This is a genomic window from Luteirhabdus pelagi, from assembly GCF_016827595.1.
Lineage (GTDB): Bacteria > Bacteroidota > Bacteroidia > Flavobacteriales > Flavobacteriaceae > Luteirhabdus > Luteirhabdus pelagi.
This window is the reverse complement of the sequence record NZ_JAECMS010000004.1, coordinates 115,343-230,685: the sequence shown is the minus strand read 5'-3', so window position 1 is coordinate 230,685 and position 115,343 is coordinate 115,343. Positions and strand designations below refer to the sequence as shown.

Below are 115,343 nucleotides of genomic sequence, written 5' to 3'. Positions count from 1 at the left end.
GATAACGGCGTGTTCGGAAGATGAGGAAAACACACAAATCGAGGAAAATCCTGTTGCTGACCTTATATTGGTAGAACAAATAGAAGCCAACAATCATACGATAGAACTGTATTCGGAACAAGACAATTTTTACGTTGGGTACAATGAAATCTCGCTGCGCGTGAAAGACAATACTGCAGATGATTATTTTTCGAATGTATCCATAACTTGGATGCCTATAATGCACATGACATCTATGTCGCATTCCTGTCCAAAATCGGATATTGAAACGACTCAGAATGAAACGGTGTCCAAAGGATTTATGATCTTTCAGATGCCGGGAAACAGTGAAGAATACTGGGAGTTAACGCTGAATTATGAAATTGAGGGAGTTGCCTACGAAGCTTCGAAAATTGTTGAAGTAGTGCAAAAACCCGATGGTATGAAAAACTGTATTTCGTTTGTGGCAGCTGATGACAGCCGGTACGTATTGGCATGGGTCGCCCCAAAAGTGCCCGAAGTGAAGGTTAACGACTTTATAGTAGCGTTATATAAAATGGAAAACATGATAACTTTTTCCAAGGTGGAGGACTACACTATCATGATCGACCCACGAATGCCGGGAATGGGGAACCACAGCTCTCCTAATAACGAACATTTAACCTTCGATTCAGCTTCCGAAATGTATGCAGGAAAGTTATCCTTAACTATGTCTGGATATTGGAAAATCAATATGAAACTTCTTGATGCTGAAAATTCGGTGTTGAAAGGGGAGGATGTAACGGATACAAATCCTGAAAGCAGCTTGTATTTGGAAATAGAGTTTTAAAAACAAATCGGTCTAAGAAAGTGAAAGGGCTGTTCCATACGAACAGCCTTTTTTACCTTAAGTATAAAATTATGGTGGAAGGATAACTGCCTGAAACTTAATAAAGGACAAAATTGTCTTAAATATGACAATTGTCATTTTATACCCTTCCCTTCACCCCTACATTTGTGGTATAAATAATCACAATCACTATGAAACTTATACAGAAAAGCCTCATGCTACTTAGTGTATTCGCTATGATAAGTTGTGGGGGGAAGGAAGAAAAGAAAGAAGAAACCATCAAAATTGGCGGTGGTGAAAAAAAGGTAGTCGTTAAAAAAGATGCGACCCCTCCGAAAGCCGATTTAATCGATATGAGTAATAAAGGGATTGGACCCGTAAAAGATGTTACGCTTGCCGAAGCGATCGACCAAACCATGGCCAAAGAAGGGGAAGAACTCTTTAAAAGCAAGTGTATGGCGTGTCATAAACCCGATAAGCGTTTTATCGGTCCAGCTCCTAAAGACGTCTTAAAGCGTCGTTCTCCAGAATGGGTAATGAACATGATTCTAAATCCCGAGGAAATGGTAGCCAAAGACCCTATCGCAAAGCAATTGTTGATCGAGTATAACGGCTCTCCAATGGCCAACCAAAGCTTGGAACAAGAGGAAGCGCGTAAGATCTTGGAATACTTCAGAACCTTATAAACCAACAGCAACTCCTAAAAACCAATAAAATGAAAACCATACTCAAATGCATGTTCGCTGCTTTCTGTATGCTCTCCCTTGCTGCCTGCAAGGAGGAGGCCTCCTCAAAACAGGAAGCGGCAACTTCCCCACAGAAAAACACAACGACTGAAAATCAAGGCCAAGCGTTTATTGAAGATGACGAATCGCAACCGAATGTACTCGACATCGCAATAGGCTCTAAAGACCATTCCACTTTGGTTGCGGCCGTCCAAGCAGCGGGACTTGAAAACTCGCTTGTGAATGCGGGTCCTTTGATGGTCTTTGCTCCGACAAATGAAGCGTTCAACAAATTACCCGAGGGTACAGTGGAAGGGCTTTTAAAGCCTGAAAACAAACCGAAACTAGCATATATCCTCAAACACCATGTTACCCCGGGTAATTATGATAAAGAGTTTTTGAAGAAGTTCAAAAAACTCGGTCAGGCCAGCAATCAAAATGTCGAGGTCACTACCGAAGGCGATGACGTATTTGTTGGAGGAGCCAAGATATTAGCCAGTATCCCCGCTGGCAATGGCATTGTGCACGTAGTCGATAAGGTTATTGTGCCAACAGAATAAAATAAAAAATCAACATCTAAACCATAATTCAAATGAAACGAATACTTAGCAATATTGCAATGCTAGCACTGCTTGCCGGTTTTATAAGCAGTTGCAACAATAGCGAATCGAACAAAAACGGCAACCGCGGCGCGCTGGCTTCCAGTGCAGCCGAAAAAGTGTATGTGGCTCCAGGCGAGCATGATGAATACTATGCCTTTATTTCTGGAGGTTTCAGCGGACAATTATCCGTGTACGGCTTGCCTTCTGGACGTTTATTCAAGGTTATCCCAGTGTTCTCACAAGATCCTGAAAAGGCTTGGGGGTATAACGAGGAAACAAAACCTATGCTGAATACCTCTCACGGATTTGTGCCATGGGACGATGCTCACCACCCGGATATTTCCCAAACTTCAGGCGAATTGGACGGTCGTTGGGTTTTTATCAACGGAAATAACACCCCGCGTATCGCAAAGATAGATTTGACCACTTTTGAAACAACTGAAATTATCGAGGTTCCAAACAGTGCAGGTAACCACAGTTCATCCTTTGTGACAGAAAACACAGAATACGTTGTTGCAGGTACACGATTTTCAGTTCCTGTACCGCAGCGCGATATGCCGATTAGTGAATACAAGGGGAACTTTGAAGGAGCGCTTTCCTTTATCAGTGTAGACCCCGAAGACGGTGGGATGGATATCAAGTTCCAATTACTGATGCCTGGATTCGATTATGACCTTTCACACCCTGGACGCGGAAAATCGCACGGTTGGTTTTTCTTCACTACCTATAATACGGAAGAGGCCAACTCGCTCTTAGAGGTGAATGCTTCCCAAAATGATAAGGATTTTATCGCTGCTGTAAACTGGAAAGCTATTGAAGAATATGTGAATAATGGTGGCGGTAAGAAAATGCCAGCACGCTATGCACACAATGTATATAACGATGAAACCCACACGGCTACTTCAACTATGAAGGAGGAAGTATTGGTGGTACGCCCAGAGGAAGTGCCTGGAGCGGTTTATTTCCTTCCTACTCCAAAATCACCTCACGGTTGTGATGTAGATCCTTCTGGAGAGTATATCGTGGGTAATGGAAAGCTTTCCGCCGACCTTACTGTACACTCTTTCACCAAAATGTTGGATGCAATCGAAAATGAAAAATTTGATGGTGAAGCCTACGGTATCCCAATCCTAAATTTTGAAGATGTGTTAGCCGGAACTGTTAGTCAGCCTGGATTAGGCCCACTTCATACCGAATTCGATGGTGAAGGGAATGCGTATACTACATTCTTCATCTCTTCTGAAGTAGTGAAATGGAAGTTAGGATCTTGGGAAGTGGTCGATCGCCAACCTTGTTACTATTCAGTAGGTCATTTGATGATTCCTGGCGGAAACTCTCGTAAACCTTTTGGAGATTATGTGGTGGCCATGAACAAGATTACAAAGGACCGTTATTTACCAACGGGTCCAGAGGTAACGCAATCGGCTCAGTTATATGATATTTCTGGCGACAAAATGGAACTGTTATTAGATTTCCCAACGATTGGGGAACCCCACTACGCTGCTGGTATTGCTGCCGATATTGTAAAGAAAAACTCTCGAAAAATCTTCAAACTGGATGAAAACAAGCATGAGTATGCTACGTTGAGTCCAGCAGACGCTCGAGTAGAACGCGATGGAAACGAGGTGCACATATATATGAGTATGATCCGAAGCCACTTTACCCCAGATAATATTGAAGGCATCAAAGTTGGCGATAAGGTATACTTCCACGTAACCAACCATGAGCAGGATTACGATGTGCCGCACGGTATTAGTATGATTGGTGCCAATACATCAGAATTGCTCATTATGCCTGGACAGACAGAAACCTTCGTTTGGGAACCTAAACAAGTGGGAGTTTGGCCATTCTACTGTACCGATTTCTGTTCTGCATTGCACCAGGAAATGCAAGGATACGTTCGCGTATCGCCAGCCGATTCGGATATCGAATTAAGCTGGTCCCTTGGAGAATAGATAGTTCTATGGTTCTGGAAGCATTCGGTTAGTGATTAATAATGTTTCCAATGAAGAGGCGGGGGTTGGTTGATTTCCCCCGCCTTATTCAAAAAGAAGGAAAAATCAACACAATTATATCGATTTACTTAATAGAAGAATTATGAAAAAGGCTGGAATTATAATGATCATTGGCTCTTTGCTGTTATTAGGGCTTTTCAAATTTCCCCTTTGGAGCATTATGTTAGGCGCGCCACAGTATCCAGATCCGTTAGGAATGAACATTTTTATCGATGGCATTGAAGGCGCAAGTGAATTCGATATTCAGAATATCGATGGACTGAATCACTATATTGGAATGAAAACAATTCCAAAACCTGAAGAAATGTGGGAGTTTAGCACCTTTCCAATGGTAATTGGAAGCATGGTCTTTCTTGGAGTAATAATAGGATTTCTTGGCTTTCTCGGAAAGATTAACCATTGGTGGTTTATCGGATGGTTTCTTAGCATGAGTGTGCTCGGAATTTTGGGAATGTACGATTTCAACCTATGGCTGATTGAATACGGAACCGATCTAGACCCAAATGCTATTATGAAAATGACTCATCCCGATGGAACGCCTATGACCTATAAGCCACCGCTCTTTGGTCATCAAAAAATGCTGAATTTCGACGTGGACTCGTGGCCACACACGGGTGCCTATTTTATGTTTATCGGAATGATGCTCACCTTAGCTGCCTTTTTCATCGGGAAACGAGAATGGAACTCGAAAGCTATCGTGAAAAAAAGTACGCAATAGTTCAAAAGGAGGCCTAACCCCTCCAGAAGCGATAATCGCTTCACCTTTAAAAATCAACATCATGAAATCAACATTTTTATTGCTCAGCCTAGTACTGCTGTTTAGTGCATGTGCTATCGAGCCCAAACCCATTCAATACGGAGAGGATAACTGTCATTACTGCAATATGACTATCGTCGACCGGCAGCACGCAGCGCAGATCGTTACCGAAAAAGGGCGTGCTTATTCCTTCGACGCCATAGAATGTATGGTGAACTTTAAGCAAGACTACAAGGGTCCCAACATTGCTTTATTCCTAGTAGCCGATTACGATTCGCCCGGAGAACTTCTTCCTGCCGAAGAGGCGAGTTTTATTATCAGTAAGGAAATTAGTAGCCCGATGGGCGCTAATCTTTCAGCCTTCAATAATGAAGAGAAAGCCGCTGAAACCATTTCAACCCATGGAGGTAACCTGTTCGATTGGAAGCAACTACAAAAACAGCTTCAAAATCCGCTTAACAACTAAATCCTACAGGCAATAAGCAAGGAACTGTAACCAGTATACCTGTCATTTGTCATAGGAATCGACATGTTCCTACTATAATTTCGCCGCTATGTGCAGATTACTATTTTATATCGTCCTTTTCATTTTACCGCCACTAGTAAGTTGGGCCAATACCATAACCGTTTGCGAAGGTTGTAAAGTGTCAAGCATTAAGGAGGCCGTGAAGGTAGCTTCCGCATACGATACCATCGTAGTGCAAAAAGGCGTCTATCGCGAATATAATATCGGAATCGATAAACCATTAACATTGTTAGGCGAGAATCAACCTACGATCGATGGCATGGACAAGGGAGAAATCATTACCATTGAAAGCGATCATGTTACCGTAGATGGTTTCACCATAATAAATGTCGGGACAAGCTATACCACCGATTATGCAGCCATTCGGGTTGTAAAAAGTACCGATTTTCTAATCCAGCAGAATACTTTGGAGCGCCTTTTCTTCGGAATTTATCTTGAAAAGTCCAATGGTGGGAAAGTGCTTCATAATACGATAAAAGGCGATGCGGTTAACGAATACAACTCGGGGAACGGCATTCAACTTTGGTATTGCAAAGATGTTGAGGTGGCCAATAATTCCGTTCGGAACGTACGCGATGGAATTTACTTGGAGTTTTCCGATAACATTCATATTCATAATAATAAAAGCATAGATAATCTGCGGTATGGCCTTCACTTTATGTTTTCGAACAACGATAGCTATACCAAAAATTTATTTGAAAACAACGGGGCAGGGGTAGCGGTAATGTTTAGCAAGCATATTGAAATGAAAAACAATGTGTTCCGAAAAAACTGGGGAACTGCTGCCTTTGGTCTGTTGTTGAAGGAGATAAACGATGCCGAAATCATCGGAAATGTATTCGAGGAGAACACCGTAGGCATCAATATTGAAGGCTCCAATCGCATCGATTATCGCCACAACGATTTTATCAATAACGGTTGGGCTATGAAAGTCCGTGGTGCATGTTATACCAACACCTTTCAATTCAATAACTTCTTATATAATTCTTTCGACGTGTCGTATAACAGCAAATTGAACGATAACCTATTCGACCAGAATTTCTGGAGTAATTATACCGGTTACGACCTGAATAGAAACGGAATTGGCGATGTGCCATATCGTCCGGTGAAGTTGTTTAGCTATATCGTGAACCGAACGCCAGAAACCATCATTTTGCTGAGAAGTCTTTTTATAGACATTATCGATTTTTCAGAAAAGGTTTCCCCTGTTTTTACACCTGATAATTTAATGGACGAACATCCAAGAATGAAACGAATAGACCATGATAGCTATAGATAATCTTCATAAAAAATTCGGTAAGAACCAAGTGCTTCAGGGCATCGATCTTACTATCGATGAGGGCGGAATTTTTGCTGTTCTCGGACCAAATGGTTCAGGAAAAACCACCCTAATCAAAAGTATTTTGGGTATGGTGCTTCCCGATGCGGGCAGTATTCGACTAAATGGCTCCTCCATAAAAAAGGACTGGAAATACCGGAACCAAATTGATTACCTACCACAAATTGCCAATTTTCCCGGGAACTTAACAGTTCAAGAGTTGATTAAAATGATAAAGGATCTTCGTAGCGATAAAACGACCGAAGATGAACGCTTGATAGATGTTTTCAAACTACAGCCCTTTTTAAATAAGAAGCTGAGCAATCTTTCGGGGGGAACAAAGCAAAAGGTAAACTTGGTCCTAACCTTTATGTTCGATAGTCCGCTGATTATTTTGGATGAACCAACTACCGGCTTGGATCCCATTTCGCACCTGCGATTGAAAACCCTTATTTCCGAAGCGAAGGAAAAGGGAAAAACAATTTTGATCACTTCCCATATTATGAGTTTCGTTGAAGAAATTGCCGATGAGATTGTTTTTCTATTGGAAGGAAAAATTTACTTCCGTGGAAGCATTTTCCAATTAAAGGAAAGGACCGAACAACCCGATTTTGAACACGCCATCGCGGCCATGTTATCCTCAAGTTATGCGTAAGATTTTAAAATATAGTTTCTACGATTTAATGCGAAGCCGTTGGAGCTACGTGTACTTTTTGTTCTATCTATTATTAGGAATTGTATTATTGTTTCTAAACAACGATTTGAATAAAGCGGTCATTACGTTAATGAATGTTATCATCGTGCTTGTTCCCTTGATCGGAACTATTTTCGGGGTCATGTACTATTACAATTCAAAAGAATTTACCGAGTTGTTATTGGCACAGCCTGTGAAGCGAAGTTCCATCTTTTTAGGCCAATATTTCGGGGTAGCGCTTTCCCTTTCCTTAAGTTTGATACTTGGTTTGGGCGGTCCTTTTGTTTTTTACGGAATCTTCAACAGCAGCGCTATTTGGGATTTTTCCTTGTTATTGGTAACGGGAACACTACTAACCTTGATCTTTACCGCCTTGGCCTTTGTAATCGCGCTATTCAATGAAAACAAAATCAAGGGATTTGGCTATGCCATTTTGCTATGGCTGTTTATGGCGGTCATTTACGATGGTTTATTCTTGATGTCTTTGATGTATTTTGAAGACTATCCATTAGATAAATTTTCCTTGGTAGCTACGATGTTGAATCCCGTCGATCTTTCACGGGTACTCATCTTGTTGAAACTGGATATTTCAGCATTGCTCGGATATACGGGAGCGGTTTTTCAGAATTTCTTTGGAACAAGTTTCGGATTGATACTCTCGTTAGGAATGTTGGGATTGTGGGTGTTAGTGCCTGTATTAATTATCAATCGTAAAGCCAAGCGAAAGGATTTTTGATTGCAGGCTGGAGGTGGTAGGCTGTAAGCAATAAGCGCTATACTTTCTAATTATGTAAGCGGTGCTCCGAATATTCTCATCACTCTACATAAACTTACCTAATTAGGGTTGACCGTTTTTAACTCTGAACTTTGAAATTGTGACCCGTGATCAGAGAACGATGATTCGTAAGCTATAATTATTAGTCTATGAGTCTATTCTCTAAAGTCTCTTTTCTCTTTTTCTGAACTCTGAATTCTACATTCTGAATTCTGAATTCTGAATTAGTTTATAAGTCTTTCCTTCTTTGCAACTAATCGGTGGTGGACAACCAATGGCAATTCTAAAATCAGAAATCGTCAATCGATAATTCTAAATTCTGCATTAGTGAGTTTATGAGTTTATGAGTCTATGAGTCTATGAGTCTATGAGTCTATGAGTCTTTGATGCTTTGCCACTTTGCCACTTTGCTCCTTTGCCACTTTGCTTCATTGCTGCCAAGATTGAAAGCTGACACTGGTCATAGGCAATGGGTAAGGGAATCGATACCTTTGCGACCATTACAATATGACAACTACGATGAAAGAGTTATTGAAGCATTCGGTAGAGGCGGGTATAAACTACGAGGCCTATAAACTGCTTTTTGAACAATTGGCGAAAGAAGGTAGAACTACCGGTGAACCTACCGAGGATAAGATCAATTTTACGAAACTAAATTTTAGTCGAAGCAAACGTTTAGACAAAACCGGTGTGATAAGCGATGAACAGGCGAAGGTTTTTTCTGAAATTTCGGAAAAGCAGATATGGTTAGTTATAACCGAACCTTGGTGTGGCGATGCAGCGCAAACGCTTCCATATCTGAAAAAAATGGCCGACTGTTCAGAAAAAATCGAACTGAAATTAGTGTTACGCGACGATCATCCCGAATTGATGGATGCCTTTCTAACTAATGGTTCTAGAAGTATTCCAAAAGTAATCTTCCTAAATGAAGCATCAGAGGTCTTAGCCACTTGGGGACCACGTTCTATTCCTGCCACAAAAATGGTGGAAGAATACAAAACAAAGCATGGCGGATTGGATGCAGAGTTCAAAAAACAACTTCAAATTTGGTACAATACCGATAAGGGTCAATCGGTTATTTCTGATGTTTCGAATATTGCGGCAACCATTTCCTCAGCTAAAACTACCGCTTAACAGAATACTTCCAATTTGCAACGGCAATCCAAACGATCGCTATACATAAAATACCACTTGCCAAGCTAAGCAATACGTTTTGAAGTGGAAGCGAAGGTAACGTAAATAGCGAAACGCTTCCCCTGTAAAAAATCAATATTTCGGTAAGTAAAAACCCGATTATATATAGCGTTAATGCACGGCTTGGCAATACCATGAGTGTGGTATGTCGTAGCAAAGCAAAAAGAGCCAGACTCACCAAGCCTAAAAATACCCAATGAAGATAACTGATAACATAGTCGATATTAGTAGCGATAATTTGGGCTGTAAAGGGCAAACTCCCGCTCAGTTGCGCAATTAGTTTTATACCTAGGCATAAGCCGGCAATTATGAGAAGCCGCCTTACCTGTGTCGACCATCTTTTCTGTAAAAGCGTACGATGCCAAAGCGTTTTGCCCAATAGTATAGTAAATGCCCCCACTTGTAAAGCACCCCCTATAAATGCAAGTACGTAAAATAGGAATGGCGGTTGCATCCATAATATGGAGAGAAAGAAGGTAAGAAGCACACCTGCAATCAACAGCCAATAGAAGCGTATAAACGTTCTGGTAGATAAGAGAATGTTTTCGTCTTCCCATAACTTCAAGAAGAGGCCACAAAGAGCTACGATAAACCAACCGTTATACTGAAAGTGAAGGTAGAAATAGATGGCATTTCGATACCAAGGAGAACTGCTTCCCACAGTAGCCATGATCCCGCCGAGCGCCCATGGTCCTATACTGGAAATTATCATAAACCAAAGCGCTGCCCTGATCAATTTATACGAATGTGTTTCTTTTAAGGCAGCAGGAGTATATCGGAAAAATAAATAGGCGAAATAGTAGGAGGCAAATAAGAATAGGGTTGAAAACAGTATAGACAATAGTGCATAACCGGTAAAAGGAAAGGTGAAAAGCATCCCGACAAGGGTGCCCTGCGTACACCAAAATAATATGTGATAGCGACTTGCAATATCGCTTTTCTTCAAATAGAAATGATAGAGCAAAGAGGTGAGCGCAATATAGACCCAACCGAGTAATGCAATATGGGAATGGGCATGAACAACATGCCGGTAGTTAAACTCGAAGTCAGAGACAGCAAATAACCGCAGACCAACACCTAAAATAGCTACTATACAAAAATATACTAGGCCATATCGAATGTGTTTTTTAGCAAGCTCCATACATCAACGGTTTCTAATATGATAACCTAAGGAATACTACAATATTGCCTAAATTTAATAGGAATCATTATGATAAAAATCATTTAAAAATAGTGGAGTGTAAAGGACCTTTGCAGCCTTAAATCGAACACGACATGAATACACATTCATTAAAAATAGTATCTCCCGAACAAGCCGTTTCGGCAGTGAAATCTGGCGACCGCATATACTTTCAAGGGGCGGCAATGACCCCCAACACCCTAATCGATAGCCTTTGCGAACGCTATCAAGAGCTAAGCGATGTTGAAATTTTACAGATTCATACCCATGGCGATGCCAAATATTTGGAAGCACCATATAACAAGGCCTTTCATTTATCCGCTTTTTTTGTGGGTGGAAATACCCGAAAAGGGGTGCATACCGATCATGGCGACTATGTTCCCGTATTTTTGGGTGAAATACATTGGCTATTTCGAAGAAATATCCTGCCATTGGATGTAGCCTTTATCCAGGTGTCACCACCCGACCGGCATGGCTATTGTTCACTTGGAGCTTCGGTCGATATTACCTTGCCAGCCATCCTGACGGCAAAGAAAGTTGTAGCTCAGGTGAATCCGAAAGTGCCGAGAACACATGGCGACGGAATTATTCATATCAACAAAATTCATTGCGCTATTGAAGTCGATACGCCCATCCATGCTTCCGAGGTTGGAACACCCACCGACATCGAAACCACCATCGGAAAGCATGTTGCTGGTTTGGTTGAAGACGGCGCAACGCTTCAAATGGGAATTGGAAACATACCCAATGTCGTTTTGGCAAATCTTACCAACCACCAACGCTTGGGAATCCATACCGAAATGTTTAGCGACGGTATTCTTCCCTTGGTTGAAAAGGGAATTATTACAGGCGAGGAAAAGGAAATAAAAACCAATAAGATTGTTACGTGCTTTGCGATGGGAACCCAAAAATTATACGATTTTATCGACGATAATCCTTTGGTACACTTCAAGGAAGCGGGCTATACGAACGATACCGCCATCATTCGTCAAAACCCAAAAGTTACAGCCATCAACAGCGCCATTGAAATCGATTTGACAGGTCAGGTTTGTGCCGATTCTATCGGGACCTATCAATATTCAGGAGTGGGCGGCCAGATGGACTTCATCCGGGGTGCTTCGCTTTCGGAAGGAGGAAAGCCAATTATCGCGATGCCTTCGATTACCGCCAAGGGTATTTCGAAGATTACACCATTTCTGAAGGAAGGTGCTAGTGTTACGACTACCCGAGCGCACGTTCACTATGTGGCGACGGAGTATGGAGTGGTGAATCTCTTCGGAAAAGGACTGAAACAGCGTGCGAAGGAATTGATTTCTATTGCGCACCCAGATCATCGTGAAGCGTTGGAACGTCAAGCATATTTGCGATTCCATAAGTAGATTTTCGTTTTAATCACAAACAAAAATAAAAGTAAAAGAGTTTTTTATCCGAATTTAGCTATATTTGATAGTAAATAAGGATGATATGTTTTCTAAAGCATGTGAATATGGGATTCGGGCGACGCTCTTTATTTCAAAGGAATCGCGACATGATCGGAGGTCTAATCTGAAAGAAATCGCTAAAGCGATCGATTCTCCTGAAGCGTTTACGGCTAAGATTTTACAGGAACTGGCCAGAAGTGGCGTGGTAAAGTCGAAAAAAGGTCCTAACGGAGGTTTTTTTGTTGAAGAAGACCATCGAATTTTATTAGGTGATATCGTAGAGGCAATCGACGGGGATAGTATTTTTAGGGGTTGTGGACTCGGACTTTCCGAATGTAGCGATGAAAAACCGTGTCCGTTGCATGAAGATTTCTTGGAAATCCGGGAAGGTTTGAGGGAAATGCTCGAAACCGTAACCATTGCAACCCTCACGGAATCTTTGGATAATGGGGAAACGTTTTTAAAGCGGTTTTAGATTTATGAAGAAAGCGAAAATCACAAGCTTAGACGATGTAAAAATAGTAGTGGATGCCTTTTATGGAAGGGTTCGAAAGGATGATTTACTAGGCCCTATTTTCAACCATGTAATTCAAGATCGCTGGCCAGAACATCTTCAGAGAATGTATACCTTCTGGCAAACGGTTTTGCTAGGGGAACATACCTATTATGGCAGCCCCTTTCCGCCGCATGCAAAGCTTCCTGTAACTGAAGAACATTTTCAACGTTGGTTAAAACTGTTCACCAAAACTATCGACGAGCATTTTGAAGGTGAAAAAGCAGATGAAGCAAAATGGAGAGCCTCCAAAATGGCCGAGATGTTTCAATATAAAATTGAAGCGATACGAAATAATGCTACTATAATTAAATAAAAAAGGGCCACGCTGGACCCTTCACTTAAAACTTATAGCATACCATTACAAAGCATTGTCCATAATATCCTGCACCACTTCTGGATTTAATAATGTCGAAGTGTCGCCAAGATTGCTGGTATCCTTGCTTGCGATTTTCCGAAGGATGCGTCGCATAATCTTTCCACTGCGTGTTTTTGGTAATCCCTGCGTAAACTGAATCTTATCCAACTTGGCAATCGGCCCGACATGCTCGGTGATGATTTGATTGATTTCCTTCCGAAGATTATCATGGTTTCGCGATTCGCCTGTTTCTTTCAGAATAACATAGCCATACAACGCATTACCTTTCACTTCATGCGGGAATCCAACAATAGCACTTTCGGCAACAGCTGGGTGCTCGTTTATGGCATCTTCAATAGGTGCTGTACCCAGATTATGACCAGAAACGATGATGACATCATCTACGCGACCGGTAATTCTGTAGTAGCCAGTACTGTCCCGCAAGGCGCCATCGCCCGTAAAATACTTTCCTTCAAAGGCAGAAAAATAAGTGTCTTTATACCGCTGATGATTTCCCCAAATGGTACGTGCCATGGAAGGCCATGGGAACTTCACGCATAATCTTCCGCTAACCAAATTCCCTTTTAGTTCGTTACCATTTTCATCCATTAAGGCAGGCTGAATGCCCGGAAGCGGCAGGGTCGCATACGTTGGAATGGTCGGAGTGGAATATGGAATTGGCGAAATCATAATCCCACCCGTTTCGGTTTGCCACCATGTATCGACAATCGGACAGTTTTTATTTCCAATATTGTCATTGTACCAGTGCCAAGCCTCTTCATTAATCGGTTCACCGACTGTTCCTAATACTTTCAATGAAGAAAGATCGTATTGCTCCACAAAATCCAAGTTTTCCTTTGCCAATGCGCGAATGGCAGTCGGAGCAGTATAAAATTGATTGATGTTATGCTTTTCAACGATCTGCCAAAAACGTCCCCAATCGGGATAGGTGGGAACCCCTTCATACATCACGGTGGTGGCGCCATTTGCCAACGGACCGTATACGATATAACTATGGCCGGTAATCCATCCAATATCGGCAGTACACCAATACACATCATCCTCTCGATATTGAAATACATTTTTGAAGGTGTAAGCTGTATACACCATATAACCTGCGGTGGAATGAACCATTCCCTTGGGTTTTCCGGTGGAACCAGACGTGTAAAGAATGAAGAGTGGATCTTCGGCATCCATAATTTCAGGAACACAGTCATGATACGCCTCATCCAATAACGGTTGCAACCACTTATCGCGACCCTCCTTCATCTGAATGTCAGAATTGATACGTTTTGCTACTAAAACCGATTCCACACCTTCGCACGATTCTAAGGCTTCATCTACGATTCCTTTTAAGTCGATGGTTTTCGTTCCGCGATACGATCCATCGCTGGTCAAAACCATTTTACATTCACAGTCGTTGATACGTGTGGCCAATGCTTTTGATGAAAAGCCGGCGAATACAACAGAATGAATCGCGCCGATCCGGGCACAAGCCAAGACCGCCACCGCTAATTCGGGAATCATCGGTAGATAAATACAGACACGGTCGCCTTTTTCAACACCTTGATCTTTCAGTACATTCGCAAAGCGGCATACCCGTTCGTGTAACTGCTTGTAGGTGATATGTTCTGCTTCTTCGTTTGGATCGTTAGGCTCAAAAATAATAGCGGTTTTGTCGCCGCGACTATAAATATGTCGATCGATACAATTTTCCGTGATATTCAACTTTGCTCCTTGAAACCAAGATATCTCGGGCTTGCTAAGGTCGTATTCTAACACCTTATCCCAACGCTTGCGCCAGACAAAGTTTTCTTCGGCGATTTCTTCCCAAAAGGTTTCAGGATCTCGTACCGATTTGCGATATACTTGAAAATATTCCTCTAAGTTTTTAACGTGATAATTACTCATGATATTTATGCTTTTCCGATAATTCGATTGGTTTTATATACTAATTCTATTTCTTGGATGATAGCAGGATCATCTATGGTTGACGGAACTCCATATTCCGTTTGATCGGCAATATTTCGTAGTAATTTACGAAGAATTTTTCCCGAACGTGTCTTCGGAAGACGTTCCACCACCAATACTTCCTTAAAGGAAGCCACGGCACCGATTTGCTTGCGCACTTCAGCAATGATTTCCTCCTTAAAATTCTGGGAAACGGAGGTGTCGCCAGATTTTAAAACGATAAGTCCGAGCGGTCGCTGTCCTTTCAAATCGCAATGGATTCCAAATACGGCGCATTCCGCTACAGCTACATGTGAGGCAACGACTTCTTCCATCTCAGCAGTAGAAAGCCGATGGCCTGCAACGTTTATAACATCATCTACGCGACCTGTAATAAATACATACCCATCTTCATCAACATAACCTCCATCACCTGAAAAATAATAGCCAGGGAATTTCTTGAGATAACCTGCCTTAAATCGCTCTGGGTTTCCCCAAAGACTTAATAAGGTTCCTGGTGGCAAGGGAAGGGCTACGCTTACATAGCCTTCCGTGTTAGGACCGACTTGATTGCCTTCTTCATCCAAAATCTGAATATCATAGCCACAAACGGGCTTTCCGGCGGAACCTGGTTTCACAGGTAATAATTCTATACCCGCCATATTGGCCAACATCGGCCAACCCGATTCGGTTTGCCACCAATGGTCGATGACTGGGATTCCTAATTTTTCGTCTAACCAATTTAGGGTCGCTACATCGCAGCGCTCGCCCGCCAAAAATTGATATTTCAAACAGGAGAGATCGTATTTTTTTAGGAACTCCCCGTCGTAATCTTCTTTTTTAATGGCACGAATGGCTGTGGGAGCGGTAAACATCACTTTCACCCTATGTTCTGAAATTACCCGCCAAAAAGTGGAGGCATCTGGAGTTTTAATCGGTTTCCCTTCGAAAAGGACTGTGGTATTTCGATTCAACAAGGGTCCGTATACAATGTAGGAGTGACCGACTACCCATCCTACATCACTGGCGGCCCAATACACATCGCCTTCTTCTACACCATACACATGCTTCATCGTAAATTTTAGCGCTGTGGCATATCCCCCCGAATCGCGAATGATACCTTTCGGTGTGCCCGTAGTTCCAGAGGTATACAATATGTAGAGCGGATGATTTGATGCTACTGAAACGGGTTCTACAGGAGCAGATTTTTCCACTAACGTTGAGTAGTCAATATCATATTCCTTTGTTTCCATTTCGACCCCTTGCTCCCGATCGAATACGATAACATGATTTGGTTTATGCGATGCTTCTTCAATCGCTTTGTCTACAAAAGGTTTATATGGAATTACTTTTGAAATTTCTATCCCATGTGAAGCGGTAATAATGGCTTTCGGATTACAATCTTCGATACGGATGGCAAGTTCATGAGGCGCAAATCCGCCGAAGACCACAGAATGAATCACGCCTATTCTCGCACAGGCCAACATCGCAAAAATAGCCTGTGGAATCATCGGCATATAGATGATGGCGGTATCACCTTTTTGCAATCCTAGTTTTTGTAGGCCTCCTGCTAATTTCGCTACTTCTTCACGTGCTTCGATAAAGGAAATGGTCTGCTTGGTATTGGTAACGGGCGAATCGTAGATAATCGCGGCTTGGTCGCCATGACCGACTTCAATATGCTTATCGAGACAAAGGTAGCTTACGTTCAATTCGCCATCTGAAAACCATCTCGGATAGCCCGTTTCATCGGTATCCAAAATAGTTTTTGGGGTTTTATACCAAGCAATTTGTTTCGCTTGTTCTTGCCAAAATTCCGCTGGGGAATCGATACTTTTTTGATAGAATTCCTGATACTTCATGACGTCGACTTTTTAGCGGAAAAAAGTCCAAACCAATTCGGGTTCAAAACCTTCAACCTGATAAAAACATATAGAATAACGACGAAGCAAAGCCCCATGACTATTGAGTGCAACGGGCTAACCGGCGTTTCGCTTTCTAACTTAAATCTGAAGTATAAAGAAACTATGGCGTAAATACAGATAATGATATCTGACGCTAAGGGTGGAATTCGAAATTTCATGATAACTAACTTAAATTAAACTTGGTTGTTTGCACACAAAACCAATGTTTAACCGATTAGTTCTTGAATTTCTGCTACTATTTTCTTTACTGAAAACGGCTTTGTAATATACTTATCTGCTCCAAGTTTTAAGCCTTTTTCAATATCTGAAGCTTTATTTTTGGCCGTTACGAAGACCACTTTGGTATCTTGTAAACGATCGTTTTTTTTAATAATGTCAAGCGTTTGGTACCCATCTACATTTGGCATCATGATGTCCAATAAAACAACATCCGGCACCATGGTTTCCAGCAGCTGAATGGCTTCACTACCATCGCGAGCGATAAACACCTCAAAATCCTGTTTTTTGAAGGTATATTCCAACGTCATTACGATGTTGGGCTCGTCATCCACAATCAAAATTTTCTTCTTCATGAAGCAGCTTACAAGTTACTGAATAGGGAGCGTAAAAGCAAGCACCGCCCCATTTTTTTCATTGTTTTGGGCCCAAATTCTACCTCCATGCTTTTCCACTATCTGTTTGCTGATGGCAAGTCCCAATCCGCTCCCCTCGGGCTTAACCGTATTTTGATTCTTCGACTGGTAGAATTTATCGAAAATATAGGGGAAATCCTCTTCGGGAATGCCCTTCCCATTATCTTCTACCCGTATTTCGATCATCCCTTTAAAGGCCTTGCTTCGTACGGTAATTAGTCCCGATTCTTTCGGGGTGAATTTTAAGGCATTTGATAATAGATTCGTCAGTACCTGAAGAATTCGATCTTCATCATACAACATTTCCTTTTCATCGGTACTTTTATTCTGAATACGAACCTGTTTCTGTTGTGCCAAATGTGAAATACTGCTAATCGCCTTGTTGATGGTAACCTGAATACTGTTGCGTTGTTTCTCCAATTTTTGACGACCCGTTGCCAATTTCTCGAAATCCAGGATATTGTTGATAAGACGTGACAGTCGATCGGCATCCTGAAGCATATTCTGAAGAAATTGGTCGCGAACCTCTGGTGGCATTTCGTCGGCATCGTCCTGCATGATTTCGGTAGCAGCGCGAATTCCGGTAAGGGGTGTTTTCAATTCATGGGCCACTGTATCCAGAAATTCATCCTTTTGGCGGTCCTTTACAATCAGTTCTTCGTTAGCATTCTGAAGTTGGGCGGTGAGTTTTGTCAGCGCTTCCGACTTCTCCTTCAACATCTTATTTTTGGTGAAGGCTTCCTTAGATTCTTCCAAAATCTTCAACACCTCGACCAAGCTGATTTCCTCTTCCTTCACCACACCCGCAATCAAAATTTTTGCCGAGGCACTTCCGATACTACCGGTCAATAATTTTTCAGAAAAATTGATCAGTCGTGCATCGGCCATTTGCATATCAGGAGGCAGATCATATTTCATAAAGAATAAACTGAGGGCACGTTCGGTGCGTTTTTCACCTAAAAACTTCACCAAAATATTTTTGATATCCGATACATAGGCTTCGCCTTTCCATACCAATGCGCTATCCTGAAGAGAACTGTAATTTCGGGGGTCGACGAACATTTCGGCATAGTTTCGTTCGCGATAGTTTCCTTTGGAAGTCAAAGAGAATGTCAAATAACAACTTATATTGAAGAACAAACTCCAAAAGAAGGCGTGCGCGGGCGGACTTAAAAAGTCGATACCGAATAATGCATACGGTTTTAATGCTTCAATATGAAACAATCCATTCTCTACAAAGTTTTGGGCGCTTGAATAGGCTTCTAAGGTGAAGGGGAGGATGAGTGTATAGGCAGTGATAGCAAACCCAACGATTATTCCGATGATTGCCGCTTTTGATGAACCACGGTTCCAGAACAAACCGATAAAGAAGGCAGGTGCCAATTGGGCGATAATGGTGAAGGCAATTAGTCCGATGGAATACAATGAAAGTTCTATCGAAAAGTTCACATAAAACAAATACGCAGCAATAATGATGGTGAAGATTGAAATCCGCCGAATATTCTTGATGTAACGCGTATTCTTTCCCGACTGCTCCTTGCTGAACTTCCCTAGGAAACCATAGGGGATGATGAGGTTGTTACTAACCATGGTCGATAGCGCGAGGGTTGAAACCACCACCATAGAAATTACTGCGGAAAAACCACCCAAAAATACGATTAAAGCTAATCCAATGTTATCATGATGAAGCGGCAGGAGTAAGGTGAAGTATTCTGCATTTAACTCTGTCCCGAAGGTAAGTGTTCCGCCCCAGGCGATAAAGATTACGAAGACATTGAACAACAAAAGGTATAAGGGGAAAAGCCAAATCGCTTTTTTGATATGTCGCTCGCGAATATTCTCCACCACCGAAACCTGAAATTGTCGCGGTAACAAAAAGATGGCACTAAACGATAGCATGATGGTAAAGAACCAAGTGAACCCATCTTCCGGTGCCCCGAACTTTGTTAGTGCTGAAAATCCATCGGTTTGGGAAATCCGATTATAAATATCCTGCGTGCCGTCGAATAGGACAAATGTGGTGTAAATACCAATAGCCAAGAAGAAGGCCAGTTTTAAAATAGATTCGAAAGCGACGGAAACAACGATTCCTTTGTGTTTTTCGGAGGCATCGGTTTTTTGGGTTCCGAAGAAGGTAGCAAAGATTGCCAACAACACGGCTACGTAAAATGTAGAGTCATCGATAATTCCAGTGGCCACATAGCTGTCATGATGTGCCATAATATCGAAGGTTTCGGAAACGGCCTTCAACTGAAGCGATATATAGGGAACCGTTCCAATGACGCATACAATGGTGATTAAGGCGCCAAGAAAACGATTGTTTCCATAGCGAAGCGAAATAAAATCGGCTACCGAGGAAATTTTATGTTGTTTGGAAATGCGAAGGACCTTTCGCATTAAAATGATCCAAAGAGGTAGTGCGATTACGGGGCCGAGGTAAATCGGTAAAAATCCAATGCCCTCGTTGGCCGCAACTCCGATACTTCCATAATAGGTCCAAGCCGAACAGTACACCGCGAGTGAAAGGGTATAGATGTATGGACTGTTCACCCATTTGCTTTTGGCATTTTTTTCTGCGATAAAAGCGATGTAAAACAATACGCCCAAATAACAGAGAATTATGGCGAAAAGGACATAATTACTCATAATGGCGTTTTAGAATTATGTACGAAATAACGCAGGCAAGTCCCCAAACCAAAAACACAAAAAAGTATAGAATCGGAATACCGAAGATGGCTCCATCGCTGTTGAAGATCCAGATCAGGGGAATATTAAAAAGAAAAAAGAGCACCAGTGAAATCACCACCAATTTTTGTTCATGCCTTTTCTTCATGCGAAATCGATTTCCGTTAAAAGTAGTAAAACAGTGCCACTTGTGCGGCACTGTTATACAAATTGAGGAGCTAAATAACTAATTTTTAAATCAATCTTAGTGCGATTGGGCTTCGCCCGCACCGCTTGGGATGCGGATATTCTCTACGATATCCTGAACATTTTCTGGCGGAGCAGCCGTTACGCGCGATACCACCACCGAAACAATCACATTCGCAATCATTGCAATGGTTCCGAAGCCTTCCGGAGAGGTGCCAAACCACCATTCGCTGGCTGGGCGTGGATCCATAATTCCGATCAGTCCGGTTTTATAGCGAATCATATAGAACAACATTAGTGTTATACCGACGATCATACCGGAAACAGCGCCTTGTTTGTTCATTCGTTTATCGAAGATTCCCAAAATAATGGCGGGGAAGAACGAGGCAGCTGCTAAGCCAAAGGCGAGGGCCACTACCGCCGCCACGAATCCAGGTGGGTAAATTCCGAATAATCCAGCAATGATAATCGCAACCAAAATACTGATGCGTGCTGCCATCAATTCACCTTTATCCGAAATATCCGGCTTGATTTGTTTCTTGATCAAATCGTGTGAAATTGAAGTTGAAATTACCAATAATAACCCAGCGGCAGTTGAAAGTGCAGCCGCCAAACCACCGGCAGCAACCAATGCGATTACCCAGTTGGGAAGCTTGGCGATTTCAGGGTTTGCCAATACCATAATGTCGCGATCTACATATAATTCGTTTTCAGCAGTACTTGGATTTGAAATTAGTCGCTGTCCGTATTCACCTGATTCACCTGTGTAGGCAGGCTTTTTACCATCAAGAGCATCGCCAGCGACATATTGGATTTTTCCATCATCGTTTTTGTCGGACCAAGCAATTAGGCCTGTAGCTTCCCAGTTTTTAAACCATTCAGGGACGTTGGAGTAGGATTCGTTTCGAACGGTTTCAATTAAGTTAGTTCGAGCAAATACCGCTACTGCAGGAGCTGTGGTATAAAGAATGGCGATAAAAAGAAGTGCCAAACCGGCTGATTTACGAGCATCTTTCACCTTTGGTACAGTAAAGAAGCGTACAATTACGTGGGGAAGACCTGCAGTACCCACCATAAGCGCAAGGGTTATGGCAAATACGTCCCATGTCGACTTGCTACCGCTGGTATATTCCTTAAAACCTAATTCGGTGTGAAGGGTATCGAGCTTGTCTAATAAAAAGGTTCCGTCTTCAAGCGTACCGCCCATTCCGACCTGCGGAATCACATTGCCCGTCATTTGAATCGAGATAAAAATAGCTGGCACCATAAAGGCAAAGATTAATACACAATATTGTGCTACCTGTGTATAGGTAATCCCTTTCATTCCGCCCAAAAAGGCGAAGACCAACACGACTGCCATTCCGATGATGACCCCCATGGTAATATCCACTTGAAGGAATTGTGAAAATACGATTCCTACGCCACGCATCTGTCCTGCTACGTAGGTGAAGGATACGATCAGGGCGCAAATAACAGCAACGGTTCGGGCTGCATTCGAATAATAACGATCGCCGATAAAGTCGGGTACCGTGAATTTTCCGAATTTCCGAAGATACGGTGCCAGCAATAGTGCTAACAAAACATAACCGCCAGTCCATCCCATCAGATAAACGGAACCATCATATCCCATGAAAGAAATCAATCCTGCCATCGAGATAAAGGAAGCGGCACTCATCCAGTCGGCAGCCGTTGCCATCCCATTTGCGAGAGGGGAAACGCCACCGCCAGCTACATAAAATTCCTTTGTTGAACCCGCGCGGGCCCAAATTGCTATTCCGAAGTAAAGGGCAAAGGTAACCCCTACTAAAATCCATGTCCAAAGTTGAACGCTCATAATATTGAAAGTTTAATGGTTAGTAAAGGGTTACTCGTTGTAACCGTATTTTTTATCTAGTTTGTTCATCAATCGCACATATACGAAAATGAGGATTACGAATACGTAGATCGAGCCTTGTTGGGCGAACCAGAAGCCGAGTTTAAAACCTCCGAGTCTGAATTGGTTCAGCTCATCCTTGAATAGAATTCCGCATCCATAGGAAACAATAAACCAGATGGTGAGTAGGATGAGGAGATATTTCAAGTTCTCTTTCCAATAGGCTACTGCTTTTTCTTTTTTTGTCATGATAAATGAGTTTATAGGTAAATCATGGCTTGAAGGGTAAGCGTTCCTCCATCCGATTCACCAAATTTTTGATGTTTGTATTCTAAGGTCAATTTTGAATTGTTACCGCTGAGATACGCATTGGCGCCTACGCCAAAGACATTCCGATTGTCGTCAACGGCGTCGTAGCTGTTGGAAGCGAAAGAAACGTAAGGTTGTACTCGCGCCTTGGCCAGATCGCCTGCAAAGGTGTAGCCTACATGTCCGTATAGCATACTTCCAGTTCCATAGGCACTAAAGAAATAATTGTCGCCATAATCATTCGATTGAAATGTAGCATAGGCCGTAAGTGCACTGCCGTCTTCACCCAAAGGGGCATCGTAGAAGGCATCGACTGCGAAGATGGCAACGTCCTGCCCTTCGAGTTCACCTCCCTTATCCATTGGCGCCAATACGGCACCGTTTGGATGAAGGAAGAAACCTGCTCCTACATTAAATATTTTCTTGGCACCGAGATAGGTTCCAACCTTATAGGGCAGAAAGTTCGATTCCTGATCGAAAATATTGAAGTCGAAATATCCAGCATAGGTTTTTCCGGCATCTGCAGAACCTAACAATCGTCTTCCGCCATATACGGCAGGTCCGTCCGCTTCAGGATCGCGGCTATCAAGTCCGTTGGTAATGGCGTCGTTAACCGACACTCGATATTGTAGTTTTCCAAAACTACCTTTAAAGTAAATCCCCAAATGCCGCGCAAACTGATCGGAAAGTCCGATAGTAGCCCATGACTGACGGTTGTTGTCCAAGGTCAGCATGTTTAGGGTACTTTGGTTATTCAATCTTGAAATACCGTTAAAGTAATGAAGTCCGCCTCCAACGGCATGCTTATCGGCAATCTTGTATTGTGCCCACACATCGTGGAAAAACAGTTGTGAGCCTTCCCCTTTTCCGACTGGGCTTAGGGTGTTGCTATTTAAGCTATTTAATCCAAAATGGGTAAGGAGTAGGAATTTGTCGTTAATTTGGGAGAACATCAGTACCCTAGCGCGACGAAGATTGAAATTGGTATTGCTTGCATCTTCGGGAACGTCATCGGTATACGATGCTTGTACTTGCGCCCAGGAAATAATACGAAGGTATTTTTTACCTTCTTCGTCAAATTTCACCTTTAGTCCGCCCGTATAATCAGGCGAACTTTGAGCAGTTACAAACTGGAGGCTCGCAAAGCAAAGTCCGACCAGCAACAACAGTGATTTTCTCATAGTTTTAAAGGAGTTAGTAGTTAATGCATTGGTTTTGTGTGCGGAACTAAACTCCAAAAAACTATTTGTTAATGGAAAATTAATATAGGTATGCGTAAATTAAATATAGTTATTCTCTAAATCGCTCCCATTTAATCAGCATAAACTTATCGCCAAGCTCAGTTATCAATACACCGGCACCGGAAAGGTTTTTGGTATTTTGGAAGTAATTGGATAGTTCGGTATGATTAAGAATACGATAGGTAGGGTGATAGTCTGAATTGTAAGGGCGTTTAATGTTGTATTTTTTGACCCAATTCATGATACTGACGTGCGAAATTCCCAAAATTCGTTCGATTTCTCGGTAGGTAAGTCCCTCGAGATAAAGCTGAAGTGCTTTATTTACGTAATAGGTGTCAATCTGCTTTCCCAGTTTGTTTACGGTGAAGTAGTAATTGCATTTTTTACACTTGTAGCGTTGGCGGTCGTTCACGATTCCACTCTTAATATAGGAAGTCGAATTACAATTGGGACAAGCGTCGATTTTCATATATATAAAATTAGCATAAATATAGTAAATTAGCAATAATTATCGTTTTGTACTTCTTTTTTCTGTTGAATTGGTGTAATATGAAGTCTCGTTTACTGCGGTTATAAAAGCTGCTATTTTTCCCCATGGAAAACACCATATCGACACGAATCTATGATTTTTTGAAGGAGTTTCCTCCCTTTCACCTGATTGCAAAGGAAGCTTTGCTTGCTATTTGTGGTGAAATGGAAGTGCGCTATGTTGAAGAGGGAGAGACAGTATTCAAGCAGGGAAATAATCCTGACAAACATTTCTTCGTCCTTCGGGAAGGGGCTATTGGACTTTATCGTGAAATGCAAGACAAATCCCTCCTAATCGAAATTTGCGATGAGGGTGATCTTTTCGGATTGCGACCCCTGCTTCATGAAGATGCCTATCGTATGTCGGCCATTGCAAAAGAAGAAAGCATTCTCTATGCTATTCCGGTCCAACAACTGAATAAAATTCAACAGCAGAATGAAGCGGTAGCCTCCTATCTTACTTTCAGCTTTCAGACCACAGCAGCCGAACATAGAAGTGAAGCTGAATCGCTTTTGCAAATGGGTAAAAAGATTTCCGTTGAAAAAGACGCGCTTTATTTTGATTTACAGCCGATTTCCTTTACCGCCAACCCTATCACCATTGCTGCTTCAGAAACAATTCAACAAGCCGCGACACTTATGACAAAACATAACATAGGGTCGTTGTTGGTAGCGAAAGAAGGATTGCCAATAGGAATTATGACCGATAAGGATTTGCGTTCCAAAATTGCTACCGGAACTATCCCGCTACAGGGTTCTGTTGAAAAAATAATGTCCGCTCCCGTAATTACCATCCATTCTCGAGAGAACGTGGCCGAGGCACAATTGCAAATGGTCCGGAATGGAATTACCCATCTCTGTGTAACCGAAGATGGAAGTCCGAATTCACGAATTGTAGGTATACTATCCGAACACGACCTGCTTACCGTTAGGGGAAATAATCCTTCCGTATTGCTGAAAAGGGTAAACCGAGCGAAATCGAGTACCGATTTAAAAGAAATTCGTACCAAGGTAAATACCTTATTGGCTCGCTATATCGAGCAGGGTGCTCCCATAGCATTCATTACCGAAGTGGTTTCCAACATAAATAAAGCGATGACGGCTAGAGCCATCGATATTTGCCTGTCCGAAATGGAATCAGAGCCGCCGGTTTCATTCGCTTGGTTGGCTTTGGGAAGTCAGGGTAGGGAAGAGCAACTGTTAATGACCGACCAGGATAATGCCTTGGTTTTTGAAGATGTTGGAGAAGAAACCTACGAATCGGTAAAGAACTATTTCTTGACATTGGCAAAATCGGTTACCAAGGTGTTGCACGAAATCGGTTTTGAATATTGCCCAGCCGATATGATGGCAAGTAATCCGCAATGGTGTTTGTCAAAAACCGAATGGAAGCAGCAATTTCACTCTTGGATTACAAATCCTACCCAAGAGGCGGTCATGTTCTGTACTATTTTTTTCGATTTTGAACGAATGTATGGTGATGCCGAATTGGTCCAAGCGCTATCGGACGACGTTTACGACTCGATTCACTCGTATGAAATATTCCTAAATCACCTGGCGAAGAACGCTATCCAAAATCCAGCTCCCATTGGATTTTTCCGTCAGTTTATCGTAGAATCGAATGGTACGCACAAAAATCAATTCGATTTGAAGGCAAGGGCGCTAATGCCATTGGTGGATGCCGCCAGAGTATTATGTTTGTCGTATAATATTTCATCCAAAAACAATACGGTAGAACGGTACCGGGCCTTATCCGAAAAGGAACCTGAAAATGAAGCCTTATTCGATTCGTGTATCGATGCCTTTCATATTTTGTTACGTTTTAGAACGGAGCAGGGCTTACAGCATGGCGATTCGGGACGCTACGTAAGCTTGGAGCAGTTAAACAAAGTTGAAAAATTAACGCTGAAGGCTTGTTTTAAAGCGATTAAGGATGTGCAGGAATTGTTACAGCTTCGGTTTCGACTATCACAAATGCTATAAATGTTCGGATGGTTTTCACATAAACGCAAAAGCGACCTACCAGACTTTTGGAAGGAATATGAAGTCAGCTTCAAGAAAACGTCAACTACCGATATTACCCAAAAACGATTTGTGGTTTTCGACACCGAAACAACGGGCTTGAGTCCTGGCAGTGACAAAATTCTTTCTATCGGGGCCATCGCCGTAAAGGGCAAGGCTATTTTCACTAAGGATAGTCTAGAATTATTTCTTCAACAGGAAAAATTTACACCAGAAAGTGTACCGATTCATGGGTTGCTGAAAGGTGGCGAGCGAAAAAAGATTTCAGAATTGGAGGCGCTTGCGCAATTTTTGAATTATATCAAGTCTTCAACTTTAGTGGCGCACCATGCTTCATTCGATAGGGCAATGGTAAATAATGCGCTAAAGCTACATGGCCTGCCACCATTGTTGAACGCTTTTTTGGATACGGGTGATTTACATGCCGCACTGATTCGAAAGCCAAGTTCACGCATTTCACTTGATGCCCTCTGTGAAAACTTCAACATAACGATGCACGACCGACATACCGCGCTGGGCGATGCGTATCTAACCGCTCAAGTATTCATCAAACTTATAACGCGGCTGGAAAAAAATGATGGGTTTCGTATTCGCGATCATTTCATTCGAAAGAAAAATTCAGGGTTGCTGTAAAAAATTTGACGCTGTGTAACTTTAGTTACTGTAGCAGCTTGAAAGTGAGCTTACATTTGTCTACGAGTATTAACAATGTTGGTTTTATTGGTTGATTAAAAAAAGGCAGTCTTGAGTGGAAATAGGGCTGCCTTTTTTACCCGAACCCCTAAACTGTTCACTATGACTTTTTTTCGCTCTCTTTTTTCAACGACTACCCCGGATACCCCTGCTAAAATATTGGAGGCATCAGAATTTGCTTCCCATATCAAACAGCCCGGCGTGCTATTAGTCGATGTTCGCACCGCGGAGGAATTTAGTGCCGGACATATTTCGAAGGCACAGAATGTCGATTATTTTCAACAAGAATCATTTGTGAAACTTTTTAGTGAAATGGACACGAGTCAACCTATCTATCTCTATTGTCGCTCCGGCGCTCGCAGTCAGAAAGCGGCAGCCCAATTGAAGTCGATGGGCTTCACCGAACTTTACGATTTAAAAGGAGGCTACTTGGCGTGGCCCAAATAATAACCTATGAAAGCAACGATTACCATACAAAACCTCAAATGTGGCGGCTGTGCTGCCACTATTGAAAAGAATATTTCAAAACTACCCTATATCGAAGGGGTGGAAATTGATTTAGAAACCTCAGTAGTATCCTTCAACTACGAAACGGAAGCAGATAGAAACGCTGTTGAAACAACATTAGAACGTCTGGGCTATCCTTCGGTAGGAAGCCAAAATGGTATGCTTTCCAAAGCAAAATCCTTTGTAAGCTGTGCTACGGGAAAACTCTCTTCATAATGAAAACACTTTTATATAGCGCATTGGTTTTAACGTTAATTGCTTGTCAGTCGAAGCACAAAGAAACCTATACCGCACAGCAAGTTATGCCTAGCGAAGTCGCTACCGAGCAACATCCAGGACTGGAAATGCTGCAGACCTACTGTTATGTGTGTCACAGTCCGACCGCAACTATGGACGATCGCATTGCGCCGCCTATGGCAGCGGTAAAGATGCATTATATTTCGGAGGAAACGTCGAAAGAAGAATTCACAGAGGAACTTCTATCCTTTTTAGCAAAACCGACCGAGGACAAGGCTAAAATGCGAGGGGCGATTCGAAAGTTCGGATTGATGCCCGCCCAAAAATTTCCAGAAGAAGCGCTTCAACAGATTGCGGAGTATCTTTATGAGCATGAAATTGAAACACCGGCTTGGTTCGAACAGCATCGAAAGGAAGAAATGGGAAAAGGGAAGGGCCATGGAAAAGGCCATGGCGCTATGCAACATACTTCACCCAAAGAGAAAGGTATGAAGATGGCGACTTCCACCAAGGCCGAATTGGGCAAAAATCTTATGGGAACCATTCAAAGGGAAGGAACGTTGGCAGCACTTGAGTTCTGTAGTGAACGTGCCTATCCATTAACCGATAGTATGGCGACCGTACATCAGGCAAAAATTAGAAGGGTTAGCGATAAACCTAGAAATCCAACCAATAGAGCCACTTCCGAGGAAGAGGCATATATCAATCGATTTAAACTTCAGGTTGCAAGGAATGAAACAATCGAGCCTATTACTGTTGCTGAAGGGAATAATCACCAGTTTTATTATCCGATCGTAACAAATACCATGTGCCTACAATGCCATGGAACACCGAATGCTACAATCGCTTCTGAAACCTTTGAAAAGATAAGGGAGCTGTATCCGAACGATGAAGCCATTGGCTATTCAGAAAATGAGGTTCGTGGCATTTGGAGTATTTCTTTTTAACTTTGAGATATGGATTTCTACGAAACATATTGGAACAACCGATATATTTCGGGTGAAATGGGCTGGGATATTGGCTATCCTTCAACGCCGTTAAAGGAATACTTCGACCAGTTGGTGGATAAGGAGCAAAAAATCCTGATTCCAGGAGCTGGGAATGCGTATGAGGCCGAATACCTACATCGGCAAGGGTTTAAAAATGTACACGTGCTCGATATTTCCTGTATGGCATTGCGGAAGTTTCAGGAACGGGTGCCCGATTTTCCAGAGAATCATTTGGTGCATGCCGACTTCTTCAATCATGAAGCATCGTATGATACAATTATCGAACAAACCTTTTTCTGTGCGCTGCCTAAAAAATTTAGAGCACGCTATGTCGAAAAGATGAAATCCTTATTGAAACCAGACGGGAAGTTGGTCGGTTTGTTATTCAACATTCCCTTAAACGATGATAAACCACCCTTTGGTGGAAATGAAAAGGAGTATCGCGAGTTATTCGGTCCTCATTTCAACATAGAAATTATGGAAACAGCATATAACAGCATTCCAGAGCGACAGGGAAACGAGCTTTTTGTTAAGATGACCACTGCTTCGTAGTTTCTAAATTAAAATGAACATATCTACATACGATATCGGTTTTGTGGGCGTCCAACTGCTATTATTCGCGGCCTATGTGTTCGATGCCTTACCCTTGGTGTTTTTAGACACTGCAACTTTTTTTATAGTAGGATTGTTCGTGTTTTTAGCTGGGATGCTCATCGGTTTTGTCGCGGTGCTTCAACTAAATGTTCATCTTTCTCCTTTCCCGAGTCCGTTACCGGGTGCAAAACTCATTACCAACGGTTTGTTTAAGTATGTTCGTCACCCAATCTATACAGGAATTCTTTTAAGCGGTGTAGGTTTCGCCATTATCAGTACTTCAGGATATCGACTGATAATCACGTTTTTGCTATATGTTCTGTTTCATTTTAAAGCGAAATACGAAGAACAACAACTTCAACAGGCATTCGATAGCTATTCAGCATATAAAAGAAAGACGGGTCGATTCCTTCCAAAGCTATTCAACCGTAACTAAACGCTTGCATGTAACATAGGTTACGGCATATTCCCTTTTGGTTTTGTATTTTTGAAGCAAATTTGAGAGCTATGACAATTAAGCAATTTGAATATAAACCATTAGCACATTATTCGTACGCTATCGTAAGCGATGGGAAGATGATGTTGGTGGATCCAGAGCGCAATCCAGCGCAGTATTACGAATACGCAGAAGAACAGAACGCGACTATTGTGGCTGTTTTTGAAACCCACCCACATGCCGATTTTGTGAGTGCCCATCTTCAGATTCATGAGGAAACAGGCGCAACGATTTATTGCAGTGAAAAAACGGGAGCCGATTATCCGCATAAAGGGTTTGATGAAGGTGACGAACTAACCATCGGAAAGATGAAGGTTTCAGTGAAAAATACGCCTGGACATTCACCCGATAGCATTACGATTATCACTTCGGAAGATGATAAAATGGCTTTATTTACGGGCGATACCTTGTTTATTGGAGATGTGGGCCGTCCCGATCTTCGCGAAAAAGCCGGTCACTTAAAGGCAAAGCGCGAAGAATTGGCCAAAATGATGTACCATACCATGCAAAACAAGTGGAACGACCTTCCTAATCATGCGTTGGTATATCCAGCCCATGGTGCCGGATCGCTTTGTGGAAAGGGGATGAGTGCCGATGCTTCTTCCAGCACGCTTGGCAACGAGCGAATGGGGAACTGGGCCTTTAAAAAACAGACGGAAGAGCAGTTTCTAGACCATTTGTTGGACTCGCAACCGCATATTCCACATTATTTCGGTTATAATGTGGGCGTGAATAAGGACGGTGCAAAAAATCTGCGTAGCAGTATCGGGAATGTAAGAGTTCGATTGAATGTAACGGAAGCCGATGCCGACACCTTGGTTGTCGATGTTCGGGATGAAGAAGAATTCAAAAAGAACCATCTTCCAAATAGCATCAATATTATGGCGGTTTCACCAAATGCCGGTTTTGAAACCTGGCTCGGGTCTATCGTGAAGCCGGATGAAAAATTCCGTTTGGTGGTTAATAGTGTCGACGATATTGAGAGCATCTTACAACGCGTTTCAAAAATCGGGTACGAACCGAACATTTTGGAAGTGGTAACCTTAGGTACTTCATTTGAAACCATGGAGGAATTGGATGTTTCAAAATTCAAAGGCAATACGGACGATTATACCATTGTGGATATCCGAAACGAGGGTGAAACCGAGGAAGGAACCTTTTTCGACAATCCAGTTACCATTCCATTACACCAATTGCGAGAGCGTGCCGATGAAATCCCGACCGATAAGCCGATTGTGGTGCATTGTGCAGCAGGATTCAGAAGCGCCGCCGGAAGTAGTATTTTGGAGAAAGACCTGCCAAACGCTGAGGTATTCGACCTTAGCGATGCGGTAAAGGATTTTAAGTAAGCTACATTTTTTCACCATAGGCCAAATCGCCTGCATCCCCCAAGCCAGGAACGATATAGCCTCGAGCGTTTAAGTTATCGTCCACCGCGGCGATCCAAAGCACGGTTTCATCAGGAAAGGTATTGGCCACATGGCTAATACCATCCTGCGAACCGATGACCGATACGATATGGATTTCTTTCGGCTTTCCGTAGGCTTCAATAGCTTTTAACACATTTTCCAGGGTTCGGCCCGTGGCAAGCATAGGGTCGCAAAGCACTAGGATTTTTCCTTCTAGGGAAGGAGCCGCCCAGTATTTCACAATGACTTCAAAATCGTCGTCGTCGTTTGGATGATGCCGATACGCAGATATAAAGCCGTTTTCAGCAGCATCAAAATAATTCAATACGCCTTGATGGAGTGGAAGTCCCGCACGAAGAATAGAGCATACCACGAGTTCATCTGTCTGTATCTGCATCGTTTTCTTACCTAGCGGTGTAGCAACGGTTTCTTCATCATACTCCAATGTCTTACTTAATTCGTATGCCAAGATTTCACCGATTCTTTCAATATTCTTTCGAAATCGCATACGATCCTGTTGTGTTTCGGTATTTCGAAGTTCGGTTACAAAGCGCTGTAGCACAGAAGGGGCATTGGTAAAATCGTGAAGCGTCATAGTGGGAATTTCTAAGATTGAACGATAGGTGAAGATACTAATTCGACCGTTATTTAACCATTTCTGTAACTCAAGTTACCAAAAGTTGCGATTACAGTTTGTATTTTTAAGCATTACTAATTAGAATTTTTGCTGTGTTACAAGAACTAACCGAACATTATGGTGCTTTTTTCGAGGATGCACTGCTTCAGGAAATCAATCAAGTAGGGGTTTTTAAGGAGGTGCCTGAAGGCTACACGCTGATCAATATCGGTCAGTATGTGAATTCCATGCCGTTATTGATTTCGGGTGCTATAAAGGTGCTACGTGAGGATAACGATGGAAATGAACTGTTACTTTACTTCTTGGAACGAGGCGATACCTGTGCGATGACGATGACCTGCTGTTTGGGACAAACCAAAAGTGAGATCAGGGCTGTAGCCGAAACCGACGCAAAACTGATTATGATTCCGATTCAGAAAATGGAGGAATGGACCGGAAAATATAAAAGCTGGCGGAATTTTGTATTTCAAAGCTATCACAATCGTTTGCATGAAATGCTAGAGACTATCGATAATATTGCTTTTCTGAATATGGACGAGCGTATTATGAAGTATTTGAAGGACAAGGCAAAAATTGAACAGGGCAATACCATTGCTACCACCCATCAACAAATTGCATACGATCTGCACACCTCGAGAGTGGTGGTGTCCCGCCTGTTGAAGAAGTTGGAAACCATGGGCAAGATTGAATTGCACCGAAACAGTATAAAAGTCATTTCCCCAGAAACAATGTAACGAATGTTACTGTGGTGAAGCGTGGTTCAACCTAGCTTTGCCTGAAACCTATCGAATGGAAGTATATCAAGTATTAGGATATGTTGGAGCGTTGCTTATAGGCATTGTCCTTGGTCTCATTGGTGGAGGCGGCTCCATTTTGACCGTTCCTGTCTTGGTCTACCTGATGTATATAAACCCTGTTACCGCAACTGCCTATTCACTATTTGTAGTGGGAATTTCCGCTTTGGTCGGCGCCCTTCGAAACATGCAAAAAGGCCTGGTGGATTATAAAACGGCCATCGTTTTTTCAATTCCCGCCTTTATCGCAGTCTATCTCACCAGACGCTTTTTGGTTCCTGCCATTCCTGAGGAATTGTTTACGGTGAATGGTTTTGTCTTTACCAAAGACATCGGAATTATGGTATTCTTCGCCATCATTATGTTGGTGGCTTCCTATTCGATGATCAAAACAAGAAAAGAAAAACCGACGCCGGCTTCAAAAAAGAAATTTAATTATCCCTTGATCATTGTTGAAGGTGTGGTAGTAGGTGTTCTTACAGGAATCGTGGGGGCAGGTGGAGGCTTTTTGATTATTCCTGCCTTGGTATTGTTGGCAGGCTTACCGATGAAACGGGCGGTGGCTACTTCACTATTAATCATCGCGGTGAAATCGCTCATCGGATTTTTAGGCGATGTGGAAACCATGGAAATCGATTGGCCCTTTCTCTTGATATTTTCAGCTATTTCTGTACTTGGAATCTTTGTAGGGGTTTGGTTGAATAAATTCATCAACGGAAAAAAGCTAAAAAAAGGCTTTGGCTGGTTCGTGCTGGTCATGGGTATTTATATTATTATCACAGAAATATTCAAATAAGATACTGTGTAACCTATGTTACCGATTCTTAGAGGGTTACACCATATCTTTAACTTCATTTACTAAACAGTACGATTATGAAAATTGAACAAATTTATACCGGATGCATGGCACATGCCGCTTACTATTTGGAAAGCAAGGGCGAAGCTGCCATTTTTGACCCACTTCGTGAAGTACAGCCCTATCTCGATAGAGCTGCGAAAGATAATGCCACCATCAAGTATGTTTTTGAAACGCATTTTCATGCCGATTTTGTGAGTGGCCATTTAGACCTTCAGAAGAAATCGGGCGCCGATATCGTTTTTGGTCCGACAGCCAAACCAGGATACGATGCAATTGTAGCCGAGGACGGACAGGTTTTTGAGGTGGGCGACTATAAAGTGAAGGTGCTTCATACGCCTGGTCATACCATGGAGAGCACTACCTATCTTCTCATTGACGAAAACGGAAAAGAACACGGTATCATTACGGGCGATACCTTATTTATTGGCGACGTGGGCCGACCAGATCTTGCGCAGCATGTTGTTTCCGAATTGACCGAGGAGAAACTAGCAGCTCATTTGTATGATTCCCTTCGGAATAAGATCATGCCATTGCCAGACCATCTTATCGTGTATCCCAACCACGGAGCCGGATCTGCCTGTGGAAAAATGATGAGCAAGGAAACAACCGATACCTTAGGTCATCAAAAAGAAACCAATTATGCGCTTCGGGCCGATATGACGAAAGAGGAATTCATCAAGGAATTGCTTACCGGTTTGATGCCGCCTCCAGGCTATTTTCCTCAAAATGTACTGATGAATATTAAAGGCTACGACAGCTTCGATGAGGTGCGTGAAAAAGCAGAAAAACCACTTTCACCTGAAGCTTTTGAAGCCGCTGCAAATGAAACCGAAGCCATCGTGTTGGATGTCCGCACCGAAAAGGAATACGTAAGAGGCCATATTCCACGCTCTATTTTTATCGGACTTAACGGAAATTTCGCGCCTTGGGTGGGGGCATTGATTGTCGATACCAAACAGCCGATTTTGTTGGTGGCCGAGGAAGGTAAAGAAGAAGAAGCCATCACCCGTTTGGCTCGTGTTGGGTTCGATAATGTGTTGGGCTATTTAAACGGAGGGTTCGAAGCCTGGAAGAAAGCAGCCAAGGAATATGATACCATCACTTCCATTTCAGCAAAACAGTTGGAAACCGCTATTCATGAAGATGCAAGCCTGAAAAATAAGGTGTTCGATGTTCGAAAGCAAAGTGAATACACTTCAGAACATATTGTAGATGCCACAAATACGCCATTAGACAATATCAACGATCATTTGGCGAAGTACCCAAGCGATGATACCTTCTATGTACATTGTGCTGGTGGCTATCGTAGCGTGATTGCTGCCTCCATTTTGAAAAGTCGCGGGATTCATAATTTGATCGATGTGGGTGGCGGATTTAAAGCCATTAAGGAAACCGACATTCCTGTAACCGATTATGTGTGTCCTACGACCATGTTATAGGGAAGAAGATTACGAAATAGTACGAAAGCGATATCGAAAGGTATCGCTTTTTTATTTTTTGAAGTAATTTGAATAAAATAAGTGAATCCTTTAATTTTTAACGCTTTAAAATGAATATTTATCAGTATCGTGTAACAAATGTTACAGATTTGATGGTATTGAACGATTACTTTTAAAGAAATTAAGGTGAAACATTATGGAACAGCATTTTGAAATTTTGATTATTGGAGGTGGAACGGCGGGTATTATGACCGCTGCTCAGTTGTTGAAGAAAGATAAATCCCTTTCCATAGGTATCATCGAACCGGCACAAACACATTATTATCAGCCGGCTTGGACCTTAGTCGGTGCCGGAACGTATGATTATGCAAAAACAGCTAAACCAATGGCCGAAGTAATGCCCGATGGGGTGGAGTGGATACGCGATTATGCCACGGGTTTCGATCCTGAAAAAAATATTGTTACCACCAAGTCGTCAGGTGCTTTTCAATACGATTTTTTAGTGGTAGCGCCTGGCTTGGTAATGGAGCCGTCCATGATTGAAGGCTTGCCGGAAGCACTCGAAAAAGGCGTTGCCTGCAGCAACTATATCGATCCCGAAAAGACGTGGGATATCATCAAGAATTTTAAGGGCGGAAATGCTGTTTTTACACAACCTACAACCCCCATTAAATGTGGAGGCGCGCCGCAGAAGATTGCCTATTTAGCAGCCGATTATTTTAGAAAGCATGGTTTGGAAGAGAAAACCAATGTGATTTTTGCAACGCCGGGTAGCGTTATTTTTGGGGTGAAGCCCATTCGTGAAACCTTGATGAAGGTCATCGATCGCTATCATATTCACTTTAAACCTTTTTATGCTCCTTTCAAGATTGATGTTGATGAAAAGATCATTCACTTCAACCATACTGCGCCAGAGGAAAACCGTTGTATTATCAATGAAGGCAATGAACTGGGTGAACGTATGTTGGGCGAAACCGATATTCAGGTGCCTTTCGACATGCTTCACTTGGCGCCACCACAAGCAGCACCAAAATTTATTCGCGATTCTTCGCTGGTAAATGATACCGGTTGGTTAGATGTAGACCATCATTCCCTTCAACATAAAAAACACGCCAACATCTTCGGATTGGGAGACGTTGCAGCGTTGCCAACAGCTAAGACAGGAGCCGCTATTCGAAAGCAGGTTCCGGTGGTAGTGGAAAATATACTGTTGTTGAAAGCCCATAAGGAAGCGACCAACCATTCGTACAATGGGTATTCTTCCTGTCCGTTGGTCACGGGCTACGGAAAAATGGTCTTGGCCGAATTCGATTATCAGAGCAATTTCACACCCGATCCAAAATTGAAGCGAATGTTAGTGTTTAATAGCGACAAGGAGCATTGGCGTCTTTGGATGATGAAAAAACATTTATTGCCGTATCTTTATTGGAATAAAATGCTGAAAGGCAAACAAGTATAATCAAATATATTTATTATGAAGAAAAATATGGGCGCTACCGATCGTACGATTCGAATCTTGTTAGCGATCGTTATCGGACTCCTTTTTTGGCAGGATGTTATAACAGGAACGTTGGGCTATATTCTTTTGGCCTTGGCAGGGATTTTTGTACTGACCAGCTTTATTAGTTTTTGTCCGCTGTATCCGGTTTTGGGAATCAATACCTGTTCCAGGAAAACATAGTCACTTATACACATCTAAGGCCTTCGGGCCTTTTTTTATGATAAATGGGAAAGCAGCGCGACTTTATGTTTAGGTGAAAGTGGTACGCTTTCATTGCCTATCATAACTTCCTTCTTTTTTATTTCGCGAATCTTTTGAACGTTCACAACATACGAGCGGTGTGTTTTGAAGAAAAGGTCTGGTTGTAATTTTTCGGTTACCGACTTCAGGGTATGCGGCACCAAATATTGGTCGGTTTCGGTAATGACATAGCAATAATTATCGAAAGCTTTCAGATACAAGATGTGCGATTGGTTGATGTTATGGGTTCTCCCTTCCGTTTTCACTAGTAAAAACGCCTCCTCCTCTGGTTTAAATTGATGCCAAGCCACTTCAATACTACTTCGCAAGCCGGCTTCGGTGAACGGTTTTACGATATATCCCAAAGGTGACGTTTCTTTTACGCGTTGCACCGTATCTGGATCGGTTTGAGAAGTTAGATATAAATAGGGAACGTTCTTCGTCTTTAGTTGATGGGCCAAGTCGATACCATCTTTTCCAGCTCCTAAATTGATGTCCAATAACACCAAATCCGGATTAAAACGCTCGATACCTTTAACGGCATCCTCATACTCATCGCTATCGCCTACTACTTTAAAACCTTGTTTTAATAGCGCAGTTTCAATGGTTGCGGTAATCAACGGTTCGTCTTCTACGATATAGATCTTTAAGGGTTTCATAGTTCGGTAAAGCGGTGAATGGTAAGTTGTGCAATGGTTCCTTGGGGTGAATTGGTTTGGTATTCCAATTTTCCACGAAGCTTTTTGGAAAGTGCTTTTATCAATCGAATGCCAAAGCTATTCCCTTCAATGGTTTCTGGCATTCCTGTTCCAGTATCGATTACCTTCAATAGGAGCATCGATTCATTTTCTTTGGTTAGCTGAATATGTAGCTTTTTTTCTGTTGAATTGGGGGTGAACGCGTGCTTGATGACGTTGGTAATCAATTCATTTAAAATCAATCCCAGTGGCGTGATGGTTTCAATATCCAACACAAGTGAATTGACATCTAAGAAATAGTCAATTTCGTTTCCTTCGGCTTGGTGACTTTCAAAAATGTCACGCGTTAGGTCGCTGAAGTATTCTTCGGTGTTAATTCCTACCAACTGGTCTTTATTATACAATTTCTGGTGAATCAAAACCATGGAGCGAACGCGGTTTTGCGCTTCCTTCATCGCTAATTGCGCCTCTTTGTCCTCGATGTTCTCAGATTGAAGGTAGAGTAGGGAAGAAACGATCTGGAAGCTATTTTTAACACGATGATGTGTTTCTTTCAGCAACACGTTCTTTTCATCGACGGTAGCTTCCAACAATGCTTTTTGTTTCGCCAATAAGCGATTCTTTTTGTTGTTTTTGTAAAGGAAAAAACCAACGAGTCCCGCGACGAATAGACCTATAAGGGAAAGATATAGGTAAATTTTGCGCTGTTGTTCAATTTTTTCAGCTTCGCGTTGTTGTGCTTCTTGTACCTGGTCGAAGTCATACTGCATCTGCAACTGGGTGAGTTTCTTTACATTTTTTTCGTTGAAGATGGAATCCTTGAAGGTGATGTATTGCTTATGAACCTGCAACGCTTGTTGGTGCTCGCCCAAGGCTTCTAAAGCATGAAATAGGCATTCTGATGCTTTTAGTTGGTACTCCAGGTTATTGTTTTGCACAGCGAATTGAAAAGCAGTTTCGCAGTCTTTTTTAGCCGTTTCGAAGGCGTCTATCTGATTGTACAATTCACCTCGATGGGTAAGCACATAGGTTAGTCCTGTCATGTTTTTTGATGCATCATACGTTCCATAGGCCAAATCGAAACGCTTTTCGGCTTCACGATAGTTTTGAAGTCCGAGTTGCGCTATCCCAAGATTAAGGTTGGATATCGCAATAAAACGATCGGGTGCCTGCCCTTCTAACATTAAATCATGAGCTTCAAGCAACGTTTGCAATGCAATATTATAATCTGCCATTTTTAGATATAAATCGCCTTTGTTCATCAATGTAACACCTGCTTCAACCATTCTTCCGAGCGAGCGATAACCTTGTATGGCACGCTCGTAATAAAGGATTGCGGTAGGATATTCTTCAACCTGATTATAAGCATTGGCTAAAGAATTCGATAAGATTAAGTTTTCATTTTGGTGTCGGAACCTTTCCTCTCCTTCTAATTTCGTGGTATCTATCTTATCGAATACACGTTGGGCATCAAGCATGGTAGCAATGCCCTGTTGAATGTTTCCCGTTCGGGAATAAATACCGCCCATCATGGCTAGAATGGATCCCTTTAATACAGGGGCTTCTCCTTCTTTTAAATAGGTGCTTGCTTTTTTCAAGACGTGAAGAGCAGAATCTTGTTGGGAATGATTGAAAAGGTAAATACCCAAATAACGATGGCTAGATGCTTTTACTTTTGAATTATTGCTTTTTTCTGCTAGGGCCAAAGCGCGATCCACCAATTTTTTACTGTGGGAAGACGTACGGTATTGGGTGAAATTCTTTCCCAGATAATCCATTTTCTCCTCAAGGGAAGGGAGTTTTTCCACTCCCTGAAGAATGGAGTCGATAGTGGTTTCAGTTGAATCGTTCGACTGGGACCGACAAATGGTGATACCCAGAAGAAAGCAGAGGAGCGCGATCGATATTTTCACAATGTGGTAGTTAGTGCTTTAAATGTATGCAATTTTAATAAAAGGGAAAGCTTGCCACCCCTGACAAGCTTTCCTGAAATTCTCCTTACTTAAAAAAAGAACCTCCTCAACATATTAATTTTCAGCCAACAAGTCTGCGGAACTCGTTTCCGGTGAATCCTTCGCTTCTAATGCGGAAAGGCGAGCTTCCAATGCTTCATATTGCGATAATTGTTGTTTTAACCGTTTGTTTTCTTCCGTTAGTGCTTCGACTTTTTCGTCCAACTCCTGAATGGCTTTCACCGCTACGGGTACCACTTTATTATAGTCCACAGACCATAGCGCGGAATTCTCATCGGCAGGTTTTTGAACGGCCTCGGGAAGGACTTCAAATAATTCCTGAGCAATAAAACCAACGGTAGTTTCACCTTCATCAGAAATGATCAAGGCATTATTTTCGAATGTCGAATTGTGATGGAAATACGATTTAGGCTGTATCTTCATTATCGTGGCCAATCCTGATGAAATAATCTTTTGATCAGACTTCAGACGTCCGTCACTGTAGGTCGTCCAAGCATTTGCACGTCCGCGTCCCGTTCCTATTGTAGCGCTATTTGGAAGCTGAATGGCATAAGTAGGATTGGCTAGGTTCACGCTAAACTGACCATTCACCTGTACTTGCCCGTCACCAAAAACTTGCATGATGTTTCCTGTTCCTGTACGGAAAAAATTCAATCGAGCATCGGCTGCAGTATCATCGGCGCGACCATAAATAGTCCAATTACTTGCTGTTTCGAGAGCATTGGTAAAAGTCAATCTACTGCCATCGTTAGACCCCGTTTCTTCGAGCTCTAGATGAACAAATGACCCGCCAGAGCTATTGGTACTAACATTTACTTTGGCAGCGGCATTATTCTCTTCTCCAACACTTAATCTTCCAGAGATATAATTGCGCCCTACGAAATAACCAGCCCATCCATTGCTTGTCGATACATTGTTGTACGTTCCGTAGTGCGTTCCGCCGGCTCCTGAGGAAATCAGATTGTACGTGCCGTACTTATTTCCAGAACCAGATGTGCCATTATCAAATTCTGTTCTAATACCGTACATAGTGCTGTTGGCATTATTGCTGAAGTAATTATAAAACCCTTGAATTCCTCCCGAAGCGGTCCCGTTGGAGATCTGGTTGCGAACACCTGTTAGTTCTGTAGCATTCACGGCAGTATTGAATTCATTATGAACACCGCGTTGCTGTGACGAAGCCGTCGAACGCATCCCGTTGTACACTCCGTATTGATTACCAGAGGAACCATTATCTAAATTGTTTAAAGTCGCTATCATCTGCGCAGAACCATTGCCGTGTAACCAGTTTCGTGTACCATACTGACTGCCATTAGCCGATGAGTTAATATCGTTGAAGGTCCCATATTTCTGACCAGTACCAGAGCCGTTTACTAGATTATAGATGGCGTAGGCATTTCCACTGCCACTTCCGGTTTTATCGATGTACATTCCATAGGTTCGATTCCCAGAATTATCTGTTTTGGTAATATTCAATCCACGGTCGGCAGAACCCGATTGGTTAATGTTAACTCTTCCAGTGCCGGTAGAGTTCATGTTAAGGTTAAAGTTGTTTTGGGTCAAGGTTGTTGTCTGCGTTAACGTTCCTCCTAGGCGAATATCATTACCAGATTCCGTTAAACCGTTACTAGCCGTAGTATCATCGCTATCTAAGGCTGATAAGTTTACGGTTTGAGGCGCAACGCCATCAGCTTCGATTTCCAAGGTCAAGTCACCCGTTCCCGCATTGAAGCTAAACGTATCGATAGTCTGGTCGTCGGTATCGAGTGAAGCGAGGTTTACGCTGTTTCCATCTTCTATGGAAAGCGTAGTTCCTGTTAAAAGTATGGTCTGATCATCGGTGTTAAGTGAAGCGAGGTTTACGCTATTCCCATCGGCGATAGAAAGTGTATTCCCAGAAAGGCTCAACGTTTGGTCATCGGTATCGGTATCGATAGAAGCCAGGTTGATACTGTTCCCATTCTCTATGGAAAGCGTGGTTCCCGAGAGGTTTAAGTTCTGGTCGTCCGTTCCCGTGCCATCCTGAAGCGAGGAAAGGTTAACGGTTTGAGCAGCGACACCATCATCTTCAATTTCTAACGTCAGCACTCCTGTTCCTGAGTTAAAGTTGAAAGTATCGATAGTTTGATTGTCGGTATTAATGGATGAAAGGTTTACGCTGTTTCCATCCACAATAGAGAGTGTATTTCCGGATAAGCTTAAGGTTTGGTCGTCGGTATCGGTATCGATGGAAGAAAGATTTACACTATTTCCGTCTTCAATTGAAAGTGTATTGCCCGTAAGCGTAAGATTCTGGTCATCTGTACCTGTACCATCCTGGAGGGATGAAAGATTCACGGTTTGAGCAGCCACACCATCATCTTCAATTTCCAAAGTCAAGACGCCTGTTCCTGTATTGAAGCTAAACGTATCGATGGTCTGATCGTCGGTATCGGTATCGATAGATGCCAGGTTGATGCTATTACCATCCTCTATGGAAAGCGTAGTTCCTGAAAGTGTAAGGTTTTGGTCATCTGTTCCGGTTCCATCCTGAATAGAAGATAGGTTTACACTGTTTCCATCTTCGATAGAAAGTGTTGTTCCGGAGAGGGTCAAGTTTTGGTCGTCGGTATCGGAAATGGTCGTACTGATAAGGGTTCCATCAGCGGCAATTCCAATCACAACTTCTCCGGGAGCAAGCGTTTGGTTACTAAGCGCAAAGTCGGCGCCGCTATAGGTGGTATCGTTGTCGGGAAGCGTAACAGTGTTTCCATCTGCGATGGTTAGATCGTGACCAGAAATAGAAAGGGTTTGATCGTCGGTATCGGCAGCGGCATTGACAAAGGAAAGATTTCCAGCACCATCGGTGCCGATTACCTGTCCGGCCGTACCGTCCGCGGCAGGCATTAGATAGCGGTTTGAAATTGGATCGGTACCAAATGAGGTCCGTCCGATAAAGTATGCCGCGTAACTATTTGGTTTTTGAACATCCAATAGAACGCCGTAATGAATACCGCCACTCGATGCGTTTATGTTTGTGTAAGTACCATACTTTTGCCCTGATCCAGAACCTGAAATAGTATTATACACACCATATTTCCTTCCGTTTCCATTGCTTTGAAGAGCATTGTATACGCCATAGGTTAAGCCTGAATATGTAAAAGCTCCAGGAAAAATATTATAAACACCCTGACCAGTTTCACCACCCCCCATATAGTTTGAAATCCCTCTTTGAATACCTAAGGATCCACCGGGGGGATAATTTACAAATACCCCATGGTAAAAAGATCCAGAAGACATATTGTTGAAACTGGCACGATAACCAGTTTGTGTCATGGGATCTGGAGAGCTTAGTATGGTTTCGACACCATAATACCGTTGTGAACTTGTACCCGTTACACCTGCATTGGTTACTTCAATTCCAGTTTTACTTCCAGCAGCGGAACCAGAATTTGTTACTTGAATGCCATTTAAAGTAGCATCGTTCGAATCGACATTTAGCTTTGCAGATCCTCCTACGTTGGAATTTCCAATCGTAACATTCCCCTGTGTTACCATATTATCGGTAATAGACGAAGGCGCAACTGTAGAATTGGCAACATACCAATCGATATCGCTGCTTCCGGCCATCGCTAACCAGCTAGAGCTAGTATTATCCCAGTAATAAAATCCTTTGGTAGGCGTGCCATTTCCAGTAGCAAAGACCATCATCCCGTCCTGAGAGGCACCAGGATCGGTGGCTGGGAAATTGTCCACCCGCGGAATCAAAATCCCATCCGTATTCGATGGATTTGCAACATCAGTGGCCGTAATATCCAAAGAGGATTGTGGCGCTGTATTGTTAATCCCTACTTGGGCATGACTGACCGCGAAAAATAAGCTGGCCAAGATGATAAGTAATTTTGTCTTCATAAGTACGTGGTTTCATATGTTGAGCTAGCAGGGAAGTAGGTTAAGCGGTAAGTTTGGGTCAAAAAAAGTATCACCTTATGCTTCGAAAGTATAGTAGTTCAGTAGGTTATGAAGTATGTTTTTAGTGAACCACACTATTTTTTTAGTGAATCGGTGTACGGTTTGTTTTTTGGGTTGAAATTCACTTAAAGCATTGAAATTGAATTATCCACAACCATTTTCTTCTGTAACAGAGGTTACTGATTTCAAGAATTGCGCGTCGTACTTTTACTATCTAAAATGAAAACTGTTATGGAACAACCACAAGAAACAATCAACTACATGCCGCGGATAGGTGACCAAGCTCCCGATTTTACGGCAAAGACAACGAAGGGCGATATTACTTTGTCGGAATATGCCCAAGATAAATGGATCGTACTCTTCTCGCATCCTGCCGATTTTACGCCTGTATGTACCACCGAAATGAGCGGCTTTGCCACTCGTAAGGCGGAGTTTGATACGTTGAATACCGAATTATTGGGTCTTAGCATCGACAGTATACATGCGCATTTGGGATGGGTCAATAATGTCAAAAACAATACAGGGGTGTATTTCGACTTCCCGATTATTGCTGATTTAGATATGAAAGTGTCTAAGTTGTACGGCATGCTACAACCTAACGAAAGTGAGACAGCAGCAGTACGAGCGGTGTTCTTTATCGATCCGAAAAAGAAAATCCGTCTTATTATGTACTACCCACTGAATGTAGGGCGAAACATGGATGAAATTCTTCGGGCCCTCGAAGCACTTCAAACTTCCGATAAATATAGTGTGGCCATGCCACTCGACTGGAAGAAAGGCGATAAGGTTATCGTACCACCGCCAAAAACGCTTTCAGAAATGGAGGATCGATTGAAGGACGATACTGTTGAAAGAGTAGACTTCTACCTGGCAAAGAAGTCACTATAAGGTCATAACCCCAACTTAATCGGTTGGGGTTCTATAAATTTTAGGAGCATTGCCTCTCAACTATTATTTAAAAATTGTGTAATTTTATCTCCAAATGAAATCCATAGCAGCCATATTGTTTTCATTTCTAGTGCTTTCCCAAAGCCTTGGCTTAGGAGTGGCCGATGTAGTGCGTATTGGCGATTTGGTGGAGCATGCTCGATATCACAATGAGACCTATGGTGATAATTTCTCCGATTTTCTTGCCAAACACTATGGCGACCTGAAGGCCGATCATACGCATAACGAGAACAATCGAGAACAAGAACACGAAGAACTTCCCTTTCAACATGCTGGCTGTCATCATTTAGTGGTCGAACATACTAGTTTGGCCTTTGTTTCACTTCCAGAAAAGAAAGTAGTATCCTCTGAGGAAAAAACTTCTTTCTACTATTTCGATTTATACGCTTCCCTCGAAAGATCGGATATCTTTCAACCCCCTAAACAGGCATAATGATCCTTTAACTTCAACGGTAATGCTAATAGCGTATTACTGCTTGGGGTAGTCGTGCATCCTTTATTTCAAAATTCAATTTTGATGTAAAGCATGTTTTTCAACTTCAATCTTATCATTATGCTTTCAAAACTTATACGCTTCAGCGTAAAAAACAAACTTATTATAGGGCTCTTCACCCTCATCCTAATTGGTGTAGGTATCTTTTCACTGACCAAATTGTCCATCGGTGCTGTACCGGATGTGACCAACAATCAGGTTCAGGTGATTACAACATCCAGAAACCTTTCCACCCAGGATATGGAGAAATTCATCACCTATCCCGTAGAGTTGGAAATGGCAAACCTCCCGGGCGTAAAGGAAATCCGCTCTGTTTCAAAATTTGGCCTTTCCGTGGTTACCATTGTTTTCGATGAAGAACTCGGAACGTATCTTCCGCGTCAGCTTATTTCAGAAAAAATAAAATCAGCTAGCGAAAATATTCCGGAAGGCTTCGGGACTCCGCAGATGGGACCGATTACCACTGGTTTGGGTGAAATTTATCAATACATCCTCGATGTGAAACCGGGCTATGAGGATCGCTACACGATTATGGAATTACGCACGATTCAGGATTGGATCGTTCGTAGACAGCTCTCCGGTATTCCAGGCGTAGTTGAGGTGAATACTTGGGGTGGCTATTTGAAGCAATATGAAGTGGCCATCAATACAGCAAAATTAAATGCTATGAATATTTCTGCTGGGCAAGTATTTGAAGCCTTGGAAAAAAACAACAGCGTTTCGGGTGGCGGCTATATCGAAAAGAAAAATCAAGCCTACTTTATTCGGGGGGAAGGATTGGTAGCTTCCTTGGATGATATCCGAAATATCGTGGTGAAAACCGAAAATGGCTTCCCAATCTACATAAAGAATATCGCTACAGTACAATTTGGAAGTGCGACACGCTTTGGTGCTATTACAGGTAATGGTGAAGGTGAAAAAGTCCTCGGTCAGGTTATGATGCTGAAGGATGGGAACTCTAAAAAAGTTATCGATGCGGTGAAAGAACGTGTTGCTCAAATTTCGGGTAGCCTACCAGAAGGTGTTTTTATCAATCCTATAGTCGATCGTAGTGAACTGGTCGGAAGGACAACCTTCACAATTGCGGAAAACCTAATCCTAGGATGCCTCATCGTTATCTTCGTAGTGGTATTGCTCTTGGGAAATTTGCGTTCAGGTCTAGTCGTAGCCTCGGTCATTCCATTGTCACTTCTTTTCGCATTAACGATGATGTACGTCTTCGATATCGATGCGAACTTAATGAGCCTTGGTGCCATCGACTTCGGGATCATCATCGATGGGGCGGTAATTATAGTCGAATTCATCGCCTTTCAGATGACTTCAAAAGCTACTTTTTTTCAGAATTTGAATGCCAAAAAACGCCGCGATGAAAAGGATATGCTTGCCATTTCCGGGGCTTCCAAAATGATGAACTCTGCCATTTTTGGTCAGCTGATTATCCTTATCGTCTTTATCCCGATTCTTTCGCTTAGTGGCGTGGAGGGAAAGATGTTTCGTCCGATGGCACTCACCTTTAGCTTCGCACTAATTGGTGCTATGCTGCTCTGTCTAACCTACGTTCCCATGGCGGCAAGCTTGTTTTTGAAGCCCTCGAAAACCTCCAAGAATAATATTTCAAAACGGATTGTAACGGGACTTACCAAACTGTATGAGCCTATAATACGGTGGGCCTTACAGAGCAAGCGACTTGTTATTGGTGCCGCAGCTGTATTGTTGGCGTTTGCCATAGTACTTTTTGTAAATATGGGTGGTGAATTTGTTCCGACCTTGGATGAAGGCGATTTCGTAATTCAACCCGTATTGAAAACCGGAACCTCCCTCGAAAAAACGATTGAAACTACCACGCAAATCGAACAGATTTTGCTGAAAGAATTCCCGGAAGTCGATCAAGTTGTAAGTCGAATCGGCGCCGCCGAAGTTCCCACCGATCCCATGTCGATGGAGCAAAGTGATGTAATCATTACCCTAAAACCCAAGGATGAATGGGTCTCTGCCGATAGCAAAGATGAATTGGCCAATCAATTTAAGGAAGCGTTGGCGGTAATTCCGGGGATGGAAGTCGAATTTACACAACCGATCGAAATGCGATTTAACGAGCTGATTACGGGTGTAAGAGCCGATATCGCTATTAAGATTTTTGGTGAAGACTTGGACGTACTCAATGCCAAGGCAAACGAAATAAAAATCTTGGTAGAGGATGTTAAGGGCGCTGCAGATATTACTGTTGAAAAGGTAGTGGGCTTGCCTCAGATGAGCGTTTCTTTCAATCGAGCAAAGATTGCGAGATATGGTCTCAATATTGCCGACTTGAACCAAATGATTTCCATGGGGTTTGCTGGGCAATCGCTTGGAAGTGTTTTTGAAGGTGAAAAGCGTTTCGATTTGGTATTGCGACTCGATAAAAATAGTCGCCGAAACCTTTCGAACCTTCAAGATATGTATGTGGATCTACCAAATGGAGGAAAGGTCCCGTTACGAGAATTAGCCGATATTTCATACACCGAAGGAGCCGCACAGATTTCCCGCGATGATACCAAAAGACGAATTGTGGTAGGAATTAATGTACGCGATCGCGATTTACAATCGGTGGTAGATGATGTTCGGTTGCTAGTGGAAGAAAACATCGATTTGCCAGTTGGATATACTGTAGAATACGGCGGACAATTTGAAAACCTTCAAAGCGCGAAATCCAGATTACTGTTTGCCGTTCCAGTAGCATTAATTCTGATTTTCTTCCTGCTGTACTTCGCCTTTAAATCGGTACGGGAAGCCTTGATGATTTATTCGGCAATCCCATTGGCTGCCGTGGGCGGAATATTATTGTTGTGGTCGCGCGACATGCCATTTAGTATTTCTGCTGGGGTAGGTTTTATTGCCTTATTTGGCGTTGCTGTTTTAAATGGAATTGTACTCATCGAACATTTTAAGGAATTGAAAAACGAATCGTTTAAAAGCGCTCACGACCTTATTATTACGGGAGCCAAGGACCGTTTGCGAGCCGTATTGCTAACGGCTATGGCAGCTGCTTTAGGGTTTTTACCAATGGCAGTATCGACCAATGCTGGAGCAGAGGTGCAACGGCCATTGGCCACGGTGGTCATTGGGGGACTCATAACCGCAACCTTGTTAACCCTTATCGTATTGCCAGTGTTATTCTCATTATTCGATAAGGATATGCGTAACATGCCAAAGCGATCAGCGAAAGGAGTGGTAGTATTATTGATACTACTTTCCAGCGGTATCGGCATGGCGCAGGAGGAGCCTAAAAACCTCGCCGACCTTCAACAATTGGCGTTGGAAAACAATGCTAATCTAAAGGCCTCTGAATTGCGAATGGAAGAAACCGAAGCTTTAATTGGAAGTGCCTTCACCTTCGATAAAACACAGCTGTTCTACAGTTATAATGAAAACGATATCGCTCCGAACGGTGAACCGCTTCGAATGCTGGGTGCCCAACAGGATTTTAAGTTTCCGACGGTATACTTTGCGCAACGAAAGCGCAACCGGCTGCAGTATACCCTTCAACAACGAAGAGTGGATGTGGTTCAATTGGAAACCCAAGCTGCCGTGGCTTCGGCATATTATCAGTTACAGTACGAACGAGAGCGAATAGAAGTACTCACAACCTTGGATAGTTTATACGAACGCTTCGCCTATGCCGCTAAAAGAAGATTTGAATTGGGCGCGACCAATTATTTGGAAAAAATTACCGCTCAGGCGAAACAACAGGATATTGAAGTTCGGTTTAAAAAGGCATCTAACACGAAACAGATGGCGTACAATAATCTTAAGAAAATAGTACAATCCGAAGATAGCATATACGTGAAGCGTGAACCCATGGAGCGTTTAGAAATTCGATTACAGAACGTATCGGAACATCCATTGCTTCAGTTTTATGATACCCAGCAGAGCTATACCCAATCGCTTCGGAATGTAGAGCAACAGCAACTCTTGCCCGATTTGAGTTTGATGTATGCGGTAGGTAGTAATCCGACCCTAAACGATAGGTTGGTCGCCTATCAGTTTGGCATCAAGATTCCATTGCTTTTTAGTGGAAATTCGTCGCGAATAAAGGCCTCACGAATCGCCATTGATGTAAGTCGGCAGCTAAAGGCAGACGCCGAAATTCACTTAAAAACAAAATATCAAAACCTGCTTCAGGAGTTGGAGCAATACGAAGCGACGCTTTCCTATTATGAAACCGAGGGAGAAGCACTATCGGAAGCCATTTTGAATACCGCTACCAAGAGCTATAAAAGTGGGGAAATCGATTTCTTTCAATACATACAGAGTTTGGAAAATGCTTATGACATTCAACTTCAGTATTTGGAAAACCTCAATCGCTATAACCAGACCATCATTGCCATCAATTATCTAACGACTAATCTATAATCTTATGAAAACCCGATATATTTTATTACTTGCCCTAACAGCTGCTTTTAGCAGTATTCAGTGTACGGATTCGAAAACCAACACTTCCAAGGAACCCGTTGAAAGTTCCGAAGAGGAAACAAATATCATTCGCGTCACAGAGGCGCAATTCATGAATGCCGATATGAAGTTGGGGCAACTTGAAACACGCTCCTTTGCAGAAACGGTCACCACCAATGGCGTCATCGATGTACCGCCCCAAAGCAGAGCTGTAATCAGCGCCTTTGCAGGTGGGTATGTGAAAAATACCCCGTTATTGATTGGTGATAGGGTTCGGAAAGGCCAACGATTGGTCACCTTGGAAAACCCTGAATTCGTAACCATGCAGCGTGAGTATCTAGAAACCGCAGAACAGCTCACGTATTTAAAAACAGAATACGAACGCCAGCAGCAATTGATAGAAGAAAATATTACCTCACAAAAGAGCTTTCTAAAATCGGAAAGCGAATATAAGGCAGCTTTGGCGCGCTATAATAGTTTGAAGAAAAACCTTCAATTGTTGAACATTAATCCAACTGCCGTTGAAGACGGAAATATCACTTCGCAAGTCGGAATTTACAGTCCGATCGATGGAAATGTCACCCAGCTTTTTATCAGTACCGGAAGTTATGTTTCTCCTTCCGACAAGATCATGGAAATCATGAATACCGATCACATTCACTTAGAATTGAAAGTTTTTGAGAAGGATATTATGAAGCTGAAGAAAGATCAAAAAATAACCTTTACCATTCCAGAGGCCTCAAGCGATCGCTATAAGGCCGAAGTGCATTTGGTCGGTACGTCTATCGACCCACAGAGCAGAACGGTGATGGTGCACGGACATCCCACCAACGAAGAGGGCACTACTTTTACCGCGGGTATGTTTGTGGAGGCTTCTATCATGGTTGGAAGTGAAGAAAATCCATCGCTTCCCGAAGATGCGATTGTCTCTTTCGAAGGACATCGATATGTTTTACAATTGAAGAAGCGTGCTGAAAATGGCGATTATATCTTCGAGCAAAAACAGGTAGCGACAGGAGAAAACCATGAGGGGTACTTGGCGATACTTTCTGAAGACGTGACCACCACTGAAGAAACACCTATCTTAATTGACGGGGCTTTTGCCTTGATTCAGGGAGATGGAGGCGGTCATTCGCATTAAAAATTCATCTTCGAACGAAAAGGGTAACAAAGGTTACTGAACGGTAGTCATTGGGAATCGTATTTTTGCTTCAAAATTGATGGAAGTATGAACTACCGCATTCTTTGGATACTCTTTTTATTGGTCTCGGTGTCGGTTTCGGCTCAGGAAGTAATACCGATTTCGCAAGGCGAAGTGCTCGAAAAAGTATCGGAACAAAACCTGCAGTTACGGATTGCCGCTGCCGAGAGCACGATGGCGCAGGGCGATTATCAACAGACCAATGCTGTTTTTTTGCCGAATATTACCGCTTCGCACACCGGTATCACTACTACTAATCCGTTGATGGCTTTTGGTTCTAAGTTGAATCAAGAAGTCTTGACCCAAGCCGATTTCAATCCTGCCTTGTTAAACGATCCCGATCGCATCGACAATTTTGCGACGAGGATTGAGGTACAGCAACCACTGGTGAATATGGATGGCATTTTTCAACGAAAAGCTGCCAAGGCGAAGTGGAACGCTGCCCAATTTCAGACGCAACGTACATCCCAATACTTAGAACTTGAAGTGGCCAAAGCCTATATGCAATTGCAGTTGGCCTATAAGAATGTCAGTGTGCTGGAAACGACTTTGAAAGCTGCTGAAGAGAACCTTCGGTTGGCCAATAATAGTTATGAGCAAGGATACTTGCAACAGTCAGATGTGTTAGCCGTGGAAGTACGAGTGAACGACGTCCGAAACCAATTGCAATATGCCGAAAGTGGCGTGGCCAACGCTTCCGATTATCTGTTTTTATTGATGAATGAAGATTCTGAAGGACTGCTACAACCGTCCGATTCCTTGACCGTTGCCAAAACGGTTGAAGTAGTAACGACATTATCTGAAAACAGAGCCGACGTACAGGCGATGGAGGAAGCTACTGAAGCTTACCGTCAGAAGTATACGGCCGACAAAATGACCTTTCTACCACGGTTGAACGCTTTTGGAAGCTACGAACTTTATGACGATGAAATCTTTCAGGCCGACGCCAATGGCTATGTGGTCGGTGCCTCGCTTAGTTGGGATCTGTTCCAAGGAAGCAAGCGGTTTGGAGCGACAAAGAAAAGCAAGGCCGAATGGCAAAAATCCCAGTTCGAACTGGAGCAATATAAAGCGAAGAGCAATTTGGAACTGAAAAAGGCGAAACGCATGTATCAGGATGCCAAGAACAATCTGCAACTCGCAGAAAAAGCAGTGGCCCAATCGAAAGAAGCCCTACGTATTCGGAAAAACCGGTTTGAGGAAGGCTTGGAGAAAACCACCGATTTGCTGAGGGCCGAAACGCAAGTTTCCCAAAAACAATTAGCCTATTACCAAACGGTCTACCAGCATAATTACGCCTTGGCATACCTACAATTTTTAACACGAACCCAATAATCATGACTATAAAACATATCTATCTACTCTTTCTCATGGCCTTTTTGCTATTTGGTTGTGGTGATTCGAAAAAACCCGAGCAACAAAACCCTGAAGCTCCGGTCACGGTAACGGTAGCGACGGTTTCTGCCGATAATCAGACACCATTTGTAACCGCCAGTGGTACCGTGGAAGCCGCAAACAGTGCTTCGCTCAGCACCCGAATGATGGGCTTTGTAAATCGGGTTCCCGTGAAGGTAGGAGACAAGGTTACTAAAGGTGAATTATTGATCAGTATCAATAACGCCGATCTTTCGGCCAAACGAGCGCAGGTAAACGCTTCGATTACGGAAGCCCAGGCTGCTTTCCGAAATGCGGAGAAGGACTATACCCGTTTTCAGAATTTATATGAGGAAAACAGTGCTTCCCAAAAGGAATTGGACGATATGACGGCCCAGTTCGAAATGGCAAAGGCACGATTGGAGGCTGCGAAGGAAATGAAGAATGAAGTGGAGTCGCAATTTGCCTATGCGAATCTTCGAGCACCCTTTTCGGGTGTGGTAACCAATGTCTTTATCGATGAAGGCGATATGGCAAATCCCGGCAAACCGCTCGTTGCGTTGGAAGGTCCGGGCATGTTTGAAGTCACTGCCGCTGTCCCTGAAAGTAGTATCAATAGTATCAAAAACGATATGAAGGTGAAGGTGAATATCACGTCTATCGGGAAAACCTATAATGCTGTAGTAACGGAGGTAAGTTCTTCAGCCAAAAATACTGGCGGACAATATTTAGTGACGGTTCAATTGGAGAATGGTGATGATATGGTGAAGTCGGGTATGTATGCTACTGTTCAATTTCCGGTTGAAAAGACCGAATCGAATACGGCTGCCATCCTGATTCCGAAGGAAGCGATTGTAACTAATGGTCAGCTTAGCGGTGTGTATACCGTAAGCAAGAGCGGAACCGCGTTGTTGCGATGGCTGCGATTGGGGCGCGAATATGGCGATAGGGTAGAGGTATTGTCGGGATTACGCGCCGACGAACAGTATATCCTTTCTGCCGATGGAAAATTGTATAACGGCGTACCTATTCGTACGAACGACTAAATGCGTTAGGGATTGAGGCATTTGTCGAAGCTCTTACCGCGAGAGCGGTAAAGCGACTGCCGCCTGCCTGCCGGCAGGCAGGAAAGCCCGGCCCACGCCTCGCGTGGGAAACGCCCAAATAATAAAAAAAGTAAATGAAAGACGGATTAGCAGGCAAGATAGCCAAAGCATTTATAGGGTCGAAATTGACCATATTGCTGATGATCGTATTTATGGTGATTGGCGTATATGCTTCCTTTTTGATTCCAAGGGAAGAGGAGCCACAGATCGATGTCCCCATGGCCGATATTTTTGTGGGGTATCCGGGAGCGAGCCCAACCGAGGTTGAATCGCGAGTGGTGAAACCGTTGGAGAAGTTGGTGTCGAACATTCCGGGGGTGGAGTATGTGTATTCCACTTCGATGGAGGAGCAGGCGATGGTCATTGTTCAATTTTATGTAGGTGAAGACATCGAGCGCTCTTTTGTGAAGCTGTACAACGAGATGAATAAGCATATGGACCAGATGCCAGAGGGTGTTACCATGCCTTTGGTGAAGCCACGTGCCATCGACGATGTGCCGATGTTGGGTTTAACCCTATGGAGTGAAAGCTACGATGATTACCGATTGAAGCAAATTGCCCAGGAACTGACCGATGAGATTGAAAAGGTAGGCGATGTGTCGGCCACGCATAAAATCGGAGGTCGCGACCGTGAGCTTCGCGTGGTGTTGGACAAGGCGAAATTGGCAGAAAGTGGATTGGATTTTCTTCAGGTTGCGGAGATGTTGAAAGTACATAACCAGCAGCTTAGCGCGGGCACTTTTGATAGAAACGACACGGAATACAGTATTAAAACAGGTGAATTTTTACAAAGCCGAAGCGATGTTGAAAACCTAGTAGTTGGTGTTCAGCAACAACAGCCTATTTATTTGAAGCAAATTGCTGAGGTAATCGATGGCCCAGAAATTCCCAAGGATTATGTGTCGTTGGGCTTCGGACAGGCAAGTGAAAAGGGCGGAGAGTATCCGTCGGAATATCCGGCCGTCACCATTTCGGTCGCCAAGCGAAAAGGCGCCGATGCGATGAAGATCGCAGACGTGATTTTGGAAAAGGTCGATCATTTGCGCAAGACCTTGATTCCCGATGAGGTAAAGGTGGAAATTACCCGAAACTATGGCGAAACCGCTTCCCAAAAGGTGTCAGAACTCTTGATGCACTTAATCGGTGCCATTATAGCCGTTACCTTAGTCGTGATGTTGGCAATGGGCTGGCGCGGTGGTCTGGTGGTGTTCCTTTCGGTACCCATCACTTTCGCCTTGACGTTGCTCAGTTACTACATCCTAGATTATACCTTAAACCGAATTACGCTCTTTGCACTGGTGTTTGTAACAGGTATCGTGGTGGATGATTCCATCATTATTGCGGAGAATATGCACCGTCATTTTAAGATGAAACGGCTACCGTTTAAGCAGGCCGCTCTGTACGCAATCAATGAAGTGGGGAACCCAACGATTTTGGCAACGTTTACCGTAATCGCGTCGGTATTGCCAATGGCTTTTGTTTCTGGATTGATGGGGCCGTATATGTCGCCCATGCCAATTGGTGCCAGTATTGCGATGTTATTGTCACTGTTCGTAGCCCTGACCATTACACCATATTTAGGGTTTATCTTTTTACGCGAAAAGGAAAAGAAAGGCAAGAAGCCGAAGCCACAGAAGCGGTTGGAAGATTCGGCTATCTATAAAATATATGCGCGTTTCGAGCGTCCATTGATTGAAAACAGAACGAAGCGCTGGCTATTTTTGGGCGCGACCTTTATCTTATTATTAGGATCTGTCGGGATGTTCTTTACCGAATCGGTTGCGGTGAAAATGCTTCCGTTCGATAACAAGAATGAATTTCAGGTGGTCATCGACATGCCAGAAGGAACCACACTGGAACGTACGGCATTGGTGGCTCGGGAAGTGGGTCAGTATCTCGGTTCTCAATCGAAGGTAGTAAACTATCAAAGTTACGTAGGAACATCTGCACCGATTACCTTTAATGGTTTGGTCCGTCACTACGATTTACGTGGTGGCAGCAACATGGCCGATATACAGGTGAACTTGGTCGATAAGCACGACCGAAGTGCGCAAAGTCACGATTTGGCGAAGGAATTTCGTCCCGGTATCCAAAAAATTGCAAGCGCTTACGGTGCTAATGTAAAAATTGTGGAAGTGCCGCCAGGACCTCCCGTGCTATCTACCATCGTAGCTGAGGTGTATGGACCCGATTATGAAACACAACAAGCGATTGCCGATTCGGTGCAGCAGATTTTAAACAATACTGCCGATGTGGTGGATGTCGATTGGATGGTCGAGGCCGATCAGACCGAATACGATTTTATCATCGATAAGGAAAAGGCGATGTTGTATGGCGTGGTTCCAAAGCAGATTACGCATACGTTGAATATGGCGCTGGGGAATCGAGCCGTTACGCATTTATACGATGAAGATGCTTCGAACCAAATTGGGGTGGTTTTAGCATTGGAAGAGAAAGAGAAATCGACGCTTCAGGATATTACTGAACTTAAGATACAGTCGAAACGCGGGAACATGGTTCCTATAGGCGATTTGATTTCGATTGAAAAAACTACCAAGGAGAAAAGCATTTATCGGAAAAACCAAAAACGTGTTGTCTATGTTTTAGCGGATATGGCGGGTGAACTGGAAAGTCCGGTGTATGCCATTTTGGGAATGGAGGAGAAGTTGAAGCAAATCGATTTACCGAAGGGGTATAGCATGCAGGAATTGTATATGAACCAACCCGAATTTGAAGACGATTATACGGTGAAGTGGGATGGTGAGTGGCAGATTACCTTGGAAGTATTCCGCGATTTGGGCATTGCCTTTTTGGGGGTGATTGTCATAATTTATATGCTAATTGTCGGCTGGTTCCAGAACTTTAAGGCACCGGTGGTGATGATGGTCGCCATTCCGTTGTCATTGATTGGAATCGTGCTAGGCCATTGGTTGTTGGATGCATTCTTTACCGCGACTTCCTTTATCGGAATGATTGCCCTGGCTGGAATTATGGTTCGGAATTCGGTCTTGCTTATCGACTTTGTGAATCTACGGGTGAAGGAAGGCATTCCTTTGAAACAGGCCGTCATTGAAGCAGGTGCTGTTCGTACCACACCCATTTTGCTTACGGCGGGAACGGTCATCATCGGGGCGTTTGTCATTTTATTCGATCCCATTTTTCAAGGCCTGGCCATTTCATTGATGGGCGGAACCTTGGTGTCTACGGTGCTTACCCTGTTGGTAGTGCCGCTGGTATACTATATCATTGAACGAAAAAACCACGAATCATGAAACTACTAATCGTTACAGCTGTTGAGGCGTTTGAAAGTGATGTTTTAAAGCTTTTTCGTCAGGCAGAAATTGAAAGCTTTAGCGAATCGAATATCGCTGGCTTTAAGAATGCCACTTCCTTTATGATGAATTCCAGTTGGTTTCCTTCGGAAAAAAGCGGGGCCGATTCTAGTATGTTCTTTAGTTTTACGGAAGAAGAGAAAATCGATGCCTTTTTTGAAGTGGTGACCGAATTCAACAAACATTTGGAAACGGACAATCCCATTCGTGCAGTGGTAGTCCCTATTGAACGTTATCTATAATCGTAAAAACCCTAAATCATGTTAGAACGCTATATTAGAGCCATCGCTGGAACGTTTATTCTAATCAGTCTCCTACTGGCTATTTATGTAAATATAAACTGGCTTTGGTTTACTGCATTTATCGGAGTGAATCTGTTACAGTCCTCTCTTACTAGATGGTGCTTGATGGAGGATATTTTGGTGAAGTTCGGCGTAAAGAAGTCCAAGAGCTGCAGCAGCTGACAATTATCATTTTATAGGGAGCGGTTTCCCACCATCTTTGCAGCAGGTATTTTAGCAACTTGAGTATGGAAAAATGTTTCCATTGCGGAGATGACTGCCTCGATGGCGTTATCGAACATCATGACAAACCTTTTTGTTGTCATGGCTGCAAAACCGTGTACGACATTCTACACGATAACGATTTATCGTATTATTACGACCTTGAAAACACTCCCGGTACGAGTCCGAAAGAAATTGCCGGAAAGTTCGATTTCTTGGACAATGAATCCATAGCAGAAAAGTTATTGGAATTCAATGATGGCAATACGCAAATCGCTTCCTTTTTAATTCCTTCCATCCATTGTAGCAGTTGTATTTGGGTGTTGGAAAACCTTAATAAGTTGAACAAAGGGGTTTCGGTTTCTACGGTGAACTTCCCCGAAAAAACCGTTCGTGTTACCTTTTGTTCAGAAACAGTAAGTTTAAAAGAATTAGTATTGTTGCTTAGTCGTATTGGCTATGAACCCTATATTTCACTAGAAAATTCTGAAAAGAAAGAAAAGACCATCAATCGTGACTTACTGTATAAATTAGGCGTTGCGGGTTTTGCCTTTGGAAATGTGATGCTGCTTTCATTTCCTGAGTATTTTGAGGTTGAAGAATTTTGGCTAGACCGTTTTAAGGTTGTCTTCCGTTGGTTGATGTTTGCCTTTTCGGTGCCCGTGGTGGTCTATTCGGCCCGATCCTATTTTGTTTCGGCCTTTAAAGGACTGCGAGCGGGCTTTCTGAATATCGATGTTCCGATTGCCATCGGGATTTTTGTATTGTTTGTAAGAAGTACCTTGGACATTGCCTTCGACTGGGGAAGTGGTTTCTTCGATAGTTTGACGGGATTGGTGTTTTTCCTGTTACTTGGGAAATTCTTTCAACAGAAAACCTATGCCTTCTTATCGTTTGAACGCGATTATAAATCATACTTCCCAATTGCAGTAACCAAGCTTAGCAAGTCTTCAGCAGGTGTTCAATTTGAAGAACAAACGCCTGTATATGAAGTTCAGAAAGGCGATCGATTGCTTATTCGAAATAATGAACTCATTCCCGTAGACGCTATTTTGATAAAGGGAAATGCCTTAATCGATTATAGTTTTGTTACGGGTGAAGCCCAGCCAGTGGAAAAGGGTAGTGGCGACAAACTTTTTGCAGGGGGTCGTCAACAGGCCGGTATCCTCGAAGTTGAAGTATTAAAGCCTGTAGAACAGAGTTATCTCACCCAATTGTGGAGCAACGATGTCTTTAGTAAAGGTCATGAAGGCGTCTTTGAAAGCCTGACGGATAGCATCAGCAAGCGATTTACGGTGGCGGTATTGAGTATTGCGTTTCTATCCACGATTATTTGGCTTATAATTGACCCCGGAAAGGCGTTTAATGTATTTACGGCCGTATTGATTGTCGCCTGTCCGTGTGCCATTGCACTTGCGGCACCGTTCACATTGGGGAATATGCTACGTATTTTTGGAAAGCGAAAGTTATATCTGAAGGAAGCTTCCGTTATTGAACAAATGGCGAAGGTAGATACGGTGGTTTTCGATAAAACCGGAACCCTTACGTCAAATAAGAAAAACCATATTACGTATGAAGGGGTGGAGCTGTCTACTGCTGAAAAGGAATTGCTGACCAGTACGTTGAGGGCTTCCAACCACCCATTAAGTCGTGCGTTGTACGATGTATTGGACCATCACAACATTCAGACGTTGGATGAATTTGAAGAGGAGGTCGGAAAAGGAATTTCGGCTATGGTCGATTCGCAAACGATTAAAATTGGATCTTCTGCTTTTGTTGGGAATTTTGGTGAAGGTGCTGGCGTTGTTTCAGAAACGCTCGATAAGACAACGGTGCATATTAGCAGCAACAATCAGTATAAGGGTTGTTATGTTTTTCATACCGAATACCGTGATGGCATGGGTGAAATCTTTCACGAATTAAAGCAACATGGTAAAAAATTAGTGGTGCTTTCGGGCGACAATGAAGGCGAGCGCAGTCGACTGGAAAAGTTGTTGCCAGCGGGAACAGATTTGATTTTCAATCAAAAACCTGAAGATAAGCTTCGCTTTATTAAGAAACTGAAAGAATCAGGGCAGACGGTGATGATGGTGGGAGATGGTTTGAACGATGCTGGCGCCTTGAAGCAAAGCGATGTTGGGATCGTAATTTCCGAGGATATCAATGTTTTTAGTCCCGCCTGCGACGGTATTTTGGATGCGAGTAACTTTCAGGAATTAATGTGGTTCTTTTCGAGAGCGGCGAAGAGTATTCAGATAATCAAGTGGGCGTTTATCTTCTCGCTGTTTTATAACCTTATCGGGCTATCATTTGCGGTAACGGGACATCTTCAACCTGTCGTTGCGGCTATCTTGATGCCGCTAAGCAGTATAAGCATCGTGGTGTTCACCACCGTAGCGGTGAAGTGGCATACACGTACACCGTAACAATGTTTTAGGTTGTAAACGAGATAAAATACTTCAAATAAGCTCCCTCTTCGAACAGCCTTCCGACTCCTGAATTGATAACGAGATAAAAGCCTTTCAAGGCTTATAAGCCCCCTCTTTGAATAGCCTCCGACGACCGAAGTATGAGGGAGAGGAAGGCTAAGGTTTGGGGGAGATGTCAATTTATGTAGATAATCTTCATTACTTCAATCACTTTAGCGCTTCTTCAATTTTTTTATTTATTTCCTCAATTACCAGCGTAATATTTTCGGTAACCTGAGAATTACTAAAGCGAAGAAATTGAACCCCTTCCGATTCCAATCGTGCCTGACGGCGGCCATCTTCCAAAACATTATGGTCATGTACTTCACCATCTACCTCGATTGCCAAGCCTATTTCGTGACAATAGAAATCTACGATATAATCCAGCATGGGAACCTGTCGATGAAATTCAATTCCCAATTTCTTTTTGCGGATTGCTTCCCATAACAAAGCTTCGGCTGGTGTTAGGTTTTTTCGAAGCTCTCTTGCTCGCATTTTAAGGTCCCTTCGGTATCGAATTATTTTGTTAGGCATATATAAAGTTACTCCAATTATTTGACATCCATCCCCTTGCCCCTTCCTTGTCTGCCGACAGGCAGGCTTCGAAGGAAGGGGTGCATAACTCCTCAAAATTTGTAAGCCCCCTCTTCGAATTGCCTCCAATTCCTGAAGCGATAACGAGTTAAAAAACATCAAAATTTGTAAGCCCCCTCTTTGAAGAGCCTTCCGACTCCTGAAACGAGATAAAATACCCGTAAATTCTTGTAAGCCCCCTCTTTGAAGAGGGGGTTGGGGGAGATGTTAATACCCCAATCTCGCTTGAATCCTTAGAACCTTTCCAAATAACCAAAGCTGACGATTGTCATTTTTTAAGGAACCCCTCCCCAGTACTTTTACACCCATAAATAGCTTAGGTATGAGTATCATTTATGTTTTATTGGCCATCAGTGTAAGTGTGGCACTCGTGTTTTTGTGCGCCTTTCTCTTTTCTGTGAAAAAGGGCCAATACGATGATACCTATACCCCATCGGTGCGAATGCTCTTTGAAGACGAACTCGTAAAGGAAGGGGCATCGGCTACTCAATCTTCAACATCAGGAAATCATACTAATAACCATACGGAGAAACACTCATAATTATGCAAACAGAGCAGTTTTATTACGATAATAAGATCGTAAATAAGTTCGTCATCGCCACCCTGGTTTGGGGGGTTGTTGGCTTTTCGGTCGGCTTACTACTGGCCTTCATGTTTTTGTTCCCAAACCTAACTGACGGGATCTCTTGGTTGAGCTTCGGGCGTCTACGTCCGCTGCACACCAACGCCGTAATTTTCGCCTTTGTGGGGAACGCAATTTTTGCAGGCGTTTATTATTCCCTTCAGCGTTTATTGAAAGCGCGGATGTGGAGCAATTTCCTTAGTAATTTTAATTTCTGGGGTTGGCAAGCCATTATCGTGGCAGCAGCCCTTACCTTACCACTTGGTTTTACGACTTCAAAGGAGTATGCCGAATTGGAATGGCCCATCGATATCGCGATTGCCTTGGTTTGGGTAGCCTTTGGTGCTAACATGATCGGAACCATCCTAAAACGTCGTCAGCGTCATTTGTACGTCGCCATCTGGTTCTACCTAGCCACCTTCGTGACTGTTGCAGTACTGCATATCGTAAACAGTATGGAATTGCCTGTTAACTTCCTAAAAAGTTATTCGGCCTATGCTGGTGTTCAGGATGCTTTGGTACAATGGTGGTACGGACATAATGCGGTAGCGTTCTTCCTAACGACGCCATTTCTTGGATTGATGTATTACTTCGTTCCAAAGGCAGCGAATCGTCCGGTATATTCCTATCGCCTATCGATCGTTCACTTTTGGTCGCTGATCTTTATCTACATCTGGGCTGGACCTCACCACTTATTATATTCAGCCTTGCCAGATTGGGCACAAAACCTTGGGGTAGTTTTCTCCGTGATGCTTATCGCACCCTCTTGGGGTGGTATGATCAACGGTCTATTGACCCTTCGTGGTGCGTGGGATAAAGTACGAACCGATCCTGTTTTAAAATTTATGGTAGTAGCCATTACCGGATATGGTATGGCAACCTTTGAAGGTCCGATGCTCTCGTTAAAGAACGTAAATGCAATCGCCCACTTTAGCGATTGGATTATCGCACACGTTCACGTAGGTGCTTTGGCTTGGAACGGTTTCTTAACCTTTGGTATGGTATATTGGTTGGTGCCAAAACTGTTCAAGACAAAACTTTGGAGCACCAAATTGGCGAATGCCCACTTTTGGATCGGTACCCTCGGTATCATTATGTATGCATTACCAATGTATGTCGCCGGATTCGTTCAAGCATCTATGTGGAAGCAATTCAACCCCGACGGAACCTTGGTATACGGTAACTTCCTAGAAACCGTTAGTGAGATCATCCCGATGTATTGGATGCGTGCCATTGGAGGTTCGTTATATATTTTAGGAGCTTTCGTAATGCTCTATAATGTTATTCAGACGGTACGTCGCGGTAGCAAGGTAACCGACGAGTTGGCCGAAGCCGCACCACTTCAAAAAGTAACCAAGCACAGAACCGCCAAGGAAGGATACCACACTTGGTTGGAGCGTCGTCCAGTGAAACTAACTATCTACGCTACCGTTGCTATTTTGATCGGTGGTATGGTGCAGATTATTCCATCCTTGATGGTAGACGATTACGTACCACGTATTACTAGCGTGAAACCGTATACACCACTTGAACTGGAAGGTCGCGACATTTACATCCGTGAAGGCTGTGTGTCTTGTCACTCGCAGATGATCCGTCCGTTCCGAAGTGAAGTAGAACGCTACGGACCGTATTCGAAAAGCGGTGAGTATGTCTACGATCACCCATTTCTTTGGGGTAGTAAACGTACCGGTCCCGATCTTTTCCGCGTCGGTGGAAAATATAGCGATAACTGGCACTTAAATCACTTCTACGATCCGCAGAGTACTTCTTCTGGTAGTATCATGCCTTCCTATAAATGGTTGATTAATTCTGAAATGGATAAATCTGAAACCGAAGCGAAGATGAATGCTATGGTGACCCTCGGGGTTCCGTATACTGAAGAAGACATCGCCAATGCACAGCAATCGATGTTGGAACAAGGGACAAGGATTGAACAGAATCTATATGCAGATCCTGACTTCGAGAAGACCTATGAGGCCGATAAACAATATGCCCAAGAAAATGGTGAAGACTTCGTAGAAATGCGAAATCGTGAAGTAGTAGCGCTCATCGCTTATCTACAACGCTTGGGTACCGATATTAAAGTTGAAAACGCCGAGACTGCTTCGGCCAAAAAAGAATAATCATGTTAAAGTTCGTAAAAGGAAATTTAGAAAATATAGATGGGGTAGAAGTCTACCCTATCTTCTCCCTACTCGTGTTCTTTATCTTTTTCGTAGCCCTTTTTTGGTGGGTATGCACGGCTAAGAAAGAACATGTCAAGGAGGTAAGCAACATCCCTTTGGAAACCGATAAAAACGACCAACTCTTATGAAAACCACAGCATCTTATTTACGAGTTATAGGCTTTATGGCCATTGCCTTTTTCCTCCTGGAGTTTACACTCGACTCCGGCGAGCAATGGGCCATCGAAAAGTATCCGATTATCTGGGCCGTCCTGGCGGTACTCTTTATGTTCTCTGTTGCTATTGAAGTAGTAGCAGAAGCGTTAAAAAGCATTATGTTCCGAGGGCTTGACGAACAAGGTCAGGAACGCTACATGGAAGCTGAAAAAGTACGGAAGGAAAATCAGTTCGGATGGTGGAAGCGTATGTATAAAAAGCTGCTCGATAAAAAACCAATCGAGAAGGAAGGTGAAATCGTATTAGACCATAATTACGATGGTATTCGCGAATTGGACAATACCTTACCACCATGGTGGGTATACCTTTTCTATGTCACCATCATCTTTGCCGTAGTGTATTTGGTACGCTACCATATCTTCCAGGATAGCAATCAGGTTGAAGAATATGAAATCGCCGTAGCTGAAGCACGTGCCGAGATTGAAGAATATAAAAAGACCGCTAAAAACTTGGTGGATGTAAATACCGTTGAAATTCTAACGGGTGAAGAAGACGTGAATGCTGGTAAGATGATTTTTGAAGCAAACTGTGTTGCCTGCCACAAGGTTGACATGGGTGGTGGTATCGGACCAAACCTTGTCGATGATTATTGGATTTTGGGCGGTGGTATCAAGAATGTCTTCAATACGATTTCTGAAGGAGGTCGCGCCGGGAAAGGGATGGTGTCTTGGAAAACAGACCTAAAACCTGTTGAAATGGCGCAAGTGGCAAGTTATGTGCTTAGTATGCACGGTACCACGCCAGCTGATCCTAAGGATCCTGAAGGTGACATTTGGGTCGATCCCGATGCTGCTATTGAAGAAGTAGATGTTGAAATGATCGATAGCACCAAGATTCAAGTAATTATGGAAGACCAACCGGTAACGGGCGATGTCGTCCAAGAGCAAGAAGACGCGGAAGATGAAAAATAACAGCTGACTCAACCAACAACCAACAGCTGAAAAACAAACAATGGAAGCTCCAAAAAACGAATCGTTTCGCGATAGTATCGCAACTGTTAATGAAGAAGGAAAACGCGCTTGGGTATTCCCCAAGAAGCCATCCGGTAAATTCTATGAATACCGAAAGTACGTAAGTTACTTTTTACTGGCATTCTTATTTTCCGCACCGTTTATCAAGATAAATGGGAACCAGTTCTTGATGTTCAATGTGCTGGAGCGACGGTTCAATATTTTTGGATTTCCATTTTGGCCTCAGGACTTTCACTTATTCGTGATCTCGATGATCATAGGAGTGGTGTTTGTGATTTTCTTTACGGTGGCCTTCGGACGTATTTTCTGTGGATGGATTTGTCCGCAGACCATTTTCATGGAAATGGTGTTCCGAAGAATTGAATATGCCATTGAAGGCGACCGCGGCAAGCAAATTCGATTGAATAAGCAACCGTGGAATGCGGAGAAAATCCGAAAGAAAGGGTTGAAATGGTTTGTGTTCTTTATTATTTCGTTTTTGATTGCCAATATTTTCTTGGCCTACCTCATTGGAAGTGATAAGCTGTTGGAGTACGTCACCGAAGGTCCGATTGAAAACATGAGCACCTTTATATCGCTGCTCATATTTACGGGCGTTTTCTACTTTGTCTTTGCTTGGTTTCGGGAGCAGGTATGTATTATCGCCTGTCCGTATGGAAGGTTGCAAGGGGTATTGTTGGACAACAAAAGTATTGTGGTGGCCTACGACCATAAACGAGGTGAGAAAGAGGAAGGACGTGCAAAGTTCAACAAGAAAGAAGATCGTGCAGCCTCTGGAAAAGGCGATTGCATCGATTGTTTTCAGTGTGTGCATGTTTGTCCGACGGGTATCGACATCCGAAACGGAACACAGTTGGAATGTGTAAACTGTACCGCTTGTATCGATGCGTGCGATAGCATAATGGAAAAGGTGAATCTTCCGAAGGGATTGATTCGCTATGCGAGTGAAGAGAATATCGAGAAGAAAGCCAAGTTTCAGTTCAATGCTCGATTGAAGGGGTATAGCGCAGTATTGGTCATCTTGATCGGTGTGTTGGTCGGAATGCTATTCTTGCGAAACGATTTGGAAGCACGTGTGCTGCGATTGCCAGGTCAGTTGTACGAGCACAAGGAGAATAACATGATCAGTAATGTGTATACCTATAAGTTGGTGAATAAGACCACAGAAGCGGTGGAAGACATTCACTTCAAGTTATTGTCGCATAAAGGAACCATAGAACTAGTAACCAAGGATGCCTTCGATGTGCCGAAGCAGGGATTATCGGAAGGAACCTTGTTTATTGAAATAAACGCCAGCGCCTTGAGTGGCGATAAGGACCGCGTGAAAATCGGGGTGTATAGTGGCGAAGAATTGATTGAAACCACCACAACTGCTTTCTTAGGACCGAGAAGTTTTAAGTAGTCTATAGTCTGTAGTCTTAAAAGAGGTAGTTGATGGTGTTGAAACAGATTGAAACCCGGCAGGTCTAAAAGAGCAGGGCAGCCCGCCAAAAACAACTAAAAACAATAATTATGAAAATAAATTGGGGAACAGGAATCGCTATCGGAATTGTGTTATTCATCGCTTTTATCATGTTCTTCGTGATACGCATGAGCACCGATAGCCAGTACGATTACGATCTGGTAGTAGAAGAATACTATCAAAAGGATCTCGCATACCAAAGCGAAATAGACGCTGAAAAGAACCTAACGTTACTATCAGGTGCCATTTCCGGGGAGAAGACAGATAAAGGCTATCTCCTCACTTTTCCCCAGGAGATGATGAATAATAAAACACTTGACGGTACAGTGTTCCTATATAGACCATCCAATAAGCAGCTGGATTTTCTACTTCCATTGAAACTTTCCAGTACTCAATTGCTCATACCTGACGAACGCTTGTTGGATGGTCGTTGGAACATTACGATTGCTTGGGATCAGGATGGCAAATCCTTCCTTTATAGAGACGAAATCGTTTACTAAATAGATTAATATGTTAGCCACGGCCTTTTTATTCGGTTTGTTAGGAAGCTTTCACTGCGTCGGTATGTGTGGGCCCATTGCCTTCTTATTGCCATTGGACAGAAACAATTCGGTAAAGAAGATCGGTCAGTTGAGCTTATACCACGGAGGCCGTTTGTTTGCGTATGCATTAATAGGATTGGTCTTTGGATTGGTAGGAAAAGGACTAAACCTTTTCGGTTTACAACAACAACTTACCATAGCCATAGGGTTATTGATGATAGTGCTTGTGCTGCTGCCGTATAAGCAATTTCAAAAAATTTCGCTAGCCAAGCCATTATACCGTATTATCGGAAAGGTGAAAAGCAACCTGGGTGCTGCCCTCAAAAAAAAATCGCCTGACACTTTTCTAACCATCGGGTTCCTAAACGGGTTTTTACCTTGTGGGTTAGTGTATATGGCAGTGTTTGGTGCTTTGGCAGTGGGAAATACTTGGGAAGGCAGTTTGTATATGGTCTTATTTGGTGCGGGAACGATTCCGCTCATGACGACAGCGATTTACATTGGTAATTTCTTGAACGGACAGGTGCGGCAACGCATTCGAAAGGCTATTCCGGTGTTTGTGATATTAATTGGTTGTCTGTTTGTCCTACGCGGATTGGGCTTGGGAATACCCTACATTTCTCCTAAACCGATGCAGCCTACGATAGAAGCAAATTATGAATGTCATAATCCGACGATGGCCGACGTTCAGCTTACAAAAAATACTAACCTTTAAAATAATAAGATATGATACAGACAATAATTCCTTTGGTAGATTGGGGCAATGGGGTGTTTATGATCGGTGTTTTTGCCGCCGTTGTAGTGTTGCTTTCGGTCATTGTATATAAGATGGTTGCCGGAGGTGGAAAGAAAGAATAATACATGCATTTATATTGGTAAAAGAAAAGCCCTCCGTTTTGGAAGGGCTTTTTTTCATACTTGAAGAATGGTTAGTGCGACGATTTTCTCGTCAGTTTCTTTTCTAGTTCGAGTGCTTTGGGGTGAAGGATATTATTCTCCAAATGAATATGAAGGTGAAGGTCTTCCTCAAACTCCGCTAATTTATCGTACAACGCTCTAAACGTATTACAAGCGCCTTCCGGTGCTGTATAGTTGTTTGTAAGTCTGCCGATTTCCTTGAACAGGTTACCAGCGGTTTCATGTTCATCTTCCATCATGGCTATCGGATTGGCAACTTCAACAAAATGGGGAATTTCCAGTGGCATTCCTGTTTCACTTGCCAGGACCATCTTTTGGATGAAGGGAAATAGAATCAATTCTTCCTTCTTCATATGACTGCTTAAGTCGCCTGCTACGATTTTGAATAAGTTCAATATTTCGATAGTTTCAGTATAGTGATGCCCGTGAACCTTGGCCACCTTTTCGGCGTACTGTAATACTAATGGAATATTTTCCTCTACGTAAAGATGATGTACCGCTACAATATGTTCGATAAGGGCATCGAGCTTCCAATTGTTATAATCGTAATCGCCAACTACCGGAGCATCGAAATGTCTTAATTCTTCTAGTACTTTTGAATACTCGATTCCTTTTTTCTCGCAGGCTTTTTTGACCGTAATCCCACCGCCACAACAGAAATCAATTCCGTGTTTTTTAAAGATATGGGAGGCTTTGATGTTGGTGGAAACTATTTCCGCGATGGTTTTTTCATCTGTAATACTCATAATATGGGTTTTTGTATCACACAGTCATCGAAAACAACTGTGTTTCGGGTTTGTTACGTTGTAATAATAGGTCGAATGCCATACAAGCATTTCGAACAAAGGGTCGGCCTTTTTCGGTAATGCGAAGTGTTTTTGAATTGATCTGAAGCAGCCCATCTTCTTGCATTTCCTTAAGTTTTATCAACGAATCGGTTAATTCTGGAAACCAATCCTCGGGCGCAAACCAATCGGTTTTTAATTGGCACATAAGATTTAGAATGTGGTGCCGTACCACAAGATCTTCATAGGATAATATATGGCCGCGATATAGCGGGAAACTACCTTCTTCGATCATGGCTTGGTATTCCTCTACGACCTTTACGTTCTGACCGAAGCCATACCAGCTATCGCCGATGGCAGAAACGCCAAGCCCAATCATCATTTGGGTTTTGGACGACGTATAGCCCATAAAATTTCGATGGATGGTCCTGGCCTCGATAGCTTTATAAAGCGAATCGGAGGGAAGTGCAAAATGATCCATACCGATTTCGATATAACCGGCCTCCAACAACATCTTTTTCCCGATTTCGTATTGTGCTCGCTTTTCTGAAGCTGAAGGAAGGTCTTCATCCTTAAAACCGCGTTGTCCATTTCCTTTAATCCATGGTACATGGGCATAGCTGTAAAATGCGATGCGGTCGGGCATCAATTCCTTGGTGCGCTCGATGGTATGAATAATATGTTCCTTGGTTTGGAACGGTAGACCGAAAATAATATCATGTCCTACGGAAGTAAAGCCCGCCTTTCGTGAATTATCAGTTGCGGCCTTTACATTTTCGAAGGGTTGGATTCGGTGAATTGCTTTTTGAACGCTTTCGTTATAATCCTGAACCCCATAACTTACGCGATTGAATCCTAGCGAGGCTAATTTTTGCAAATGTTCTAGGGTGGTGTTGTTTGGATGCCCCTCGAAGCTTAGTTCTGCTTTCGACGCCTTAACAGCTTTGTTAAAAATACCGTCGATAAGTGCCTTTAGGTTTTCAGGTGAAAAGAAAGTAGGGGTGCCGCCACCAAGATGTAATTCTTGAATTATGGGTGTTTCATCAAAAACGTCGCAATACAACTCCCATTCCTTTAGTACCGATTCGAGATAGGGTATTTCCACGCCATGATTCTTGGTGATGCGTTTGTTACAGCCGCAAAAGGTGCAAAGACTTTCACAGAAGGGAAGGTGAATATAAATACTGATGCCTTCCGAAGCATTTGTTTCTGAAAAGCTTCGCTGTAGGCTATGGATGTATTTTTCAGTTGAAAAGGATGTGGCATCCCAATAGGGAACAGTGGGGTAGCTCGTATAGCGAGGTCCCGCCACATTGTATTTTTGCACTAAGGGAGTCGTCATCTTCAAAAATCTTTCAGGCAAAGGTAACCGTGGAGCCTTTGGTTGAAAATGACATCGGTCAGTTGGAAGCGGTGTGCATCTCAATTAAAAAATAGCTACATTTCATTTTCAAATTAAAAAACAAAGACATGAATAAATTGTTAGGAATTGGATCGAGAATCGAGCATTCCGAATATGGGAAAGGTGTTATTACGAACGTAGCGTCCAATATGTATTGGGTTACATTTATCGACCGTGGTTTGGAAACCCTGGAATTAGATGCAGATTTTGAGGTGATTGAAGCTTCGGAAGACGATTTGGATACGGTTAGTTTTTATGAAGTAGAGCGAAGTTTGCGTCAAATTTTAAAAAAGTGGAGCGATGTTAGTGAGGTCACGCCTATTGCCGATAAATATAAAGGTGGAACGTTGGTGTTGAAGCCTAAGGATTCTAGTCTTTCTGAGAAGGAAATCCCGATCGATACGTTTTTCCATAAGATTACGATGTTGCGCGACCGTCTTCGGGTGATGGAACAAAGAATTAATAGCCATAAGACGTTAGAAGAATCGGAGAAGATAGATCTACAGCAATATATTACACGTTGTTATGGAAGTTTGACAACCTTCAATGTTTTGTTTGCGAATAAGTCGCAGCATTTTAAAGGTGAGAGCAAACGATAAGAAGAACGAAAGGAATTATCAAAATCAAAAAAGCCGCCCTTTTCGGGGCGGCTTTTTGGCTAACTCAAATAAATCTGGAGAGTTAGGTGAATGTTACGTTAGTTGTTTACATCCCAAAACACTGGAGTTGTAAGCTCATCTCCTCCTATTGCAGAAGCGGCAGCATTATAGCTTCCAGAGTTAAGGTTTTGCTCAATTACAGGATATGTAAAGCGAAGTGGAACGATATCAGATTGTGCACCTTCAGGTGCTTCTAATTGTGGATAATCTAATCTTCTATATTCAGTCCATCCTTCAAACCCTCTGTTATACAAGGCAATCCATTTTTGAACACCGATTTTTTGTTTATAATCGCCTTCGGCAGTCGCATAATCAACATCAGATTGACTTATATATGAATCGATATCGGAAGATTCAACTCCCCAATATTCCATGTTAAGACGAATTGCTTGCTCATATAATGCTTCGGCATCACCAGCAATGAACCCTCTTTCTACGGCTTCTGCCAACAAGAAATGTGATTCTGCTGCATCAAAAATTAGTCCTTCCAAATCTTGAGTAAAATAGATGTCTCCGATATGCGAATACGAGTCATAACTAACTGTAGATCCATATGGCGCACCAATATATTCTCCATCGATTGGATCTGCCAGGAAAATCGGTCGTCTTGGGTCTTCTAGGTCATTTAGACGGTTTACGAAAGTATCAGCAGGAACAAAATCCCGTCTGTTAGTTTGTACCAAATCTATCCATAATGGATTTGTATTTGGTGTTGCCGATAAATATTCAATAGTAGCGTTTTCACTATTGCTATCGATGATATTTGATGATGCGCTTGAAACAAGTTCTGCAGCTTGGGCAGGATCTACATCGGCAATTCTCATCCCCATTCTAAGCTTAATCGAATTGGCTAAAGCCAACCAAGAGGAGGTGTTTCCGTTGTAAATTAAATCCTGTCCGCCGAAGCTTCCAAAGGAAGTGTTTATATTTCCAATCGCAGTATTCAAACGAGAGATTAAATCATTATAAATGGCTTCATCATCATCGTAAGATGGGTTGATAATGTCAACATCGAGCGCTTCGGAATAGGGTATATCCGCAAAGGTGTCTACAAGGATTTGATACGCCAAAACACGTTGTACCTCGATTATTGCAAGCTTATTTGCTTTGATAGCAGTATCTTCCTCAAACTGTGAGGGACTCACATTTACGATTTCTTGTGCTTCAATTAAGCGATATGCTTCATCAAGATCTTTTAAGACATCTCGATACATGATATTCCAATGGTTTTCAGGAATACTTCTCGTTACAATATTATAATTTGCTTCATCTGTATAGGTAGCCTCACCCCAATATTGGGCAAAAAGGCGAAATACATTTAAGTTCACATTGGTGTTCACTAACTGATCAACCATATTGCGCTGACCATTTGTCATTAGTGTTTCACCTGGGACTTCATTAAAGGCTTTTTCATCCTCATTAAGTCCTTCTAGGTCGTCTGAGCACTGTACGAAAAAAATGCCAAGACATATTAATATTATCTTCTTTATCATAATTATGATTTTATTCTATTAAAATTGTAGGTTAACGTTAAAGCCGATGTCTCTCGTAGTTGGGAGTACACCACTTTGATACCCTTGAAGGTTACCTGAGCTTAGCCCAGCTTCTGGATCGGCATAAGGAACATTCTTATGGATAATCCAAAGGTTTGATCCTGTTAGCGTAAACGTAGCCTTGTTGATAAATAAGTTATTTAAAAATTTATCTGGTAGTTGATAAGTTAAAGCTACTTCACGAAGTTTCACGAAGGAAGCATCATAAACGAATGCTTTGTTTGGAAATGTTTGGTATCCAAAAACCCCAAAGGATGTTACTCCTACACGAGTGGTATTTGGACTTCCATCGGCATTTACACCATCAAAGATGATTCCACCGCCTTCATCTAACGTATTTCGAACTGGATTTCCTAGGTCATTCAATCCCGCTGTATTTGGATACAATCCGGTTGCCTGTCCATAGTATTGGTCAAGAGAGAAAACATCACCACCTTGCTTCACATCAATTAGGAAACTTAAGCTTAGGTTTTTATACTTGAAGGTGTTACTTAGACCACCAATCCAGTCAGGGTTTACATCTCCAATAACATTATTAGATCCCGGAGTATTAAGGTAAATACCGTTTTCTAGGATCTTATTTCCATTATCATCGTATACAAAATCAGTTCCTTTAATTACTCCGTAAGGTTCTCCTACAGATGCGTTTAAGGTTACTCCCCCTTGGAATTGTCCGAGTACTAAATTATCGGCTCCTTCAAAAAGAGAAAGTACTTCACTTGTATTTTTCGCCCAATTGGCACGTAAATTCCATTCGAAGTTTTCAGTCTTAACTGGTGTAGCACGCAAAGTTGCTTCGAGACCTCGGTTTTCAATTTCACCAGAATTAACGATTTTTCGTGTATAACCAGTAGCACCAGTTACTGCTACAGGTACAATTTGGTCGGTTGTGTTGGTTTTGTATACCGATACATCCAATCCAAGTCGTCGATCCAAAAACTCTAGCTCCAATCCACCTTCATAACTGTTTACTCGTTCTTCAACAAGATCAGGATTGTTTTTAGTGTTTGGTACAGAGAACAATATTGCGCTACCAAAAGGGGTAGGCTTGTTGTAATTATCTTGCAATCTTGCAAAGTTACCGATATCTCCACCGGTACCAACTTCAGCATAATTCAATCGTAGCTTACCAAAGCTCAACCAATCAGCATCAATATTATTTGAGAAAATGTAACTAAGCGTTCCAGAAGGGTAGTAGAAAGCAGAGTTGTCTTTTGGAAGTGTAGAAGTGTTATCTCTTCTTAACGTACCTTCTAAATATAAGGTGTTCCAGAAGCCAAAACTTGCCTGTGCATATATACCATCTACTCCAAGTTCAGCTTCAGTCTCCGCAGGTGCTTCGATAGGGTTAACTGAATTCGCCAGTGAGAATACGCCTGGAACTGCAAGACCACCATTTGTAATGGCATAGATAGAGTTAATATTACTTCTTCTAATATTCGTACCTAAAAGTCCTGTGAATGAAATATCTTCAGATATATCAGTATCGAAATTGAAGATCAAATCGTAGTTATACTCTCTAAAAGTTCTATTGAACCGTGAATATTTTGAAACAGGATTACTTCCTTGTGCTGTTCTTTCTTCCTGAAATTCATCGTAAGAATCCATTGTAATTCTTCCTAAAATATTGAACCAATCGGTAAGATCGTACGATAATGCAACATTACCATAGACACGATTACGCTCATCATTTTGGAAGTTTTCGTAACGAATGAAATATGGGTTATCCCAGAAAATCGGGGTTGAATTACTCGGGGAGGTATAGTTCCAAGTAAAGTTTTGTCCCGTTCTGTTATACGCACGTTTTTGCGCTTGGAAATCGACATTTGTCTGTACCCACTGACGGAACAAGGTTACAATATTGTCAGAATATCCCGTACCGTTACGTCCTAATGTCTTTTGATTTACAAAATTGATGTTAGTCGATACATTCAAATCGTCAGTAACATTTAAAGAACCACTAAAGTTTATAGTGTTTTTATTCTGTTTACTGTTTGGCATAATTCCATCTGCATCGAATTTAGAATAATTCAAGCGGAAACTATGCTTCTCGTTCCCTCCACTAACTGCTATATTATTAGTAAGCGTTACGGCATCCTCAAAGAAAGATATCGGACCGTTATCTCCAGCAAAAGTCCAAGGGGTTGGTGTATTAAAATTAGGATTAGATGGGTCGAAAAAGGCATCCCATTGATATACTAATAGATTGGGGTCGAAAGGTGCTCCATAGGAAGCATCCTCTGACAATGGTGCAATAATATCAGTTTGTCCATCTTCATCTACATCTCCGGTAAACCAATAGTTATTTGGTCCCCCATAATAGCGTCCATATCCACCACCATATTCCGATTGATAGGTTGGGAATGTTTCCTTATTAACGACACCAATTTGAATTCCAGAATTAATGGATACTCCAAGGCCTTCTTGATTCTTGCCTTTTTTAGTTGTAATGATAATAGCTCCATTGGAAGCTCTGTTACCATATAGAGCCGTTGCTGCAGCACCCTTTAAGACATTAATAGATTCGATGTTTTGAGGGTTGATGTCTGATGCAGCATTACCATAGTCAAACCCGGCACCCGCTTGCTGTTGTGCAGATGAGTTTGTATTGGAGTTGTCGATGATAACACCATCCACCACAAACAAGGCTTGGTTATTACCCGTTAAGGAATTGGTACCTCTTAAAATAACATTGGTGGAGCCACCAATATTGTTATTCCGACGTACTTGTAATCCAGAAACTTTACCGGAAAGAGAATTAGAGATATTTCCACCGGTGGTTACTGTATTGACTTCTTCCCCAGAAACCTCCTCCGTAGCATACCCCAGTGTTTTCTTTTCGCGAGAAATACCAAGGGCGGTTACCACTACTGTTTCCAATTCTTCACCTTGTTCTAGGGTTACATCGATGGTGTTGCTTGCGCCAACAGTAACTTCTTTTGGCGTAAACCCGATATAACTAAAGACAAGGGTTTGTCCTTGCGATGCTTCAATGGTAAAATTACCATCAAAGTCTGTTTGGGCACCTGTTGAAGTACCCTTCACTAAAATGTTCACACCCAAGAGTGGAACACCTGAATCGTCCGTTACTGTTCCTGTTATCGTTTCTTCTTGGGCAAATCCGATCTGCACCACGAGAAATGTAAACAGCGTTAACAGCAGTTTAAATTTTTGTCTCATATGTGTATTTTTTGTTAAGCTTACCACAAAGCTAGGGAATGCACGTCCCAACCTGAGCGCATGTACTGTTAAAGGTTTTGTAAAACATGTGTTAAAGATGTTAACGGATTCCCTGAGCTTTTTTCAGTTGTTATAGTTATCCGATTGATATTAGGGAATTTATCCTCTAATTATCTGATTGCGTAAGGATATTCAAATAATTTATATCTTTCCGATTCCAATTTTCCCAAATGGTTAAGTTCCTACTTCAAGAATCTGAAACGGCATGGTTAGCTCCCTATGCGTACACTATTGTTTTATTGGGCTTTGCATTCTTCCTATTTCGGGTTTTTGAAAATTGGTATGCCGGTAAGTTCTCTAAACCGTTGATTCGCCACTATCTTTCCTATCGCAAGCTTTCATATCCCCGACAACTGGTTTTGGAAAAGGAATTGCGGTTTTATAATCAGTTATCTCCTAAGCATAAAATGCAGTTCCAACACCGAGTGGCTACTTTTATTAAAGAGAAGAATTTTGTAGGTCGACAGGGGCTTGAAGTCACTGACCGTATGAAAACCCTTATTGCGGGTATTGGCTGTATGTTGAGTTTCGGACGGAAAAACTACTTGTATTCCTTAATAGAGCATATCCTTTTGTATCCGAATGAATTTTACAGTACAGTAAACGATGCAGAGCATAAGGGCGAATTCAATCCCAGAGAACGCGCTATGGTACTATCATGGGCCGATTTCGAAAAAGGATATGAAATTGATAATGACAATATAAACCTTGGAATCCATGAGTTTATGCACGCTATGCAGTTAGAGGCAAAGAAAAGTCGCGATTTGGACTCCAATCGATTTCAAACGGAATTTCAAAACATCCTAAAACGGCTGACACACCAGAAAGTAAAGGATACGTTGGACAAAACACGTTTTTTCAGAGCATATGCGTTTACAAATGAATTTGAATTTATGGCTGTCTTAGCCGAATACTTTATTGAATCGCCAGAGGAATTTCAATCGCATTTCCCACAGTTGTTCGAACATATGCGCAAACTTCTTAATTTTCGGTTTGCAGGGTACTAGCTTTTTCTGAAATATGCTGAATAATCAATTCGGCATGAACTCTAGAATTCTCGATAAACCATTTGTGCGTTTCCATTCCGCCACAGATGACACCTGCCAAATACAGTCCCTTGACATTGGTTTCCATCGTCTCCGGATCGTAGGTTGGAAAATAATTCGCACTATCGGAAAGCGTTACACCCATTTTCTCCAAGAAGTTAAAATCGGGTCGATAGCCCGTTAAAGCTAACACGAAATCATTTTCCAATTCCTTTTCGCCCTCAGGCGTCTCAATACGTACCGAATTTTCCTTAATTTCTGTAATGTTGCTATTGAAATATGCCTTTATACTACCCTCTTCAATTCTGTTTTCAATATCTGGCTTTACCCAATATTTCACGCGTTCACCTATGGATGGGCCTCGAACTACCATCGTAACATCGCCGCCCTTTCGCCATATTTCCAAGGCGGCATCTACCGAGCTATTACTTGCACCCACCACTATCGCTTTTTGAAGGACGTAGGGATGGGCTTCCTTAAAGTAATGCGACACTTTTTCTAACTCTTCACCAGCAACGCCAAGCTCTTTTGGGATGTCATAAAAACCAGTACTTACCACAACATGGTTGGCTTCATATTGGGCTTTATTGGAAGCAATGTTAAATGAAGTGCCCTGCTTCTGAACTGATGTTATTTCTTCATATAAATGAATATTGAGATCGTTAGCGGTAACGACCCTTCGGTAGTATTCCAAGGCTTCATCCCGGTTTGGTTTCGGATTATTACTGATGAAGGGGATACCACCAATCTCTAGTTTTTCAGAAGTAGAAAAGAAAGTCATATTAAGTGGATAGTGGTAAAGAGAATTGGTTAAAGTTCCCTTTTCAACGACTACATACTCTAAATTCTTCTTTTTGCTTTCCAAGGCACAGGCAATCCCGATGGGCCCCGCACCTATTATTAGGACATCCACTTTTTCCATAAATGCAAAGGTACAAAAGGCTATCCTTAGAAATTTTGCTTTTAAGATAGGCTTTACATCCTGCAGTATAAAGAAAATCAATTTTGGTGTATAACTTTGATTTTTTGGGATACACTTCTATAACCGCTTGTAGCCTTTACTATATAAATACCGTTTGCTAAAGCTGAGGCATCTAGATTTTCTTGTCCCTGTGAAATGTTTAAAATGCTTTTCCCCGTTAGCGAGTAGATGATGATTGAATCGAATTGTTGCCATACATCCTTATGTATTTCGAATCGGCTTCCTACAGTTGGAGTAATTAAAGCCGTATCATCTTTTTTTTGATCGGTAATTGAAAGTGTTTCACGATCGAAGAGCACGACCGCATTTGGTTGAAGTAGATTTCCCAGGCCGCTCGCAACCGTAATTTCAACAAATGTGCCATCGTTTTGATATTGCTTCACTTCGGCCGTACTGCCATTTCCCACCAAGATATTTCCGTTTTCAAGAAAATCGACACCTTCACATTGTCCGAGTCCTGTTATAAAGGTATCGACATGTATTCCGTTTTCATCATATTCCTCAATATCACCAGCATTCCAATCCAACACAAACAAACGGTCATCATCATCAAAGAAAATATTCGTCGGACCAGATAATTCAGTATTATCTATGTATTCCCCTAAGAGATTACCATCGCTATCAAATTGGGTCACATTCGCATTCGAAAATGAAGAAACGTATAAGTTTCCTTCGCTATCCCAATCCATTCCAATACTTCTCGGAACGCCTTCACTGGTAAATTCATCTACGAAGGTTCCATCGGTTTCGTACCGCAGTACCTTATTGTCGGTTGAACTCCATTGAAGCACATATAGTAGTCCATCCGCTCCAATTTCCATCCGTGTCGGTCCGCCAGCGACTGTAGCAAACTCATCGATGTATTCTCCAGTACTCCCGTTATACCGATTGATTTCATTTGTAGTAAGGTTTGAAATGAGTACTTCATTTTGCTCAGGTAGAAAAACAATATCTTGCGGCCATCCCAGCTCATCATTGATAAAGGTAACGGGGTTACTGCCATCAAGATCGTACTGAACAATCTGCCATGGTCCGTTGTTGAAGTTTCCAGCATCACTGACATATATCTTTATATCTTGTGCCTGAATGTCTACGGATAAAAGTAAGGCTGAAACTAGTAAGTAAAGGAAGGTTTTCATCATACAGATTTTAAAGTTTTCACTAATGTATGCTGAAGTAAATAGAAAGGAGTTCAGAATTATAAAACGCTACCGAATTGGTTTTTTCTGAACGGTCACCTTTGTTCTATAAGCGATGGGCGTAGTGTGGTGTTTTTCCTTGAAAGCTTTGTAAAAGGCAGCTTTACTGTTGAAGCCAACTTCAAAATAAATACTTTTGATACTACGCTGCGGTTCTGTTTCCAAAAGCTTTTCGGCTTCCGTTAAACGATACCCATTCACAAAATTATTGAAGTTTGTCGCTGCTTTTTCATTGATTACCTTAGAAAGCAGATGGGTGGTAAAATTAGTTCGGTCGGCTAAATCGGCCAAGCGCAGCTCATTTTCCAAAAAAGGTTTCTCTCGTTCCATGTAACGACAGACATTTTGGTATAGTTCGTCTAGAAGTTGATCTTCGAAGCTTTTATCTTTATCGGGTTTTGGAACGAAAAGGCTGGCATAAAATTCCCCATCAAAAACCTTAGGTTGTTTAAAGATGAAATAGCCAATGGTATAAATAGAGATCGTCATCATGGCGGAGATAGCATAGTCCCACTCCGAGTTGAAGAAGGAAAATTGAACCAATACATAGTAAGATATATAGGCAGTAAGAAATAAGGTATAGAGGATAAGCAACACGGCTGCCCAACGATATCGAATTTTAGCAACTTCGGTAGCAATTTGCCTGTTAAAAAACCAGATTCTTCCACATAGAAAAAGGTAGATTCCCATATGGATGGCAATCAGCCAATGATGCTGAATTTGTGGAAACCAAGGGTTTGGATTGGAAGCTCCATTAAGAATTGAAAATGAAAAGCTTACCCATGCGAGGCCGGCCAAACCACTGGGAATAAAATGCCAGAGAAAATGGCCCAAGAACCTTTTCTTATAAAGCCTTAAAACATAAAGGTATAGTAACGGGCCAGTAGCATAGTAGGCTACAGCTGGAAAATAGATAAGATATGGAAACACTCGTTGATATCCCGTCCAGTACAGTACATATTGCAATAATATAAGACTAAAGCTAAGGATGAAAAAAGCAATGGGAGCTATCTTTCTACTTCGAATGGAAAGTAAAATGATAAAGAGAAAAAAACCCATAACTACGGCGACTCCAAATCCTGCCGTCCATGTATCGAATGTTGGGGCTGGCTGCATATCCAAATATACAGTTTCCCAACCATCAGGGGTTAAAACCGAAGTCTCGAATTATAAAAATGGACTTATTCGTGAAGAAAAAACACTATTTCAAGCTTTTGATCGCAGCTTTGGGATCGTCGGCCTTAAAAACAAAGCTTCCTGCCACCAAGACATCGGCACCTGCATCTACCAATTGGGCTGCATTTTTATTGGTTACGCCACCATCAATCTCAATTTGGGTACTAGCACCCTGTTCTTCGATCATTTTTTTTAGTTCCTTGACCTTCGTGTAGGTGTTTTTTATAAAGCTTTGACCTCCAAAACCCGGATTTACGCTCATCATACACACAAGGTCTATATCCTGAAGGGTATCTTTTAATACTGAAACATTGGTGTGTGGATTCAAGGCTACGCCAGCCTTCATCCCTTCCGCTTTAATAGCCTGAAGGGTCCGGTGTAGGTGAGTAGAGGCCTCATAGTGAACCGTTAAAACGTCGGCTCCTAGAAGTGCAAAATCCTTTACATAGCGTTCAGGTTGCACAATCATTAAATGAACATCCAATGGTTTTTTGGCATGTCTCGAAATCGCTTCAATTACGGGCATTCCAAAAGATATATTAGGAACAAAAACACCGTCCATAACATCTAGGTGAAACCAATCGGCATCACTCTCATTTACCATTTTGATCTCTTTCTCAAGATTTGCAAAATCGGCGGCTAGAATAGAAGGTGCAATTATGGGATGACTCATGCTGGTATCAAAAATGGGTTTAGAACCCGTTGTACTTTATCTGAAAAGGGAGATTCTTTTTTATTGATATCTAAGTATGTTCTAATTTTCTCCAACTCTTCCGATGTTTTTACCACATTGAATTTTGAACTGTATCCACTAAAAATACCTTTTGGCAATCGGTGGTTGATCAGCACTTCAATGTTTCGGTGTCGTTGGTCTTTTTGTATGGCTTCAAATAAGGGCTGAATAGTTTTTTCTCTGCCTTCCAAAACCTGAAAAAAATGACCAAGGCCATGCAAAAGTATACCATTTATATTGTTCTGCTGATTGTTTTTCAAGGTAGTTTGAAATATATCTTCTATTTCAATAGCTGAAATGCCATCATGAGCCTTGCTCACGTAGCAAATTGTGTGATTCATCATATTACTTTATAGGCGACAATTGCTTGTCTATAGTTGTTGTTGTAAGAAATATACTGAAGTATTTGATAAATTGAAAAAACAGCTACTTATTTTAAGATTTTCATAAGAAAAAACCTCCGGTAATCAGCCGGAGGTCATTCATCAATCAAAAAACGAACAGTTATGATGAACTGTCGTTGCCATAATTTAGGTTATCCTAAATAAGTCTTCAAAATTTTACTGCGTGACGTATGCTTCAATCGTCTAATTGCTTTTTCCTTTATCTGTCGTACGCGTTCCCTGGTTAAATCGAAGGTTTCCCCAATTTCTTCCAATGTCATCGGATTTTGATCGCATAATCCGAAATACAAGCGAATAACATCGGCTTCACGTGGTGTCAATGTTTCAAGGGCACGTTCTATTTCGGTCTTTAGCGATTCATGTAATAACGTCCGATCTGGGTTTGGCGATTCACCACTTCGCAACACATCATAAAGGTTGCTGTCTTCACCTTCCACCAAGGGTGCATCCATAGAAACATGACGTCCAGAATTTTTAAGGGACTGTTTCACATCGCTGATGGTCATGTCCAATTCCTTGGCAATTTCTTCCGCGCTAGGCGGACGTTCATGCGCTTGCTCAAGATACGCAAACGTTTTATTTATTTTGTTAATACTTCCAATTTTATTGAGGGGAAGCCTTACAATCCGGCTTTGTTCCGCCAATGCCTGTAAAATAGACTGACGAATCCACCAAACGGCATATGATATAAATTTAAATCCTCGTGTTTCATCGAAGCGCTGGGCAGCTTTTATGAGACCTAAATTTCCTTCATTGATTAAATCGGGAAGTGTCAACCCTTGATTTTGGTATTGCTTCGCAACCGAAACGACGAAACGTAGATTTGCCTTTGTCAATTTTTCCAGGGCACGTTGGTCGCCTGCTTTGATTTTCTGAGCGAGTTCAACCTCTTGTTCTGCGGTAATCAAATCGACTTTACCAATTTCCTGTAAATATTTATCTAAGGAAGCGGTTTCACGGTTGGTTACCTGCTTCGTAATTTTAAGCTGTCTCATAGGTTGATGGGATGTTAGTTATAAATCCGTTTTGTTACTATGAGTGTTACGTAAAAAGGTTTCGAAATGTTACAGAAAAGTTAAAAAAAATCACATCAGGTATTTTAAAATGGTATAATCATAAATAAAAAACGGGCTGCTAAGCCCATTTTTTATTATTTACAAGAATTGATTATCTGTTAGTCATTGCAGGTTATTACGGAAAGCGTCATCTCCGATTGAAAAAAGCTCGTGCCATTCTCGATATCCCTTATATTGAAATAAATAGTTTGTGGATTTGAAATATTAATATATCCATCGGTTGGAAGAGGGTTGAGGTTTCCGTCAGCATCTTCTTGCGATTCAAAAAATGATATTTCATAATTAAATGGAATGGTGTTTCCTGAATATAGAGGAAAGCACAGCATATAGTCGTTAAAATTGAAGGTTGAAGTATTGCTCCCTTCAATATCCTCACAGCTTTCATAAGTGAAATTTCCAATGCAATCAATAGGGCATTCACGTTGCATAGTTAGTATCATAGTGTCATTTTCTAGTACGAAGTTGTCCACATTTGCGGTAACAACTTTCCAGTCCCTATTGAAATTTTCTTCAATTTCTGGTATTCCACTAAAAGACATATTTAGATGTAGCTCATCGCCTATATAAAGCGTATTCCAAGTACCTACAGAAACGTTATTTTCATTATACATTCCTATAACGCCAGAAGTTTCCGCAGTGAAATAATAGTCTGAAAAATCAGAGGAACTATTTTCAAAAGATACGATTTCCCACCGGCAATCTTCGTCTTCACTATTACATAGGTAGGTTTCGCACTCCTCTTCTTCCTCCTCCTGCAAGCAATCTCTGACGGCTGTTGCCAATTCTTCATTAGAATTTATTTCAACGAAAGTTCCGCTATTATCGGTGCCAGTTATAGGGTAACTCAAACTTATAGAATGATTGTCATTTATGGTTATCAGCAAATTATAAAATTCAAGGTCGCTATCAATACCATAGGCATCCATAAATTCTTGATTCTCATCAAAAACAAATATGGCTAACGGATAATTGAAATCGATGCAACCAATTCCATTTTCGCCATCGTCAGCTGATACTTCTTGAATAAAGCTAAACAGTTCTGAGTCTTTTTCAATATAATCTCTAGGGTAGTTAGTATCTCCGACTGGCTCGCTCTCGCAACCGAGAACAAAAAGCAGACATCCAAAAACAAGTAATAAGTAATGATTTTTCATAAAAGATGGTTTTATTTTTTTACCTCAAACATTAGGCCATAGTCAGGTATTGTCCTTACCTAACTCGGTGGCCCTATCGAAAGCGGCGTATGCAGCATCCTTTATCAATTCCTTCAAATTGTTGTCATCCATCGAATCTAAGGCAGCTCTTGTAGTGCCTCCTTTGCTAGCCACACGGTCCATCCAACTGTTTGGAGAGAGGTTCGATTGATTGAAAAGTGCTACAGCGCCCTCGAAGGTTTGCGTTACCAATACTTTGGAATCGTTTTCGGAAAAGCCCATCTTCAAGGCAGCTTCCATCATCGATTGCATAAAATAGAAAACATAGGCAGGGCCACTACCTGAAATACCTGTCGATGCATTTATAAACCGTTCATTTTCTACGTGAATCGCCTCGCCAGTAGTGTCTAAAAGATTACGAACCATCAACAGCTCTACGCGACTTACCTCCTTGGCTTCGGTAAAGCTTGTCATCCCCTTACCCACCTTTGCGGGTAAATTCGGCATGGTTCGCACCACTTTTTTAATGCCCAATTGCTTTTGAATCGATTCAATAGTGATACCCGCCATGAGGGATATAACGATTTGGTCGTCGTTCACCATCGATTTGATGTTGCTGAAAAGGTCTTCACTATGATAAGGCTTTACAGCGATAAATAAGATATCTGCGATAGGAACGCAGTCTTCAATTTTTTCATATACTTCAAACTTAGGTTGCTCCCGCAGCAAATCGCGTTTTTCTTCTGAGATATCGTAAATCATTAATTTTCGACGGTTCAGGTACGTTGATGTTGCCATCCCTTCGGCATAGGTTAAACCCATATTTCCGGCACCTAATACTAGTACTTTCATGCGTTGTTTTTTCGTGTTTTTTGAGTTTTCGAAAAGATACAATAATCCTATAGAAAACACCTTCAAAATGAAGAGGATTTCGGCTAAAACAATGTGTCAAGAATAGTAAATCCTCTACAGGAATTAAGCTGAGGAATTGAAGCTTGATGTAACCTTATCTGGGGTAACGGGTAGTTTTCTAAATCGAACTCCGATAGCATTATAGATCGCATTGGTAATGGCGGGAGCAGCCCCGATTAATCCTACTTCCCCCAAGCCTTTTGCGCCCATCGGATTGATGTGTGGGTCGGGCTTGTCGATAAAGGATACTTCGATTAGGGGAACATCGGCATTCACCGCCACATGGTAGCCAGCAAAATCATTGCCAACAAGTCGACCTGAATTTATATCCACCTCCTGTTTTTCGGTCAAGGCCATTCCGACGCCGCCAACGCCCGCTCCTATAATTTGGTTGGCCGCAGCTTGCGGATTCACAATGGTTCCAGCATCAACTACAATGACCATGCGATCCATCTTCACTTGGCCGGTTAGCGCATGCACCTTTACTCTGTAAAAATGCGCTGCTGAAGAGCAGAACCCATATTTTTCTCGTTCTTCACCAGCAGAAGAATATTCTTCAACCATAATAGTATCAAGATTATTTTTGGTGAAGAGTGAAGCATAGGTAACTTTCTGATCGGGTTTTCCTTGCATTGAAATTTCGTTTTCACCCAAAACTATCGATGCTGCTTTCCACTGTTGATCATTGGTTGAAGCATAGGTCGCTAATTTTTCCTTCAATGCAGTACTCGCTGCAGCAATGGCACCACTTAAGGACGATAGTCCCCAACTTCCACCTTGTGTCACCGCCTTAGGATGGATAGAATCTCCCAACTCAATTTTAATTTTCTCACGTGGAATGCCTAAAAACTCATGCGCCATATTCACAATGGCTTCTCCCGTACCAGTTCCAATATCGGTCATGGCAGTGCGGATAACCAGATTGCCCTTTTTATCCATCTCAATGGAAGCGCCGGCATGTCTACGCATCGCATTCCATAAACCGACGGCCATTCCATAACCCGTATACCAATTTCCCTCTTTTAGTTGTAATGGTTTGGTAGGTCTATTTTCCCAGCCAATCGTTTCAGCACCCCGCTGTAGGCATTCATCCAAAAAATGGGAAGACCATGGATTGCCGGTTTGCATTTCATAGGGAGCGATATTTTTCATTCGAATATCAACAGGATCAACATCCATTTTATAGCATAGTTCGTCAATGGCAGATTCTACTCCGAAAGTTCCCGTAGAGTCGCCTGGGCCACGCATCCATGTTGGTGAAGAAAGGTGAAGCGGAACCGTCGTTGCATTCCGTTGGACATTCTCGAAACCATACACCTTATGAGCGATTGCGGTAATTCCCTCAGAAAAATGATGATTCTGCGATTTGGTATGTTTCGATTGATGAATCACCCCTAAAAGTTTACCATCAGTAGCAGCCCCGATTTTAACGCGTTGCCAAGATTCAGGGCGATAGCCCACCATCGTAAACATCTGAGGCCGTGTTAAAACTACCTTTACTGGGCGATTGAGCTGTTTTGCGGCAAGACTGGCGGCTACGGTATTGAACCACATATTAAGTCCTGAACCAAAACCTCCTCCTACAAATTCGCTGGTCACCCGAATATTTTTCGGATCAAGATTAAAAAGGGCACCCAAGTTGTTTTGTACGGCATTCACCCCCTGCGATTTATCATAGACGCGAAGGCTATTCGCTGAATCCCATTGCGCGATAGTGGCGTGCATCTCCATGGGGTTGTGGACCTCCATGGCAATCTCATACTCCTGGTCGACGATATGAGGGGCATTTTGCCAATTACTACTGCTGCCGCGATCATCCTTCATATCATTTAAATCGACCCTTTTTCGAACGTTGTCGAAATCGATATCCATGTCTTTGTTTTCCTCATACTGCGCTTTCACCAAAGAAGCTGCAAAGCTGGCATCCTCTAGGGTTTCAGCCACCACCAAAGCGATGGGCTGGTCGTTAAAATCGATTTTAGTGGTATGGAAGAAAGTGTGATGTATCGGAAAGTCTTTGCGCTTCTCAGCATTTTCAAGGGCAGCGATATTCGGTTTGTTCCAATAAGAAAGTACATCGATGACACCTGGAATTTCTTTTGCTATGGAAGTGTCGATTCCTATTATTTTTCCATTGGTAATAGTGCTTCCTACCAACACCCCATGTGCTAATTTCGGAAGTTCGTACTCGGCAGAATAAAGCGCCTTTCCAGTAACCTTCGCTTTTCCTTCTACGCGGCCTTTGCGATTTGATAGTATGTTGAAGGGTTTTACCATTTGGTTTCAAGGGTGTTATCTGCCGCTTGCGACAAGGCTGTAATGATGGCTCCTTCGAGCAGTCCAGTTTTAAATGAATTGTGTGCCAAAGGTTCTGTTTCTGAAAGGACCAGTTTGGCAGCAGCTTCGAAGTTTTCGAGGGTAGCTGACTTATTCTTTAAATAGTTTTCTGCATTTTTCCATCGCCATGGTTTATGGGCAACGCCTCCCGATGCCAATCGGGCCACTTCAATTGTTCCGTTTCTAATTTCTAATGCTGCTGCTACCGAAACTAAGGCAAAGGCATAGGAGTCGCGCTCCCTTATTTTGACATAAGCAATATTGTTTCCGAATGCATTTTTGGGAACAAAGACAGATGTTATTAGTGCATTCTCGGGTAAATTAGTGTCTTTCTCCGGGTTTTCACCAGGAAGTCTATGAAAGTCTTCAAAGGTTGTCGTTTTCGAAGTACCGTCGGATTGAGTCGTTTCTACTTCAGCATCAAGCGCGACCAATGCCACACAAAAATCTGATGGATGCACGGCAACACATTTTGAAGAATAGCCAATAATTGCTGACATTCGTTGATTGCCTTTCAAGGCGCTACAACCGCTGCCTGGATCTCGTTTGTTGCAGGGTAGTGCGGTATCGTAAAAATAAGGACAGCGTGTGCGCTGCAACAGATTGCCTCCCGTAGTCGCCATATTTCGTATTTGGGGTGAAGCACCCGCTAGAATGGCTTTTGATACTAAAGGATAATGTTGAAGGATTTGTGGATGATTAGCAACCTCATTGTTTGTACTTCCTGCGCCAAGTCGTATCCCGTCGTTGGTTGTTTCGATGGTGTTGGTTGAAACGTTCTTCAGATTGATGACGTTTTCAGGCGTTGCAATATGTTTTTTCATCAAATCTACCTGATTTGTTCCACCTGCTAGATATGCAGTTTTTGAAGTAGCCATCTCGAATGCCTCTTCAAAAGTATTAGGTGTATGGAATTGAAATGGTCTCATTTAGCAATACTTTGAATGGCGTTCGTAATTCCGTTATAAGCACCGCAGCGACAAATATTACCGCTCATGAATTCCTTTATTTCCCCTACTGAAGTTGTCCGTCCTTCCTGCACACAGGCTACGGCCGACATAATTTGTCCAGGGGTACAATAGCCACATTGAAAGCCATCGTGTTCCAAAAAGGCTTCCTGCATGGGGTGTAGCTCATCGCCTTTTGCCAGGCCTTCAATAGTAGTGACGTCCGATTCTGGTAACGTAGCGGCTAATGTAAGACAGCTAAGCACGCGTTCCCCATTCACATGGACGGTACAAGCACCACATTGCCCATGATCACAACCTTTTTTTGTACCTGTAAGTTGAAGGTTTTCACGAAGAAGATCCAGTAAGGTGGTTCGGCTATCAACATCCAAGCTGTAGGGTTTTTCGTTTATTCGAAGCGATAGCGGGAGTATTTCCTTCTTCGGAACAAAGATTTCTTTGATGTGGTTATAAAAGGCCTTTACCGAATTTGGAATAACTGCCAAAGCCGCAAACGCTGAAGATGATTTGATAAAAAATCGACGGCTATATGTTTTTGATGAACTCGGTTGGTCTCTCATTGGAAGAAGAATTATCTAAAGATAAAAAAAAAATCGCCTTCCAAACTTGAAAGGCGATTTATAATTGATTCGCAATGCGTTAATTAGTCACGCTTTTTGTTATGATTATCGCGTCCACGATTGTCGCGACCTTTGTTGTTATCGCGTCTACCACCGCCACCGCTCTTACGGTCTTGGTAGCCTTCTGGTTTTGGAAGTAACGCTTTACGCGATACTTTTTCCTTACGAGTTCTAGAATCGATTCCGAAATACTTCACATCAATAACATCGCCCATGTTTACAACATCGGTTACATTATCGGTACGGTTCCAGTCCAATTCAGAAATATGCAGTAACACTTCATTTCCAGGAGCGTCAAGATATTCTACTACAGCACCGAAGTCAAGTATTTTGATAACCTTCACTTCGTAAACGCTGCCAACTTCAGGTTTAAACGTAATCGCATCGATTTTCGCCAATACCTTATCGATTCCTTCTTGGCTAATACCTAAGATTTCTACGATTCCAGTTTCGGTTTCTTCATCTTCGTTAATAACGATAGTTGTTTCCGTTTCTTTCTGAAGTTCTTGAATCACTTTTCCACCAGGTCCGATAAGCGCTCCAATATATTCACCAGGAATAGTAGTGGTAACGATTTTCGGTGCATGTGCCTTCACGTTTTCGCTTGGCGTAGCAATCGTATCGGTCAATTTCTTCAGGATATGAAGGCGACCTTCGCGCGCTTGTTTCAAGGCTTTCACCAAGATTTCGTAACTAAGACCTTTAATCTTAATATCCATCTGGCAAGCGGTAATACCATCTTCAGTACCGGTTACCTTAAAGTCCATATCGCCTAAGTGGTCTTCATCACCAAGAATATCGCTCAATACTGCGTAATCCTTTCCATCGGTAATCAATCCCATAGCAATTCCACTAACAGGTTTCTTCAACTGAATACCAGCATCCATCAAGGCCATGGTTCCGCTACAAACGGTTGCCATAGATGAGGATCCGTTACTTTCCAATACTTCACTTACCACACGAACGGTATATGGACAGTCGTCCGGAATCATACCCTTTAACGCGCGTTGCGCCAAGTTTCCGTGTCCGATTTCACGACGGGAAGTTCCACGAATAGGTCGTGCTTCACCCGTAGAAAAAGGAGGGAAGTTATAGTGAAGGTAGAATGTTTCTTCATCCTGAAGCGTCGGTAAATCGATTACGTTCGCTTCTCTTGAAGTACCTAAGGTTACGGTTGCCAATGCCTGTGTTTCACCACGGGTAAACACTGCTGAACCATGTGTGGAAGGTAGATAATTTACTTCACACCAAATATCACGTACTTCGTCGGTCTTACGACCGTCAAGACGAATACCATCTTTTAGTACAACATCACGAACGGCTTCCTTATGAGCAGTTTTAAAATACTTGGAAATCAAATCGCCATTCTCGTCCAATTCCTCTTCAGAGAACATCGCTTTTACTTCGTCCTTTACCGCTGAAAATGCTTCGCTTCGTTCATGTTTGCCAGTTCCTTGCTTCGCAATATCGTAGCATTTTTGGTAAGCAGCTTCACGTACTTTTTGCTCTAGCGCTTCATCTTCACGCTCGCCTTCATACTCGCGGGTTTCTTTCTTGCCAACCGCTTCAGCCAAACGAACCTGTGCCTGACATTGCTTTTTGATGGCCTCGTGTGCGAATTTGATAGCTTCTGCCATTTCCTCCTCGCTGATCTCCTTCATTTCACCTTCCACCATTGCAACGCTGTCTTCAGAAGCACCGACCATCATGTCGATATCGGCTTTTCCTAACTGCTCGCGGCTAGGGTTGATGACGAATTCACCATCTACACGCGCTACGCGTACTTCAGAAATTGGGTATTCGAAAGGAATATCACTTAGTTGAATCGCTGCAGAAGCTGCCAATCCAGCAAGGGCGTCGGGCATCACTTCTTCATCGTGCGACATCAATTGAATCATCACTTGTGTTTCATTGTGATAATCTTTTGGGAATAGCGGACGCAATACACGGTCTACCAAACGCATGGTAAGGACTTCCTCTGTACTTGGACGCGCCTCACGTTTGAAGAATCCACCAGGATAACGTCCCGCGGCGGCAAATTTTTCACGATAGTCTACCGTAAGGGGTAGAAAGTCTACAGGACTTGCATCCTTGTTCGATACAACAGTACAAAGCAACATAGCGTCGCCCATTTGTACCACGACAGAACCGTGGGCCTGTTTCGCTAATTTTCCGGTTTCGATAGAGATTTCCCTACCATCACCTAGGTCGATGACCTCTTTAAATGTTTTAGGTATCATAAATTATGGTTTTTCAATTCAATGCCAAGTAGGCATTTTTTAAAGGTCGTTGCTCGGGTTTCGAACAAAAGTTGTGTTGTTGTGGTTGACCAATGAAAAACCTATGGGACAGCTTTTTCCGATAGTGTGCTGTTGCACAAAAACTAAAAAAGGAGCCATAGTAGCTCCTTTTAGTATTACTTACGTAAGTTCAATTCTTTTACAATTGCACGGTATCTCATGATATCTTTCTTCATAAGATAATCTAGCAAAGAACGACGTTTACCTACCAAACGTACCAATGAACGCTCTGTGTTGAAATCGCCAGGGTGTTGCTTTAGGTGTTTAGAAAGGTGCTCGATACGGTGCGTAAATAACGCAACTTGTCCTTCTGTAGATCCGGTGTCTGCTTCAGACTTCCCGTGCTTCTTGAAAATTTCTTTTTTCTTCTCTGTAGTTAAATACATGCCAATATTAGTATAATGATTTTTATGTACACGATTGCCGTTCTGACAATCAAGCTGCAAAAGTACAGTTTTTTATTTAAAACTCACTTTAATTATTCTGAAAAAGAATAAACGAATGCAATAGGATTAAACCCTTTAGCGTTTTGGATATCAAAGAACCCTAATCACAACAGTAAAACCTATGAAAACAACAATCAAATTTGTAACCGCTTTGGTACTTACAACTTCTGTATTGATAAGTTGTAGTGAAGATGAATCCAACGACCCCACGCCTGCAGAATTTTCTGTGGAAAACAATACGCGTTCCGCCCAAACCGATAATGTGGTAGAGGGAACGTTGAACATTATGGAAACTGCATATGTTGAAAGTGAAGAAGGCCGAAGTGTTTCTTTCTTTCCGGATTGTGCTACTATCGTATTTTCTCCAAATGGAAATGGCGGTACCATTGAAATCACTTTTGAAAATAATTGTGAGTTAAATAATGGTGCAATCGTAAGTGGAACTATTTTTATGGAGTACGGTCCTATTGTTGAAGGTACACGAACCATCGATTACACGTTTGAAGATTATTTTTATAATGGAAATGGTGTAACCGGCGGTGGTGAAATTTTCCGTGAAATTGAAAATGATAACGGGAATCCACAATCCACCGTAAATGAAACCATCATGGTATCTTTTCCCAATACGACAGTAACGGCTACTCGCGACGGACTTCGTATTGCGGAATGGGTAGAAGGCGTTGGCTCTGGTACTTGGACAGATAATGTATATAGTGTAACGGGTAATTGGGAAACGAACCTAAGTAATGGGTTTTTCCGAAATGGTGAAGTTACCCAGCCCCTCATTCGAAAATTAAATTGCCCCTATCTAGTAGAGGGCTCGCTTCAAATAGAGCAACAATTTGGTACTGGTGTTATCGATTTCGGGGAAGGTGAGTGCGATAGCAATGCAACGATTACCATTAACGGTCAGGAATTTCCAATTCAGTTATAAATAGCATTGATAGCGAAAAAAAGCTGCCAATCGGCAGCTTTTTTTTATGCTTCTACTGTTCGTAACGGTCTGTTCAGGATAAGATCCAAATAAAGGTTTACGTTCTTTTTAAGGTCTCTGCGGTGCGTGATAAAATCCAAGAAACCGTGCTCCTTGAGGAACTCTGCCGTTTGGAAGCCTTCGGGTAATTCTTTTCCGGTGGTATCGCGAACCACACGAGGTCCCGCAAAACCGATAAGCGCCCCTGGTTCGCTGATATTGATATCGCCCAGCATGGCAAATGAGGCAGTTGTTCCGCCGGTAGTTGGATCGGTACACAGTGAAATATAGGGTAATCCGGCATCGGCCAACTTCGCCAATTTTGCACTGGTTTTTGCAAGCTGCATCAAGGACAGGGCCGCCTCCATCATTCGTGCACCTCCACTTTTTGAGATAATCATAAAAGGTAGCTTCTTTTCGAGGGCGTATTCGGCAGCACGCGCAATTTTTTCCCCCACTACACTTCCCATAGAACCACCGATAAAGCTAAAGTCCATACAGGCAATAACGATATCTTTTCCCATCGATTTACCAACAGCAGTGCGAACGGCATCCTTTAAGCCCGTTTTCTTTTGGGCATCCTTTAAGCGATCCGGATATTTTTTCTTGTCTTCGAACTTTAATGGATCTTTTGATTCTAGCCCTTTGTCCAATTCCTTGTACTTATTGTCGTCGAAAAGAATCTCGAAGTATTCGTTGCTACCAATTCGCACGTGGTAGCCATCTTCAGGACTTACGTAAAAATTGTTTTCAAGCTCTTCGGAATCGACGATTTTTCCGGTAGGTGATTTGTACCATAACCCTTTTGGAACGTCTTTCTTCTCTTCCGTTGGGGTTTGAATTCCTTTTTTTGTTCGTTTAAACCAAGACATATATCGGGAAGTTTAATTAAAGTGTATTGACGTTATTGAGATCTTCAAACGCTTTTTCCAAACGTTTCTTGAAGGTTAATTCCCCTTCGCGTAGCCACTTTCTAGGATCGTAATATTTTTTGTTCGGTACCGAATCGCCCTCAGGATTTCCGATCTGGGTTTTCAAGTACTCGATGTTGCTTGTCATATAATCGCGGATACCTTCATTAAAGGCAAATTGCAGGTCGGTATCAATATTCATTTTGATAACACCATATCCAATGGCTTCCTTGATTTCTTCAACGGTAGATCCGCTTCCACCATGAAAGACGAAATCGATCGGATTGGCATCGGTATCAAATTTCTTTTGAACATACTCCTGAGAATTCTTCAGGATTTCCGGCCGTAGTTGTACGTTTCCGGGTTTGTAAACGCCATGGACATTTCCGAAAGCTGCTGCTACCGTAAATTGGTCGCTTACCTTCATCAATTCTTCATAGGCGTAGGCTACTTCCTCTGGTTGGGTGTACAAACGGGAAGCATCGACATCGGTATTATCAACACCATCCTCTTCACCACCGGTAATCCCTAATTCAATCTCTAAGGTCATTCCCATTTTGCTCATTCGCTCCAGGTATCGCTTGGAGATTTCAATGTTTTCTTCAATGGGCTCTTCAGAAAGGTCTAGCATATGCGAGCTATATAAAGGCTTTCCAGTTTTTTTGAAATGTTCTTCGCCAGCATCCAACATTCCATCTACCCATGGCAATAATTTCTTTGCACAGTGATCGGTATGTAGAATAACGGTAGCGCCATAAAGTTTCGCCAATTCGTGAATGTGCTTGGCACCTGCTACTGCACCTGCTACTGCCGCTTTTTGACCATCGTTATTTAACCCTTTTCCCGCATTGAAATGCGCACCTCCATTGGAGAATTGGATAATTACGGGAGAATTCAAGGAGGATGCTGTTTCCAGTACGGCGTTGATGCTATTGGAGCCTACAACATTAACCGCAGGCATTGCGAAGCCGTTCTTTTTTGCGTATTCATGAATTTTTTGGACTTCTCGCCCGGTAGCTACCCCGGGATGTATAGAATGGTTCATAACGTGGTCTGTTTTACTAGCAAAAATAAGAATTTTATATGGTTAAAAGGGGTAGTTAATCCCAATGTTATACACCGCATCGGTGAAATTGAAATCCCGGAACCATCTATCGCCTTCCCTTCGGGCTGGATTATGGGTTTTAAAACCAACATCCAATCGGAACACAAAAAATCCAAAGTCGTATCGCAATCCAAAGCCGGTAGCGACCGCTAGTTCCTTTAAGTCTTGTAGCCCGTCAAAACGAAGGGCCGGATCTTCCACATCGTCAAAGGCATTCCATATATTTCCCACATCGGTAAACAAGGCACCTTTAAAAGCTCCTAAAATCGTAAAACGATATTCTGCATTGAAGGCGAGTTTTAAGTTGGCTTCATTAAAGTCCAATAACCCACCACTACTTCCAGGTCCGAGATCATAGGCGCGCCAACCACGGTTATCGTTGGTGCCGCCGGCGAAGTAACTACGGGTGAAGGGGATGCTCGTGCTATTTCCGTAGGGAACCGCCAAGCCGGCAAATCCTCGAATAGCAAAAACATTATTGTCATTCAGCGCCCAGTGTTTAATGTATTCGGTTTCACCTTTGATGTATTGCGAATAGGCCACACCTAAAATTTCATCCTTCCCGTTACTGTTTTGGGTATAATCGGCTACGCCCGATAGCGCCGATAATAAATTTCCGGCACTTTCCAATTTCCAACGCCAGCGATAGAATTCCAAATCGTAAATACCTTCACGGGTGTCGCGCGTCCAAGTGAAGTTCGATGCCAAGATGAGGTTGTTTTCGGTCAACCTGAACTTTCGCTCCGCAATGCTCAATACTTCATCATATTCTTCCGAATCTGTTGGAATACCATCTACATTGCCATTTAGGGTTTGCGCGATAAAGGCATCGGCTTCGTCAGGAATTCCCAAGCCTGGATTTTCGGCCAACGGATCCTCGAAGTCGTAGCCCGATTGTCTGGCAATCTCGTTTAAGCGAGTGTACGTGTTTCTATAAACGTTGAAGTAGTTTTCGGTATTTAGGTTCCGAACGAACTGTACATTTATCAAGTTGAAATCGTGGGTAACCTTTTTTGAAGGTTGCCAGTTGTAGTTGAAGATGCCGTTAATATTCTGCCGGTCTAACCCGATATTGTTCTGTGCACTGAAACCGACGCTCAATTCGGTGTTGGGCGACATATACTTCGGTATAATTTTTTCAGTGTTCACCGGAAATAAAATCCTTGGGAAAGAGAGTGCTACATTTCCCCCTAGATCGGATGTATTGAAAAAGCCGCCTTCCTTATCGGCCGAGGACCCCACACTTCCAGTTCCTGAAATGGACAAGATTTCTGCACCCCTGAAAATATTTCGAATGGTAAACGTACTGCTAAATCCAACTCCAAACTGCTGAATAGTAGAAGTATAGGCGTCAAAATCAACGCCCAACGTATATTTTTTACGCGGTGTTAGTAAAATGGTTGCAATAAGATCGGTACCTGTGGTATCTGCCGGATCGGGCTGGTAACTGATGTTAGGATATTTGAATATCTTCAGGTTATTAATCTGGTTATAGGTCAATGTCCTGTCAATATCCCGAAAGATTTCATTGGGCGTAATCGAAATGGCATCGGTTATGGCTTTGGGCCTAAATTTCATCGGATCATAGCTAAAGAGGGAATAACCTTCATAACGCGTGGAATCGCTTAGCGACTTATTACGATTCTCATAGGTATAGTCTGTTACGATCCGCACTTCACTTACATCGTGAATTTGAAACGGTACGGTATAAGTGCTATCACCTTCGGTAACCTCTCGATTGGGAATCATATAGGTGATATTTGCCTTATGATTGGTCTTGACCGTATCGGCCTCAAATCCAACATAGTCTTGGTCGAAGTGATACAAACCTGAATTTCGAAATTGAATGGTAAGCCGGTCTCGTTCTGCTACAAAATCGTTGGCATCGTATTGTTTGCCCTTTTCAATAAAACTATTTTTCTTCGTTCGTTGAAAAAGGGAATCAACAATTGGCGACGCAATCTGTTCTTTTATGGAATCGACCACATAGGGTTGAAAGCGTTTTACGTTATAGGTGACAGAGGCTCTTTTTTCTTTCTTTTCTGAAGGGTTTACTTCATAATCGGCTTTGGTGTTGAAATAGCCATAACTGGCATAATAGCGTTTTAGCCGATCGACCGATTTGTTCATTTTTCCTTCATCTACGATTACGGGAGCATCGCCCGACCGTTGTAGGAACTTGTTGAAGTTGTAATAAGCACTGTCCAGCGCAACTACTTGTTTCCGTGAAAGGAATTTTACCAAATTTTCTTCACGATTCGGCTTTTTGTGAAGCCACCGCTGAAAGGTAGAATCGGGCTGGGGATCGGCAAGGTTATAAATGTGAAGCCCAAGTGGAACACCGATTAACGGAATTTCAGGATTGGGCTTTTGATACAACTGGCTCAATACCCGACTGTCTGTTTCCGCTTCGCCATCGACCATTACGGTGTTCTCGGTTAGCAGGAATTTGCCTTCCGGAACATATTTAACGGCATTACAAGAGACCAAGGCCAGAATGGCTGTGAGAATAAATAGTATTTTTGTCGACACGTGCCTCAACAGGTAGGGATTCTAACGTTCAAAAATACTATAATTTGATCAGCAAAAATCAAATAAAACGAATATCCGCCCTAGGGCGAAAAAAGAACCGCGATGCAGAGGGATTGTTTGTTGCAGAAACGCCCAAAGTAATTCGTGAATTCCTAAAACAGGGTTGGAAACCTACTGCTTTGTACACAACCCAGCCCGAATTTTGGTCTTCTGAGGAAAGAGAGGATGTTTCGGAACGCGACCTTCAAAAAATTAGCTTTTTAAAAAACGCACATGAGGCGTTGGCAGTATTTCCGATTCCTGAACATACCATCATCAGCTATGAGGGGCTAACGTTGGTACTGGATGCCGTGCGCGATCCAGGGAATCTTGGTACGATTATTCGGTTATGCGATTGGTTTGGAGTGAAGAACATCTTAGCGTCTCCCGATACGGCCGATTGCTATAATCCCAAAGTAGTACAAGCAAGTATGGGAAGTTTGGCGCGTGTTTCCGTGCAGTATCAAAATCTTGACGAAATTCTTCAACAAACGGAGCAACCTGTCTACGGCGCTATGATGGACGGCGATTCGGTATATCGTACGGATTTGTCGGAACATGCATTTTTGGTCATGGGGAATGAAGGTGTTGGTATTTCTTCACCCATCGAAAAACTGTTAACAGAACGTATTTCCATTCCGCAATTTGGAGAAGCGAATACCGAAAGTCTGAATGTGGCTACCGCTACGGCAATACTACTAAGCGAGTTTCGTCGGACTACTGAAACGTAAAGTTGATAAAGATGCCGCGCGTTTGCATTTCCGCGATGTTACCCGTCCATGCGCTATTAGGATTATCATCGGGTACCAACTCGTCGGTCGTTGCAAACACACCTCGAATGGAGGGCGTAAACTTGAAATAGAAAAGGTAAAAGTCGATTCCAAATCCTAATTCAAAATAACTCGCGCGTTTCATCATTCGAAATTCACCGTCTTCATTATCCTGTGGATTGTCCTGATTGCTCGACAAGTTGAAAGAGCTGGACACCCCGGCCACGATAAAGGGTTTAATATTGTTCAGTCGCTTGGTTGAAAACTTCACCAATAGCGGAACGTGTATGTAGGTCGATTTCACTTCACGAAGGAAGTCACTTTCATCTTCAAACCCAGGAAACGTCAAGTTTCGCTGCGTGTAATACAATCCTGGTTCCAACCGAAGGTTGATGTATTTATTCACCCGCATATCACCCACCAAGCCAACATTAAAACCTACATCGGAATTCACTAATACATCGGCATTCTGCTCCTCTAACTCTTCATTGTATTTAAACTTGAAGTCGTAACTATTAAATCCCAAAAAGTAGCCCCAGGACAAAAACCGATTGTCGAAAGTCTCAAGATTAGCCAAACGCTCTTTGGTAAATAGTTGAGCGCTAGCGGATGGCATTAAAAAGAATACTGTAATTACTAAAAAAAATAGTTTCTTCATAGTCATTTCGTCGCGGTATAAATGGTCGCTACACCAAAAGTTTGCGGTTTGTCGTTCACTTCTATAAACCCGGTTTTGCGCAAAATATTGTTGAGGGCTTCGCCATAAGGGAAAACCGAAGCGCTTTCGCTAAGATAGGAGTACGCTACCTTATCTTTAGAGAAGATTTTTCCTATAATTGGAAGAATTCCTTTGGCATAAATGGAATATCCTTGTTTAAAAGGAAACTTGGTGGGAACAGACGTCTCCAATATTACAAAGAGGCCACCCTTCTTCAGTACACGCAGAATTTCTGAAAGTCCCTTTTCAAGATTTTCAAAATTCCGAATGCCAAAGGAAACCGTTATGGCATCGAAGCTATTATCATCGAATGGCAAGGCTTCACTATCGCCTTTTACAAATTCAATCTTGGTATCGATATCGGTGTCCTTCACTTTTTTCCGCGCTACGGATAACATGCCTTCCGAAAGGTCGAGGCCAACGATTTTTTCTGCTTGAACTTTTTCTGCGAATTGAATGGCCAAATCGCCGGTACCCGTAGCAATATCCAACACATGATTTGGTTTTTGCTCGGCTACTAATTGCACTACTTTTTTTCGCCAGGATACATCGGTGCCAAGTGAAATAATCCGGTTCAGGCCATCGTAATTGTCCGAGATAGTATCGAACATTTCCTCTACCTGTTCCTTTTTGTTCTTGTTGGAATCCTTATATGGCCGTACGTTTTTGCTCATAGAATAATGCCGGCAAAACTACGTATTTTTTAGTACTTTATCATCTCTCAAAGAGAATTAGATTATAGTATATCGTAGGGTTGGATTGTTAGAATTTGAATACCTTTGCACCGTATATTCCGTAGAACAGTTTTATGAAGATTATTATTGCAGGAGCAGGAGAAGTTGGCTTTCACTTGTCGAAACTTCTATCGTTCGAATCGCAAGATATTACCTTGATCGATACTAACAGGGAAAGCCTAATCAATGCGGAAACCCATCTCGATATACGGGTTATTAAAGGAGATGCCACTTCCATTTCTATCTTAAAGGATGCCAATGTCGCTGATACCGACTTGGTAATAGGCGTTACTTCTAGTGAAACCACCAATATTACAGTTTGTGTTTTAGCAAAACAATTGGGTGCCAAACGGACGATTGCCCGTATTTCGAATACAGAATTTATCGAGAATAAGGATGAAGTCGGTTTTACACGCTTCGGAATAGATGAATTGATATCGCCTGAATCGCTTGCCGCAAATGAAATCGAACTACTCTTGAATCAGAGTGCCTTCAACGATACTTACCAATTTGAGGAAGGAGCCTTGATGATGATTGGTCTCAGCCTTTCACGAACGGCTTCGTTTGTAGGAAAAACGGTGAAAGAGGTTGGCGATATGTATCCGAACTTGGAATATGTTCCATTGGCCATTCAACGATATGGAACGCAATATACCCTGATTCCAAGAGGCGACACCCAGTTTAAGGAAGGCGATCAAGTCTATTTCACAACTACTAAAAAAGGAGTAGATGAGATTTACAAGTTGACGGGAAAAGTTCGCGAGGAAATCAGAAATGTTATGATTTTGGGCGGAAGTAAGATTGGCTATAAAACAGCCAACGACCTCTGTAAAAATAGTTTTCATGTTAAACTAATTGAAAACAATAAGGAAAAAGCATTTGAAATTGCCGATGAAATACCCAGTTGCTTGGTTATTAGTGGTGATGGACGAAATGTCGATTTGCTAAATGAAGAATCCATTCAAGATATGGATGCTTTTATCGCGGTAACCGGAAATAGCGAAACCAATATTATGTCGTGTTTGGTAGCGAAGTCGAAAGGCGTCCGAAAAGCAATTGCACTGGTTGAAAACATGGATTATTTTCAACTGTCGCATTCTATCGGTATTGATACGCTTATCAATAAAAAGCTGTTGGCGGCCAATAATATCTTTCGGTACGTCCGAAAAGGTGAGGTTGTAGCAATGACCAAATTGAATAATATGAATGCTGAGATTTTGGAGTTTGTGGTTACGACTTCTTCCGAAGTGAAAGATCAGCGCATTAAAAATATCGATTTTCCCCGCTCTGCTGTTATTGGTGGCGTAGTTCGCGATGGCGAAGGAATCATCGCCTTGGGCGATTTTAAGATTCAGATAGGGGATCGTATAGTGGTATGTTGCCTGCCACAGTCCATCAAAAAGGTTGAAAAACTGTTCGTATAATGCCCACCATTAGCTCCCTAAATTTTAAAATTATCTTTCACCTAATGGGGCTGCTTTTTGCAGTGAATGGGGGCTTCATGTTGATGGCCACCGGAGTAAGTTACTTTTATGGAGACGCCGTAGCATTCGAAATGTTATTAGCGGCAATCGTAACGTTGGGAATTGGTGGAATGACCTTGTTGATTACCAAAAACCATCGAAAGGAAATTCAAAAAAGGGAAGGGTATATCATCGTTACCTTTGGTTGGATATGTATGTCGCTGGCAGGCACGCTACCGTATCTTTTCACGAATGCCATACCCAACTTTACAGATGCCTTTTTTGAAACCATGAGCGGTTACACCACTACCGGTGCTACTATCATGACCGATATTGAAATAATGCCGAGAGGCGTATTGTTCTGGCGAAGCATCACACACTGGATCGGTGGAATGGGAATTATCGTATTGGCCATTGCTATTCTACCTTTATTGGGAATAGGAGGGATGCAGTTGTTTGCTGCGGAAGCACCTGGTCCTGGAGGTGATAAACTACACCCGCGAATTACCGACACTGCGAAGCGATTATGGGTTATTTATGTAGCCTACACTGTTATTGAAACAATCTTATTGAAATTGGCTGGCATGAGCTTTTTCGATGCCATCAACCATTCACTGAGTACCCTGAGTACAGGAGGATTTTCAACCAAAAATGCCAGTATCGCCTATTGGAATGGCAGTCCGTTGATTCAGTATATCATCATGCTGTTTATGTTTTTAGCGGGTACCAATTTCGTCCTGAGCTACTTCGCTTTTAAAACCAAATTTTCTAGTGTGCTGAAAGATGATGAGTTTAAGTGGTATTTGGGATTAATCGTATCGTTAGGCTTAATTGCGGCACTCATAATTTATTTTGAAGCCGATGTCTCCTTATCTTCCGTAGAGCATCCAATGATTTGGGGTGAATTAGAAAGCGCCATTCGGCACGGATTGTTTCAGGTGTTGGCAATCGTAACCACAACAGGCTTTGCTACGGCCGATTATACCATGTGGACACCTTTTCTTACGATATTCTTCTTCGGATTGATGTTTTTGGGAGGTTCGGCTGGTTCTACCGCTGGTGGTATCAAGATTATGCGCCATTTGCTAATGATTAAGAACGGTGTTTTGGAGTTCCGAAGAACGCTTCACCCACATGCTATTCTACCAGTGCGCTACAATCGCAAAGCGGTACAGCAACCGATTGTATATAACATACTAGGGTTCTTTATCCTTTATATGCTATCCTTTATTATGGGTGTGTTGGTATTCTCATGGTTGGGCTTAGATTATAAAACCTCTTTGGGAGGCGCTGCCAGTACCTTGGGGAATGTCGGTCCTGCGTTGGGTGATTTAGGACCTGTTAATAATTATAGTGCCTTGCCAGGTGCCGCAAAGTGGTGGGCGTGTTTCTTGATGCTGATCGGTCGTTTGGAACTTTTTACAGTGCTAATTTTACTTACGCCATTCTTCTGGCGAAATAGATAGATTACTTACAGTTTTACCTTCAATTTTGAAGCAAGTTCCTTTGCTCGTTGTGTGATGTTTTCAACATCGCTTTCCAGTGAATCATACGCTAAGGTAACTGCCATTCTTCTGTACGGACGAGAAGTAGGCTTTCCGAATACTCTAAAATCGCTTTTAGGTTTTGAAGAAATCGTTTCCATTCCTTCAACAATAGGATTATCAGAATGGTCGCTCGCTAGCACAACGGCCGAAGCACCTTTTCTTTCCAATGTAATTTCCTGAAGTGGTAATCCTAAGATGGCACGAACATGCAGTTCAAATTCGTTGAAGTTTTGTGTATTGGCTAAAGTAACCATGCCCGTATCGTGTGGACGAGGCGACAATTCCGAAAAGTACACGCCATCATCGGCTACAAAGAACTCAACGCCCCAAATTCCCGCGCCACCGAGTGTTTCCGTGACTTTCCTTGCCATTTCTTGAGCTTCCCTCAAATCGCTATCCTGCATCTTTGCAGGCTGCCAACTTTCTTGATAGTCGCCGCGTTCCTGTCGGTGACCGATGGGTGGACAAAATAAGGTAGCGCCATTGCGTTGGGTGAGCGTAAGCAAGGTAATTTCATAATTGAAGTTTACAAAAGCTTCTACAATTACTTCAGCTACATCACCTCTAGAGCCTTCTTGAGAATATTGCCAACCTTTTTCAATATCGGCTTCATTTTTAATGGTGCTTTGACCTTTTCCACTGGAAGACATCAACGGCTTCACCACACAGGGCATGCCTATTTCTTCAACTGCCTGGCGCAAGGTTTCGGCTGAGGTAGCATACCGATAATCGGCCGTCTTCAACCCTAATTCCTTGGCAGCTAAATCGCGAATAGCCTTTCGGTTCATGGTGTAGTTTGCAGCTTTTGCAGAAGGAACCACTGTAAACCCTTGCTTTTCATATTCATAAAACCGTTCGGTACGAATGGCTTCAATTTCAGGAACGATATAATCGGGCTTATGCTTTTCAACCAAGGCATCCAATGCTTCACCATCTAACATATTAATCACTTCAAATTTATCAGCGACTTGCATAGCAGGCGCATTCTCATAGCTGTCTACCGCGATAATGGTTTGTCCCAAGCGCTGCGCTGCGATGGTGACTTCCTTTCCAAGTTCCCCGCTTCCGAGTAATAAAATCTTAGCCATGCTGTTGTATTTAGGAGAGTGCTTTTTTAATGCGCTTCATCGCTTCCACGATATCTTTTTCTGAAGCCGCATAGGAAATTCGAATACACTCCGGATTACCAAAGGCTTCACCAGTAACTGTTGCGACATTTGCAGCTTCTAACAGATATAAGGAAAAGTCGGAGGCTGTTTGGATGGTTTTACCACCAAAATCCTTTCCGAAGAAAGCTGAAACATTCGGAAAGACATAAAAGGCACCTTCGGGTTCGTTGGTTTGCATCCCGGGGATTTCAGAAAGCAAATCCAATATCAATTTGCGTCGCTCCTTAAAGGCTTGAACCATATATTCAATTCGCTTAGGCGATTCTTCCAAGGCGGTAATCGTAGCCCGTTGTGCGATACAATTGGCGCCACTAGTGTTCTGTCCCTGCATTTTGTTACAGGCTCTGGCGATGTATTCTGGTCCGCCGATATAGCCAATCCTCCATCCGGTCATTGCATACGCTTTGGAAACACCGTTCACGGTCACCGTGCGATCGTACATATCTTCAAATTGCGCCATTGAGGCATGGTCGCCCGTAAAGTTGATGTGCTCGTAAATCTCGTCACTTACAACGATGATATCCGGATACTTCACCAAAACATCAGCTAGGGCACGCAGTTCTTTTTCACTGTACACCGAACCACTCGGATTACAGGGCGAGCTGTAAATTATCATTTTTGTCTTCGGCGTAATAGCAGCTTCTAGATCTTCAGGAGTGACCTTAAAATCGTTTTCAATAGTCGTTTTTATTTCAACAGGAACACCACCCGCCACTTTAGTTATATCACTATAGCTTACCCAATAAGGCGCAGGAAGCAATACTTCATCGCCTTCATTCAACAATACCATGGCCAAGTTTGCCAAGGATTGCTTTGCACCTGTCGAAACCACGATTTGATTTGGGGTGTAGGTAAGATTGTTGTCGCGCTTAAATTTTTTGATAATTGCTTGTTTCAAATCGCCATACCCATCCACAGGTGTATATGCATGATAGTCGTCTTTTACAGCTTGGATAGCGGCTTCTTTCACGAATTCCGGAACCGTAAAATCGGGTTCCCCAAGGCTAAGGCCGATAATATCCTTTCCGCTTTCCCGAAGCTCTCGAGCTTTGGCGGCCATAGCCAACGTAGCCGAAGTGGCCATATTATTGACGCGATCTGAAAGTTTTGGATTCATAGTATTATGCTACTGCGGGCTTCATGCCCATTTGTTTTAAGAATTTGAAGTGTGCCGCAATGGCCTTTCTTGTCGAAGTATATTCGTTGTAGGGAAGATTGTATTCCAATGCCGTTTCCTTTACGATTTTGGCAATTTCGGTATAGTGAATATGACTGATATTTGGAAAAATATGGTGCTCCACTTGGTGGTTTAAACCACCCGTAAACCAATTTACGATTCTATTTTTTCGTGAAAAATTCACAGTGGTGAACAATTGATGAATCGCCCATGTATTTTTCATACTTCCCGACTCATCAGGTAATGGCATTTCAGTATCTTCCACCACGTGCGCCAACTGAAACACAATGCTTAAAATAAGGCCAGCGGTATAGTGCATGATGAAGAATCCTAATAAAATCTTCCACCAAGCGATATCCAAGACCAGTAACGGAATAACCACCCAAACAGAGAAGTAGATTGCTTTTGTAATAAACAATACGCTCCACTGCTTAATTGGTTTTGGCATCTTCCCATAGGAAAGTTTTTTCTTAAGATATCGTTGCGTTTGTTTGAAATCGGCTGTAAGCATCCAGTTAAAAGTTAGCAAACCGTACAGTATAACGCTATAGTAATGTTGAAATCTGTGGAACCAACGCCATTTGGCATGTTGTGAAAAGCGAATTACACGACCAGCATCCAAATCCTCATCATGACCGTGAATGTTGGTATAGGTATGGTGAAGTACATTATGCTGTACCTGCCAGTTATAAACGTTTCCAGCAAGAATGTATATACTTCCGCCTAAAATCTTATTGACCCATTTTTTTGAAGAATACGAGCCATGGTTGGCATCGTGCATAACGTTCATTCCAACACCGGCCATTCCAACGCCCATGACAATGGTGAGAAGGATTTGGCTCCACCCCGGTAAATCGAGGGTAAGCAAAAGGAAATATGGCGTTAAATACAATGAAAACATGATAAATGCTTTCAGGTGCAATTTCCAATTGGCATTTCTGGAAATTTTATGTTCTTTAAAGTAACCATTCACTCTCTTGTTCAGGGTTCTAAAGAATTTGGCGGAATCGACGCGGGAAAAACGGACTTGGGAAGTGCTCACAGACTATTGACTTATAATTTAAAGGGCTAAAAATACATATCTTTGCTCGAATTAAAGAGTGGGAGCGCACCTAAATTCGTGAAAGTTATCCCAATTTACCCACAAAATCTGATATGAAGCTTATCGAAACCTATTTTCCAGACCTTACAGAGGCCCAAAGAAATGATTTTCAAAAACTTGAAGGACTCTATCACGATTGGAATGAAAAGATAAATGTGGTGTCCCGAAAGGATATCGATGAACTCTATTTGCGCCACGTGTTGCATTCACTCGGTATCGCAAAATTACAGCGCTTTAAACCAGGTTCAAAAATTTTGGATGTGGGTACAGGAGGTGGATTTCCAGGCATTCCGTTGGCGATTCTTCATCCTGAAACCGAATTTCATTTGGTGGATAGCATCGGCAAAAAAATTAAGGTAGTAGAAGAGGTTGTTGATGGATTGGGATTGACAAATGTTACCGCCATCAACGATCGGGTTGAAAATGTGGACGGTCAATACGATTTTATCGTGAGTCGTGCGGTGGCACAGATGGAAACCTTTGTACGTTGGGTGAAAGGTCGCATTAAAAAGAAAAGCGAACACGAACTTCGGAATGGGATTTTATATTTGAAGGGTGGCGATCTTACTGAAGAATTGGCAAAGTATAAGGCTGCAAAGGTGTATCCGTTAACCAACTTTTTTAACGAGCCGTTTTTTGAAACCAAGAGCGTGGTGCATCTTCCCATGAAATATAAAGGATAATGGGGAAGAAGGGAAGCACTTCTGAAGGCGATTGGACCTATTTTCAACAAGGTCCAGAGTTGAAGGTGTCGGAATTTGGGTTTCCCTTTGAAACGTTTTCCGTCCGGAAGTTGAAGGTCTCTGAACAAGCCTTCCAATTTCCATCACAATTGATGTTGGGTAAGCAAGCGGAATACTGTTTTGAATTTATGGTGAAGCATTCGGATCGGTATGAGCTTTTGGCTGCGAATATTCAGATTCAAGGGGAGGAACAAACGTTGGGTGAATTGGATTATCTATTGTATGATTCCGAAATCGAAAAAAACCTTCATGTCGAATTAGCCTGTAAGTTTTATTTGTTTGATGAATCTTTGGGTGACAGGCTAATAGAAAAATGGATTGGTCCAAACCGAAAGGATCGTTTGGTTGAAAAACTTCAAAAACTGAAGCAGCATCAGTTTCCCTTACTTTATTCCGAGGCAACGGAACCCTTGCTTGAATCGTTGCAACTTCAACCTTCAACAATTGAACAGCAGTTATGCTTAAAGAGTTTTCTGTTTCTTCCGAAGGGAATGGAGAAAAGCAATCTTCCTGAAGCGTTTTCGGATTGCGTTATTGGTCGTCATATCACGATAGACGATTTCACTCCAAAAAATTATCCAGGTTCCTTTTATCTTCCCCAGAAAAAAGAATGGTTGCTATCTCCGGAAAGCCACACGACTTGGATTTCCTTTGGGGAAGCCAAGCGGCAATTGGATGAAAAACTAGCACAAAAGCGTTCTGCCTTGGTCTACCATAAAACCAATAAAGGGATCGAGTTGTTTTTCGTTCGGTGGTGGTAGACGGTAGGTGTTAGACATTAGGCGATAGGTGGTAGGATTTAGGTCGTAGGTGGTAGGTCGTAGGATGTTGAATTATTTAACCGATACTTTTAAAATCTACAATCGTACATCTAATATCTTGGTTCTTGATTCTAATCTCTAGTCTCTAGTCTTTTTTCTTTTCTCTATATTCTTTGCTTCTTTGCTTCTTTGCTTCTCTGCTTCTCTGCTTCTCTGCAACTCATAACTCCTAACTCAAAAACTCATAACTCTTCATTCCTAATTCTGCATTCTCAATTCTGCATTCCTAATTCTACATTCCTAATCCTTCACCTCCCCAACTTCACTCGTCGTGCCATAGGTGTCCATTAAATACACCAAACTGGCCATTGTAGCGGCTCCGAGTTCGAGCTCGCGCTTGTTTACCGCATCGAAGGTGTCGCTCGCAGCGTGGTGGTGATCGAAATAGCGTTGCGAATCGGGCCGCAGGCCAGCCAATACGATTTTATCGTCCTTTAACGGACCAATATCGGCGCCACTTCCACCACGTTCGAAATAGTGAATAAGATAGGGTTCAAACAAAGGCTTCCAACTTTCTATTTGTTCAAAGTTTTCAGTATCGGTATCGAAGGAAAACCCTCTTGGCGTAAACCCTCCGGCATCGCTTTCCAAGGCAAATACATGTTGCTCGTTCTTCAGCTTTGCTTCTTCAGCATATTTTCGTCCACCGCGTAGCCCATTCTCTTCATTCATAAACAACACCACTCGAATGCTATGCTTAGGTTTATAATTCACTTCCTTGAAGATGCGCAATACCTCCATGCTTTGCACACAACCCGCACCATCATCGTGCGAACCATCGCCTAAGTCCCAAGAATCCAAATGCCCCCCGACAATCATGTAGCGATTGGGATAGGTAGAACCGGTAATTTCACCGATAACATTATACGACTGAACATCGTCATACGTTTTACAGCGTTGCTTAAAATAGAACTTCAAATCTGGTTTTAAGCTTAACGCACTGCTCAAGTAATCGGCATCCTTGGTGCTAATGGCACAGGCTGGAATCCGTTGGTCTGGAGGTGTTTCGCCGTAACTCATAGAGCCGGTATGCGGAAGGTCGTCATTGCTTAAGGTCATAGACCGAACTACAATTCCTACTGCGCCATATTTTGCCGCTTCCATGGCTCCTGCATATCGCTGGTCCACACAGCCGCCGTAGGCCTCGAAGGTATTAATGAGGTCGGCCTGCATCGGACGGTTATAAAAAACGATCTTTCCTTCAATTTGGTCTTTGCCATACCGTGCGAGATCATCCAATCCCTGTACTTCAATAACTTCGGCTTTTAGTCCGAGTGCTGGCGTTGGAACAGAGCCTCCCAAGGCACAGATGTTCGCCTGGGTGGTGATGCCTGGAGAGGTTTCAATATAGGCTTGCTCTTGCGGTCCTCGTGTCCATTTTGGTACCATCACAGGCTGAAGCCAAACCTTATCCAAGCCGAGTTTCTTCAATTCTGCTTCGGTATATTCCACGGCACGTTGGGCGTTGAGCGAACCTGACAGTCGCCCCCCGATTTCGTTGGAAAGATAATCGAGCCAATCGTAGGCTTTCCCATTCAACAGCGCCATATCGTAGATATTGCGAAGCATGGTAGAGTCTTTCTCCTTAGTTTGCGAAATGGCAGTATTTCCAACTAATAGAAGTGTGAGAAAGGTGAGTAAAAAAGTTTGGGGGATTCGAGCAGTATTTTTCATGCAAAATTTTATGTAAAGACGATTAAAATTATTCATTGTTTAAGCGATCCTTATAATCGTCGATTTGTGCTTTTATTTCAGGATCCAATTCTGGGGTTTTAATATCATTATATCGCTGAAGGGTTTCCAACAAAATCTTTGCCACAAGATATCGGGCGGTCGCTTTATCGTCGGCAGGGATGTTAAACCAAGGCGCATGTGTTTTGGAAGTGCGGGTAATGGCATCTTCATAGCAATCCATATAGTCATCCCATAAATCACGTTCATCCAAATCGGCCGGCGAGAACTTCCAATGTTTGTTGGGCTTGTTCAACCTGCGTAGCAATCGGTATTTCTGTCGCTCTTTCGAAATATTCAAAAAGAATTTGAAAATGATGGTGCCATTCTGGGAAATGATTCGTTCAAAATCGTTGATCTGTTCAAAACGCTGGTCCCAAAACGCTTCATTTATATCGTCTAAGCTGTTCACTTTTGGAATGTTTTCACCCAAAATATACTCGGGATGAACACGGGTAATCAATACATTTTCATAATGCGTTCGGTTAAAGACCCCAAACTTTCCCCTTTCTGGAAGCTTACAGTAGTGGCGCCATAAATAGTCGTGACGCTTTTCCAAGGCGGTAGGCGTTTTAAAACTATGGACGACCACACCGCGGGCATTGAAATCCTTAAACACTTCACGGATTAGGCTATCCTTTCCTGCTGTGTCCATGCCTTGTAAGCAGACCAAAACGCCATATTTTCCATGGGCATATAGGACATCCTGAAGTTCGCCGAGCTCCTCGCGGGTTTTCTCCAGTTCTTTTTCAATTTTCTTTTCCGAGGCATCCAAGTCGAAGGAGGAAGGTAAATCCTCTCGTCGGTGATGGGCCGAAACTTTAAAGTCGTTGGGATCTATTTTCTTCATACCGCTAAAGATACCGGTTTTTTCGAAGTTTGAAAGATTGTGGGAAATCAGGATTTTAATAAAGCCTTAAGTCCTTTTCATCATTGCGTTTTGTACTTTTTCATAAAATAGAAATCATGGAACGCTTACCTTATTTAATAGCATTTTTTCTGCTGGTGACGGTCGCTTGCAACGATTCCCAAAAAGAAGGAAAAAATCAATCCAAACCTGAACCACAGGAAAAATCTAACGATTCGGATACTGCTTCAGATGAAATGAAACTTTATGTGAACGATCGTTGGCATTTTCAACTTTCGTATCCCCAGAAATTTAGTCCATTGGAAAGCGAATTGGCCGGTAATGTTCCTGTCATCAATCTCTATAAAACAGATACCGATGGAAACCCACCCTTTGCTTTTCATGAAGATCCGGAACACTTCTATTTTAGTGTTATGCCGAAAGGGTTTGGAACCGAGTACCCAAATGGAAAACAGCTTTCGTTGGAAGAATGGGAGGGTTCATTACCATTGAACGTTCCCGTTTCAAAACAACAATCAAAAGTATTTTTATTGGAGAATGATCAGCCTTGAGCCGTTATGCTCAATTTTGATACCCCACCAAAAGGTTGGGGCGAATACGGTGGGATTTTTATCCATTTACCAATATCCAATTTTGAAGCGAATTGTTTTACCGCTTCGGGTGAAGAAAAGCCGATGAAGCAGTGCGATCCGATGGGCGATGATTCGGTGAAGCTAAAGGGTTCCGTTTCGGAAGAAAATTGGAATACGATGTTGAGGATGCTCGAAACACTTGAGTTTTATGAAGGCGAGCGCGAAGAGCGACCTATTTCAGAACTGGTTCAGATTACGAAACCCTTGCCCAACACTGAAATTACCTCTCCTTTAACCATTGAAGGAAAGGCGAGGGGTTTTTGGTATTTTGAGGGTGATTTTCCGTTGCGGTTGGTCAATAAGGATGATGCTATTCTATACGAAGGTCCAGTCTCGGCAAATGGAAAGTGGATGACAGAAGACTTTGTGCCGTTTCCGACAACCATCACCTTCAAAGCGCCTGATGACGAACGGGGCTATTTGGTGTTCGAGCGTGATAATCCATCAGGTACCCCTGAAAACGATCGTAGTTACAGGTTGCCCGTATTGTTTCCGCCGAAGTAATTATTTGCTAGCAAATGCCTTTACGTCCTTTTCGCTTACTTCACTACCGCCTAAAATTATAAGACGTTCTACTACATTTCGAAGTTCACGGATATTCCCTGTCCAATCGTATTCCTGAAGTAATTTGATCGCCTTATCGGAAAATTCTTTTTGGGCAGTTCCGTGTTCCTCTGCAATTTTTTTGGTGAAATGTTCTACTAATACAGGAATATCCTCTCTTCGGTCATTAAGTGAAGGAACCTTTATTAGAATAACTGCAAGACGGTGGTATAAATCCTCCCGGAAATTTCCTTCTTCGATTTCCTTTTTTAGGTCTTTATTGGTTGCTGTTACGACACGTACATCCACTTTAATGTCCTTATCGCTACCCACGCGCTGTACTTTATTCTCCTGAAGCGCTCGTAGTACTTTCGCTTGGGCAGAAAGGCTCATATCGCCTACTTCATCCAAGAAAATCGTTCCTCCATTAGCAGCTTCAAATTTTCCTGCGCGGTCTTTATTGGCTGAGGTAAAAGCGCCTTTTACGTGACCGAACAATTCACTTTCGATCAACTCACTCGGAATGGCAGCGCAATTTACTTCAATCATGGGGCCTTTGGAACGGTCGCTTTTCTGGTGAACCCAATGCGCTACCAATTCCTTTCCGGTACCGTTGGGTCCCGTAATTAGGACGCGAGCCTCGGTAGGCGCTACTTTTTCGATCATATCCTTAATCTGGACAATGGCATCGCTATCGCCGACCATTTCGTATTGCTTGCTGACCTTTTTCTTGAGTCGGGTGTTTTCTTGCACCAATTCCTTCCGATCCAAGGCATTTCGAACGGTATTCAGCAAGCGATTTAAATCTGGTGGTTTTGAAATATAATCGAAGGCTCCTAGTCGCATGGTGTTCACGGCGGTATCGAGGTCGCCGTGACCCGAAATCATAACGATTGGGATTTCTGGTTTTATTTTTTTGGCGGCTTCCAATACTTCAACCCCGTCCATTTTAGGCATTTTGATATCGCAAAGTACTAGGTCGAAGTCTTCTTTTTTGATAAGTTCCATTCCTGCTAATCCATCCTCGGCTTCAATGACCTCGTAGGAGTCGCTTTCCTCAGTAAGTATTTTGATCAGTACTCGGCGAATCGCCGCTTCGTCTTCAATCAATAATATTCTTGGCATCCTTAGAATTTAAATTTTACGCCTCCCCGAAAATAGAAGGTGTTTTCTTCGTTTATGATGTACGCAGTTTCACGGTCGTTATCTCGTAATCGAAATTCGTTATACACGCTGTGCGCTGCGTAGGTGTAAAATAACAAATGTTTGGTGAAAAAGTGCTCGTATCCAATACCAAATAGCACATTTGTCATAGAAACGTTTTCCGCAACCACGTTTGAACCAGCGGGAGTAAAATTGTTTTGAATATTTCCGAAGAAATTATCAAGCGTACCAAATGCTTGTAGCGCATCTTTATGGTTATGGTTCAAATACCTTCTAATATTCGATTTCGGAACACCTACCGTATAGGTCCAATCGGGGTGAAACGCTCGAAAGTAATTCACCATGGGTAGGGGGTAATTCCGACCGGGCGTTGTAGAATACGTAAGTCCCATAATAAGTCGATAAGGTTTGTCGATATCTGCCTTTCGTCTATCGTTAATGGCATATACGGCACCTTCATAAATAACATCGTCGCTGCCAACTTTTTCATTTAGGGTTGAATTGATTCGCGCGCCACCTCGAATTCCAAGTCGCCAGCTGTCATTAAGCTTAAAAACATATCCCAAATATCCTTCTATTCGCTGTACCGATTGAAGTTGTTCAATTTGTGTGGGGGTGAAGAGCTCGTCTCTATCTTCAATTCCTAAATCGACATATCTGTATTGAAGTCCAATAACGAAATATTCTTCCTTTTCCTTTCCTACGGGAATTGGTATCTGAACTAGGGCCCGATATCTTGCAATATCGTTATCCGATTTTGAAAAAGGGATATACATGTACTCCAATCGTGCGATATCGGTGGTTTGCGCCTGAAGTGTAAAGGCACTGATAAGTAGTAACAACGCTGAAAAAACATAGTTTTTCTGTGTTGTGGTCAGGTGTTTGTTTAGCATAAAAAAATTAAGATTCTTTAGTATTCGTTTGGTACAGGTGGACATCTCGCTGCGGGAATGGAATCGTAATACCATTTGCCCTAAACAGGTCATCGATCCGAAACCGTATCTCACTTTTAATACGGGGGTCCACAAAACTGTCGTTTATAAAAAAGTGAATACTAAAGATAAGTGCGGAATCTCCAAAATCCTCAAATAATACGAAAGGTTTAGGATTTTTTAACACACCTTTTTGTTTTGTTACGCTCTGTAATAATAGCGATTCTACCTTTTTGGTGTCGCTTCCGTAGGCAACTCCTACACGAACCAATTCGCGCGTGGTACGGCGATTTTGGGTGTAATTATAGATAGTATCGGTAATAAATTTATGGTTGGGAATAATAATTATCTTATCATCCCTCGTAATGGCTCGGGTTGTACGCAGTTTAATGTCGATAACACGGCCCACCTTGCCTTCGGTTTCAATAATGTCGCCTACTAGCAACGATTTGTCTATAATTATGAAAATGCCTCCAATAATATCTTTAAAGAGGTCTTGAAGTGCTAGCCCTAAACCAACTAGTAGCGCTGCAGAAGCTGCTAAAAAAGGAGTTACATTTATTCCCGCAAGACTTAATACGGCAAAAACGACTACGATATAGGTAACGTATTTGATGAATTTGAAGACGCTGATAAACTTTTGCTTATCTACTTCATTCATCTTTCGAGTGTAGAGCACCCGAATCCATTTCAACAAAAAACTGGCAATTAGAAAGGAGAAAATGACCAGCAACAGCAAACCGATATTGATTTCGATCTGCTTCTCGCCTTCAAAAAAGGTGAAACCAAGGTCTAAAAATTCCTTGATACTTCCCCAAATGTCATCTTTGACGACTTTTTCTATTTTCTCGCCAACCTTTTCCTTCTGTTGAAACATACTAATATTTCAGCCACTTGGCTATTTCTTTGTAACTCGCTTTTTTACCATACATCAAGATTCCCACGCGATAGATTTTCGCAGCAAACCATACGATGCCTATAAAAGTAGCAAATAAAATAACGACTGAAAGAACCTGCTGCCACATTGGAACTCCAAACGGAATACGCATTAACATGACGACAGGTGACGTAAACGGAATAAAGGAGAAAACTTGTGAAACCGTACCATGCGGATTGTCGATTACCGTGAAGAACCCAACGTAAACGGCTAAAATTAGTGGCATTAAGATTGGCATCATAAATTGTTGGGTATCGGTTTCGCTATCAACGGCAGCACCGATGGCCGCATAAAGGGAAGCGTACAATAAATATCCACCCATAAAGAATAGGATAAACATGATAACCAAATTCAATAAAGGCATATTGGCAATTTCGTAGATTATTTCCTGAACCATTCCATCGGCTCCTCCAGCACTTGCTTCCAATGCTTGCTGCTGTGGCGTTTGGACAGCACTAGGATCAATACCAAATACGGAAGTAAGGATCGCGCCAAAAACAAATAATAAGATTACCCAAGCCATAAATTGTGTAATTCCCGCTAAGGTGGTTCCGAAGATTTTCCCCAATAACAACTTGATTGGTTTTACAGAGGAAATGATGACTTCAATGATTCTGCTGGTCTTTTCCTCGATAACACTTCGCATAATCATGTTTCCGTAGATAATGATGAACATAAAGAGGATGTATCCTGCCGCGCCACCGAAAATCAGTTTGATACCCGAACCAAGTTTAGACGTTTCCTGTCCTTGGAAGGTTTCAATCTTTGCATCTACGCGAACCCTAAGATCACGAATTTTTTGGGCATCGATGCCAGCTTCAGCCAAACGAAGCGAATTCGCCTTGTCTGAAATCGCATCTTCAATATCGTCTATGAGGGTTAAGGACGGCGAATCTTCAGAATAAAAAACAATCGACTTCGAAAGTTCGTCCAATTTGCTGGTTGCTGGAATATACAGCAACCCATAATCCTCTGAACTTCGCACGGTTTCCTTGGCTTCAGCTAAGGAAGTATTGGAAAGCATTTTATAGGTAATATTGTCTCCGCTTTCAAATTCTGAAGAAAACAGACCGCTTTCATCAAGAATAGAGATTACTCTTTCGTTTTCGCTATTCACTTGTGAAAGGTAAGCGACAAGCCCGAATAGACCAACCATGATCAACGGACTTAAAAATGTCATGATGATGAAGGATTTCTTTCGGACCTTGTTGAGGTATTCCCGTTTTAGGATGAGCGATAGATGGTTCATAGCTTATTGGTTTTTGTTAACGGCCTCGATGAAGATATCGTTGGCAGAAGGAATTACTTCCACGAAGTGGGTAATCTGTCCTTTGCTAGTTAGATAATTGATGAAGTCGTTCGCGGTGGATGTTTCTGGAATCTTCACGCGATACTGAAGTTCATCGTTAATGCTTTTAAACTTGGTGGGTGTAATTTCATATTTTTCCTGCAATGCTGCTGTCACTGCAGCCTCATTATCGGTCTGAAGTCCAACGTCGAACGTATTAGCTTGGTACTCCCGTTTGATGTCGATCAGCTTTCCATCCAAGATTTTATTCGATTTGTTGATAAGCGCGATATGATCGCACATTTCCTCTACCGATTCCATTCGGTGCGTACTGAAAATAACCGTAGCGCCGTGGTCGCGGAGTTTCAGGATTTCATCCTTTATCAGATTTGCATTAATAGGGTCGAAGCCGCTAAAGGGTTCATCGAATATCAACAATTTTGGTTGGTGAAGGACGGTTACCACAAACTGAATCTTTTGTGCCATTCCTTTGGAGAGTTCCTGTATTTTTTTGTTCCACCAGTCACCGATATCTAGGCGATCGAACCAATACTTCAACCGTTCCTTGGCTTCATTATGGCTAAGGCCTTTCAATTGGGCAAGATATAGTGCTTGTTCGCCAACCTTCATGCTTTTATATAATCCACGCTCTTCAGGTAAGTAGCCAATGTGTTGAATATGTTCTGGCTTCAACTTTTCACCATCCAAGAATACTTCACCCGAATCGGGCATGGTAATTTGGTTGATGATGCGAATAAGTGTTGTCTTTCCCGCACCATTCGGACCCAAGAGTCCAAAAACACTTCCTTTGGGTACCGAAATCGAAACATCATTTAGGGCTTTGTGAGGACCAAACGATTTTGAAACGGAGTTGACGACCAATAGATTTTCCATAGTTGATTTTTACAGCGTGTAAAGATAAAAATTGCTTGCTACAAAGCAGCGATTCGTTTGTCTTTTCCAATAGGTAGGAAAGGTGGGTGAAATGTTACGGAATTCGGGATTATTTCTTCTTCTGCAACAGCCACTGAAGTCCGATAATGCTTTTTGCATCGATGATGGTTGAAGGAATGCCGCCAGCGATATCCGCTATGGGAAGTTTTACCAATTCGATATCCTCGTTCTCATCTTCCTGTCCGCCACCATCCGATTTTTGGTCGCTTTCAGAAACTTCGGCATAATAAAGGTGAAGCCGTTCGCTGCTGGCACCTGGAGAGGTGTAGAAATCCATGATTTTTTCTGCTGCACTGATATGGTAACCTGTTTCTTCCTCAACTTCACGAATGATGCACTCTTCTGGCGCTTCGTTTTCTTCCAAGGAGCCTGCTGGGATTTCTAGAATCCAACCTTCCTCATGAAGGGTAGTAGGGTATCGAAACTGCTTGGTGAGGAGGATGCTTTCCGTTTCTTTTTCAGCCAAAACAATCGCAACAGAATCGCCACGATGAAACGCCAATCGCTCTGTTTCAATGGTATCGCCATCGAAAGTATCGTAACTGACGGAAGCCTTCAGCATTTTATAATGATCGTGAAAAACGGTTCGTTGATTCTGTACGGTATATTTCATAGCAAATAAAAAAGCACCTACTATTGCAGGTGCTTTAAAAATACGGTTTTTGCTTCGATTAGAAGGTAACGACCAAGTTCATGTTTAGACCATTGCTTTCTGGTACAAATCGACATACACCTCCCACACAAATAAGTCCACCACGTTGGCGACCATAATTCATGGAGAAACGCGTACGCCCTTTAGAATAGCTTCCACCTATATTGTAGTAGTGAAGTGGATCCT

At 42.4% G+C, this 115,343-nt stretch carries 103 protein-coding genes (2 of these 103 running past the window's edge); 54 read left to right on the top strand and 49 right to left on the bottom strand.

The window, feature by feature from the left end:
* The 10 genes from I4Q58_RS11945 to I4Q58_RS11900 form a co-directional block, all read left to right on the top strand.
* Window positions 1-808: the 3' portion of a hypothetical protein gene (locus I4Q58_RS11945; protein WP_236002908.1), read on the top strand. Its footprint begins 44 nt before the window's first position; 808 of the gene's 852 nt are visible here — the last part of the coding sequence; its start codon lies beyond the left edge, outside the window; it ends in the stop codon at window positions 806-808.
* A 191-nt stretch (window positions 809-999) separates the two neighbouring features.
* The gene (locus tag I4Q58_RS11940; protein ID WP_203296117.1) at window positions 1,000-1,494 is read left to right on the top strand and encodes a c-type cytochrome; all 495 of its coding nucleotides are present in this window, start codon (window positions 1,000-1,002) and stop codon (window positions 1,492-1,494) included.
* A gap of 29 nt (window positions 1,495-1,523) precedes the next feature.
* Window positions 1,524-2,093 (top strand): fasciclin domain-containing protein, encoded by a 570-nt coding sequence (locus tag I4Q58_RS11935; protein ID WP_203296116.1) that lies wholly within the window; start codon window positions 1,524-1,526, stop codon window positions 2,091-2,093.
* 32 nt (window positions 2,094-2,125) lie between these two features.
* The gene (gene nosZ, locus I4Q58_RS11930; protein ID WP_203296115.1) at window positions 2,126-4,090 is read left to right on the top strand and encodes a Sec-dependent nitrous-oxide reductase; all 1,965 of its coding nucleotides are present in this window, start codon (window positions 2,126-2,128) and stop codon (window positions 4,088-4,090) included.
* Window positions 4,091-4,232: 142 nt separating this feature from the next.
* Entirely contained in the window at window positions 4,233-4,868 is a 636-nt protein-coding gene (locus I4Q58_RS11925; protein ID WP_203296114.1) for a hypothetical protein, read from the top strand.
* A 61-nt stretch (window positions 4,869-4,929) separates the two neighbouring features.
* Window positions 4,930-5,373 (top strand): nitrous oxide reductase accessory protein NosL, encoded by a 444-nt coding sequence (locus tag I4Q58_RS11920; RefSeq protein ID WP_203296113.1) that lies wholly within the window; start codon window positions 4,930-4,932, stop codon window positions 5,371-5,373.
* An 88-nt stretch (window positions 5,374-5,461) separates the two neighbouring features.
* A complete protein-coding gene (locus tag I4Q58_RS11915; RefSeq protein WP_203296112.1) occupies window positions 5,462-6,712 on the top strand; it encodes a nitrous oxide reductase family maturation protein NosD in 1,251 nt (416 codons plus the stop codon).
* Window positions 6,696-7,406 carry an ABC transporter ATP-binding protein gene (locus I4Q58_RS11910; protein WP_203296111.1) on the top strand — a complete coding sequence of 237 codons (711 nt, stop codon included), beginning with the start codon at window positions 6,696-6,698 and terminating at the stop codon, window positions 7,404-7,406. Before I4Q58_RS11915 ends, I4Q58_RS11910 begins: the two co-directional genes overlap by 17 nt.
* The gene (locus I4Q58_RS11905) at window positions 7,399-8,181 is read left to right on the top strand and encodes an ABC transporter permease (RefSeq protein WP_203296110.1); all 783 of its coding nucleotides are present in this window, start codon (window positions 7,399-7,401) and stop codon (window positions 8,179-8,181) included. Before I4Q58_RS11910 ends, I4Q58_RS11905 begins: the two co-directional genes overlap by 8 nt.
* A gap of 558 nt (window positions 8,182-8,739) precedes the next feature.
* Complete coding sequence (locus I4Q58_RS11900; protein WP_203296109.1) at window positions 8,740-9,354, top strand: thioredoxin family protein; 615 nt, start codon at window positions 8,740-8,742, stop codon at window positions 9,352-9,354.
* On the opposite strand, the gene I4Q58_RS11895 is transcribed toward I4Q58_RS11900, so the two are convergent.
* Window positions 9,344-10,555 (bottom strand): hypothetical protein, encoded by a 1,212-nt coding sequence (locus I4Q58_RS11895; protein ID WP_203296108.1) that lies wholly within the window; start codon window positions 10,553-10,555, stop codon window positions 9,344-9,346. The genes I4Q58_RS11900 and I4Q58_RS11895 overlap by 11 nt on opposite strands.
* 134 nt (window positions 10,556-10,689) lie before the next feature.
* Between I4Q58_RS11895 and I4Q58_RS11890 the strand changes: the two genes are divergently transcribed.
* The 3 genes from I4Q58_RS11890 (at window position 10,690) to I4Q58_RS11880 (ending at window position 12,884) form a co-directional block, all read left to right on the top strand.
* On the top strand, window positions 10,690-11,973 hold the full coding sequence (locus I4Q58_RS11890) for an acetyl-CoA hydrolase/transferase family protein (RefSeq protein ID WP_203296107.1): 1,284 nt from the start codon (window positions 10,690-10,692) through the stop codon (window positions 11,971-11,973).
* 85 nt (window positions 11,974-12,058) lie between these two features.
* Window positions 12,059-12,490, top strand: coding sequence for an RrF2 family transcriptional regulator (locus I4Q58_RS11885; RefSeq protein WP_203296106.1), 432 nt, complete (start codon window positions 12,059-12,061; stop codon window positions 12,488-12,490).
* A gap of 4 nt (window positions 12,491-12,494) precedes the next feature.
* Complete coding sequence (locus I4Q58_RS11880; protein WP_203296105.1) at window positions 12,495-12,884, top strand: group III truncated hemoglobin; 390 nt, start codon at window positions 12,495-12,497, stop codon at window positions 12,882-12,884.
* A gap of 45 nt (window positions 12,885-12,929) precedes the next feature.
* Here I4Q58_RS11880 and acs read toward each other — a convergent pair whose 3' ends face one another.
* From acs to I4Q58_RS11835, 9 genes are all read right to left on the bottom strand, one after another.
* Window positions 12,930-14,837: an acetate--CoA ligase gene (acs, locus tag I4Q58_RS11875; protein ID WP_203296104.1), complete on the bottom strand. Its 1,908-nt coding sequence runs from the start codon at window positions 14,835-14,837 to the stop codon at window positions 12,930-12,932.
* 5 nt (window positions 14,838-14,842) lie between these two features.
* Window positions 14,843-16,738 (bottom strand): propionyl-CoA synthetase, encoded by a 1,896-nt coding sequence (locus I4Q58_RS11870; RefSeq protein WP_203296103.1) that lies wholly within the window; start codon window positions 16,736-16,738, stop codon window positions 14,843-14,845.
* A 269-nt stretch (window positions 16,739-17,007) separates the two neighbouring features.
* A complete protein-coding gene (locus I4Q58_RS11865; protein ID WP_203296102.1) occupies window positions 17,008-17,373 on the bottom strand; it encodes a response regulator transcription factor in 366 nt (121 codons plus the stop codon).
* Between the two features lie 15 nt (window positions 17,374-17,388).
* Entirely contained in the window at window positions 17,389-20,079 is a 2,691-nt protein-coding gene (locus I4Q58_RS11860; RefSeq protein ID WP_203296101.1) for an ATP-binding protein, read from the bottom strand.
* A complete protein-coding gene (locus I4Q58_RS11855; protein WP_203296100.1) occupies window positions 20,072-20,266 on the bottom strand; it encodes a hypothetical protein in 195 nt (64 codons plus the stop codon). The genes I4Q58_RS11860 and I4Q58_RS11855 overlap by 8 nt, the downstream gene beginning before the upstream one ends.
* A gap of 96 nt (window positions 20,267-20,362) precedes the next feature.
* Window positions 20,363-22,138, bottom strand: a complete 1,776-nt coding sequence (locus I4Q58_RS11850; protein WP_203296099.1) for a sodium:solute symporter family protein — start codon at window positions 22,136-22,138, stop codon at window positions 20,363-20,365.
* A gap of 30 nt (window positions 22,139-22,168) precedes the next feature.
* Window positions 22,169-22,426, bottom strand: a complete 258-nt coding sequence (locus I4Q58_RS11845) for a DUF4212 domain-containing protein (RefSeq protein WP_203296098.1) — start codon at window positions 22,424-22,426, stop codon at window positions 22,169-22,171.
* 11 nt (window positions 22,427-22,437) lie between these two features.
* Window positions 22,438-23,667, bottom strand: coding sequence for a hypothetical protein (locus I4Q58_RS11840; RefSeq protein ID WP_203296097.1), 1,230 nt, complete (start codon window positions 23,665-23,667; stop codon window positions 22,438-22,440).
* A 109-nt stretch (window positions 23,668-23,776) separates the two neighbouring features.
* Window positions 23,777-24,196 carry an IS1/IS1595 family N-terminal zinc-binding domain-containing protein gene (locus I4Q58_RS11835; protein ID WP_203296096.1) on the bottom strand — a complete coding sequence of 140 codons (420 nt, stop codon included), beginning with the start codon at window positions 24,194-24,196 and terminating at the stop codon, window positions 23,777-23,779.
* Between the two features lie 125 nt (window positions 24,197-24,321).
* Between I4Q58_RS11835 and I4Q58_RS11830 the strand changes: the two genes are divergently transcribed.
* The 8 genes from I4Q58_RS11830 (at window position 24,322) to I4Q58_RS11795 (ending at window position 31,142) form a co-directional block, all read left to right on the top strand.
* Window positions 24,322-26,238: a DUF294 nucleotidyltransferase-like domain-containing protein gene (locus I4Q58_RS11830; RefSeq protein ID WP_203296095.1), complete on the top strand. Its 1,917-nt coding sequence runs from the start codon at window positions 24,322-24,324 to the stop codon at window positions 26,236-26,238.
* A complete protein-coding gene (locus I4Q58_RS11825; RefSeq protein ID WP_203296094.1) occupies window positions 26,239-26,910 on the top strand; it encodes a 3'-5' exonuclease in 672 nt (223 codons plus the stop codon). It abuts the gene before it with no gap.
* Window positions 26,911-27,072: 162 nt separating this feature from the next.
* Window positions 27,073-27,417 carry a rhodanese-like domain-containing protein gene (locus I4Q58_RS11820; RefSeq protein WP_203296093.1) on the top strand — a complete coding sequence of 115 codons (345 nt, stop codon included), beginning with the start codon at window positions 27,073-27,075 and terminating at the stop codon, window positions 27,415-27,417.
* Window positions 27,418-27,423: 6 nt separating this feature from the next.
* Window positions 27,424-27,693, top strand: coding sequence for a heavy-metal-associated domain-containing protein (locus I4Q58_RS11815; protein ID WP_203296092.1), 270 nt, complete (start codon window positions 27,424-27,426; stop codon window positions 27,691-27,693).
* Entirely contained in the window at window positions 27,693-28,661 is a 969-nt protein-coding gene (locus tag I4Q58_RS11810) for a Tll0287-like domain-containing protein (protein WP_203296091.1), read from the top strand. The genes I4Q58_RS11815 and I4Q58_RS11810 overlap by 1 nt, the downstream gene beginning before the upstream one ends.
* Window positions 28,662-28,670: 9 nt before the next feature.
* On the top strand, window positions 28,671-29,255 hold the full coding sequence (locus I4Q58_RS11805) for a methyltransferase domain-containing protein (RefSeq protein WP_203296090.1): 585 nt from the start codon (window positions 28,671-28,673) through the stop codon (window positions 29,253-29,255).
* Window positions 29,256-29,268: 13 nt separating this feature from the next.
* Window positions 29,269-29,733 carry a methyltransferase family protein gene (locus tag I4Q58_RS11800; protein WP_203296089.1) on the top strand — a complete coding sequence of 155 codons (465 nt, stop codon included), beginning with the start codon at window positions 29,269-29,271 and terminating at the stop codon, window positions 29,731-29,733.
* A gap of 71 nt (window positions 29,734-29,804) precedes the next feature.
* Complete coding sequence (locus I4Q58_RS11795) at window positions 29,805-31,142, top strand: MBL fold metallo-hydrolase (protein WP_203296088.1); 1,338 nt, start codon at window positions 29,805-29,807, stop codon at window positions 31,140-31,142.
* Window position 31,143: 1 nt separating this feature from the next.
* Here the strand turns inward: I4Q58_RS11795 and upp are convergent, their stop codons facing one another.
* Window positions 31,144-31,797, bottom strand: coding sequence for a uracil phosphoribosyltransferase (gene upp, locus I4Q58_RS11790; protein WP_203296087.1), 654 nt, complete (start codon window positions 31,795-31,797; stop codon window positions 31,144-31,146).
* 134 nt (window positions 31,798-31,931) lie between these two features.
* Here upp and I4Q58_RS11785 point away from each other — a divergent pair, with 134 nt between their 5' ends.
* From I4Q58_RS11785 to I4Q58_RS11765, 5 genes are all read left to right on the top strand, one after another.
* Complete coding sequence (locus I4Q58_RS11785; protein ID WP_203296086.1) at window positions 31,932-32,573, top strand: Crp/Fnr family transcriptional regulator; 642 nt, start codon at window positions 31,932-31,934, stop codon at window positions 32,571-32,573.
* A gap of 55 nt (window positions 32,574-32,628) precedes the next feature.
* Window positions 32,629-33,429 carry a sulfite exporter TauE/SafE family protein gene (locus tag I4Q58_RS11780; protein ID WP_203296085.1) on the top strand — a complete coding sequence of 267 codons (801 nt, stop codon included), beginning with the start codon at window positions 32,629-32,631 and terminating at the stop codon, window positions 33,427-33,429.
* A gap of 77 nt (window positions 33,430-33,506) precedes the next feature.
* Window positions 33,507-34,931 (top strand): MBL fold metallo-hydrolase, encoded by a 1,425-nt coding sequence (locus I4Q58_RS11775; RefSeq protein WP_203296084.1) that lies wholly within the window; start codon window positions 33,507-33,509, stop codon window positions 34,929-34,931.
* 196 nt (window positions 34,932-35,127) lie between these two features.
* Window positions 35,128-36,390 carry an NAD(P)/FAD-dependent oxidoreductase gene (locus I4Q58_RS11770; RefSeq protein WP_203296083.1) on the top strand — a complete coding sequence of 421 codons (1,263 nt, stop codon included), beginning with the start codon at window positions 35,128-35,130 and terminating at the stop codon, window positions 36,388-36,390.
* Between the two features lie 15 nt (window positions 36,391-36,405).
* Window positions 36,406-36,612 carry a YgaP family membrane protein gene (locus tag I4Q58_RS11765; protein ID WP_203296082.1) on the top strand — a complete coding sequence of 69 codons (207 nt, stop codon included), beginning with the start codon at window positions 36,406-36,408 and terminating at the stop codon, window positions 36,610-36,612.
* A 35-nt stretch (window positions 36,613-36,647) separates the two neighbouring features.
* Here the strand turns inward: I4Q58_RS11765 and I4Q58_RS11760 are convergent, their stop codons facing one another.
* From I4Q58_RS11760 to I4Q58_RS11750, 3 genes are all read right to left on the bottom strand, one after another.
* Window positions 36,648-37,331, bottom strand: coding sequence for a LytR/AlgR family response regulator transcription factor (locus I4Q58_RS11760; RefSeq protein WP_203296081.1), 684 nt, complete (start codon window positions 37,329-37,331; stop codon window positions 36,648-36,650).
* Complete coding sequence (locus I4Q58_RS15740; RefSeq protein ID WP_203296080.1) at window positions 37,328-39,283, bottom strand: tetratricopeptide repeat-containing sensor histidine kinase; 1,956 nt, start codon at window positions 39,281-39,283, stop codon at window positions 37,328-37,330. The genes I4Q58_RS11760 and I4Q58_RS15740 overlap by 4 nt, the downstream gene beginning before the upstream one ends.
* Before the next feature lie 114 nt (window positions 39,284-39,397).
* Entirely contained in the window at window positions 39,398-43,234 is a 3,837-nt protein-coding gene (locus I4Q58_RS11750; protein WP_203296079.1) for a tail fiber domain-containing protein, read from the bottom strand.
* Window positions 43,235-43,525: 291 nt separating this feature from the next.
* Between I4Q58_RS11750 and I4Q58_RS11745 the strand changes: the two genes are divergently transcribed.
* The 10 genes from I4Q58_RS11745 to I4Q58_RS11700 all read left to right on the top strand — a co-directional run bounded on the left by I4Q58_RS11745 (window position 43,526) and on the right by I4Q58_RS11700 (window position 59,108).
* On the top strand, window positions 43,526-44,182 hold the full coding sequence (locus tag I4Q58_RS11745; protein ID WP_394369337.1) for a peroxiredoxin: 657 nt from the start codon (window positions 43,526-43,528) through the stop codon (window positions 44,180-44,182).
* A gap of 94 nt (window positions 44,183-44,276) precedes the next feature.
* Window positions 44,277-44,675: a hypothetical protein gene (locus tag I4Q58_RS11740; RefSeq protein ID WP_203296077.1), complete on the top strand. Its 399-nt coding sequence runs from the start codon at window positions 44,277-44,279 to the stop codon at window positions 44,673-44,675.
* Window positions 44,676-44,795: 120 nt separating this feature from the next.
* A complete protein-coding gene (locus I4Q58_RS11735) occupies window positions 44,796-49,127 on the top strand; it encodes a CusA/CzcA family heavy metal efflux RND transporter (RefSeq protein WP_203296076.1) in 4,332 nt (1,443 codons plus the stop codon).
* 4 nt (window positions 49,128-49,131) lie between these two features.
* A complete protein-coding gene (locus I4Q58_RS11730) occupies window positions 49,132-50,307 on the top strand; it encodes an efflux RND transporter periplasmic adaptor subunit (protein ID WP_203296075.1) in 1,176 nt (391 codons plus the stop codon).
* 87 nt (window positions 50,308-50,394) lie between these two features.
* Entirely contained in the window at window positions 50,395-51,702 is a 1,308-nt protein-coding gene (locus I4Q58_RS11725; protein ID WP_203296074.1) for a TolC family protein, read from the top strand.
* A 2-nt stretch (window positions 51,703-51,704) separates the two neighbouring features.
* Window positions 51,705-52,787 (top strand): efflux RND transporter periplasmic adaptor subunit, encoded by a 1,083-nt coding sequence (locus I4Q58_RS11720; protein ID WP_203296073.1) that lies wholly within the window; start codon window positions 51,705-51,707, stop codon window positions 52,785-52,787.
* Between the two features lie 134 nt (window positions 52,788-52,921).
* Window positions 52,922-56,119: an efflux RND transporter permease subunit gene (locus I4Q58_RS11715; protein ID WP_203296072.1), complete on the top strand. Its 3,198-nt coding sequence runs from the start codon at window positions 52,922-52,924 to the stop codon at window positions 56,117-56,119.
* On the top strand, window positions 56,116-56,421 hold the full coding sequence (locus tag I4Q58_RS11710) for a hypothetical protein (protein WP_203296071.1): 306 nt from the start codon (window positions 56,116-56,118) through the stop codon (window positions 56,419-56,421). The genes I4Q58_RS11715 and I4Q58_RS11710 overlap by 4 nt, the downstream gene beginning before the upstream one ends.
* A gap of 18 nt (window positions 56,422-56,439) precedes the next feature.
* Window positions 56,440-56,643: a YgaP family membrane protein gene (locus I4Q58_RS11705; RefSeq protein WP_203296070.1), complete on the top strand. Its 204-nt coding sequence runs from the start codon at window positions 56,440-56,442 to the stop codon at window positions 56,641-56,643.
* A gap of 65 nt (window positions 56,644-56,708) precedes the next feature.
* Window positions 56,709-59,108, top strand: a complete 2,400-nt coding sequence (locus I4Q58_RS11700) for a heavy metal translocating P-type ATPase (protein ID WP_203296069.1) — start codon at window positions 56,709-56,711, stop codon at window positions 59,106-59,108.
* A 210-nt stretch (window positions 59,109-59,318) separates the two neighbouring features.
* Here the strand turns inward: I4Q58_RS11700 and I4Q58_RS11695 are convergent, their stop codons facing one another.
* Entirely contained in the window at window positions 59,319-59,684 is a 366-nt protein-coding gene (locus tag I4Q58_RS11695; protein ID WP_203296068.1) for an endonuclease domain-containing protein, read from the bottom strand.
* A gap of 382 nt (window positions 59,685-60,066) precedes the next feature.
* Between I4Q58_RS11695 and ccoS the strand changes: the two genes are divergently transcribed.
* From ccoS to I4Q58_RS15695, 8 genes are all read left to right on the top strand, one after another.
* Window positions 60,067-60,285: a cbb3-type cytochrome oxidase assembly protein CcoS gene (ccoS, locus tag I4Q58_RS11690; RefSeq protein ID WP_203296067.1), complete on the top strand. Its 219-nt coding sequence runs from the start codon at window positions 60,067-60,069 to the stop codon at window positions 60,283-60,285.
* Window positions 60,286-60,287: 2 nt separating this feature from the next.
* Entirely contained in the window at window positions 60,288-62,489 is a 2,202-nt protein-coding gene (gene ccoN / locus I4Q58_RS11685) for a cytochrome-c oxidase, cbb3-type subunit I (protein ID WP_203296066.1), read from the top strand.
* A 2-nt stretch (window positions 62,490-62,491) separates the two neighbouring features.
* On the top strand, window positions 62,492-62,680 hold the full coding sequence (locus I4Q58_RS11680; protein ID WP_203296065.1) for a CcoQ/FixQ family Cbb3-type cytochrome c oxidase assembly chaperone: 189 nt from the start codon (window positions 62,492-62,494) through the stop codon (window positions 62,678-62,680).
* Window positions 62,677-63,678 carry a cbb3-type cytochrome c oxidase N-terminal domain-containing protein gene (locus I4Q58_RS11675; RefSeq protein WP_203296064.1) on the top strand — a complete coding sequence of 334 codons (1,002 nt, stop codon included), beginning with the start codon at window positions 62,677-62,679 and terminating at the stop codon, window positions 63,676-63,678. Before I4Q58_RS11680 ends, I4Q58_RS11675 begins: the two co-directional genes overlap by 4 nt.
* A 40-nt stretch (window positions 63,679-63,718) precedes the next feature.
* Entirely contained in the window at window positions 63,719-65,140 is a 1,422-nt protein-coding gene (gene ccoG / locus I4Q58_RS11670; protein ID WP_203296063.1) for a cytochrome c oxidase accessory protein CcoG, read from the top strand.
* Window positions 65,141-65,250: 110 nt separating this feature from the next.
* Window positions 65,251-65,700: a FixH family protein gene (locus I4Q58_RS11665; RefSeq protein ID WP_203296062.1), complete on the top strand. Its 450-nt coding sequence runs from the start codon at window positions 65,251-65,253 to the stop codon at window positions 65,698-65,700.
* Between the two features lie 10 nt (window positions 65,701-65,710).
* Window positions 65,711-66,457 carry a sulfite exporter TauE/SafE family protein gene (locus I4Q58_RS11660; RefSeq protein ID WP_203296061.1) on the top strand — a complete coding sequence of 249 codons (747 nt, stop codon included), beginning with the start codon at window positions 65,711-65,713 and terminating at the stop codon, window positions 66,455-66,457.
* Between the two features lie 11 nt (window positions 66,458-66,468).
* A complete protein-coding gene (locus I4Q58_RS15695) occupies window positions 66,469-66,600 on the top strand; it encodes a hypothetical protein (protein WP_262896176.1) in 132 nt (43 codons plus the stop codon).
* A gap of 71 nt (window positions 66,601-66,671) precedes the next feature.
* Here I4Q58_RS15695 and ric read toward each other — a convergent pair whose 3' ends face one another.
* Both ric and hemN read right to left on the bottom strand, forming a co-directional pair.
* Entirely contained in the window at window positions 66,672-67,406 is a 735-nt protein-coding gene (ric, locus tag I4Q58_RS11655) for an iron-sulfur cluster repair di-iron protein (protein WP_203296060.1), read from the bottom strand.
* Between the two features lie 16 nt (window positions 67,407-67,422).
* Window positions 67,423-68,787 (bottom strand): oxygen-independent coproporphyrinogen III oxidase, encoded by a 1,365-nt coding sequence (hemN, locus tag I4Q58_RS11650; protein WP_203296059.1) that lies wholly within the window; start codon window positions 68,785-68,787, stop codon window positions 67,423-67,425.
* A 128-nt stretch (window positions 68,788-68,915) separates the two neighbouring features.
* Between hemN and I4Q58_RS11645 the strand changes: the two genes are divergently transcribed.
* Window positions 68,916-69,446, top strand: a complete 531-nt coding sequence (locus I4Q58_RS11645; protein ID WP_203296058.1) for a hypothetical protein — start codon at window positions 68,916-68,918, stop codon at window positions 69,444-69,446.
* Window positions 69,447-69,544: 98 nt separating this feature from the next.
* On the opposite strand, the gene I4Q58_RS11640 is transcribed toward I4Q58_RS11645, so the two are convergent.
* Together I4Q58_RS11640 and I4Q58_RS11635 are read right to left on the bottom strand one after the other, a co-directional pair.
* The gene (locus I4Q58_RS11640) at window positions 69,545-70,999 is read right to left on the bottom strand and encodes a SusD/RagB family nutrient-binding outer membrane lipoprotein (protein WP_203296057.1); all 1,455 of its coding nucleotides are present in this window, start codon (window positions 70,997-70,999) and stop codon (window positions 69,545-69,547) included.
* Between the two features lie 18 nt (window positions 71,000-71,017).
* Complete coding sequence (locus I4Q58_RS11635; RefSeq protein ID WP_203296056.1) at window positions 71,018-74,239, bottom strand: SusC/RagA family TonB-linked outer membrane protein; 3,222 nt, start codon at window positions 74,237-74,239, stop codon at window positions 71,018-71,020.
* A 230-nt stretch (window positions 74,240-74,469) separates the two neighbouring features.
* Here I4Q58_RS11635 and I4Q58_RS11630 point away from each other — a divergent pair, with 230 nt between their 5' ends.
* Window positions 74,470-75,306, top strand: coding sequence for a zinc-dependent peptidase (locus tag I4Q58_RS11630; RefSeq protein ID WP_203296055.1), 837 nt, complete (start codon window positions 74,470-74,472; stop codon window positions 75,304-75,306).
* On the opposite strand, the gene I4Q58_RS11625 is transcribed toward I4Q58_RS11630, so the two are convergent.
* The 13 genes from I4Q58_RS11625 to rpsO form a co-directional block, all read right to left on the bottom strand.
* Window positions 75,281-76,267, bottom strand: a complete 987-nt coding sequence (locus I4Q58_RS11625) for a YpdA family putative bacillithiol disulfide reductase (protein WP_203296054.1) — start codon at window positions 76,265-76,267, stop codon at window positions 75,281-75,283. The genes I4Q58_RS11630 and I4Q58_RS11625 overlap by 26 nt on opposite strands.
* Window positions 76,268-76,344: 77 nt before the next feature.
* A complete protein-coding gene (locus tag I4Q58_RS11620) occupies window positions 76,345-77,469 on the bottom strand; it encodes a T9SS type A sorting domain-containing protein (RefSeq protein WP_203296053.1) in 1,125 nt (374 codons plus the stop codon).
* Between the two features lie 66 nt (window positions 77,470-77,535).
* Window positions 77,536-78,642, bottom strand: a complete 1,107-nt coding sequence (locus tag I4Q58_RS11615) for a helix-turn-helix domain-containing protein (RefSeq protein ID WP_203296052.1) — start codon at window positions 78,640-78,642, stop codon at window positions 77,536-77,538.
* Window positions 78,643-78,727: 85 nt separating this feature from the next.
* Window positions 78,728-79,375, bottom strand: a complete 648-nt coding sequence (gene rpe, locus I4Q58_RS11610) for a ribulose-phosphate 3-epimerase (RefSeq protein WP_203296051.1) — start codon at window positions 79,373-79,375, stop codon at window positions 78,728-78,730.
* Complete coding sequence (locus I4Q58_RS11605; RefSeq protein WP_203296050.1) at window positions 79,372-79,779, bottom strand: BLUF domain-containing protein; 408 nt, start codon at window positions 79,777-79,779, stop codon at window positions 79,372-79,374. Before I4Q58_RS11605 ends, rpe begins: the two co-directional genes overlap by 4 nt.
* Before the next feature lie 191 nt (window positions 79,780-79,970).
* Window positions 79,971-80,834, bottom strand: coding sequence for a sigma-70 family RNA polymerase sigma factor (locus I4Q58_RS11600; RefSeq protein ID WP_203296049.1), 864 nt, complete (start codon window positions 80,832-80,834; stop codon window positions 79,971-79,973).
* A 179-nt stretch (window positions 80,835-81,013) separates the two neighbouring features.
* A complete protein-coding gene (locus I4Q58_RS11595) occupies window positions 81,014-82,069 on the bottom strand; it encodes a hypothetical protein (protein ID WP_203296048.1) in 1,056 nt (351 codons plus the stop codon).
* Between the two features lie 42 nt (window positions 82,070-82,111).
* Entirely contained in the window at window positions 82,112-82,921 is an 810-nt protein-coding gene (gene proC / locus I4Q58_RS11590; protein ID WP_203296047.1) for a pyrroline-5-carboxylate reductase, read from the bottom strand.
* 123 nt (window positions 82,922-83,044) lie between these two features.
* Window positions 83,045-85,258, bottom strand: coding sequence for a xanthine dehydrogenase family protein molybdopterin-binding subunit (locus tag I4Q58_RS11585; RefSeq protein WP_203296046.1), 2,214 nt, complete (start codon window positions 85,256-85,258; stop codon window positions 83,045-83,047).
* Entirely contained in the window at window positions 85,252-86,247 is a 996-nt protein-coding gene (locus tag I4Q58_RS11580) for an FAD binding domain-containing protein (protein WP_203296045.1), read from the bottom strand. The genes I4Q58_RS11585 and I4Q58_RS11580 overlap by 7 nt, the downstream gene beginning before the upstream one ends.
* Window positions 86,244-86,846, bottom strand: coding sequence for a (2Fe-2S)-binding protein (locus I4Q58_RS11575; RefSeq protein ID WP_203296044.1), 603 nt, complete (start codon window positions 86,844-86,846; stop codon window positions 86,244-86,246). Before I4Q58_RS11575 ends, I4Q58_RS11580 begins: the two co-directional genes overlap by 4 nt.
* A gap of 83 nt (window positions 86,847-86,929) precedes the next feature.
* Window positions 86,930-89,146, bottom strand: coding sequence for a polyribonucleotide nucleotidyltransferase (locus I4Q58_RS11570; RefSeq protein ID WP_203296043.1), 2,217 nt, complete (start codon window positions 89,144-89,146; stop codon window positions 86,930-86,932).
* A 176-nt stretch (window positions 89,147-89,322) separates the two neighbouring features.
* Entirely contained in the window at window positions 89,323-89,592 is a 270-nt protein-coding gene (gene rpsO, locus I4Q58_RS11565) for a 30S ribosomal protein S15 (protein ID WP_203296042.1), read from the bottom strand.
* 181 nt (window positions 89,593-89,773) lie between these two features.
* Between rpsO and I4Q58_RS11560 the strand changes: the two genes are divergently transcribed.
* Window positions 89,774-90,586: a hypothetical protein gene (locus I4Q58_RS11560; protein ID WP_203296041.1), complete on the top strand. Its 813-nt coding sequence runs from the start codon at window positions 89,774-89,776 to the stop codon at window positions 90,584-90,586.
* A 44-nt stretch (window positions 90,587-90,630) separates the two neighbouring features.
* On the opposite strand, the gene accD is transcribed toward I4Q58_RS11560, so the two are convergent.
* Genes accD through tamL form a run of 3 tightly spaced genes read right to left on the bottom strand, consistent with a single transcriptional unit; the run spans window position 90,631 to window position 95,173 of the window.
* Window positions 90,631-91,497 (bottom strand): acetyl-CoA carboxylase, carboxyltransferase subunit beta, encoded by an 867-nt coding sequence (accD, locus tag I4Q58_RS11555; RefSeq protein ID WP_203296040.1) that lies wholly within the window; start codon window positions 91,495-91,497, stop codon window positions 90,631-90,633.
* Window positions 91,498-91,513: 16 nt separating this feature from the next.
* Window positions 91,514-92,581: a class II fructose-bisphosphate aldolase gene (gene fbaA, locus I4Q58_RS11550; RefSeq protein ID WP_203296039.1), complete on the bottom strand. Its 1,068-nt coding sequence runs from the start codon at window positions 92,579-92,581 to the stop codon at window positions 91,514-91,516.
* Between the two features lie 42 nt (window positions 92,582-92,623).
* Window positions 92,624-95,173, bottom strand: coding sequence for a translocation and assembly module lipoprotein TamL (gene tamL / locus I4Q58_RS11545; RefSeq protein ID WP_317194065.1), 2,550 nt, complete (start codon window positions 95,171-95,173; stop codon window positions 92,624-92,626).
* Between the two features lie 44 nt (window positions 95,174-95,217).
* Here tamL and I4Q58_RS11540 point away from each other — a divergent pair, with 44 nt between their 5' ends.
* Window positions 95,218-95,943 carry a TrmH family RNA methyltransferase gene (locus tag I4Q58_RS11540; protein ID WP_203296038.1) on the top strand — a complete coding sequence of 242 codons (726 nt, stop codon included), beginning with the start codon at window positions 95,218-95,220 and terminating at the stop codon, window positions 95,941-95,943.
* On the opposite strand, the gene porT is transcribed toward I4Q58_RS11540, so the two are convergent.
* On the bottom strand, window positions 95,930-96,640 hold the full coding sequence (gene porT / locus I4Q58_RS11535) for a type IX secretion/gliding motility protein PorT/SprT (protein WP_203296037.1): 711 nt from the start codon (window positions 96,638-96,640) through the stop codon (window positions 95,930-95,932). The genes I4Q58_RS11540 and porT overlap by 14 nt on opposite strands.
* 2 nt (window positions 96,641-96,642) lie before the next feature.
* Window positions 96,643-97,374 carry a bifunctional demethylmenaquinone methyltransferase/2-methoxy-6-polyprenyl-1,4-benzoquinol methylase UbiE gene (gene ubiE / locus I4Q58_RS11530; protein WP_203296036.1) on the bottom strand — a complete coding sequence of 244 codons (732 nt, stop codon included), beginning with the start codon at window positions 97,372-97,374 and terminating at the stop codon, window positions 96,643-96,645.
* A gap of 134 nt (window positions 97,375-97,508) precedes the next feature.
* Here ubiE and trkA point away from each other — a divergent pair, with 134 nt between their 5' ends.
* Together trkA and I4Q58_RS11520 are read left to right on the top strand one after the other, a co-directional pair.
* Window positions 97,509-98,858: a Trk system potassium transporter TrkA gene (gene trkA, locus I4Q58_RS11525; RefSeq protein ID WP_203296035.1), complete on the top strand. Its 1,350-nt coding sequence runs from the start codon at window positions 97,509-97,511 to the stop codon at window positions 98,856-98,858.
* Entirely contained in the window at window positions 98,858-100,363 is a 1,506-nt protein-coding gene (locus I4Q58_RS11520) for a TrkH family potassium uptake protein (RefSeq protein WP_203296034.1), read from the top strand. Before trkA ends, I4Q58_RS11520 begins: the two co-directional genes overlap by 1 nt.
* A gap of 5 nt (window positions 100,364-100,368) precedes the next feature.
* Here I4Q58_RS11520 and purT read toward each other — a convergent pair whose 3' ends face one another.
* From purT to I4Q58_RS11505, 3 genes are read right to left on the bottom strand one after another with little or no spacing between them, the layout of a single operon-like run.
* Complete coding sequence (gene purT, locus I4Q58_RS11515; protein ID WP_203296033.1) at window positions 100,369-101,532, bottom strand: formate-dependent phosphoribosylglycinamide formyltransferase; 1,164 nt, start codon at window positions 101,530-101,532, stop codon at window positions 100,369-100,371.
* Window positions 101,533-101,542: 10 nt separating this feature from the next.
* A complete protein-coding gene (locus I4Q58_RS11510; RefSeq protein ID WP_203296032.1) occupies window positions 101,543-102,730 on the bottom strand; it encodes a pyridoxal phosphate-dependent aminotransferase in 1,188 nt (395 codons plus the stop codon).
* A gap of 4 nt (window positions 102,731-102,734) precedes the next feature.
* Entirely contained in the window at window positions 102,735-103,832 is a 1,098-nt protein-coding gene (locus I4Q58_RS11505) for a fatty acid desaturase family protein (RefSeq protein ID WP_203296031.1), read from the bottom strand.
* 113 nt (window positions 103,833-103,945) lie between these two features.
* Here I4Q58_RS11505 and rsmG point away from each other — a divergent pair, with 113 nt between their 5' ends.
* Both rsmG and I4Q58_RS11495 read left to right on the top strand, forming a co-directional pair.
* Window positions 103,946-104,575, top strand: coding sequence for a 16S rRNA (guanine(527)-N(7))-methyltransferase RsmG (rsmG, locus tag I4Q58_RS11500; protein ID WP_203296030.1), 630 nt, complete (start codon window positions 103,946-103,948; stop codon window positions 104,573-104,575).
* Window positions 104,575-105,396, top strand: a complete 822-nt coding sequence (locus I4Q58_RS11495; RefSeq protein WP_203296029.1) for a DUF1853 family protein — start codon at window positions 104,575-104,577, stop codon at window positions 105,394-105,396. Before rsmG ends, I4Q58_RS11495 begins: the two co-directional genes overlap by 1 nt.
* 300 nt (window positions 105,397-105,696) lie before the next feature.
* Here the strand turns inward: I4Q58_RS11495 and I4Q58_RS11490 are convergent, their stop codons facing one another.
* Window positions 105,697-107,130 carry a M20/M25/M40 family metallo-hydrolase gene (locus I4Q58_RS11490; protein WP_203296028.1) on the bottom strand — a complete coding sequence of 478 codons (1,434 nt, stop codon included), beginning with the start codon at window positions 107,128-107,130 and terminating at the stop codon, window positions 105,697-105,699.
* A 28-nt stretch (window positions 107,131-107,158) separates the two neighbouring features.
* Entirely contained in the window at window positions 107,159-108,037 is an 879-nt protein-coding gene (locus I4Q58_RS11485) for a PPK2 family polyphosphate kinase (protein ID WP_203296027.1), read from the bottom strand.
* Window positions 108,038-108,153: 116 nt separating this feature from the next.
* Here I4Q58_RS11485 and I4Q58_RS11480 point away from each other — a divergent pair, with 116 nt between their 5' ends.
* Complete coding sequence (locus I4Q58_RS11480) at window positions 108,154-108,606, top strand: hypothetical protein (RefSeq protein WP_203296026.1); 453 nt, start codon at window positions 108,154-108,156, stop codon at window positions 108,604-108,606.
* Window positions 108,607-108,612: 6 nt separating this feature from the next.
* Window positions 108,613-109,191 carry a Gmad2 immunoglobulin-like domain-containing protein gene (locus I4Q58_RS11475; protein ID WP_203296025.1) on the top strand — a complete coding sequence of 193 codons (579 nt, stop codon included), beginning with the start codon at window positions 108,613-108,615 and terminating at the stop codon, window positions 109,189-109,191.
* On the opposite strand, the gene I4Q58_RS11470 is transcribed toward I4Q58_RS11475, so the two are convergent.
* The 7 genes from I4Q58_RS11470 to I4Q58_RS11440 all read right to left on the bottom strand — a co-directional run.
* The gene (locus I4Q58_RS11470; protein WP_203296024.1) at window positions 109,192-110,355 is read right to left on the bottom strand and encodes a sigma-54-dependent transcriptional regulator; all 1,164 of its coding nucleotides are present in this window, start codon (window positions 110,353-110,355) and stop codon (window positions 109,192-109,194) included.
* Window positions 110,356-110,357: 2 nt separating this feature from the next.
* Window positions 110,358-111,287 carry a DUF6268 family outer membrane beta-barrel protein gene (locus tag I4Q58_RS11465; RefSeq protein ID WP_203296023.1) on the bottom strand — a complete coding sequence of 310 codons (930 nt, stop codon included), beginning with the start codon at window positions 111,285-111,287 and terminating at the stop codon, window positions 110,358-110,360.
* A 7-nt stretch (window positions 111,288-111,294) separates the two neighbouring features.
* Window positions 111,295-112,203 carry a mechanosensitive ion channel family protein gene (locus I4Q58_RS11460; protein ID WP_203296022.1) on the bottom strand — a complete coding sequence of 303 codons (909 nt, stop codon included), beginning with the start codon at window positions 112,201-112,203 and terminating at the stop codon, window positions 111,295-111,297.
* Window position 112,204: 1 nt separating this feature from the next.
* Window positions 112,205-113,512, bottom strand: a complete 1,308-nt coding sequence (locus I4Q58_RS11455) for an ABC transporter permease (RefSeq protein ID WP_203296021.1) — start codon at window positions 113,510-113,512, stop codon at window positions 112,205-112,207.
* Window positions 113,513-113,515: 3 nt separating this feature from the next.
* Window positions 113,516-114,445, bottom strand: a complete 930-nt coding sequence (locus I4Q58_RS11450) for an ABC transporter ATP-binding protein (RefSeq protein WP_203296020.1) — start codon at window positions 114,443-114,445, stop codon at window positions 113,516-113,518.
* 109 nt (window positions 114,446-114,554) lie between these two features.
* Entirely contained in the window at window positions 114,555-115,118 is a 564-nt protein-coding gene (locus I4Q58_RS11445) for an NUDIX domain-containing protein (protein WP_203296019.1), read from the bottom strand.
* A 58-nt stretch (window positions 115,119-115,176) separates the two neighbouring features.
* Window positions 115,177-115,343: the 3' end of a DUF6029 family protein gene (locus I4Q58_RS11440; RefSeq protein ID WP_203296018.1), read on the bottom strand. The gene runs 1,510 nt beyond the window's last position; only the last 167 of its 1,677 coding nucleotides appear in the window; the start codon falls outside the window, past its right edge; it ends in the stop codon at window positions 115,177-115,179.

What these genes read in the sequence shown, in the direction of transcription:
- acs (WP_203296104.1), bottom strand. Translation starts at nt 14,837, where the DNA reads ATGAGTAATTATCACGTTAAAAACTTAGAGGAATATTTTCAAGTATAT.
- accD (WP_203296040.1), bottom strand. Translation starts at nt 91,497, where the DNA reads ATGTCTTGGTTTAAACGAACAAAAAAAGGAATTCAAACCCCAACGGAA.
- I4Q58_RS11710 (WP_203296071.1), top strand. Translation starts at nt 56,116, where the DNA reads ATGAAACTACTAATCGTTACAGCTGTTGAGGCGTTTGAAAGTGATGTT.
- I4Q58_RS11480 (WP_203296026.1), top strand. Translation starts at nt 108,154, where the DNA reads ATGGAACGCTTACCTTATTTAATAGCATTTTTTCTGCTGGTGACGGTC.
- I4Q58_RS11750 (WP_203296079.1), bottom strand. Translation starts at nt 43,234, where the DNA reads ATGAAGACAAAATTACTTATCATCTTGGCCAGCTTATTTTTCGCGGTC.
- I4Q58_RS11510 (WP_203296032.1), bottom strand. Translation starts at nt 102,730, where the DNA reads ATGAATCCAAAACTTTCAGATCGCGTCAATAATATGGCCACTTCGGCT.
- I4Q58_RS11595 (WP_203296048.1), bottom strand. Translation starts at nt 82,069, where the DNA reads ATGAAAAATCATTACTTATTACTTGTTTTTGGATGTCTGCTTTTTGTT.
- I4Q58_RS11840 (WP_203296097.1), bottom strand. Translation starts at nt 23,667, where the DNA reads ATGAGAAAATCACTGTTGTTGCTGGTCGGACTTTGCTTTGCGAGCCTC.
- I4Q58_RS11560 (WP_203296041.1), top strand. Translation starts at nt 89,774, where the DNA reads ATGAAAACAACAATCAAATTTGTAACCGCTTTGGTACTTACAACTTCT.
- hemN (WP_203296059.1), bottom strand. Translation starts at nt 68,787, where the DNA reads ATGACGACTCCCTTAGTGCAAAAATACAATGTGGCGGGACCTCGCTAT.
- rpsO (WP_203296042.1), bottom strand. Translation starts at nt 89,592, where the DNA reads ATGTATTTAACTACAGAGAAGAAAAAAGAAATTTTCAAGAAGCACGGG.
- I4Q58_RS11780 (WP_203296085.1), top strand. Translation starts at nt 32,629, where the DNA reads ATGGAAGTATATCAAGTATTAGGATATGTTGGAGCGTTGCTTATAGGC.
- porT (WP_203296037.1), bottom strand. Translation starts at nt 96,640, where the DNA reads ATGAAGAAACTATTTTTTTTAGTAATTACAGTATTCTTTTTAATGCCA.
- I4Q58_RS11805 (WP_203296090.1), top strand. Translation starts at nt 28,671, where the DNA reads ATGGATTTCTACGAAACATATTGGAACAACCGATATATTTCGGGTGAA.
- I4Q58_RS11880 (WP_203296105.1), top strand. Translation starts at nt 12,495, where the DNA reads ATGAAGAAAGCGAAAATCACAAGCTTAGACGATGTAAAAATAGTAGTG.
- I4Q58_RS11585 (WP_203296046.1), bottom strand. Translation starts at nt 85,258, where the DNA reads ATGGTAAAACCCTTCAACATACTATCAAATCGCAAAGGCCGCGTAGAA.
- I4Q58_RS11465 (WP_203296023.1), bottom strand. Translation starts at nt 111,287, where the DNA reads ATGCTAAACAAACACCTGACCACAACACAGAAAAACTATGTTTTTTCA.
- I4Q58_RS11760 (WP_203296081.1), bottom strand. Translation starts at nt 37,331, where the DNA reads ATGAAACCCTTAAAGATCTATATCGTAGAAGACGAACCGTTGATTACC.
- I4Q58_RS11830 (WP_203296095.1), top strand. Translation starts at nt 24,322, where the DNA reads ATGGAAAACACCATATCGACACGAATCTATGATTTTTTGAAGGAGTTT.
- I4Q58_RS11470 (WP_203296024.1), bottom strand. Translation starts at nt 110,355, where the DNA reads ATGCCAAGAATATTATTGATTGAAGACGAAGCGGCGATTCGCCGAGTA.
- I4Q58_RS11625 (WP_203296054.1), bottom strand. Translation starts at nt 76,267, where the DNA reads ATGGAAAAAGTGGATGTCCTAATAATAGGTGCGGGGCCCATCGGGATT.
- I4Q58_RS11580 (WP_203296045.1), bottom strand. Translation starts at nt 86,247, where the DNA reads ATGAGACCATTTCAATTCCATACACCTAATACTTTTGAAGAGGCATTC.
- I4Q58_RS11855 (WP_203296100.1), bottom strand. Translation starts at nt 20,266, where the DNA reads ATGAAGAAAAGGCATGAACAAAAATTGGTGGTGATTTCACTGGTGCTC.
- I4Q58_RS11630 (WP_203296055.1), top strand. Translation starts at nt 74,470, where the DNA reads ATGGTTAAGTTCCTACTTCAAGAATCTGAAACGGCATGGTTAGCTCCC.
- I4Q58_RS11460 (WP_203296022.1), bottom strand. Translation starts at nt 112,203, where the DNA reads ATGTTTCAACAGAAGGAAAAGGTTGGCGAGAAAATAGAAAAAGTCGTC.
- I4Q58_RS11835 (WP_203296096.1), bottom strand. Translation starts at nt 24,196, where the DNA reads ATGAAAATCGACGCTTGTCCCAATTGTAATTCGACTTCCTATATTAAG.
- I4Q58_RS11725 (WP_203296074.1), top strand. Translation starts at nt 50,395, where the DNA reads ATGAACTACCGCATTCTTTGGATACTCTTTTTATTGGTCTCGGTGTCG.
- I4Q58_RS11490 (WP_203296028.1), bottom strand. Translation starts at nt 107,130, where the DNA reads ATGAAAAATACTGCTCGAATCCCCCAAACTTTTTTACTCACCTTTCTC.
- I4Q58_RS11475 (WP_203296025.1), top strand. Translation starts at nt 108,613, where the DNA reads ATGCTCAATTTTGATACCCCACCAAAAGGTTGGGGCGAATACGGTGGG.
- I4Q58_RS11730 (WP_203296075.1), top strand. Translation starts at nt 49,132, where the DNA reads ATGAAAACCCGATATATTTTATTACTTGCCCTAACAGCTGCTTTTAGC.
- I4Q58_RS11720 (WP_203296073.1), top strand. Translation starts at nt 51,705, where the DNA reads ATGACTATAAAACATATCTATCTACTCTTTCTCATGGCCTTTTTGCTA.
- I4Q58_RS11485 (WP_203296027.1), bottom strand. Translation starts at nt 108,037, where the DNA reads ATGAAGAAAATAGATCCCAACGACTTTAAAGTTTCGGCCCATCACCGA.
- I4Q58_RS11665 (WP_203296062.1), top strand. Translation starts at nt 65,251, where the DNA reads ATGAAAATAAATTGGGGAACAGGAATCGCTATCGGAATTGTGTTATTC.
- ubiE (WP_203296036.1), bottom strand. Translation starts at nt 97,374, where the DNA reads ATGAGCAAAAACGTACGGCCATATAAGGATTCCAACAAGAACAAAAAG.
- I4Q58_RS11920 (WP_203296113.1), top strand. Translation starts at nt 4,930, where the DNA reads ATGAAATCAACATTTTTATTGCTCAGCCTAGTACTGCTGTTTAGTGCA.
- nosZ (WP_203296115.1), top strand. Translation starts at nt 2,126, where the DNA reads ATGAAACGAATACTTAGCAATATTGCAATGCTAGCACTGCTTGCCGGT.
- I4Q58_RS11850 (WP_203296099.1), bottom strand. Translation starts at nt 22,138, where the DNA reads ATGAGCGTTCAACTTTGGACATGGATTTTAGTAGGGGTTACCTTTGCC.
- I4Q58_RS11450 (WP_203296020.1), bottom strand. Translation starts at nt 114,445, where the DNA reads ATGGAAAATCTATTGGTCGTCAACTCCGTTTCAAAATCGTTTGGTCCT.
- I4Q58_RS11820 (WP_203296093.1), top strand. Translation starts at nt 27,073, where the DNA reads ATGACTTTTTTTCGCTCTCTTTTTTCAACGACTACCCCGGATACCCCT.
- ric (WP_203296060.1), bottom strand. Translation starts at nt 67,406, where the DNA reads ATGAGTATTACAGATGAAAAAACCATCGCGGAAATAGTTTCCACCAAC.
- proC (WP_203296047.1), bottom strand. Translation starts at nt 82,921, where the DNA reads ATGAAAGTACTAGTATTAGGTGCCGGAAATATGGGTTTAACCTATGCC.
- I4Q58_RS11445 (WP_203296019.1), bottom strand. Translation starts at nt 115,118, where the DNA reads ATGAAATATACCGTACAGAATCAACGAACCGTTTTTCACGATCATTAT.
- I4Q58_RS11455 (WP_203296021.1), bottom strand. Translation starts at nt 113,512, where the DNA reads ATGAACCATCTATCGCTCATCCTAAAACGGGAATACCTCAACAAGGTC.
- I4Q58_RS11905 (WP_203296110.1), top strand. Translation starts at nt 7,399, where the DNA reads ATGCGTAAGATTTTAAAATATAGTTTCTACGATTTAATGCGAAGCCGT.
- I4Q58_RS11925 (WP_203296114.1), top strand. Translation starts at nt 4,233, where the DNA reads ATGAAAAAGGCTGGAATTATAATGATCATTGGCTCTTTGCTGTTATTA.
- fbaA (WP_203296039.1), bottom strand. Translation starts at nt 92,581, where the DNA reads ATGAACCATTCTATACATCCCGGGGTAGCTACCGGGCGAGAAGTCCAA.
- I4Q58_RS11870 (WP_203296103.1), bottom strand. Translation starts at nt 16,738, where the DNA reads ATGAAGTATCAGGAATTCTATCAAAAAAGTATCGATTCCCCAGCGGAA.
- ccoS (WP_203296067.1), top strand. Translation starts at nt 60,067, where the DNA reads ATGAGTATCATTTATGTTTTATTGGCCATCAGTGTAAGTGTGGCACTC.
- I4Q58_RS11865 (WP_203296102.1), bottom strand. Translation starts at nt 17,373, where the DNA reads ATGAAGAAGAAAATTTTGATTGTGGATGACGAGCCCAACATCGTAATG.
- I4Q58_RS11810 (WP_203296091.1), top strand. Translation starts at nt 27,693, where the DNA reads ATGAAAACACTTTTATATAGCGCATTGGTTTTAACGTTAATTGCTTGT.
- trkA (WP_203296035.1), top strand. Translation starts at nt 97,509, where the DNA reads ATGAAGATTATTATTGCAGGAGCAGGAGAAGTTGGCTTTCACTTGTCG.
- I4Q58_RS11915 (WP_203296112.1), top strand. Translation starts at nt 5,462, where the DNA reads ATGTGCAGATTACTATTTTATATCGTCCTTTTCATTTTACCGCCACTA.
- I4Q58_RS11695 (WP_203296068.1), bottom strand. Translation starts at nt 59,684, where the DNA reads ATGCCTAACAAAATAATTCGATACCGAAGGGACCTTAAAATGCGAGCA.
- I4Q58_RS11705 (WP_203296070.1), top strand. Translation starts at nt 56,440, where the DNA reads ATGTTAGAACGCTATATTAGAGCCATCGCTGGAACGTTTATTCTAATC.
- I4Q58_RS11495 (WP_203296029.1), top strand. Translation starts at nt 104,575, where the DNA reads ATGGGGAAGAAGGGAAGCACTTCTGAAGGCGATTGGACCTATTTTCAA.
- I4Q58_RS11680 (WP_203296065.1), top strand. Translation starts at nt 62,492, where the DNA reads ATGTTAAAGTTCGTAAAAGGAAATTTAGAAAATATAGATGGGGTAGAA.
- I4Q58_RS11765 (WP_203296082.1), top strand. Translation starts at nt 36,406, where the DNA reads ATGAAGAAAAATATGGGCGCTACCGATCGTACGATTCGAATCTTGTTA.
- I4Q58_RS11570 (WP_203296043.1), bottom strand. Translation starts at nt 89,146, where the DNA reads ATGATACCTAAAACATTTAAAGAGGTCATCGACCTAGGTGATGGTAGG.
- I4Q58_RS11635 (WP_203296056.1), bottom strand. Translation starts at nt 74,239, where the DNA reads ATGAGACAAAAATTTAAACTGCTGTTAACGCTGTTTACATTTCTCGTG.
- I4Q58_RS11845 (WP_203296098.1), bottom strand. Translation starts at nt 22,426, where the DNA reads ATGACAAAAAAAGAAAAAGCAGTAGCCTATTGGAAAGAGAACTTGAAA.
- I4Q58_RS11775 (WP_203296084.1), top strand. Translation starts at nt 33,507, where the DNA reads ATGAAAATTGAACAAATTTATACCGGATGCATGGCACATGCCGCTTAC.
- I4Q58_RS11895 (WP_203296108.1), bottom strand. Translation starts at nt 10,555, where the DNA reads ATGGAGCTTGCTAAAAAACACATTCGATATGGCCTAGTATATTTTTGT.
- I4Q58_RS11770 (WP_203296083.1), top strand. Translation starts at nt 35,128, where the DNA reads ATGGAACAGCATTTTGAAATTTTGATTATTGGAGGTGGAACGGCGGGT.
- I4Q58_RS11675 (WP_203296064.1), top strand. Translation starts at nt 62,677, where the DNA reads ATGAAAACCACAGCATCTTATTTACGAGTTATAGGCTTTATGGCCATT.
- I4Q58_RS11860 (WP_203296101.1), bottom strand. Translation starts at nt 20,079, where the DNA reads ATGAGTAATTATGTCCTTTTCGCCATAATTCTCTGTTATTTGGGCGTA.
- I4Q58_RS11800 (WP_203296089.1), top strand. Translation starts at nt 29,269, where the DNA reads ATGAACATATCTACATACGATATCGGTTTTGTGGGCGTCCAACTGCTA.
- ccoG (WP_203296063.1), top strand. Translation starts at nt 63,719, where the DNA reads ATGGAAGCTCCAAAAAACGAATCGTTTCGCGATAGTATCGCAACTGTT.
- I4Q58_RS11575 (WP_203296044.1), bottom strand. Translation starts at nt 86,846, where the DNA reads ATGAGAGACCAACCGAGTTCATCAAAAACATATAGCCGTCGATTTTTT.
- I4Q58_RS11700 (WP_203296069.1), top strand. Translation starts at nt 56,709, where the DNA reads ATGGAAAAATGTTTCCATTGCGGAGATGACTGCCTCGATGGCGTTATC.
- I4Q58_RS11900 (WP_203296109.1), top strand. Translation starts at nt 8,740, where the DNA reads ATGAAAGAGTTATTGAAGCATTCGGTAGAGGCGGGTATAAACTACGAG.
- I4Q58_RS11660 (WP_203296061.1), top strand. Translation starts at nt 65,711, where the DNA reads ATGTTAGCCACGGCCTTTTTATTCGGTTTGTTAGGAAGCTTTCACTGC.
- I4Q58_RS11940 (WP_203296117.1), top strand. Translation starts at nt 1,000, where the DNA reads ATGAAACTTATACAGAAAAGCCTCATGCTACTTAGTGTATTCGCTATG.
- I4Q58_RS11815 (WP_203296092.1), top strand. Translation starts at nt 27,424, where the DNA reads ATGAAAGCAACGATTACCATACAAAACCTCAAATGTGGCGGCTGTGCT.
- I4Q58_RS11910 (WP_203296111.1), top strand. Translation starts at nt 6,696, where the DNA reads ATGATAGCTATAGATAATCTTCATAAAAAATTCGGTAAGAACCAAGTG.
- I4Q58_RS11890 (WP_203296107.1), top strand. Translation starts at nt 10,690, where the DNA reads ATGAATACACATTCATTAAAAATAGTATCTCCCGAACAAGCCGTTTCG.
- I4Q58_RS11795 (WP_203296088.1), top strand. Translation starts at nt 29,805, where the DNA reads ATGACAATTAAGCAATTTGAATATAAACCATTAGCACATTATTCGTAC.
- rsmG (WP_203296030.1), top strand. Translation starts at nt 103,946, where the DNA reads ATGAAGCTTATCGAAACCTATTTTCCAGACCTTACAGAGGCCCAAAGA.
- I4Q58_RS11735 (WP_203296076.1), top strand. Translation starts at nt 44,796, where the DNA reads ATGCTTTCAAAACTTATACGCTTCAGCGTAAAAAACAAACTTATTATA.
- upp (WP_203296087.1), bottom strand. Translation starts at nt 31,797, where the DNA reads ATGACGCTTCACGATTTTACCAATGCCCCTTCTGTGCTACAGCGCTTT.
- I4Q58_RS11935 (WP_203296116.1), top strand. Translation starts at nt 1,524, where the DNA reads ATGAAAACCATACTCAAATGCATGTTCGCTGCTTTCTGTATGCTCTCC.
- I4Q58_RS11715 (WP_203296072.1), top strand. Translation starts at nt 52,922, where the DNA reads ATGAAAGACGGATTAGCAGGCAAGATAGCCAAAGCATTTATAGGGTCG.
- I4Q58_RS11620 (WP_203296053.1), bottom strand. Translation starts at nt 77,469, where the DNA reads ATGATGAAAACCTTCCTTTACTTACTAGTTTCAGCCTTACTTTTATCC.
- I4Q58_RS11640 (WP_203296057.1), bottom strand. Translation starts at nt 70,999, where the DNA reads ATGATAAAGAAGATAATATTAATATGTCTTGGCATTTTTTTCGTACAG.
- rpe (WP_203296051.1), bottom strand. Translation starts at nt 79,375, where the DNA reads ATGAGTCATCCCATAATTGCACCTTCTATTCTAGCCGCCGATTTTGCA.
- I4Q58_RS11615 (WP_203296052.1), bottom strand. Translation starts at nt 78,642, where the DNA reads ATGCAGCCAGCCCCAACATTCGATACATGGACGGCAGGATTTGGAGTC.
- purT (WP_203296033.1), bottom strand. Translation starts at nt 101,532, where the DNA reads ATGGCTAAGATTTTATTACTCGGAAGCGGGGAACTTGGAAAGGAAGTC.
- I4Q58_RS11520 (WP_203296034.1), top strand. Translation starts at nt 98,858, where the DNA reads ATGCCCACCATTAGCTCCCTAAATTTTAAAATTATCTTTCACCTAATG.
- I4Q58_RS11825 (WP_203296094.1), top strand. Translation starts at nt 26,239, where the DNA reads ATGTTCGGATGGTTTTCACATAAACGCAAAAGCGACCTACCAGACTTT.
- ccoN (WP_203296066.1), top strand. Translation starts at nt 60,288, where the DNA reads ATGCAAACAGAGCAGTTTTATTACGATAATAAGATCGTAAATAAGTTC.
- I4Q58_RS11885 (WP_203296106.1), top strand. Translation starts at nt 12,059, where the DNA reads ATGTTTTCTAAAGCATGTGAATATGGGATTCGGGCGACGCTCTTTATT.
- I4Q58_RS11740 (WP_203296077.1), top strand. Translation starts at nt 44,277, where the DNA reads ATGAAATCCATAGCAGCCATATTGTTTTCATTTCTAGTGCTTTCCCAA.
- I4Q58_RS11605 (WP_203296050.1), bottom strand. Translation starts at nt 79,779, where the DNA reads ATGATGAATCACACAATTTGCTACGTGAGCAAGGCTCATGATGGCATT.
- I4Q58_RS15695 (WP_262896176.1), top strand. Translation starts at nt 66,469, where the DNA reads ATGATACAGACAATAATTCCTTTGGTAGATTGGGGCAATGGGGTGTTT.
- I4Q58_RS11745 (WP_394369337.1), top strand. Translation starts at nt 43,526, where the DNA reads ATGGAACAACCACAAGAAACAATCAACTACATGCCGCGGATAGGTGAC.
- I4Q58_RS11645 (WP_203296058.1), top strand. Translation starts at nt 68,916, where the DNA reads ATGAATAAATTGTTAGGAATTGGATCGAGAATCGAGCATTCCGAATAT.
- I4Q58_RS11600 (WP_203296049.1), bottom strand. Translation starts at nt 80,834, where the DNA reads ATGAGACAGCTTAAAATTACGAAGCAGGTAACCAACCGTGAAACCGCT.